The sequence below is a fragment of the Pararhizobium gei genome, from assembly GCF_029223885.1.
In the GTDB taxonomy this organism is placed as follows: domain Bacteria; phylum Pseudomonadota; class Alphaproteobacteria; order Rhizobiales; family Rhizobiaceae; genus Pararhizobium; species Pararhizobium gei.
Window position 1 is genome coordinate 3,887,844 of record NZ_CP119409.1, and the last position, 111,906, is coordinate 3,999,749.

The window sequence follows — 111,906 nt, forward strand, 5'->3', positions numbered from 1 at the left end:
TCGACATAGTCTTCGCGGGCATGGGACCCGCGGCTTTCCTTGCGGGCTTCGGCGCCGTAGACCGTGGTAATGGCGTTGGCCATCAGGTTTTCCAGTTCCAGCGTTTCGACCAGATCGGAATTCCAGATCATCGAACGGTCGGTGACCTTGATATCAGGCAGTTCGCTCCAGATCGCACTCATGCGCTTGCAGCCGCTTTCCAGCGATTCCTGCGTGCGGAACACAGCGGCATCTTCCTGCATGGTGCGCTGCATCTTCTCGCGCAGGATGGCGGTCGGGGTTTGGCCATTGGCGTGCCGGAGCCGGTCGAAGCGCGTCATGATCTTGTCCGACGCCTTCTCGTTGATCGCGGGGATCGCAGAGGCGCGGTCGATGACTTCACCGGCGCGGATGGCGGCCGCGCGACCGAAGACCACGAGATCGATCAGCGAGTTGGAGCCCAGGCGATTGGCTCCGTGCACGGAGGCACAGCCGGCTTCGCCAACGGCCATCAGGCCCGGAATGATCCGCTCCGGATTGGCGCTGTCGGCGTCGAGCACTTCGCCCCAGTAATTCGTCGGAATGCCGCCCATGTTGTAATGCACGGTGGGCAGCACCGGGATAGGCTCGCGCGTCACATCGACGCCGGCAAAGATCTTGGCGCTCTCGGAAATGCCAGGCAGACGCTCGTGCAGCACGGCCGGGTCGAGATGATCGAGATGCAGGTAGATGTGGTCCTTGGCCTTGCCGACGCCGCGGCCCTCGCGGATTTCCAGCGTCATGCAGCGTGAAACCACGTCACGGGACGCAAGGTCCTTGGCGGACGGCGCATAACGCTCCATGAAGCGCTCGCCCTCGGAATTGACGAGATAACCGCCCTCGCCGCGCGCACCTTCGGTGATCAGACAGCCAGCGCCGTAGATGCCGGTTGGATGGAACTGGACGAACTCCATGTCCTGCAGCGGAAGTCCCGCGCGCGCGATCATGCCGCCGCCGTCGCCGGTGCAGGTATGGGCCGAGGTCGCAGAGAAATAGGCGCGGCCGTAGCCGCCGGTCGCCAGCACCACCATCTTGGCGGCGAAGCGATGGATCGTGCCGTCGTCGAGGTTCCAGGCGACGACGCCGGTGCAGCGGCTGCCGTCATCGGACATGATCAGGTCGAGCGCGAAATATTCTATGAAGAACTCCGCATTGTGCTTCAGCGACTGGCCGTAGAGCGTGTGCAGGATGGCATGGCCCGTACGGTCGGCGGCAGCACAGGTGCGCTGCACCGGCGGGCCTTCGCCGTAGTTCTGCATATGGCCGCCGAACGGACGCTGGTAGATCTTGCCCTCGGCATTGCGCGAGAAGGGAACGCCGTAATGCTCGAGTTCGTAGACCGCCTTCGGCGCTTCCATGGCCAGATATTGCATGGCATCCACGTCGCCGAGCCAGTCAGAGCCCTTGACCGTGTCGTAGAGATGCCACTGCCAGCTGTCCGGCGTCATGTTCTGCAGCGAAGCCGCGATACCGCCCTGCGCCGCAACCGTATGGGAGCGCGTCGGGAAAACCTTGGTAATGCAGGCGGTCTTGAAACCCTGTTCGGCCATGCCGAGCGTGGCGCGCAGACCCGCACCGCCGGCACCGACGACGATCACGTCATAGGAATGGTCCACATAGGTATAGGCTCTGCCGTTGATGGTCGCTGATGAATCGAAGGCCATTTTGAATTACCCTGCAAACGCGATCTTCAGAATGGCGAAAAGACAGAGCCCGCCAACTGCGATCGCAAAAAACGTATTGAGCATCACGAAGACGATCTTCGCACCTTCGGCATGGACATAATCCTCGATGATGACTTGCATGCCGATCTTCATGTGGATGAGACCGGAGATCACCACCATTCCCATGATCACCGCCACGAAGGGGTTCGACAGCGCGGCGATTACCTCGGCATAGGGCGCGCCGGCATATTTGATCAGGAACAGCACGAAGAAAATGATCAGCGGCACGTTGGCAACCGCCGTCAACCGCTGACGCCAGAAATGATCGGTGCCTTCCTTGGCTGAGCCAAGGCCGCGAACCTTGCCGAGGGGAGTACGCATATCCATCACATCTAATCCTCTCAGCGCACCACGTAGCCGACGATCCAGATCAGCAGCGTGACTGCGATCGAACCGATCAGATTGGCAATGGCAAGCTTGGTCGCAAAATGCTTCTCGTAGCCATAGCCCAGATCCCAGACGAAATGTCTCAACCCCCCGAACAGGTGGTGTACAAGCGCCCATGTATAACCGAACAGAACCAGCTGCCCGATGATGGTGCCGAAAGCCCACATCGCCCAGTCATAATAGTCCGGACCGCTGGCAGCGGCAATCAGCCACCACGCAACGAGGATAGTGCCGAAGTAGAGCGCACCGCCGGTGATGCGGTGCACAATCGACATCACCATCGTTGGAATTGGCTTGTATATTTGCAGATGCGGCGAGAGCGGCCGACCTTTGGTGACATTCGTCATCGGAACCCCACGGAGACGGAAGGGATGCCTAAGACGAGACAATTTTCCATCCGGTTATTGCACATGATTGCACACAATTCAGTCAGCGACGTTTAATCGCCCTGTCGGAGAACGACAAGTGCGTTTGCAGTGCAAAAACATTTTAATCGATTAGACGAAAACAGCTTTCGAAACTTGGCGAAAGGCATCGCCGTTAAGCATAGCACCCAAAATGTGAAGCCGCCCCGTGACTTTTCACAGCGGTTGCCCCACATTGCTTCTTAAGGATTTGTTAAGAGTTTCCGGAGGACTGCATGATGCGTCCAAACAGGCTGATGAATGCCGCAAAAATTCTGATGGCGATCTGCGCTGTCATGCTGTCATTCTCGGAATTCGCCGAGGCACGGGATCGCCACCGTGGTGACCACCAAATACGCCGTCATCATCGGGAACAGCATTCCTATCAACTCCATCACCGCAAAAGCCGCGAGGTCTCGTCGGGCGTGAGGATCGGAGAGTACCGCTGGCGGCGTCCGCATCGCGATCACAGAAGCGACCGGGTTGGAAATCGCCACCATTTCCAGACACAACATCACCGCAGAGATTGGCGCGAGAGACGTGGCACGATACGCGACTATCGCGCTGTCCGTTTTCAAGGCTCGTCCTATGGCAGCGACGACTTCCCGTCCGGCGCTGGCGGAGGAACCTATTTCGGGGGCCTCTCCGCTTGGCAAGACCGCGGCAACGGTATCTATTTCCAGTCCGAACGCAACGCCTATGATTATGAGGGCGACGAGATGACCGATGTCTATCGGCGGCACCGCGTCAAAATCATCCGTGTGAACCCGAGAACCGCTGGACGGAACTGCTCATGGGAAGCGGGCGTCTGCGTTATTCGTCCATAGGACGGAAACACCAGACGGTCGTCCTCTTGACCTCGCTATCTTCAAGCACACGCGTCACCGGAACGTCGTAGGTCGCCAGCGTCCGCATCCGGTCGCGCGGACAATAGGCGCGGCCGGGATCCCCGAGAAGAACCAAGGCTCCCTTGTCCGTCAACATTTCGAACCATGGCACGATCCGCTCGGCAAACTTCTTGTCATAGAAAACGTCACCGGCCAGATAAACATCAGCGGCCGGCTCGGTGCCGATGATATCGGACGCCGCAGAAGAGACGTCGACATCGTTGAGCGCCGCATTCACCCGGATCGCTGTTTGGGTCCACGGATCGATATCGACAGCCAGAACCGAGCCGGCACCCGCTTTCATCGCGGCAATCGCCACCAGGCCGGAACCGGCGGCAAAATCGATGACGCGCCTGCCTTTCACGAGTTCCGGATGATCGAGGATATGCCGCGCCAGTCCCTGCCCGCCTGCCCAGGCAAAGGCCCAGAAGGGCGGCGGCAAGCCGATTTCCTCCAGTTCCTCCTCTGTCTTCAGCCAGAGATCATGCGCTTCGCTGGCCAGATGCAGCCGGATCTCGGGCACATGCGGCGGCGTCATGATCTCCGTATTGGCAAGGATGAAGGTTTCGGGATCGGTTTTCACAGGAGACAGGATCCGGTTTACGACGGCATGGGGTGACGGACACCCCCTGGAGAGGAGCACGGCCCCGAACAAAAATCACCGCGGCGGGTTTTCCAGCCCGCCGAGCCTGCAGATCTCCAGATACTCATCCTCGGTGACCGGCTGCACCGAGAGCCGCATGGACGTCACCAACGCCATTGCCTCAAATTTCGGATTGGCCTTGATGTCTTTCAGCGACACCGGATTTGGCAGATCGCAGATCGCACGAATATCGACGCAGTCCCATTTGGGATCGCCGTTGGCCGTGGAATCGGGATGCGACAAAGCGCAGACCTCGGTAATTCCAACAATCTCAAGCCCCTCGTTCGAATGGTAAAAGAAGCCCTTGTCGCCGATCCGCATGGCCCGCATGTGGTTGCGCGCCAGGTAATTGCGCACCCCGGTCCATTCGGTACCCTTCTCGCCGGCATCCTTCTGCATGGCCCAGGACCATTTGAACGGTTCGGACTTGTATAGCCAGTAGGACACGCTCAAACCTCCGGCTTATTGAAAACCCAGTTCCAGGGTTTGATATCGACGGTCGCAAACAGGCCGGCCTTGGCATAGGGATCGGCAGCCGCGATCGCTTTCGCCGCCTCGATGGTTTCCGCGTTGAGCACGACCAGACTGCCATTCGGCTTGCCGGCATCGTCAAGGAATGGCCCGGCAAAAGCAAGACTGCCCTTGGCATTGAGATCGGTTAGAAACGCGACATGTTCGGGACGGGTATCCATCCGAACCTGCAGGGCGTCCGGCTTGTCCGTGCATAGAACCGCAAACAGCATGGGCTTCTCCTCATTGGGTGTTCAAGGGATTGATTATTCCTGTGTGATTGGGCGGGACATCAGTTGCTCCAGCGCCGTTTTCACACTCAGTTTTCCTTCGATGATATCGGCCACCGCTTCGGTGATCGGCATATCGACACCAAGCGTGCGGGCAACGTCGGCGGCGACCGCCGCTGCGAAAGCGCCTTCCACCAGTTGGTCCGAATGCCCCGTCGCGCGGCCGCTTTGTCCCAGCGCGATGCCATAGCGCAGATTGCGGGACTGGTGGCTGGTCGCGGTAAGCACGAGATCGCCCAGACCGGACAATCCCCGCACCGTATCGGCTTCGCCGCCGCGCGCAGCAATGAAGCGGGACATTTCCGCAAGTCCGCGTGAAATGAGCGCAGCCCGGGCGGAGTCACCGAGACCCGCACCTTCCACGATGCCGCAGGCGATCGCCAGAACGTTTTTCAAGGCGCCGCCCAGTTGAACGCCGATACGGTCGCCCGAAGGATAAAGGCGGAATGCCGCGCCCGACAATGCCTCGGCAAGCAGCGCCGCCCGCTCGATATCGCCAGCTGCAATCACCATCGCTGTCGGCAGACCCTTGGCGATATCGGTGGCAAAACCCGGACCCGAGAGAACAGCGACATTCTGCAAGCGTAGCTCTTCACCGACGACATCGGTCAACAAACGGCCGCTGGAGCGCTCGATTCCTTTGGCGCAGATGACAACGTCTGCGCCCTTTTCGATAAAACCGAGCAGCGACCGGCTGGCTTCGCGCTGCGCCTGCGACGGCATGGCGAAGAGCACGATCGCAGCGCCACGTAGCACCGTCGGATCATCGGAGATTGTCAATGTTTCAGGCAGATCGATACCCGGCAGTGCGCTGTCGTTGCGGCCGGTTTCCTTAAAATCCTCGACCACGCTTTCACGGCGGGTGAGCAGCGTCACCGGAAGCTTGCCGGATGCGGCGGCAACCGCGGAAAGCGCCGTGCCGAAGGCGCCGGAACCGACGACGACGAGACGATCTCCTTGCGTAAACCCTGCAGCCATATTCAAGCCTTCGCTCCCCGCTTTCCAAAACCGATCAGCGTCTTCGCCTCCGCATCGAGAGGCCAGCGCGAGCGCGGCGCTACATCGAGACAGTCGGACGGCAGACCCGCTGCCATCCGCTCGGCACCAGCCCAGGCGATCATTGCAGCATTATCCGTGCACAACTGCAGCGGCGGAGCGATGAAATGAAACCCATTGCCATCGCAGAGTTCCTGTAGCGTCGCCCGCAGGGTCTGGTTTGCAGCGACCCCGCCGGCCACGACCAGCGACGGAGTATCGACGGAGCCTGCAAACCGCTGCTTGAACCGTGCCAGTCCACGGCCGATGCGATCCTTCAGCGTGCGCGAAATCGCAGTCTGGAACGAGGCGCATATATCGGCGATATCCTGTTCGGTGACCGGAGCGATCGATTGCGCCGCTTGCCGCACGGCTGTCTTCAAGCCGGAAAAGGAAAAATCGAGCCGTGCCTCGCCCACCAGCGGGCGTGGAAAGGAGAAGCGCTCCGGGTTGCCATTTTTTGCCGCGCGTTCGACGGCAGGACCGCCCGGATAGGGGAGCCCCAGGAGCTTAGCCGTCTTGTCGAAAGCCTCGCCCAGCGCATCGTCAATCGTCGTGCCCCAACGTTCGTATTCACCGACCCCCTTGACCAGAATAAGCTGCGTATGGCCACCGGAAACGAGCAACATCAGATACGGAAAGCACAGCCCGTCCGTCAGCCGCGCCGTGAGCGCATGACCTTCGAGATGGTTGATGGCATAGAGCGGCTTTCCCGAGGCGCGCGCAATCGCCTTGCCGGTCATCAGGCCGACGAGCAGGCCACCGATCAGGCCGGGACCGCTGGTGGCGGCGATCGCATTTATATCAGGCAGTGCGACCCCAGCCCGAGCAAGCGCCTCCTCGATCAGCGTATCCAGCGCCTCGACATGCGCGCGCGCGGCGATTTCCGGCACGACGCCGCCATAAATGCTGTGTTCCTCCAATTGGCTGAGAACGACATCACTGACGATCTCGCCATGGCCGTTCTCATCGCGCAGCACGACGGAGGCAGCGGTTTCATCGCAGCTTGTTTCGATGCCAAGGATGAGCAGAGGCGGAGACATGGGCCGGTTTACTCGAACATTGCGGTCGCGGGGAAAGGCGGATACACGGAACTCCGGTAACAACGGATCGCAGTGGATGCAAACAAAACCTTTCCGGATCGGCACGCGGGGTAGTCCCCTGGCGCTGGCTCAGGCCCATGAAACGCGGGATCGCCTGATAGCGGCGCATGGCCTGCCGTCCGAAATGTTCGAGATCGTCGTCCTTTCGACTATGGGTGACCGGATCACCGACCGCTCGCTGTCCGAAATTGGCGGCAAGGGGCTCTTTACCCAGGAACTGGAGGACATGCTCATCTCCGGAGGGCTGGATTTCGCCGTGCATTCCTCCAAGGATATGCCGACGAAGCTGCCGACCGGCCTGTTCCTCTCCGCCTATCTGCCGCGGGAAGATGCCCGGGACGCCTTCATCGGACGCACCGCGAAAAAACTCATGGACCTGCCGCGGGGCGCCACCATTGGTTCCTCATCGTTGCGCCGGCAGGCACTGATCAAGCGGCTGCGACCGGACATCAACGTCGTCACCTATCGCGGCCTGGTCGATACCCGACTAAGGAAATTGGCGGAAGGTCAGGTCGATGCAACCCTGCTCGCCTTTGCCGGCCTCAAGCGGCTCGGCAAGGCCGACGTGCCGACGGAAATCCTCGATCCCGACCTATTTCCGCCAGCGCCGGCGCAAGGGGCGATCTGTATCGAAAGCCGCGTTGCCGACGATCGGATCAACAGCCTTCTGGAAGCAATCAACGATCCAAGGACGCACGAGACCGTGACCTGCGAGCGCGCCTTCCTAGCCGCGCTCGACGGTTCCTGCCGTACCCCGATTGCCGGTTACGCCCTTTCAGACGGCGAAACCATCCGCTTCACCGGTATGATTCTGACGCCGGACGGCAGCGATTACTTTCGCGTCTCGGCCGAAGGAAAATCTACCGAGACGGAAAAGATCGGCACCAAGGCCGGCGAGGATATTCGCCTTGAGGCGGGGCCGGACTTCTTCTTAAGCTGGACCTGAGCTATGCACGCGCCCAAGCGCATCCTCGTCACCCGGCCGCAGCCACAAGCGGCGGCAACAGCGGCAAGGCTCGAGGCCCTCAGGTACGAAACGATCGTCCTTCCGGTGACGCAGGCATCTCACGATCCGCAAGCCGCAAGGAACGCCCTGACGCTACCCCATGATGCGATTGCCGTTACAAGCGCCGAGGCGATCCGTGCTCTGTCTGTGATCAAGGAACCGGCACTGCCCGACCTCACTCCGATCGTCTTCTGCATCGGAGCATCCACAGCCAAGGCGGCGCGCAATGCCGGTTTTCATCATGTCGTGTCAGCGGATGGCACCGGCGCGTCACTTGCCGCACTGATTGTGGAACGTCGGGCGGATCTGCGAAACGGTTTACTCTACCTGGCAGGAATGCCACGATCCCCCGGCTTCGAAGCAACCCTCCAAGACGCTGGCATCACCTGCCATGTCGTTGAAGTCTACAGCATGTTGCCGATCGCCCGCCGGCCAGCCATGATCGATGACCTGCTCTGCCGCCAACCAGCCGATGCCGCCCTTTTCTATTCGTATGAGACGGCAAGGCTTTTCTTTATGTCCCTGCCAGCGAAAGCGGCGGAAGCCCTCTCAGGCAAGCGCATGCTGTGCCTGAGCCCGCATGTCGCCGAAGCCGTTCCCGACGGCTTCGGCCCGGTGTCGATCGCCGCGGCCCCCCATGAAGATGCCCTTTTCGATCTTCTTTGAGCCGACGCCGAGAGGGAAAGAACCGTTCTTTAGGATAGGCGCAACGATTTGTCGCTCGGGGGCTTTCCCAATCCATGTTGCGTGTCTAGGTTTAAGACAATGCCTCAACATCATGCGATAATGGGATGGAGATCATCATGGACCCGGAAAATCCTTCGCGCCGCTCGAAGCCCGATCAGGAACCGTTGACGATCGACCTGGAGGCCAACGCGGCAGCGGCAGACAAGCCCGCCATTGCCGATGGCGAAGAGACTGTCTCCAACGAAGGGGCCCACGGCACCCAGGCGGTGCACGAAACGGCGGACGACCCAGGTGGCGCGCTTGCTGACGACGCACAGGCCACTAACCCGGACAGCATTGATATCGTGGATCCTGAAATTGCCGAGCGGAACACGGCGGCCGACGAGGATGCGCGTGCCGAAGCCGCTGCGATGGCCTTTACCGAAGAACCACCCAGTGCCGCACGGGAACAGGCTGCCCACACCGCATCTCGGCCGCAGGATCATGGAGCATCGAGATCGAGCGCGCTTGCTGCCGGCATCGTCGGCGGCCTGATCGCGCTTCTGGCTACTGGCGGCCTGCAATATGCCGGCGTTCTGCCCGCCTTCGGGCCTGATCGCGGCAGCAGCGCCATCGAACAGGGGCTGGCGGCAGATGTGGAAAGCCTGAAGGCGCAGCTTGCCGCCGCGCCATCGGCAACGGCCGATTTCGGTCCGCTTGAAACCCGTATCACGGAACTGGAGAAAAAGTCTGCCGAAGCCGCGACCGTTCCAGCCGCGGATGTCTCCGGTCTCGAAGCGCAGCTGGCCAGCCTGACCAATGAAATTGCCACGCTGAAATCCAATATCGCCGATGCTCAAGCCTCGACGGATGCGGCAAAGTCCGAACTTTCGACACGCATCGAGGCCGCAGAGAAGAAGATCGAGGAGCCGGCCAGCGATGTGCAACTGGCCCGCGCCATTGCCGTCACTGCACTGAAAACTGCAATCGACCGCGGCGGTCCGTTCCTTGCCGAACTGGACGCGCTGAAGAGCGTTTCCGCAGAAGATACCGCCGTCACCGGCCTTGCCGACGATGCGACGACCGGTGTTGCGCCGCGTGCCGATCTTGTGCGGGACTTCCCCTCGACCGCCGATGCCATGATCGAGGCCACACAGCATAGCGATCCGGAACAGGGGATCTTCTCGCGGCTCGTGGACAGCGCATCTTCGGCCATCCGCGTTCGGCCTGTCGGCAGCATCGAGGGCGATACGCCCGAAGCGATCATCGCCCGCATCGAAGACAAGCTGACCAATGGCGACCTGAAGGGCGCGAGCCTCGAATGGGAAACCCTGCCCGATCCGGCAAAGGCCGCCGGCGCCGCGTTCAAGAGCAAGCTCGATCAGCGCGTTCGCGTCGAAGGGCTTATCGATGCCACTGTTTCCGGCGCAATGACGGCAAAGGGCTGAGGAAGAATTCATGATCCGCATTCTGTTCTACGTCCTGATTATTCTCGCTCTTGGCGCCGGCTTTGCCTGGCTCGCCGACAGGCCCGGCGAATTGTCCCTGATCTGGCAGGGACAACGCGTCGAGATGAGCCTGATGGTCGCAGCGACCCTGCTTGCGTCGCTTGTGGCCGCCATCCTGATCATCATCTGGTTCATTCGCGTCGTCTGGCTTTCGCCACATTCCATCTCGCGTTATTTCCGCGCCCGCAAGCGCGATCGCGGCTATCAGGCGCTGTCGACAGGTTTGATAGCCGCTGGCGCCGGAGATTCGATTCTTGCCCGCAAAATGGTGGCCCGCACGCGCGGACTCATCAGCGCCGATCAGGAGCCGCTGATCCATCTGCTCGAGGCCCAGACCGCCCTTATCGACGGCAAATATGACGATGCCCGCAAGAAGTTCGAACTGATGGCCGACGATCCCGAAACCCGGGAACTTGGTCTCCGCGGGCTTTATCTCGAAGCCAAGCGGCTTGGAGCCAATGAAGCGGCGCGGCAATATGCAGAACGCGCCGCCGACAAGGCGCCGCATTTGCCATGGGCCACGATGGCTGCATTGGAATATCGCAGCCAGACGGGCCAGTGGGACGAGGCGATCCGTCTTCTCGATCAGAGCCGTGCAGCGCATGTCATCGACCGCAAGGATGCCGACCGCAAGAAGGCGATACTGCTGACGGCGCGTGCTGGTGAAAAGCTCGAATCCGACCCGAAGGGCGCACGGGATGATGCCCTGGCAGCCTTGAAGCTTGCCGAAAATCTCGTTCCCGCCGGTCTTGTGGCAGCAAAGGCATTGTCGCGTGAAGACAATCTGCGCAAGGCCGCTTCCATCCTTGAAAAGCTCTGGAAGCAGGAACCACATCCAGAGATCGCCAAGCTCTACATCCGCGCGCGCAGCGGCGATTCCGCGCTTGATCGGATGAAGCGTGCCAATAAGCTCGAAGCCCTGCGGCCGAACAATGCAGTGTCGCTTGCAGCTGTTGCGGAAAGTGCGCTCGAGGCCCGGGAGCTGGGTTTGGCACGGGCCAAGGCCGAGGCCGCCGCCCGCATCCAGCAATCGGAAAGTATTTTCCTGCTTCTGGCCGATATCGAGGAAGCCGATACGGGCGACGACGGACGCATCCGCCATTGGATGAACCAGGCGTTGAAAAGCCCGCGCGATCCGGCCTGGACGGCGGACGGCGTCACGTCGCCGCAATGGCTGCCGGTTTCCCCGGTCACCGGGCAACTTGACGCCTTCACCTGGAAACAGCCCGTTGCGCAGATTTCCGGTCCTATTGAAGAGGGCAGCACCGAAGCCGGGGAGCAAGCGATCCGCAGCCTGCCCCCGGTCTCGATACCTCATCAGGACGCTGAGCCGAAACAGGTCTTCGAGAGCGTTGAATCGGACGTGCCGAGCCATGTGGTTGAGACCGCGGCCAAAACGGAAGACATCGTCGAGACGATCGCTGTGCCGGCGCCGTCCGAGTCCGTTATCGTGCCACAGACGGTGACGATCGAAAAAAAGCCCCTCCCTGCAAGGGAGCAGGTCGTCGAGCCATTTTTCGGGCGGCCGCCGGATGATCCGGGTGTCCGCAGCGACAGCCGCAAGCCAACCGGCAAAGCGACGTTCCGTCTCTTTTAAGCACCTGATTACAATGGAAAAGCATGTTTGAAAGATTTCGGACGTTTCTCGACACCCTCACAGGCTCCGGACACGGTGCGGCCATCGAAGCCGGTGACCCCCGCATCGCCATCATGGCGCTTTGCATCCAGGTCATGGAAGCAGACGGCGAAACCGACGAGAAGGAACGCCGCAAAGTACGGTCCATGATCAAGGAGCATTACCAGCTCGACGATGCGGCACTGGACGGATTGATTGCCGCTGGTGAAACCGCCGAAGCCCAGGCGATCGATTTCTTCCGCTTCACCTCGGACATCAAGCGGCATTATTCCGAGGAGCAGCGTATCGATCTTGTCGGCATGCTGTGGGAAATTGTCTATGCGGATGGCAAGCGCAGCGAGATGGAAGACCATGTGATCTGGCGGATTGCCGACCTGCTCGGCGTCTCCGGCAGGGACAGGATCATGAAGCGGCAGGAGGCTGCCGCCAAACTCGATGTTGCGGAAGAGACATTCGCGCCGCAGCAGGAAGAGTAGGATGCTGTTCGCAGGCCGCAGCGTCGATACCTGCTCTCTCAGGAAGCCGGTTTCGATCATGCGTATCTGGTCGTAATTGCTTTACCGTGCCGGTGCGTCGAGCGAATCGACCTTGCGCAGAGACGGGAAGCCAAGCGCCCAGATGACCGCCACGGCAAGCGTGCCGACCCCTCCGATAACCACGGCAGGAACCGCCCCGATGACATGCGCCATCGTGCCGGCGCGAAATTCGCCAAGCTCGTTCGACGCTCCGACGAAGACCATGTTGACGGCGTTGACCCGGCCGCGCACCGCGTCCGGCGTCCAGAGTGCGATCAGCGTCTCGCGAACATAGACGGAGATCATATCGGACGCGCCCATTAGCATCAGGGCTGCGATCGACAACCAGGCAACGTCCGACAGTCCGAAGATAACGGTGCCGACGCCGAACAGGCCGACGCCAGCAAACATCAGGGTACCCGCGTGATGGCGGATCGGATAAGCCGCAAGCATGACGGCAACCAGAATGGCGCCGATGCCGGGTGCGGCCCGCAGCATCCCGAGGCCAAGCGGCCCGAGCACAAGAATTTCGCTGGCGAAGACGGGCATCAGCGCCACCGCGCCACCCAAAAGCACGGCGAAGAGATCAAGTGAAATCGCCCCCAATACGACCTTTTCCGAGCGAATGAAGCGGAAGCCGGCAAGGATCGAGGTCCAGTCTCGCGGCTCGCTCAGACTGTGCTGCGCCGGTTTTTCGATCGTGAAGACAAGGACGGAAGCCAGTATGAGAAAGCCGAGCGCAACCGAATAGGCGACCGTCGCACTGATGCCGTAAAGCAGGCCGCCGGCGACCGGGCCGAGAATGGCGGCCGTCTGCCAGGATGACGAATTCCAGGCGATCGCATTCGCAAGGTCGGCAGAGGGAACAAGATTCGGCGCGAGCGACTGCACGGCGGGCGCCATGAAGGCGCGTTCGATACCGAACACGACCAGGATGGCGAAAACCGGCCAAGGCGAGAACGCGTCCGCGATTGTCAGCCCCAAAAGGGCAGCGGCGCAAAGCGCACTGATGATCATGCAGATGGCAACAATGGCACGCCGGCTGTGCCGGTCTGCGACGGACCCGGTCACAAGGATCAGAACAAGCGAAGGAAGGAACTGGAACAGGCCGATGAGACCGAGATACAGCGTGTTCTGCGTCTGCTCATACATCTGCCATCCAACGGAAACACTGACGATCTGGATGGCGAAGGACGCGAGGAACCGCGAGAAGAAGAAGCGGGCATAGGAGACATGCCGGAACGCGGCAAATCGGTCTGCACCCTGTAAAACGGACATGCGGCTTTCTTTCGGACACAGCGGCAAGCGCCGAATTCATCAAGTTCCTGCACCGCACTTCAAGCGGACTTGCCGGTTTAGTCATCAATGTCTACATGTCTGTCAACAACGAATTGGAGATCGGCATGCTTGCTGTCATCGCGACCCTGAACTTTATCATCAATATTGCGTGGTTCCTGGTCATCGCCTCGGCCATTTTCTCATGGCTTTATGCATTCAACGTGATCAACGTGAACAACAATGCGATCAACATGATCGGCCGGTCGCTCTATCAACTGACGGAACCGCTCTACCGCCCGATCCGCCGCATCCTGCCGGACATGGGCGGCGTCGATCTCTCCCCTCTGGTGGTTTTGGTCATCCTCTACTTCATCTGGTATTTCCTGAACACGACGGTTGCAGCCGCTCTTCTGGCCTGAAGCACGCGGCTTCGACCAGCAAACGAAAAACCTCCGGAGCGCTCAGCGAGCCGGAGGTTCTCATTGAGTCAGGAAAAGGATCGGCGACTTATTTTGCGGTCTTGGCGCGCTCGACCGCCTCGCTGATCAGTTCCTTGGCGATCGCCGCATCCTTCCAGCCGAAGATCTTGACCCACTTGCCGGGCTCCAGATCCTTATAATGCTCGAAGAAATGTTCGATCTGCTGCAGGGTGATCTCGGGCAGATCGGTATAATCCTTCACCTTGTCGTAGCGCTTGGTCAGATGATAGTTCGGAACGGCGATGATTTTTTCGTCCTTGCCGGAATTGTCTTCCATCATCATAACGCCGATCGGACGAACATTGATCACGCAGCCCGGAACAAGCGGGCGGGTCGAGGCGATCAGCACGTCGATCGGATCGCCGTCGTCAGACAGCGTATGCGGCACGAAGCCGTAATTGCCCGGATAGGTCATAGGCGTGTAAAGAAAGCGGTCGACGACCAGCGTGCCGGCTTCCTTGTCCATCTCGTACTTGATGGGATGCCCGCCGACGGGCACTTCGACGATGACATTGATATCTTCCGGCGGGTTTTTGCCGATCGCGATTGCATCAATACGCATGTTTCCCCCAAGGGTCTGGTGTTTGACTGGCGATTCCGATAACGGGAAACACCGTGTGGCGCAACATGACTTTCGCCACACGACCAAAAATGCGAGACTTGGCGAATAATGGCGGCACCTCCAACGTCTGACTTTCGAGGAGTTTCCTATGAAATTGGCAACCATTCTGCTTCCGCTGGCGCTCGGGCTCGCAATGCCCGCAACCGCCGGACAGGCCAATAAAAGTGCCTATACCGATTTCAACACGGACAAATGCCGGACTGTTGCGCAGGACGACGAGGGCGGCGGCATCGTCATGACCTGCGCTGGCTGGAAAGAGAACGCCGTGCATTTCATGGAGGGTGACATGCGGCAGAGCTTTCTCTATGGCCCTGTGAGTAGCGCCTTCCTGGACGGTACTTTCGAGAGCTTCGAACCGTTCAACCATACCGGAAGCAAGATCGAATGGCGGCTCGGCGGTGATGGCAAACCGGTTGCAACCATCCTTCGATGGTTCATTGAAAACCTGGACCCGGCCACTTCGCAACCCTCGCCAAAAATGCGGGGACAGGTGCTGGTCGTCTCTCGTGTCGCTGCAGGCGATGGAAAGAGCTGCGTTGTCGGCTATGTCGATGCGCTCGCCAATCCCGAGCCGAACATCCTTGCAAGGCAAATCGCCGATACGATCGCCACAGGTTTCAGATGCAGTATAGACGATGCCGGTTTCCACGGCATGCGCGGGCCGCTCGCAGCCGAGCCGACGCATGTCTTTCCAGAAACCTGACCGGATCAGGCCCAGACATGACCGATCTTCTTCAAGGTCTTTCCGCCAAAATCCTCAAGTCCCTCGCAAATGTCCAGGCCGCCTGCCATATGGAAGAAGCGGTCTGCATGATAGCTATCCTCAAGGCACCACACCACGAGACCCCGGCAACCCAGCGAGCGCAACAGGCTCCTTGCTTCGCCGAACAGGATGCGGCCAAGTCCGATACCCTGATATTCCGGGCGTAAATAGATCTCGTAGACTTCGCCTTCCTGAGGAAGCGCGCGAGCCCGGTTGAGGCCCAGCGTCGCATAGCCGGCAATCACGCCCGCAACTTCGACGACAAGCAGCGTCGACGGCCCCCGCGTCGCCTTCCGCCACCAGACATGATCGCGCCGGTCGACCATCTGGTTCAAGGGCTTGTGCGGGATGAGGCCGCTATAGGCCTGGAGCCACGAGACACGGTGCACATCCGAAATGGACGTCGCATCTCTCGGTTCGCCGGGCCGCACCTCAATAGACAATGTTTTCATGGCGCAACTCTAAACGCGTGCAATGCAAACAGGAATCCCCGCGCAATGCCTGTTTTTGAGGAACACACAGACAATTGAAGGGGTCGCCAGGAAATTTAACGCAATTTTAACCATCCCGGCAAGTGTCAAACGCTGATGCGCCAAGTGATCAGCGCGTCATGCACAGCCGATATGACTTTTCACTGTTCGGATTGCGACGGAATAGCACACAAAAGTAGCGACCGCGCCGCAAAAGAATGCAGCGCGGTTCGGAACCTTTTTTCAGGTTCTGCGTTTGAAAATGTCTGGTCCAAAATCGCGTCATACTCGCGGTCGGACATTCACCGGGCCTTTGTTCCGGCTCGTGAGAGAAGAAGTAGGGCGTTACGGGTGCCGGTCAAGGTTTCATGGACGGAAATCCCGAAACATCGCCAAGTCATCTGAATGTGGCACCGCCGTGCCCGTATGGAGTAGCCGATGAAGAATCTTTCCGCAGACAGGCGCATGATCAAGATTGCCATGGCGGCTCCCTATCTCGAACGAGATGAAGAACAGGCGCTCGCATTGGCCTGGAAAGACAACCAGGATCAGGAAGCCCGAAACAAGATTGCCATGGCCCATATGCGTCTTGTCATCTCGATGGCGGCGAAATTCCGGAATTTCGGCTTGCCGATGAGCGACCTTGTGCAGGAGGGACATATTGGCCTTCTGGAAGCTGCGGCCCGTTTCGAACCAAGCCGCGAAGTTCGCTTTTCGACCTATGCAAGCTGGTGGATCCGCGCTTCGATGCAGGACTACGTTCTGCGCAACTGGTCGATCGTTCGAGGTGGCACGTCCTCCGCCCAAAAGGCGCTGTTCTTCAACCTGCGCCGGCTGCGTGCAAAGCTAGCCCAGGGCGACCGGCAACTGACGGCGCGTGCCGTCCACGAAGAAATTGCCGTGGCGCTGGGCGTCAGCTTGGCCGACGTGCAGACGATGGATGCTCGTCTTTCGGGGAATGATTCGTCGCTGCAGGCACCCATTTCTTCCTCCGATTCCGACAGCGGCGAGCGGCTCGACCTCTTGGCCTGCAACGCTCCGCTGCCGGACGAGCAGGTTTCCGAGATGATCGACCAGGAGAGGCGCCGGGTCTGGCTTAGTCATGCATTATGCCAGCTTAACGAGCGGGAAATGAAAATCATCCGGGCGCGGCGCCTGTCTGAAGACAGCGCCACACTGGAAGAACTCGGGGCCGACCTTGGTATTTCAAAGGAACGCGTGCGCCAGATCGAAACCCGGGCTTTGGAAAAATTGCGCGTGGCGCTCGTGGCGGAAGCACCGGTGCTGGCAACCCTCGCACATTAATACGGTGTCATAGGTCTCACGGTGGAGAGGGCCAGTCTCTCGGTCCAGGCAAAGCGTTCCTGGCATCGAAGCCCCGCTACTCCGAAATAATCTTAACCCGATCACCAGGGCGAACGCTCGACGTAACCTGCATGCCATTGATCAGGCGGAAAAGATCGAGCTTGCGCTCCGTGCCCATCATCCGTGAGGCGAGTGATGCAAGGCTATCGCGGGCCCCGACCGTGACGACGCGAACACGCAAAGGTTTCAAGGCCGCCGCTTCCTGAGAGGTCATCTTCCGGAAAGATGTTCGCAAGGTCTGCGCGGTCGGCTCAAGGCTTGAAGCTCCCTGCGGCACTGCGGTCAGGAAGCGATAGATCTGGCCGTCGATGCGGATGACCGTAACGTCGAAATCCCAACGCTCTGCCGAAGCCCGGGCGGTTGCCGCCTCAAGGCCGTTGACGGTGATCGGACGGATCGTATCCGGCTTGAGGCCTGTTACCCACCCGCTGCCGATATAGTCCGTCAGGCTGCGGCGTTGCGCGTCGGCGACGCCGTCGAAGCGAATGGCCACCTCTTCCGGTCCTGTCGCCAGCACCGCTTCAGCCTTGTTATCGATCTGAAAACCTGCTGGAATATCGAACCTTATCCCCAAAGTGCCATGCAAGAATGTCTGGCCGCGGACATAGCCTTCCTGCGGACTGTCGCCATAAAGCAAGCCGTCGATGCCGGCCAGATAATAGTCGCGGCCGCGATCGCCCACGGCGCCATCCGCCCCGAAGGCACGGGCATGCCGGCGCGCCAGATCGACGCGTTGCGGTGCGCTTGGATGGCTCGAAAGGAAGTCCAGGCTCTGATCGGAATCGGGATCGACGGAGGAGAACCTTGCATAGGCCGCCATCGAATCGAGGAATCGAGCGGCGGCGTAGGGATCGTACCCGGCCTCGCCGAGCATGCGCACGCCGATGACGTCGGCCTGCAATTCCTGATTTCGCGAGAAAGCCGCCAGACGCAGCTTCCCCCGCGCCAGCGCCTGTTTTCCGGCGATATCGCTGGACAGCACTTCGGAAACGACACGACTGGCAATGACTTCAGCCTCTTCACGCTGCTGACGCTGGATCCCGTGATTGGCGGTGACGTGCGCCATCTCGTGGGAGAGCACAGCGGCCACCTCCGATGCGTCATCGGCAAGGGCAAGAAGTCCGCGCGTGACGTAAAGATATCCCCCCGGCAGAGCAAAGGCGTTGATTGCCGGCGAATTGAGGATGGTGATGCGATAGGACTGGTTGGGATTTTCAGAGACTGCCGTTAAAGCGCCGGTGATGCGGGCAACCAGCCGCTCTGTCTTCTCGTCTTTGTATTCACCGCCATAGCTGGCGACGATCCTTGGGTGCTCGCGAGCTCCTACCTGCGCGCGTGGATCGTTTTTCTGGACTTCTTCGACAATCTGGGGCGTCGCGGAAGGAGCAACGCTCGGCTCATAGGTCTGCTCTATCACGGATTGGCAACCGGAGAGAGCGAGCAGGCCAATGAGCCCGACCACGGCATGCAGGGAATATCCGGGATTTTTCCCCGAATGCCGCAACCCCGTGCCCGTCCCTGTCTTCATGCCTCAGCTCGTTCCAGTCGTTCCGGATCGCAATCGACCAAGCGATCCGCGTGTACAAATTCAGTATTCTTTACAGCCGGGTATGGCGATTGCCCGGCTGTTGCCGCACCGCACACGCTCTACCCTATTCGGGTACATCATGCCTACAGGCCACGACAGAAATACTTGCCTCGTGATATCCGCGCAACGCAACGGTCGCCGGTCCGACGGCCAATCGCCGTCGCATAGGCCAACGTTTAAATTGTGGCAAGCATCGCAGGCGATGCTCATTTTCCAAGAAACCGCGCAACCGCCGGAACATCCGTCCGTTCGAAAAATTGCGCCTTCGGTTGATGCAGGAGAATGCGCCCTTCATCGAGAAAAATAACGCTGTCTGCCAGCATCCGCACATCATCGGGATGATGCGTGACGATGAGAACCGTATTGCCCTCCTGCTGATGCAGGTCGCGCAGCAAACCGGCCATACCCGCCCGCAGGCCAGGATCAAGGGCAGCGAACGGCTCGTCGAGAAGCAGGACCGGCTTGCGCCGGACCAGAGCCCGCGCGATCGCAACTCGCTGGCGCTCACCTCCCGACAGCGTCGGCGGCATCCGGTTGCCGAAGCCTTCCAGTCCGACGCGCATCAGCGAGGCTTCGACCTTCTCGTGCTCCGCCAATCCCAGACGTAAGGAAGGATTGATCCCAAGCCCGATATTGGTGTTCACGTCGAGATGCGAAAAAAGATTGTGTTCCTGGAAAATCACGGACACCGGTCGGGCCGCCGGATCCCGGGAAGCGACGTCTTTTCCAAAAAGCTCGACGGTTCCCGACTGCGGCGTTTCGAAGCCGGCGATGATGTTCAGCAAGGTCGATTTTCCGGAACCGGAAGCGCCGGTCACTGCGACGATCTCACCCTTTGCGACAGCGCAATCGAAAGCAAGCTGCGTTTGCGAGAAAGTGACACGCACGCCGCGCAACCTGATGGCGGTTTCCGTTTCAGAAGGCATGGCCTCTCTCCTGATTGTCCTTTCCCGATGGCGTGCCAGCAATGGTCAGGGCCAGGCAGACGAGACCGAGAAAAAGCGCCAGTCCCGCCGCGTCGGCCGACCGGTAGCTGCCCATGCGGCTGTAGAGCAGCCATGGCAATGTGACCATGTCCTGCGAACCGAAGAGGGCCACCGCCCCGAGATCGCCAAGCGACAATGCGCAAGCAAAGGAGAGGCCGATCAGGAAGGACTTGCGCAAGACAGGGAAATCGATGAAGCGCAGTCTGTTCCAGCCGCCGAGCCCAAGGCTCGCGGCAAGCCGGCCGGTTCGCGCCGCATGGGTCATCATTGCCGGCTCGAGAACCCGATAAACAAAGGGCAGGGCCATAAGCACGTTGATCAGGATGACAAGAAGAGGTGCAAACCGGGCAACATCGCCAAAAGGTCTTAAAAGCAGGAACCAGCCTGCACCAAGCACAACCGGCGGCACCAGCAGAATGAGCGAGGTGGTCATCGAAACACCAAAGGCGAGGCCGCGCTGGAATGCCCGCGGGTTTCGATCCGCCAATCCAAAATGCCGGGCCCGGACCAAAAGGGCCGTGACCGCGATGCACAGCATGCCTGAAATTGCGGCAATGACGGCGCTGGTGAACATGGCCCGGAGCACCAGTGGATCAGTTATCAACGTCCGGAAATCGGCCTGCAGACCGGCGGCTACAACGGCGGCAAGCGGCAAGGCCAGAAACGACACGGCAAGGGCGATGACCGTTCCGTCGGCAAACCTGCCGGCGAGGCCTTTGCCAAGGAAGCGGCGGGTCATCCGCCCGCCGGCCTGTCCTTCCGGCACGCCCGGCAAAAGCCATTGCATGACGATCAGCAGCGTCGCGGCCAGGGCGATCTGCAGCAGCGACAGAGCGATGACGCGCGGCGGATCGAAATCGAACCGCAATGCCTGATAGATCGCCACCTCGATCGTGCTGGCCGCCGGCCCGCCGCCCAACGTCAGCACCAGCGTGAAGCTGGTGGCGCACAGCATGAAGATCAAACCTGCAATGCCGGGCAGAACATTGCGGATGGCGGGCCATTCGATGAAGCGGAAAATCGAAAAGGCGTTCATGCCGAGATTGGCGCTGACCAGCCAGGTTTCGCCGGGAATCCGCTCCAGCCCGCCCAGCATCAACCGCGCGGCCAGAGGCATGTTGAAAAAGACATGGGCGATCAGAATTCCGTGCAGGCCGTAAATACCGATCGGCTGATCGAGCCCGAGAAAAAGCAAGCCGTCGTTGACAAGTCCCTGGCGCCCCCAGATGCCGATAAGCCCGAGCGCGCCCACCAAAGCCGGCAGACCGAGCGGCAGCGCCAGCATCCGGACGATCCAGATCCGGCCGCGAAAAGACGGTCGCCTTGCCAGGGCGCGGGCGACGGGAATAGCCAGAGCAACGGACAAAAGCGTCGACAGAACGGCCTGAAGCAGCGTGAAACGCGTGACGCGCCAGACATAGGCGTCGAAAATCGCCGGCCGAATGGCAGCGCCCGGTTCCTCGAAGAGGAAAAGCGCTGCGGCGGCAAGGCCGACGAACAGCGCAATGCCGCCGAGGCAAGCTGCCCCGGCGGCCAAGGTCAGATGTTTTTCATGACCGCTTTCCAAGACAGACTCAGTTTCCGCTCATGCCGGCCAGCCATTCGTCGATCCAGGCCTTGCGGCTGGCCGCGACCTCGTCGGAGGGAATGAGCAGGGTCTTTTCCGGATTGACCAGCCTGCCGAAGGCATCCGGCAGCGGCTCGGCGGTGGCACCGACCGGCATCATCCAGTTGGTCGTCGGAATGATCGACTGAAAATCCGATCCGGTGACAAAGGCGAGAAATGCCCTGGCCAGGGCCGGATCGCTGGCGTTCTTCGTCATGCCGGCCACCTCGATCTGAATGTAATGTCCCTCGGCAAAGGCGGCAGCCTGATATCGCTCCGTGTTTTCCGCTACCATGTGATAGGCGGGCGAAGTGGTATAGGACAGCACCATGGGCGCCTCGCCCTTGGTGAACAGGCCATAGGCTTCCGACCAGCCCGGCGTTACGGTCAGGACGCGGTCCTTGAGCTTCGCCCAGGCAGCACCGGCCTGATCGCCGTAGACCGACTTTACCCACAGCAACAGGCCGAGCCCCGGCGTCGAGGTGCGCGGATCCTCGATGACGATCTTCTGCGACGGATCGCCGTCAATCAGTTCCTTCAGGCTCTTCGGTGGCTCCTTCATCACCTGCGTATCGTAGATGACGGCAAAGTGGCCGTAATCATAGGGAACGAAGACGTCGTCCGAGAAACCTCCGGGTACCTTGAGGCCGGAGAGATCGACGCCATGCGGCACAAAATACCCCGTTGCCTTGGCCTCCGAGATAAGGTTGGTATCGAGACCGAGAACGACATCCGCCTTCGAATTGGCGCCTTCGAGCTTCAGCCGCGTCAAAAGCTCGACGCCATCGGCGACGCTGACATAGGCAACCTTGCACTCGCAGGTCTTCTCGAACGCCGCCGCAACCTTACCTCCAGGTCCCCACTCGCTGGTGAAACTTTCATAGGTGTAGACCGTAAGCGTCTTTTCGGCCGCCATCGCAAAATGGGGCAGGATCGATGCGGCCAGGGCCGCGATATAGGATAGGGTTCTGTTGCGCATCAGCGCCTCCTCATGATCCAAAAAATGGGAATAGGGCGCTGGAATGTGCCGTCTAATCCCTCCGCCGGTACAAGCCGGATCAGGTTCCGCGGGTTGGCCGGTCAAGGCCTCTCAGCCGAACATCCGCAAAGACATTCGGCACCCCGTTAGAGCAGGAAAAGCTTTAGCCGCAGGCCTTGTGCTTGGCAAGGGGCGCCGTCTACGTCATCCAGCCTTCGCTGACGGCAGGCGGATGGAGCGAATCGCAGCGGCGGCGATGAGACCAATTCCTGCAATGCCCGCTGCCGTCATGAACAGCGGATGGAAGGCCAGCGTATAGATCTCGGCAACGGCTTGGCGAGTGGCCGCGGGCATGGCCGACAGCAGGAGCGGCGTCAGCGTCTCGATATCGCCCACACCGGGAATCGCCCCGACGGCGCGCGGCAGTGCGGCAGCAATGATCGCTCCGTAGATCGAAATGGCGATGGATGCACCCGCCATCCGCGACAGCGTTACCGCCCCGGTCGCCGCGCCGACATCCCCGCGCGCCACCATGTTCTGCACTCCGATGATCGGAACCTGCTGGCCAAGACCGATACCGACACCATGGAATGCCATGAGAGCGCAGATCAGAACGAGCGGCGTACCGGGTTGGATTTGTGTGAAAGCCAGAAGCGCTGTGACCGCAAAACCGGCACTGGCCAGCGAAAAAATCTTGATCCGGCCGGTTCTCGAAATCAACCGGCCTGCAGTGAGCGAACCGCAGACAATGCCGCCTGTGAGCATGATGAACAGCAGACCGGCCGAGGATGGCGAAAGCCCGGTGGTGTTCTGCAGGAAGAGCGCGAAATAATTGATCATGCCAATGCCAACCGCACCGCTCGTCAGCGAAATCAGGAGAAAAAGACTGAAAGATCGGTTTGCAAACAGCGACATCGGCACGATGGGTTCCGGTGCTCGACGCTCGACCCAAACCCAGGCGACTGCGCAGGCCAGACCACCTGCCAGGACTGAAAGACTGCCGGCGGAAACTAGCGAGCCGAACAGCTCGGACCCGTCAGCAACAAGCACGACGCTGGTAATAGCCCCGGCGAGAAGCAGAGCGCCCGCATAATCGATCTTCGGCTGACGGGTCGGCCGGCGGTAGGGCAGGAAGACCAACAGCCCTGTCAGCACGATAGCACCGACCGGAATATTGATGAGAAAGATCGACCGCCATCCGAAGAGGTCGCTCATCGTCCCGCCGAGCACCGGTCCGATGGCGCCGGACGCCATCAACATCAGGCTGGAATAACTCTGATAGCGCGCCCGCTCCCGAGGTTCGAACAGATCCGCCGTCACGGCGAAAATAGAGACCATGATACCGCCGCCGCCGAGACCTTGGAGCACGCGGGCGGCGATCAGCGTATTCATGGAAACAGCCAGTCCGCAGGCGATCGAACCGAGCGTGAAGATCATCACCGCCGCGATCATCACATATTTTCGGCCGAAGAGATCGCCGAGCTTGCCATAGACCGGCATCACCGCGCAGGTGGCGAGCAGATAGGCAGAGCCGATCCAGCCAAAACGCTCCATCTGACCGAACTCACCGACGATCGTGGGCAGTGCCGTCGAAACGATCTGGTGATCCAGCGTCGCCATGAACAGCGCGGCCATCAGGAAGCAGAAGAGAGTGAGACGAAGCCGCTTGTTTTCGACAAGCGGACCGGGGAATGTTTGCATGTCCATCGGAGCATTCCTGTTGTTTTGCCTATTAATGTGCTAATAGCATATATATGTCAATAGCACATTTATGCGAATGACATAACCCGCCTTTATGGCGGCGAAAGCGTTTGCTATTGTGCGGGTATGGAAAAGACCCACTCGCATGTCGAACCAGCGACCGGACCGGACGATCGGGAAGCACAGCGCGCCCTGATCGGACGATCCATGGGACGCTGGCGTATCCTGATCGGACGCCGCGTCATGGCCCGCATGGCCATCAGCAACATCGCGCCCGACCTGGAAATCACCCATCTCGACGTGCTCGACGCCGTAAGGCGGGCGGCGCCCGACGGGGAAGTCACCGTCGGCACGATCGCCGAACTGATGCGGGTCGATCCCTCCCGGGCAAGCCGCATCGTTTCCGACATGGTGGCGCGCGGCGCGCTCAGGCGCGAGGCCTCGCAGGCCGACGCAAGACGCATCGTCGTGGTCATGACCGATCTCGGACAAAAGCTCGTTGCCGAGGTGCAGGCCGTCAAACGCGGCGTGATCGAAGCCATTTTGAGCGACTGGCCGGAAGAGGACGTGGCGGATTTCGCCCGCCTGTTCGATCGTTTCGTCGGCGGCTTCGAACAGATTTACGCGACCCGGCAGAACGAAGACCGCGGCTGACCAGACGCTAGCCGGCAGACGCGCGATTGCGGCCCTGCCGCTAATCCGCCGGCAACCCCTTCCCCAATCGCCCCTGTTCGCGCTATGGCCTTGCGCCATGGACAATCAGGCTTTCATAATCTTGATGGGCGGGACGTTGACGCCCACGGACCGGCTTTTGAGCCATCTGGAGAACGCACGCGTGATTTCCGCAGATGGCGGCATGCGCCACGCGAAGGGTCTGGGTCTGACGCCGGAAATGTGGGTTGGCGATTTCGATTCGACGCCTGAGGCCTTGATCGCCGAGTGGCCGGATGTCCCCCGCCAGCCCTACCCTACGGCAAAGAACGAGACGGACGGCGAAATCGCAACCGCCGAAGCGCTTGGCCGCGGCGCCAAACGGCTGGTCCTCGCCGGCGCGCTCGGCGGAGAACGCAGCGACCATGCCTTCATGCATTTGCTTTATGCCGCAAGTCTTGCCGAACGCGGCATCGACGTGCTGCTGACGTCGGGGGAGGAAGAGGCCTATCCGCTCCTTCCCGGAAGCAGGACCATCGATCTGCCGGAAGGAAGCCTGTTTTCCGTTCTCGGCCTGGATACGCTGACCGGCCTGTCGATCGAGGGCGCCCGCTATCCGCTGACGGATTTCCATTTGCCCTTCGGATCGTCCCGCACGGTATCGAACGTTGCCGAAGGCACGGTCCGCTTCACCCTTTCATCCGGCCGGGCGATTATTCTTGCCCGCCCTTACGACCTTACGGGAGCCTGACATGGCGCCGCCAATCCTGAAACTCGACGATATCTTCCTGTCCTTCGGCGGCACGCCGTTGCTCGCCGGCGCCAATCTGCAGCTGGAGGCGGGCGACCGCGTCTGCCTGGTCGGGCGCAACGGCTCCGGCAAATCGACGCTTCTGAAGATCGCCGCCGGCCTTGTGGAGCCGCAGACCGGCGAGGTCTTCCGGCATCCCGGCTCCACCCTGCGCTATCTGGAACAGGCCCCGGACTTCGGCAGCTATACCACGGTTCAGGCCTATGCCGAGGCGGGGCTTGGGCCGGGTGACGACCCCTATCGCGTCGCCTACCTGCTCTCCCATCTCGGCCTTACCGGAGAAGAAAACCCGAATGATCTCTCCGGCGGCGAAGCGCGCCGCGCCGCCCTCGCCCGCGTCATGGCGCCGGAACCGGATATTCTTCTTCTCGACGAGCCGACGAACCATCTCGACCTGCCGACGATCGAATGGCTGGAAGGCGAACTGCAGAAGACCCGCAGCGCACTCGTTCTCATCTCCCATGACAGACGCTTCCTCGAAAAGGTCTCGACCGCTACCGTTTGGCTTGATCGTGGCCTCTCGCGCCGCCTCAGCCAGGGCTTTTCCCATTTTGAAGCCTGGCGTGACAAGGTGTTGGAGGAGGAGGAACTGGAACAGCACAAGCTCGGCAAATCCATCGAACGCGAGGAACACTGGCTGCGCTATGGCGTCACCGCGCGGCGCAAGCGCAACATGCGGCGCCTCGGCGCATTGCAGGATCTGCGCTCGCAATATCGCGGCCACAAAGGCCCGCAGGGCTCGGTGCAGGCGACCGTCAGCGACGCACAGGAATCGGGCAAGCTCGTCATCGAGGCCGAAAAGATCACCAAGGCCTATGGCGACCGCACCATCGTCGCCCCCTACTCGATGCGGGTGCACCGCGGCGATTGCATCGGCCTCGTCGGCCCGAATGGCGCCGGCAAGACGACGCTCTTGAAGATGCTCACGGGCCAGCTCGCCCCCGATTCCGGCATTGTAAAACTCGGCACCAATCTCGAAATCGCCACGCTGGACCAGAAGCGCGAAGACCTGAACCTCAACGACACTTTGGCGCACTATCTGACGGACGGGCGCGGCGACAGCCTGCTGGTCAACGGCGAGCAGCGCCACGTCACCGGTTATATGAAGGAATTCCTGTTCCAGCCGGAACAGGCCCGCACGCCGATCAAAAACCTGTCGGGCGGCGAACGCGCCCGCCTGATCCTCGCCCGGATCCTGTCGCGACCGACCAATCTCCTGATCCTCGACGAGCCGACAAACGATCTCGATATCGAAACGCTCGACCTGTTGCAGGAAATCGTTGCCGGCTTTTCCGGCACGGTCATCCTCGTCTCCCATGACCGCGACTTTCTCGACCGCACCGTCACCTCGACCATTGCCCCCGCCGTTCCGGAGGCACCGGATGGACGCTGGATCGAATATGCCGGCGGTTATTCCGACATGATGACGCAGCGCAAGGGCGCACAGGACGAGAAAAAACGGGCCGACAAGGCGGAAAAAGCCAAATCCAACGAGACCGGCGGTTCGGCCACGCTCCGGCCTGCCAAGGGCAAACTCTCCTTCAAGCAAAAATTTGCGCTCGAAAATCTACCGAAGGAGATGGAAAAGGCGCAAGCCGAAATCACCAGGCGCGAGACGGAAATGGCCAGTCCGACCCTGTTCTCGAAAAATCCGGCCCGCTTTTCAACGCTCGCAGCCGAACTTGAAACATTGCGCAAGACGGTCGCGACCATGGAAGAGGAATGGATGGAACTGGAAATGCTGCGGGAGGAACTGGAAGGCTGACATACGGTCGCGGCTCACCTCTGATGCCCGCGCGACTTCATCCCGTCACACGCACCCACGTGCCTCGCCGCATGGCTTTCAGCAGCCGCTGCATCGCGGGCAGGCTGACGGCGATGCAGCCTTCGGTTGGCGCGTAGCCGGGTTTGGCAAGATGGAAGAAGATGGCCGAACCGCCATTGCGTCTGCGGGATCGAAAGTTCCAGTCCATAACGAGGCAGATATCGTAGAGATCGTCCTCGCGCCGCATTTTTTCGTGGCTGGGACGGAAAGGGCCACGGACCGGACGGTTATAGCTGGCATTGCCGGGCGCATCGCACCAGAGCAGATCTTTCGGTGTGACGCGCAGCGGCAGAGCGCTCGGCGGCGGCGTGATCCGGTCTCCCCTGACATAGCCGCCAACGAGGCGCATGGCGGCAATCGGCGTTGCACCATCGCCCTCTCGCTTGCGTGACGTCATGCCGCTGCGACCGATCGCGGCTTCCTCGGTGCGGCCAAAACAGGTAACCAGAGCCCGGCAGGGATGCCCCGGTTTTCGACGAACCAGAATGGCAGATGCGGAATTCGAAGGCTTGAAAGGCTTGCGTCGCATTTTACTCACAGTTTTTTGCGTTGTCCGTGAACTGAAACCGCACCATAGCACTACACAATATGTAACAAACGGGTGAAGCTCCATTGCTTGTTCAGGCAGTTGACGACGGTGGTTTCAATTCGCAAGCCCGGAGGGATCCTTAACATGTCGGCCCGTACCATTCTTCTCGTCGATGACGACAACGACCTGCGCGAAACGTTAACGGAGCAGCTTTCGCTCTACGAGGAATTTTCCATTCTTCAGGAGCCGACGGCCGCCAAGGGCATCCAGACCGCCCGCAGCCAGCAGATCGCTCTCCTCGTGATGGATGTCGGCCTTCCCGACATGGACGGCCGCGAGGCGGTCAAGCTGCTGCGCAAGGGCGGCTTCAAGTCGCCCATCATCATGCTGACCGGGCACGACACCGATTCTGACACGATCCTCGGTCTTGAAGCCGGGGCCAACGACTATGTGACAAAGCCCTTCCGATTTGCCGTCCTGCTTGCCCGCATCCGGGCGCAGCTTCGCCAGCACGAACAAAGCGAGGACGCGACGTTCACTGTCGGCCCCTATACCTTCAAGCCGGGACAGAAGCTTCTGACCCTCGACAACGGCCAGAAGATCCGCCTCACCGAAAAAGAAGCAGCGATCATCCGCTATCTCTACCGGGCCGACCAGAAGGTGGTGACCCGCGACATTCTGCTGGAGGAGGTCTGGGGCTATAATTCGGGCGTCACGACGCACACGCTGGAAACCCATGTCTACCGCCTGCGCCAGAAAATAGAGCGGGACCCTTCCAATGCGGAGATTTTGGTGACAGAGAATGGCGGGTACAAGATCGTTCCCTGAAGGGAGCGCCCTGATCGTTTTGAGGTAGTTCCTTGTCGCTGAATGACGACATCGCCCTTCTGTCCCTCGTGCCGCTGTTTGCGGATATCGATGACGACAAACTGCGGCTGATTGCCTTTGGTGCGGAGCGGCGCAGGCTCAACAAGGGTCAGCAGCTCTTTCGCGAGGGAGCACCGGCCGATTGCGCTTTTGCGGTCGCCGGCGGCTCTATCGTGCTGACACGAAATCTGTCGGATGGCGGCATTGAGGTCATCGACACGGTGGGACGGGGAACGCTGCTTTCGGAGCTGGCGATGATCTCCTTCGTCGAGCGCAAATTTACAGCGACTGCCGAAGAAGACAGTGAGGTCATCCGCGTCAACCGGCCGCTGTTTCGCCGGATGATGGAGGAATATCCCGAAGTTGCCGTTATCGTCGAAGCGCGCATCAAGACCAATCTGCAGACCATGATCCGCGACATGCAAAAGCTGGCGCCGCGCTTCGGATAACGTTTCCTGGGAGAGACAGTGCGTTTCGGGCGGCGCTGACCTGCGGCCGGCTTTTGCTCTTTCCTGCGGTGCGCTTCATCCCCATCTGTCCGGCAGTGCTTTACGACTATCAGGAACGAGACAATGAAGAACATCGGCTTCCTTTCCTTCGGCCACTGGAACCCTTCGCCGCAATCACAGACCCGTTCGGCAGGCGATACGCTTCTTCAGTCGATCGATCTGGCGGTCGCTGCCGAAGAACTCGGCGCTGATGGCGCCTATTTCCGCGTCCATCATTTTGCCCGCCAGCTTGCCTCGCCTTTCCCCCTTCTGGCTGCCGTTGGCGCCCGCACGAAAAAGATCGAGATCGGCACGGCTGTGATCGACATGCGCTATGAAAATCCGTTCTACATGGCGGAGGACGCGGGCAGCGCCGATCTCATATCGAACGGGCGTCTCCAGCTCGGGATCAGCCGCGGCTCGCCTGAACAGGTGATCGATGGCTGGCGCCATTTCGGGTTTGCGCCGCAGGACGGCCAGACGGATGCCGACATGGGCCGCCAGCATGCCGAGGTCCTGCTCGATCTCCTGAAAGGCGAGGGCTTCGCCCGGCCGAACCCCCGCCCGATGTTTCCGAACCCGCCGGGCCTGCTACGCCTCGAGCCATATTCGGAAGGACTGCGCGACCGCATCTGGTGGGGCGCCAGCTCCAATGCCACGGCGATATGGGCGGCGAAGCTTGGGATGAACCTGCAGAGCTCGACGCTGAAGAACGACGAAACCGGCGAACCCTTCCACGTCCAGCAGGCGGCACAGATCCGTGCCTACAAAGACGCATGGAAAGAAGCCGGCCATCCGCGCGCGCCCAGGGTTTCCGTCAGCCGCAGCATCTTCGCCCTGGTCGATCATCGCGATCGGGCCTTTTTCGGAACCGGCGGCAAGGAACAGGACAAGGTCGGCTACATCGACGACAATACCAGGGCGATTTTCGGCCGGTCCTATGCCGCCGAGCCCGATATTCTGATCGACCAACTGGCCGAGGACGAGGCGATCAAGGAAGCGGACACGCTTTTGCTGACGGTGCCCAATCAGCTCGGGGTCGATTATAACGCCCATGTGATCGAAGCGATCCTGACGCATGTCGCACCGGCACTCGGCTGGCGATAGGAGGCTTACAGATCGAAATGGGCGATCACGGGAACATGGTCCGACGGCCGCTCCCAGCCGCGGGCCTCCTTCAGGATATCGACGCCGGTCAGATGCGGCGAAAGATCGGCCGAGGACCAGATGTGATCGAGGCGACGGCCGCGGTCGGCAGCCTCCCAGTCCTTGGCCCGGTAGCTCCACCAGGTGTAGAGCTTTTCTGATGCAGGCACATGCTGACGCAGAAGATCGACCCAGGCTCCGCCCTGCAGGACAGCCGTCAGGGCCTCCGTCTCTACGGGCGTGTGGCTGATCACCTTCAGCATCTGCTTGTGCGACCAGACATCATGCTCGAGCGGCGCGATATTGAGATCGCCGACGAGGATCGAGGAGACGCCCGCCTCGCTTTCGGCATGCAGTTGCTTCATCTCCTCGACGAAATCGAGCTTGTGCCCGAATTTTGCGTTGATCGTCCGATCCGGCTCGTCGCCGCCCGCGGGCACATAGAAATTGTGCAGGCGGATCGTCTTGCCACCTTTTTCGAACACGACCGAGAGATGCCTGGAATCGCCGACGCCGCAGTAGTCGCGCCGATCGGTCAGTTCGTGGAGAGGCAGGCGGGAAATCGTCGCGACGCCGTGATAGCCCTTCTGTCCGTGGATCGCGATATTCGCATATCCAAGCGCTTGCAGCGGGGCCAACGGAAAGAGATCGTTCGTAACCTTCGTCTCCTGAAGACAAAGAATGTCAGGAGACCAAGTGGTCAGAAAATGCTCGACCAATGGCATGCGCAGCCGCACCGAGTTGATGTTCCAGGTCGCGATCGACAATGCCATGTGGGTACCTTTTAAAAGACAACGGCAGGCAAAGGAACTTTCCCTTCACCGGCAACGTGATCAAGAGCATTTCGTGGATCTGGTACTGTCGCGACGCCTGCATCGACGCAAAGTGGGGAGTGCCCTGCAAGGCCTGTCCGTATTGCCGATCAAACTGGTGCCAGATTATCTCGACTTGTTGCGCACATCGTCATAGGGGATCTGGAAGACCTTGTCGTCCATGGGCACACCGTTCTTCACATTGAAGATCATCACCGACGTATCCTTCTTCTGCGCATCGGTGATCGTCCACTGGCGCAGATCATACGTCTTCGGGTCGAACATCAGCGTGATCGTCGCGTCGCCGAAAATGCTTCTGTCGCCGAGCACGATGGTGATCAGGTCGGCTTCCTCCTTGACGCTGCGAACCATCTTGCCGGAGAGGTCGATATCGTCTGAAAGCAGGATCTTCAGCGGTGTCTTCGACAGGGGATAGATGTCCCAGGTCTTGAGCTTCTGGTTGCCGATGACAACCGACTTGCCGTCGGCAATGACACGCATCGGCGACGGCGCTTCATAGTTGAAACGGATCTTGCCGGGACGGCTGATGTAGAACTTGCCGGCCGTCTGTTCGCCGCGCGGTCCGAACTGCACGAACTCTCCGCTCATCGTCTTCACAGACGCGAAATGATCGGCGATCTTCTGGGCGACGACAGTCTTCGCCTGCGCCAGGGCGGGTTCGGCAGGCAGGCCGATTACGGCCAGTGCCGTCAGCACTGCGAAGCCACCAACGAGAGACCGGCGCGACAGGCAGGATGAACTTTTCTCTCTGCCGTATCCGAATTCACTGTCTGTCATGGCGATCTCCTTCATTTCAACGTCATTTGGAGCGCAAGTGCGGCGCCTTCAAGGCGTCGCACGAACGGATTTTCCTCGATTTCCTGTGAAATCGCCCGGCTTCGGGGTTCGGGTTCCACAACCTGTCACCCGGCGTTTCAGTCTTCGGTGGGAACCAGGATTTCGCGCTTGCCGGCATGGTTGGCCGCGCCAATGATACCTTCCTGCTCCATGCGCTCGATCAGTGATGCCGCACGGTTGTAACCAATGCCGAGACGGCGCTGGATGTAGGATGTCGAAGCCTTGCCGTCGCGCAGCACGATGGCCACGGCCTGATCGTAGGGATCGTCCGATTCCGACAGGTTCGACGTGCCGGCCGGACCACCCTCTTCGCCATCCTCGTCATCATCCTCGGTGATAGCGTCGAGATATTGCGGCGCGCCCTGCGTCTTCAGATATTTGACGACGTCCTCGACTTCCGTATCCGACACGAAGGGTCCATGGACGCGCTGGATGCGGCCGCCGCCGGCCATGTAGAGCATGTCGCCCATCCCCAGCAGCTGTTCGGCGCCCTGCTCACCCAGAATGGTGCGGCTGTCGATCTTCGACGTGACCTGAAAGGAAATCCGGGTCGGGAAGTTCGCCTTGATCGTGCCGGTGATGACATCGACCGAGGGACGCTGCGTCGCCATGATGACATGGATGCCGGCGGCGCGGGCCATCTGGGCGAGGCGCTGGACGGCGCCCTCGATGTCCTTGCCGGCCACCATCATCAGGTCGGCCATTTCGTCGATGATGACGACGATATAGGGCATGGGCTGAAGATCGAACTCTTCCGTCTCGTAGACGGCCTCGCCGGTCTGCCGGTCGAAACCGGTCTGCACCGTGCGGCTGATCTGCTCGCCCTTGGCCAGCGCCTGCTCGACGCGGCTGTTGAACCCGTCGATGTTGCGCACGCCGATCTTCGACATCTTTTTGTAACGCTCTTCCATCTCGCGCACGGTCCATTTCAGCGCGACGACGGCCTTCTTCGGATCGGTGACGACAGGGGAAAGCAGATGCGGAATGCCGTCATAGACCGAAAGCTCGAGCATCTTCGGGTCGATCATGATCAGGCGGCACTGATCCGGCGTCAGGCGATAGAGCAGCGACAGAATGAAGGTGTTGATGGCAACGGATTTGCCCGAGCCGGTGGTGCCGGCAACGAGCAGATGCGGCATCTTGGCAATGTCCGCAATAACCGGCTCGCCGCCGATATTCTTGCCAAGCGCCATGGCGAGCCTTGCCTTGCTCTGTTCGAAGTCTCTGGAGCCGATGAGTTCGCGCAGATAGACGGTTTCGCGGCGCTGGTTTGGCAATTCGATGCCGATCGCATTGCGTCCGGGCACCACGGCGACACGGGCGGCGATCGCCGACATGGATCGGGCGATATCGTCGGCAAGGCCGATGACCCGCGAAGACTTGATGCCGGGGGCGGGCTCCAGTTCGTAGAGCGTCACGACGGGGCCCGGACGCACATGGATGATCTCGCCCTTCACGCCGAAGTCTTCCAGAACCCCTTCCAGCATACGGGCGTTCTGTTCCAGCGCATCGGCTGACAAGGTTGCATCGCGCACAACATTTTTCGGCTCGGCAAGAAAGTGAAGCGGCGGGAGGACGAACCCGCCATCCTCTGAGACCAGCGAGCCCTGTGCTTCCCGCTCGATGCGCTGGCCAGTCTTCGGCCGCGTCGCAGGCGGCACGATGCGGGTGCTCACCTGCGCCGGCAGTTGTTTGCGCGGAGGCGGTACGGGCGCCCAGTCAGCGGCCGGATCGATGTCCTCGTCGTCGTCCGCAAGATCGACGGGCTCGCCGCTCAACAGATCGTCATCGTCGATCGACAGCGACGGCGCCTGCAGCGCACGGCGTTCGCTTTTGTCGAGGGATGGCTCTACGCGTTCCGTTCGTCCGGTCTTGGCGCGCACCGGCTCGTTCAGCGTTCCGAATTCATCGGTATTGAAATCATAGGGCGCGTCGTAATGACGCGGGACAGCCTTGCGGTGGCCGCTGAGCCCGAACAACCGGCGGAACCGCGCCTGGGCCGTGAAACGCACATGCGTCAGCGCACCGGCTATCACCGTTGCAAACCCGGCAGGCGCATCATCGTCCAATTCGTCGCGGACGGTGCGGGCCTTGCTGGGCGCGGGTGCCTGCTCGGCAACCTCATCCTCCGGATCGGCAACGCCGATCAGGCCGGCACTGAAGATGAGGAAATAGGCCGATGGCAGGGCAATCAGGCCGCCCAGCACCAGGCCAAAGGTGCCCGAGGGAAAAGCACCTGTGAACAGGGCCGGAAATCGCAGAATCATATCTCCGAACACCCCGCCAAGACCGCTCGGCAACGGCCATGTCACGGGAGCCGGCAGACATCCGAGCGCTGCTGATGCGAGGACCGAACCGCCAAACCAGGCGACGCCGCGCTTGAGAAACTTATCGAAAGGCTTGGCGAAAATCAGCGCAAGCGCCCATGCGACGACCGGAAGCAGCGCAACGAGGCTGGCAATCCCGAAAAATTGCATGAAGATGTCGGCAAAAGCCGCACCTGTATAGCCCAGCACATTGGTTGGCTCACTGGCCGTCGCGAACGAGAAACTGGGGTCCGCCACATTCCAGGTGGACAGCGCCGCGACGGCAAGGGCCACAACCGCGAACAATGCAAAACCGGCCAGCGCCGCAAGCTGTCTCCAGACAAACGTAGAAAGCACGAACCGGTTGGAGCGGTTATCGAAGACCGCCTGATTGCTTCTGCTCATGATGACCTGCTGCCCGTTCGTCTTGAAAAGCGCGATGCGCACATGCTTTCACCCTAGCCGGAGGAGGGTTAAAGCGATGTTAACCTTGACGGTTCGTTTACGGATTGTGCTCGTCAAATTCCGCGTTGCTTCGTCTCGGCCTCCCCTGCTCCAACGAAAAAAGGCCCGGATCGAGATCCGGGCCAGATGCGGTTCGCACAAGACGGACCGCCGGGAGGCGGGAATGGGCCGGCGGAACCGGCCCGGCCTTGTCAGGAATGGTAGGCAGCTTCGCCGTGCGAGGAAAGGTCGAGACCTTCACGCTCGGCTTCGACCGGCACGCGCAGGCCAACGATGACATCGACGATCTTGTAAAGGATCGCCGAACCGATGCCCGACCACAGGACCGTGACGATAACGCCCTTAAGCTGTGCCCAGACCTGCGTCGCGGTGCCGGCGTAGCCAGCGGCAAAATCGGCTGTCGAGTAATCGACGATGCCTGCACCGCCGAGTGCCGGGTTGACAAACACACCGGTGAGCAGCGCACCGACAATGCCGCCGATGCCGTGAACGCCGAAGACGTCTGCCGTGTCGTCATAGCCGAACTTGTTCTTCACCGTCGAAACGAAGAAGTAGCACAGCGGAGAGACGATGAGACCCATGACGATCGCGCCCATCGGGCCGACGAAGCCGGCTGCAGGCGTGATGACGACGAGGCCGGCAACGGCACCCGAAGCAGCACCAAGCATCGATGCCTTGCCGCGGGTAAAGGTTTCAACCAGTGCCCAGGCGATGATGGCGGCAGCCGTGGCAACAAGCGTGTTGATCATGGCGAGAACCGCATAGGCGTTTGCTTCGAGGTTGGAGCCGGCGTTGAAGCCGAACCAGCCGACCCAGAGAAGCGAGGCGCCGATCATGGTCATCGTCATGGAGTGCGGAGCCATCATGTCCTTGCCGAAGCCGGTACGCTTGCCGACCATGATCGCGCCCACCAGACCGGCGATGCCGGCATTGATGTGAACGACGGTGCCGCCGGCAAAGTCGATCGCGCCGAAGCCGAAGATGAGGCCGGTCGGGCCGTCATAGGCGCTCGGGCCGCCCCAGAACCAGACCATGTGAGCGATCGGGAAGTAGACGAAGGTCAGCCACAGGATCGTGAAGAGGATCACGGCCGAGAACTTGATGCGTTCGGCAAAGGCGCCGATGATCAGGCCGGGGGTGATCGCCGCAAAGGTCATCTGGAAAATGACGAACACCAGTTCGGGAATGGCGACGCCCTTGGAGAAGCTTTCGGCCATGGTCGTCACGTCGACGCCCGACAGGAAGACCTTGGAGAAGCCGCCAACGAAGCTGTTCATCGAACCGCCATCGGTGAAGGCCATCGAGTAGCCATAGGTAACCCAGACGATCATGCCGACGGCTGCGATCATCATGACCTGCATGAGGACGGACAACATGTTTTTGGTGCGCACGAGGCCACCGTAAAACAGCGCAAGACCGGGGACGGTCATCAGGAGAACCAGGATGGTGGAAACCATCATCCAGGTGGTGTCGCCCTTGTCGACGGTCATGGCCGGAGCGGCGGCGGCAACGGCTTCAGCGGCGGCGGGTGCCGCTTCCTGCGCAAACGCGACAGCCGGGGCGAGGAGTGCTGCGGCTGCAGCGCTCACGCGTCCGAGAGAGTTGGAAAGTTTGAATGAGGACATCTGAAAAATAGCTCCCTGAACGGCCGTGACTTACAGCGCTTCTGAATCGGTTTCGCCGGTACGAATGCGCACCGCATGGTCAATCGAGTAGACGAAGATCTTGCCGTCGCCGATTTGGCCTGTCTTGGCCGCAGATGCGATCGCCTCGACGGCCTTGTCGACGATTTCGGAGGCAACGGCGATTTCGATTTTCAGCTTCGGCAGGAAGCTGACGGCATATTCGGTGCCGCGATAGATTTCCGTATGCCCCTTCTGGCGCCCATAACCCTTGACCTCGGTTACAGTCAGCCCCTGAATGCCGACGGCAGTGAGGGCTTCACGGACCTCATCGAGCTTGAACGGCTTGATAATGGCCATCACAATTTTCATCTGGTTTCCCATCCTTGTTCATGTTCGGCGCGGCGCCGTCTCTCCTTGCCGCGGAGCGCAATCCCCCAACGACTGGACTTACCTATTCAAGGCGCGTGCCAGATTCGGCAGCGGACGCCAAGATCATGAAAAGACACGGAAAAGACACATTTTTCCCGGCCCCGGCTAGAAAACCTCCGGAAATCACTGGGATGAAGGATGAAATAATAGGCAAAAATAAAAAAATGGCGTTTATTTACGCAGTTGCCTTTTTACGGATCAGGCCTTCTTGAGCCACGGAAGCAATCAACACGCCAGACCGATCGAACAGACTGCCCCGCGTCATACCCCGTGCGCCAAAAGCGCTCGGACTGTCCTGCGTATAGAGAAGCCAGTCGTCCATCCGGCACGGCCGGTGGAACCACATGGCGTGATCAAGGCTGGCCACCTGGAGATCCCGATCGAAAACCGAGGTGCCATGAGCGTAAAGAGCGGTGTCCAGCAGTGTCATATCGGACAGATAGGCGAGCACCGCCGCCTGAATATGACGTTCGTTCGGGACGGCACCGACGGCCTTGACCCAGACGTTTTGCACGGGCTCCAGCCTGTCGCGCGAAAAATAATGCTTGAGGGATACGGGCCTGATCTCGATCGGGCGCGGGCGCTCCCAGTAGCGGCGGATAGCTTCGGGCGCGTTTGCCAGGAACTTCTCCTTGATATCCCGCTCCCCGAGTAGGCTTTCCGGTGGCGCGATGTCGGGCATCGCGACCTGATGATTGAAGCCCTCCTCGTCGAACTGGAAGGACGCGGACATCGAAAAGATCGCCTTGCCATGCTGGATGGCGACAACCCGGCGCGTGGCGAAGCTCGATCCGTCCCTTATACGATCGACATCGTAGATGATCGGAACGGCCGGATCGCCCGGACGCATGAAATAGGCATGCAGGGAATGCACATAACGGCCTTCGCTGACGGTGCGCTGGGCTGCCACCAGTGCCTGCCCGATGACCTGCCCGCCGAAAACCCGCTGCCAGCCGACCTGCGGCGAACGGCCGCGGAACAGATTTTCCTCCAGCCTCTCCAGATCCAATGTTTGCAGCAGAGTGTCCATCGGGCTTTGCATGTCTGTGGGGCGCGACATTTCGGCTATCTCCGGAGGTAGATCAGCGCCGGTGGTAGGAAGGGGCGCAGCAATGCTCTATATAGTGTCGCAGAAATGCTCAAGTCTGACAGGAGAACGGGATGATCGATGTGCTGATCGCGGGCGGTGGCTATGTCGGGCTGTCCCTGGCCGTGGCCGTCAAGACGGCAGCGCCCCATCTTGACGTCACCTTGATCGACAGCGCCCCCGAAGCCGCCTGGAAAAAGGACGAGCGCGCCTCGGCGATCATCGCGGCCGCCTCGCAGATGCTGGGTTCGCTGGGCGTCTGGGAGCGCATCGAGCCGCAGGCCGAACCGATCCGGCGCATGGTCGTCACCGATTCGAAAGTCGCCGATCCCGTGCGCCCCGTCTTCCTGACCTTTGAGGACGACGCTGTCGAAGGCCGGCCCTTTGCCCATATGGTGCCCAATGTCGCCCTTGTGGGCGCACTGCGGCAGGCTGCGGAGACACTGGGCATACCTGTTCGCCAGGCTGTTTCAGCCGCCGGTTTCGAGACCGGAGATCATGCAGTCTCCCTCACACTGTCAGACGGCGTCGTACTTGAAACACGTCTTCTGGTCGCTTGCGACGGAGTGCGCTCGAAATTGCGCCAGGCGGCAGGCATCAAGACGGTGGAGTTTGACTATGGTCAGTCCGGCATCGTCACGACGGTGGAGCACGAGCGGCCGCATAACGGAACGGCAGAGGAACATTTCCTCCCCGCAGGCCCCTTTGCCACCCTGCCCTTGAAAAACAATCGCTCGTCGCTGGTCTGGACGGAGCGGACGCGGGATGCAGCGCAGCTGGTCGCCGGCGACGATATGGTGTTCGAGGCGGAACTGGAACGGCGCTTTGGCCACAAGCTCGGAACGTTGAAAGTCGTTGGCGGACGGCGTGCCTTCCCGCTCGGCCTGACTCTGGCGCGCGAATTCGTTAAACCGCGTTTCGCCCTTGCCGGCGACGCTGCGCATGGCATTCACCCGATCTCCGGCCAGGGGCTCAATCTCGGCTTCAAGGACGTAGCGGCGCTTGCCGAAACGATCGTCGATGCTGATCGGCTTGGCCTCGACATCGGCTCGCTGGCCATCCTGGAGCGCTACCAGAACTGGAGGCGCTTCGATACCTTTCGCATGGGCGTGACGACTGACGTGCTGAACCGGTTGTTTTCCAATGACATCACGCCGGTCAGGGCGCTGAGGGATGTCGGTCTGGGCATCGTCGATCGCCTGTCATCGGTGAAATCCTTCTTCATTCACCAGGCGTCGGGACTGGGCGGGCAGGCCGAACCGAAATTGCTGAGTGGACAGCCTATCTGACGTCACATCCACCGCAAGTTCTCAATCCGGTAGACGATCAGATCCCACAGCCAGCCTGGGGCCTCGTCAACGATGGCCGTAAAGCCCTCCCAAAGGCCGGGATAGGAGAAAAGGGCCGCAAGGCCGGTCGGCACTGTCCAGGTACAGGCAATCCGCAGATTTTTTATGCTGAAGAACTCGTAGAACCCGTCTTCGTCATATTCGGTTCCGGCAACCATATCCCAAAAACCGTAATTGCTGCTGAGCATGTCATCGATGATATGTTCACGCCAGAACAGGCCGCCCCCGGAATGGAAACGGTCCGGCATGAAATTGAATGAGGACCGGAAAATGTGGCAGATCGCGCTCAGCAGAACCAGCACGAGCACGGCGACGACAAGGTACCAGGCGATCATGGCGCTCCCCGCGAATGGCTTAAGCCTCGGCGGAAACGTGTATACCCTATTGATTGAGAGTGCGTAAAACCCTCCAAAAAAGGCGCAAAATCACGCTCAATCTTCGATTTTGCGTGCTTCGGAGATCAACATGATCGGAATGCCGTCGCGGATCGGATACGCAAGACGGGCCTTCTCGGAAATCAGTTCGTTGTCGGTGGCGTGGTAGCTGAGGCGACCCTTGGTCAGCGGACATACCAGCAATTCGAGGAGTTTCGGATCGACGCGGCTGGTTCTGTCTTCCATCATTCCCGCCTATTGCAGCATGGTTTCAATATCGCCGAAATTTCGTGCAAGCACGATCTCTGTAATGGCGATCAGCGTTTCGGCGCGGGTCTTGAGGTCCGGAGCCTCGAGCAGCGCCTGCTTCTCCGCGGGACCGTAGGGCGACATCATCGCCATGGAATTGACGAGTGTGGAATTGCTCGCCCGTTCGACGCTTTCCCAGTCTGCTTCCAGCTTGTTGGCTTCGAGATAGGCCTTGAAAGCGGCGAGAAGCGCCCGGCGATCGACCTGTGCCTCATCGTCCGGCTCCATGAGATCGGTGGCGAAAGGCGCAATGTGAAAATTGCGGTAGCCCTTGGTGGCAGGCAGTTCGTTAAACAACCGGAAACGGCAGATCCCGGTCAAAGAAGCCAGATAGCGGCCGTCCTCCATTTCCGCAAAGGATGTAATCCGGCCAACGCACCCGACTTGGCAGAGCGCCTGGACATGCGCCTGCCCGGCTTCTTCGCGCGCCTCCCCGAAAAACGGCTGAATCATTCCGATCAGACGGTTTCCCGCCAGCGCGTCGTCGAACATGGCGAGATAGCGCGGCTCGAAGATATTGAGCGGCAGCTGCGAACCAGGAAGCAGGAGCACGCCCGTCAACGGAAATACCGGGAGCGTTTCCGGCAAATCCTGCGGCTTGAGATAACGTGCATTTCCAACTTGCATGTGCGAATACACCCCGTCGCTGCCGGCCGCTTTCTTATGATTTACAGTTTTGCGGCCTATCGAGAAGAGATGGTGCTCAGTCTGAAAATCTCAAGAGAGCGCAGTCGACTGGCGCTATGAGAACAGGATCGACGACAATTTGCGGCGCGCCGATAGCGTTGCCGGATCCATAGGCCCCCAAACCTCGAAGAACTGCAAGAGCTCGCGCCGCGCGCCGTCATCCTCGAAGGCCCGGTCGCGTTTCATCACAGTCAAAAGATGATCCGCCGCTGCTTGCCTGTCGCCTTCGACATTGCGGATCTTGGCAAGCTTGATACGGGCTGCATGATCGTCGGGATTGGCTGCAAGCGCCCGTTCGAGCGCCTCCGGATCGCCAAGCTTGCGGGCTTCCTCGATCTGGTCGATTTTCTTCAGCGCCGCCACGATACCGGCATCTTTCGCCAAAGCCTCGTGCAAGCCAGTCAGAACCTCACGCGCTTGCTCGATATCCCCCATGGAGATCAGGCAATTGGCAAGGCCTGCAAGCGCGGCTGCATTCTCGGGCTCGGCCTGCAGAACGGCGCTAAAAAGGCCGGCCGCATTCTCCAGATCTCCTTGATCGACCAAAGTCTTGGCTTCGGCGAGCGCCGCTTCGATCTCGGCTGCCTGATCATCCACGGCGGGGCCGGCGATCTTGTCGATAAACTGACGAATCTGGCTTTCCGGCACCGCGCCCATGAAACCATCGACCGGGCGGCCATTCGAGAAAGCAATCACGGCCGGGATCGACTGGATACCGAGCTGGCCTGCAATCGAAGGGTGATCGTCGATATTCATTTTGACGAGTTTGACACGCCCCTTGGCCTCGGTGACGACCTTCTCGATGACCGGGGTCAACTGCTTGCAAGGACCGCACCAGGGCGCCCAGAAATCAACCAGAACCGGCTGATGGCGCGACGCCTCTAGCACGTCTTTGGTAAAATTCGCCGTCGTGGTTTCCTTGATCAGGTCGCCGGCAGGAACTGGCGCAGCGACCGGCGTGCTGCCGTAGCTTGCTGCCCCGGACATCTGGTTGCCGTAGGATACTGCGTAAGGGTTGTCACCGGCGCTCATCATCTCTCCTTGCGGACGATATTGGTCTGTCTGACTGTTTCCCGCCAAAGATCGTATGTCAGGCCGTCACTTTCAAGACAAGCGGTTCGTGTCCGGTCGCTTCGATAAAGCGCATCAGGTCTTTCGAGGCGATCGACGTCGTCGCATCGTTCGACAGCGGATGACAGTTGACGATCTCGTCCTTCATCAGGTCTTCATCGATGATGATCCTCACATTTCCACCCATATCGTTGATGACCCCGAAAGCCGTGACCGCGCCGGGGATGACGCCCAGATATTCCATCAGCTTCTCCGGCTTGCCAAAGGACACCTTGCTGGCCGCGCCGATGATCGTGTGCACGGTCTTCAGGTCCACGGTCGCATGCTCCTCGACGGTCAGAAGGAAATAATTGTCCTTCTTGTCTTTCACGAAGAGGTTCTTGGTATGCCCGCCGGGAATTTCGTCTCGCAGAGCGACCGATTCGGCGACCGTGAAGACGGGTTCATGGCGCTTGGTCGTGTGGGGTATGCCAAGGCTGTCGAGAAACTGGAACAGGTCCTCCTGTGTTTTCGGCGGCAGGCCGGCTGCTGGCATGTCGGTCATGGCGATTCCTTCCTTCTCATCTCCTTTTCCCTTACGGCGAAGGGCAGACAAGCGCAATATTCGTCATGCCACGCCCGGCAAAACGCCTTGTTTTCAGTGGCTTGCGCCTTGCTCTCCAAAATTTCTTCCATCCTGCGTCATTTCCCTGTTGCATTTGGGAAATGGCTGGGCCATATAGCGCCCGTCGCCACAACACAGCGAACTTCGGCCACCGACTACCCCAGGCCGTCGACAATGAGCGGGTGTAGCTCAGGGGTAGAGCACAACCTTGCCAAGGTTGGGGTCGGGCGTTCGAATCGCCTCACCCGCTCCATTTTCTTCAAAGATTTCATGCCACGCGTGCGAAGGGCTGGGTAGCCATGCTTGCTACACGATCAATATCGTAAACAGCCGCCTCTTGCGTCGAGCATCCTTCCATAGACCGGCTTCGCTGGGTCTATGGAAGGATCGTTCTTTGCCATAACCTCAGTTGCGGCTGAAGACATAGTCCGTTTCCTGCCGCAGGGTCTCTCCCGGGCGCAGCACGGCCTGCGGAAAATTCGCATGGTTGACCGCATCCGGCCAGATCTGCGTTTCCAGGCAGAAGCCGGCGAAAGGGCCATAGCGGCGGCCGTCGAGGCCTGGAACACCCACATTCACCTTGAAGCCGGTATAGAACTGGACCCCGGGCTCCGTCGTGCGAACTTCCAGCGATACCCCGGAATTCACACTGCGGACCAGCGCCACCGATTGTTTCGGACCACGTGCATCCGCAAGGCAGAAATTATGGTCATAGCCGATCCTGTCCCCTTCCATCTGACGGCGAAGCGGCGTCATGGCGCGCAGATCGAAGACCGTACCGTCAACCGGGCGGATCTCACCTGTGGGAACCTGCCGTTCATCCGTCGGCAGATAGTGGCTGGCGGCAATCATGGCGTCGTGGCCCAGCGCATCGGCCGTGCCATCGAGGTTGAAATAGCTGTGCTGGCAGACATTGCAGATGGTGGCGCGGTCAGCAGTGCTTTCGTAAGCGACAGCAAGGACGCCGCCCTCAAAAAGCGTGTAGGTACAGGTTATGGTGCAATTGCCAGGATAGCCGGCGCGGCCATCGGGATCGACGATCTGAAGCACGACCCGGTCTTGCGCCTGTTCGACGACGCTCCATAAACGCTTGGCAATGCCATCGCTACCGCCGTGCAGATGAGTGACGCCCTTTTCATTGAGTTCCAGTTGAAAGGTTTCACCGTCGATTGCGAAGCGTCCGCCGCCGATGCGATTCGCATTGCGGCCGGGCGTCGCGCCGAAATAAGGGGAGTGGGCGAGATAGTCGGCCAGATTTTCGAAACCGAGGACGAGGGGAGCCTTGTGACCATCAAGGCGCAGATCCTGGATCACCGAGCCCCATGTGAGAATATGAGCCGTCAGCCCGCCGCCTTGTAAGACAAGACGGTGCACCGGTTCGCCGGATGGCAGGTGGCCAAAGATCTCATTTTCTATCTGCACGGCGTTTTCCTCCACTGCCCTGTTGCGGGCGGCAAACTGCTTCATTTCCGGCAGGGCGGCAACTGTAAAGTCATTGAGACCGCACCGGCGTTTTCACGACGGCCGACGGTTCGGTCACTGCCTGTCTTTTCCGATATCGGCAAGATCGAAGGACGTCGTCTGATAGATATCGTTGATCCAGTTTCCGAACAGCAGATGCGCGTGGCTGCGCCAGCGATTTTGCGGCGTCAGCGTGGGATCGTTGTGCGGGAAATGATTATGCGGCATCTTGATCGGCACGCCCGCATCGACATCGCGGAAATATTCGTCTGAAAGCGACGTCGAATCATATTCCACATGGTTGAAGACATAGAGGCGGTTGCCGGCTTTTTCATGCACGAAGCAAATACCCATCTCGTCGGATTCCATCAGAATTTCGAGCCCCGGCACCGCCTCGATATCGGCGCGCCGCACCTCGGTCCAGCGTGACACCGGAATCTGGAAATCGTCTGAAAAGCCGCTGAGATAGGGCGAGGCCGGATTGAGGTTGTGGTGACGGTAGACGCCAAAAGCTTTTTCCTTCAGCGTGTATTTCGGCACCTTGTGGAAATGATAGATCGCGGCCATCGCGCCCCAGCAAATGTTCAGCGTCGAATGGACATTGGTGTGCGTCCAATCGAGAATCTGCTGCATCTCGCTCCAGTAGGTCACGTCTTCGTAATCCATCGTTTCCACAGGGGCGCCGGTGATGATCAGGCCATCGAACTTGCGGTGCCGCACTTCTTCCCATGTGTCGTAGAAGGCGAGCAGATGCTCCTCCGGCGTGTTCTTCGCCTTGTGTCCTCCGATACGGATCAGCGACAGCTCGACCTGCAGCGGCGAAGCGCCGACGAGGCGCGCCATCTGGATCTCGGTCTTGATCTTGTTCGGCATGAGATTGAGCAGTCCGATCTGCAATGGCCTGATATCCTGACGGATGGCCACCGTTTCGGTCATCACCCGCACCCCTTCCTTGACGAGGGTTTCATAGGCGGGCAGCGTATCGGGGATCTTGATGGGCATGGGCAACACTCGGATCTGGCGGACCAGCCGGCATGAAAAAACCGGCAACGACGACAATCGCTACCGGCCCGCTGCTTGCGCATGCACGGCCCTTTAGCGACTTATTTAACGTGGCTGCAAGCCGGCCGGCCAAATCACCACGACTGCGGATATAACGCCGCAGACGACGGAAATCAATGGCGGCGTGCCCGGCTCCGCCCAACGCCCGCCCTGACCTCGCAGGCGCGTTTCAGGCAAGGGAACGCGGCGTCACGAACCGTTCGAGATAACCACTGCCGGCGGCAAGGTCATTCCATCCTTCAATATCGAAGTCGATGACGGCAAGGCCTGCTGTCGGGAACTTCTCCTTGATAAGGTATATCGCGCCGGCTTCGCCGCCTCCGGCCAGCATGGCCGCAGCATCCTCCATGCCCGGATTGTGGCCGACGACCAGCAAGGTCCGGCAGGAAGCTTCCACGGAACGGATCGCATCGACAATCGTCTCTGCTGGAACCTCGTAAAGTTTTGTTTCCGTTCGCTCGGCCATATCCGCCGGCAGTTCATCCCGCACCAGGTCCCAGGTCTGCTGCGCTCGCGTCGCTGGAGAGACGAGCACGAGGTCTGGAATAAGTGTCTCGTGTTCCATATAGGCGCCAATGACGGGCGCCGCCCTGCGGCCACGCTCCGAGAGAGGCCGCGCCTCGTCAGCGACGCCTTCCGGCCACGCGGATTTGCCGTGACGCAGAAGGATAAGACGATGTTTCGATTTTCTGGATTCTTTGGTCATTCGCTTCCTCCACCCTCCCCCTCAAGGGGAGGGTGGACGTCTCACTTCCACTCGCGGATATCGACGAAATGCCCCGACACCGCGGCGGCAGCAGCCATGGCAGGCGACACCAGATGGGTGCGGCCCTTGAAACCCTGACGGCCTTCGAAGTTGCGGTTGGACGTGGAGGCGCAGCGCTCGCCCGGCTTCAGGCGGTCGTCGTTCATGGCAAGGCACATGGAGCAGCCCGGCTCGCGCCAGTCGAAGCCGGCCGCCTTGAAGATGACGTCGAGACCTTCGGCTTCCGCCTGTTCCTTGACGAGGCCAGAGCCCGGAACGATCATCGCGGACACCGTGGATGCGACCGTGCGGCCCTCGACCACCTTGGCGACTTCGCGCAGATCCTCGATGCGGCCATTGGTGCAGGAGCCGATGAAGACGCGATCGATAGCGATGTCGGTGATCTTCGTGCCCGGCTTCAGCCCCATGTAATCGAGCGCCCGCCACTTCGACGTGCGCTTGTTCTCGTCCTGGATCTCGTCCGGGTTGGGTACGGTGCCCTGAACCGAGATGACATCTTCAGGCGAGGAGCCCCAGGAGACGATGGGCGGCAGATCGGCGGCGTTCAGCACGACGACACGGTCGTAATGGGCGCCTTCGTCGGTCTGCAGCGTCTTCCAGTAAGCGATCGCCTGTTCCAGCGCCTCGCCGGTCGGCGCCCGCGGCTTGCCCTTGATGTATTCGAAGGTCTTTTCGTCCGGTGCGATCAGGCCGGCGCGGGCACCGCCTTCGATCGTCATGTTGCAGACGGTCATGCGGCCTTCCATCGACAAGGCGCGGATGGCCTCGCCGGCAAACTCGATGACATGGCCGGTGCCGCCGGCCGTGCCGATCTCGCCGATGATGGCGAGAATGATGTCCTTGGCCGTGACATGCTCCGGCAGAACGCCATCGACACGCACCAGCATGTTCTTGGCCTTCTTCTGGATCAGCGTCTGGGTGGCGAGCACATGCTCGACCTCGGACGTGCCGATGCCATGCGCCAGTGCACCGAAGGCCCCATGCGTCGAGGTGTGGCTGTCGCCGCAGACGATGGTCATCCCCGGCAGCGTGAAGCCCTGTTCCGGCCCGACGATATGGACGATGCCTTGGCGGATATCGCTGGCCGAATAATATTCGACGCCGAAATCGGCCGCGTTCTGGGCGAGCGCCTCGACCTGAATGCGGCTTTCCTCGTTCTTGATGCCGAGATGGCGATCCGGCGAGGTCGGCACGTTGTGATCAACAACGGCCAGCGTTTTTTGCGGAGCGCGCACCTGACGGTTGGTCAGGCGCAGGCCTTCGAACGCCTGTGGGCTCGTCACTTCGTGAACGAGATGGCGATCGATGTAGAGAAGACAGGTTCCGTCGTCCTGTTGATCGACCAGATGGTCGTCCCAGATTTTATCATAGAGAGTCCGCGGTGCGCTCATGGCTGTGCATCCATTTGAAGTACCAATGTGAAGAAAAATATCCGGCAAATTCGCCGCAACTGGTCAGGAGCAAGTCCCGACAGTCAGATAAGTCGGCTGCTCAGCGCGCCTGAAACGCGCGCGAAAAACCGTGCCGGCAGACGCTTGTGATCCTGCAGCACGACGATTTTCTGCTCGTGACATCCGAATTTGGATTCCATAGTGGCGGATATAGCAGTTTTGTGACCAACCGGCAATATCGGCCAGAGAGACAGACGCGCGTCCCAGCCTGCTCGAAATGCCCTGCCGATGTGGCTTGCCTGCCGTGTGCCCTCGAAAAGCGCAACGGGCTTGCGGAATGAACGCGGCGTTGATCAGAGCGCATCACGCTTGGTGCGCAAATTGGCAACGACGCGCCGGTTCTGTACCTTGCACGAGCGATCGGCGCAGTCACGGACTTCCCGGTCCTTGCCATAGCCCTTGGCCCACATGCGCTGGGGATCGACGCCCCTTGTAACCAGATAGGCCATGACCGCACCGGCGCGCTTCTGTGACAGCGCCACCATCTGGGCATCGGACCCGGAATCGTCAGCAAACCCCTGCAGCTTGAGAAGCCAGCCCGGATTGTTGTTCAGCCATGCGGCCTGATTGTCCAACGTTACCAGGGCGACCGAATCGAGTTTGGCGGAGTCCTCCGAGAAATAGATCCGCCGGCCGACATTGAGGATGAACTCCTCTTCGCTGCCGGTCTTCACAGTCTCGAAGCCGGGTGCCGGATCGTTGGTCTGACCGGTCATCGGCACGGCGGCAGGCTCTTCCACGGAGGCAATGTCAGTGGTGCTGCAGGCAGCGAGCGCGAGCAGCATGGCTGCGGCACCAAGACGAGCAACGTATCCGGTCATAGCAGACATCAATGGAAATTCCTCATTCGACCGATGTCGCTTCGCTGACCTCGGCGGATGGAGCCTGGTCGGCGATATGCGGTAGAACCTGTACAGCGGTCCCGATCGGGCAGCGCTGGTAAAGATCGATGGCGTCTTCGTTGAACATGCGGATACAGCCGCTGGAAGCGTCCTTGCCGATGCTCCCCGGCTCCAGAGTGCCGTGGAACCGATAGCCGGTATCGACGCCGTCTCGCAGCAGGTACATCGCGCGCGGCCCAAGCGGGTTCTTCGGCGAGCCTCCGTCCACATATTCGGGCAGTTCCGGATGGCGCTTGCGCATTTCCGGCGGTGGCGTCCAGCGCGGCCAGAGCGATTTGCGATCGATCGTGGCGCGACCGAACCATTTGAAGCCCTCGCGGCCAACGCCGACGCCATAGCGGATGGCCGTCTTGTTCTCCATGATCAAATAGAGAAAATGGTTCCTGGTATCGACGACGACCGTACCGATCGGCTCGCTGCTGAAATATTTGACGACTTGGCGACGCCAGCGCTTGTCGATCCTGGCGAAGTTGGTCGCCTTGAACGTAACGCCATTGTCGACGGCCGTGCCGTCAAAGTAAGACGGCGTCGCAGAAAATGCCGGTGCCTGAACCATGCCCGCGCCAAGCAAAGCCAAACCCCCACGCAAAATATCCCTGCGAGTCCCCACCATCGGCAATATCCCCTGAGCCAGAAAGCAAATATGAGTAAATCAGAATTTTCGTTCGCCACAACAGAAAACTTCGCGCTCCAATCAACTCATGCCCTCTCCCCCCGCCGCAGCCTTTGCTCCAGCCGCCTTAGCGCCAGCGACAGGCCAACCGTCAGGATCAGGTAGATATAGGCGACGATCGAATAGGTCTCGAAGAACCGGAACGAGCCCGACGCATAGATCTTGCCCATTTGCGTGATATCGGCGACACCGAGCACCGAGACCAGCGACGAGTCCTTCACCATCGCCACGAAATCATTGCCAAGCGGCGGCAGGATGACGCGGATCGCCTGCGGGAAGACCACAAGCCGGAACCGCTGGATGCGCGACAGGCCGAGCGCCTTGGCGGCCTCTATCTGCCCTTTGTCAACCGACAGGATGCCGGCCCGAAAGACCTCTGCGATAAAGGCGGAATAACCGATGGAAAGCGCGATGACCGCCCGCCACATCAAGGACAGGTCGCGCACCAGAACCGGCTCCATCGAACCGGCTGAAATGAGTGGTGACAAGACGAAATTGATCAGCGCCACCAGCGCCGGCGCGCCGACGAAGGCGATGTAGAAAAGAAGCACGAGGATCGGGATGCCGCGGATGACTTCGGTATAAAACCGCGCGATCTGCCGGAGCGCCGTGCGCTCCGACAAGGCCATCAGTGCAATGCCGAGACCGAGCGCCGTGGCGAAGAAAAAGCCGAGCAGCGTGACGAGGACGGTAATGCCGATACCGGCGGAGACGATCGTGAAGACCTGGGCATATATCCCGCTGGTCGCGATGACCACGGCCAATGCGACAGCGATCGCGGCAAGGGCGACCAGCCACCAGGGATAGTCGCCTTTTTGAGATGTGTCGTGGCCGGGCGTCATCGCGCGGCGATCATTCGCCCATCTTGTAATCGACGAACCAGGTCTGGTTCAGCCTGTCGAGCGTGCCGTCCGCCTTCAGGGCAGCAATGGCAGCATTGACCGGGGCGACGAGATCGGAGCCCTTCTTGAAGATGAAACCGAAATCCTCGGTGCCGAGCGGTCCACCGATCACCTTCAGCGCGCCGGCGGAGGAATCGACATAGCCCTTGGCCGCGACGCTGTCCGTCAGGACGGTATCGACGTCGCCTGCCTTCAGCGCCTGTACCGTCGCGCCGAACGTTTCGAACAGCTTCACCCGCGGGTTCTGCTCGTTGCCATCGAGGATTTCATAAACAGCCGTGTAGAAGGGCGAAGTCCCCGGCTGCGCGCCGACAAGCCCATCCGCGAAAGCCCCGAACGTCTTGGCATCGGCAAAGCGATTCTCGTCGCCACGGACCAGCATGAACTGCTGCGAGCGCAGATAGGGATCGGAGAAGTCGACCTTGGCCTTGCGTTCGTCCTTGATGGTGATGCCGGTCATGCCGATATCGTACTGGCCGTCCGACACCGCCTGGATCATCGCGTCCCAGGAGGTGTTCTGGATTTCCAACTTGAAATTGAGCCGCTTGGCGATTTCCGTCATCGCGTCATATTCCCAGCCGATCGCCTTGCCGCTCTTAGGATCGACGAACTGCAGCGGTGGATAGGCATTCTCGGTCACGACCACCACGGTGCGTCCGGCCAGATCAGGCAAATCGGCTGCCGCAACGCTCAGCGGCGCAAGAACAAGGGCGGTCAGTCCGGCGAGAACGGTGCGGCGGGAAAACATGGGCGGCTCCTGAATGTGGCCTAAGGAACCTGTCACAGAAATCGACGGTGTGGCAAGGGTGATGCAAGCGCCTGACAGACGAATTCGGAAACGAGAAACTACCTTGCGGCAGGTACGGCAAAATTCGACTGGAGGCCGCAGTCACGAAGCGATGGCTCTGCTTCCTGGAACTACTCCTGGCAAACGGCGCCGCCCTTAACTGTAAGACAATGCCCGACGTCATCGCGATTGGACTGGTCGGATAGTCCTCGCTGCAACTTTGTCATGCTTCGTCGCTCCCACAGAAAAAGACAAGGCGATTCGCGGATATCCCGGGCCTAGCTCGAACTGATCTTCCCCCGTTTCGACCATTCCGGGAAAATGCCGCCAGGTCAGGATTTCATGCTCGTTGAGGAAATCGATCCGCATGCCGGCCCTGATCACGGCGTTGACCACATCGCTTACCGAATGGAACCATTCATACATGCGCTGATGCGTCAAAGGCCTCTCGTCACCGGTATAGGTATGCGTCTCCTCGAAGAGAAGCGGCCGCTCGGCCGGAGTGCGCCAGCCATGCTTGATCGCGAGCTTTCCCTGCGTACCTTTGCACTGGAACATTTGCGGATGGCCGTCTAGCAGATAGAGCCGCCCGCCGGGCTTCAGCAGGCTTGCGACGACTTCGGCCCAGCGACGCATGTCCGGCAGCCAGTGAATGGCGCCCCATGTGACAAAGACGAGGTCAAAGGTGCGATAATGAAGAGCAGCCGCGGCATCATAGACCGAAGCCTCGACGAAAGCCGCATCTGTCCCGGCCTGCGCGGCGAAATTTCGGGCGGCGGCAATGGCTGTGGGGGAAAAATCGACGCCCGTCACGCTGGCGGCGCCCTGATGCTTGAGGCTCAAGGTGTCGAGCCCGATATGGCACTGGAGGTGCACGATGTCCCTGCCGCGGATATCGCCGATTTCACCCGTCTCCAGTGCATGCAGGCTGGACCCGCCCGAAAGCACCCTGGGGATCTGGTAGCGCCCCGTCCCGTCCGTCGCATGCAAGGCCGCCCTGTCATCCCAGTTCAGCCGGTTGGTCTCGATGAAATCGCTCATGTCCCGCTCCCCACCGAAATCATCCCCGAAAAGGTGGCCAAAGAAAAAGGCGATCCCGAAAGACCGCCTTTTTCAACAATCCCTAGGGATCAATGCTTATTCTGCTGCAGGCTCTTCGGCAGCCTTGGCAGCGGCTGCTTCTTCAGCGGCCTTGGCGGCGGCTGCCTCTGCTGCAGCAGCTTCGGCTGCTGCCTTTTCGGCGGCCAGCGCCTGTGCTGCTGCGATCTTTTCAGCTTCCAGACGTGCCTTTTCCTCGACAACGGCCTGACGCTCGGCATCGTTCAGCTTGCGGGCACGGGTGCCCGTATCTTCAACGATACGCGCCGACTTGCCGCGACGATCGCGCAGGTAATAGAGCTTGGCACGACGGACCTTGCCGCGGCGAACGATTTCGACGCTTTCGACGAGCGGCGAATAGACCGGGAAGACGCGCTCGACGCCTTCGCCGTAGGAAATCTTGCGAACCGTGAAGCTCTCGTTGATGCCGCCGCCGGAGCGGGCGATGCAGACGCCTTCATAGGCCTGGATACGGGTACGGGTGCCTTCCGTGACGCGGACGTTGACGCGGAGCGTGTCGCCGGCGGAAAATTCCGGAAGCGTGCGCTTGGCTGCGATCTTGGCGGCCTGTTCGGCTTCCAGCTGCTGGATGATGTTCATCGTGTCTAACCTTCTAAGTTCTTCTGAAACAGCCAGAGCGCTCAACCAATCCCTTTGGGACCAACCTCCTGAAGGAGGTGCCGCCGGGTTTTGCCTCTCTGGAGAAGCAGGAGCGAATTCACCATTCTTTGTTTTGCAGGCGACGGGATTTTTCCCGAACCGGTCGGGCGAATACACCAAAGTCCGGCATTTGTCATCCCCCGCAAGAGAAATTTTCTCAAAGACGGGTTGGCGAATGACCGCTTGCCGCGACTTGCCGCCATCTCGTCTTGCGGTTATGTGCAGTTCTACCGTCGGAGGAGCATCATGTCCATCACCACAGCCATCCTGCTGTTTCTGGCAGGATTTCTGTCCAGCGCCGTCAATGCCGTTGCCGGCGGCGGGACGTTTCTCACGTTTGGCGCCATGACCCTGGCGGGTCTGCCGCCGATCGTCGCCAATGCCACATCGTCCATCGTTCAATTTCCAGGCTATGTTACCTCTGCGCTTGCCTATCGGCGGGAAATCTTCGCCGATCGTCGAGAGGCCTTGATTTTGGGGGTTGTCTCCCTGATCGGCGGACTGGCAGGCGCACTCGTCCTGCTGTCGCTGTCAAACCCGGCCTTCCGGGCTTTGGTGCCATGGCTCCTGCTTGCCGCGACCGCGATCTTTGCGCTCGGGCCGCTGTTGCGTCCCGCTCCGAAGGAAAGCGGCGCACCTGTTGGCCTGCTCGGCCTTGCCGGGCAATTCGTCACCGCTATCTATGGCGGCTTTTTCGGCGCCGGCATGGGGATCATGATGCTTGCGGTGTTGGGTCTTTCTACAGGCGGCGATTATCACCGCGTCAACGCGCTGAAGAACTTCCTCGCCATGGTCATTGCCGCCGTTGCCATCGTCGTCTTCGCCGGCGGCAATGTCGTCGGCTGGCTGCACGCCGCCGTCATGATTCCAGGCGGCGCACTTGGCGGCTATGCCGGCGTCTGGCTTGCCCGCCGCGTGCCACAGGTGCTCATCCGGGCCGTCGTGGTGGCGGTGGGATTGCTGCTGGCCGTTTATTACTTCGTTACGGGATGAGAAACCTCATGCTGCCAACGCCGGATTTGCGTGAACGACACCATCTCCGACTGAATATCTATCGAAAAGCAACTTCCAGGTTTTGCCGGTCCTGAGCGACGACACGACATTGGGTTTCGAAGCCCTCGCCCTTGATGGACAGGACAAATTCAGACGGGATGCCGGCGGAATTGGACACGGACAGCCCTGCGCTGTCGGAGCCGAGCGATCTTACCGTACAATCGATCGCGGACCGCCGGTCGTTGAACATTATGGAGCCCGCTTTCAGGACCCGGCGGCGAGAACCCACTCCGCTTCCGGCGTTCAGCGACGTGAACGCAACGCACCGGTTCCGTCCCTGGTTTTTGGCCTGGTACATGGCCGCATCGGCCTGCGCCAGAAGTGTCTCTATGTCTCTTCCGACAATTGAGAGAGACGAAACGCCAAAACTGGCAGTCACCTTGAGGACACCGTGCTCAGTTGGAACAGACTGTGAAGCAAGCAGGATCCTGATCTTCTCCGCGACGGCAAACCCGCCCTCCCTGTCGACATGGGGAAGCACGACGGCAAATTCCTCGCCCCCCAGCCGCCCGAACAGATCTCCGACGCGGATAACCGTCCTGCAGGCAACAGCCACCGCCTTGAGAACCTCATCGCCAGCCGCGTGGCCAAAGGTGTCGTTGACCGTCTTGAAGTGGTCTATATCGAACACGATGCAGGACAGATCGTGCTGGTGACGAATGGCAAGCGAGATGAATTGCTCCGCATCTTGTCTGAAGGCGCGCCGCGTGAGCGCTTCCGTCAGGCTGTCCGTTGCCGCCGATTGCAGCAGCTCCATCCTGTCCATGACCGCACCCGTCAATTCCTGCAGAACCGCGAGATCTCTGGCAGAAAAAGACCTGGGCTTGCGGTCGATCGCGCATATCGTCCCGATCGTATGCCCATCTCTGGTTTTCAAAGGCACGCCGGCGTAAAAGCGGATATGCGTCTCGCCGGTCACGGCCGGATGCGTGGAAAAACGCAGATCTTTGGTGGCGTCTTCAACGATAATCGGTTCTTCTCGATCAATGACATAGCGGCAGAACGTATCCTCCCGTGGCGCCTCCTCGCCCGGAAGCCCCAGGCAGGCATTGTACCATTGGCGATGCCCATCCATCAGGGACACAAGGCCGATATCGACCAGGAAGATTTTCTGTATCAATCTCGCAATGCGCTCGAAGCCTTCGTCTCTGGGCGAATCGAGCAGATCGAGAGTCTGCAAAGCCACCAGCCGATTGGCCTCACGCTGCAAAACCTCTGCGGACGATTTTCCGAAAATCCGTGAAGCCATATTTTCCCTGCCCTTGTCAGAGGGATCTGAATGAGGATGGGCTCATAAAATCATGAACAAATAGCGCATTCTGATGAACAGCGTACCATCGGATGCGCATATTCGCCATCGCCGCTCCATTGTCCAATTTCCAGGAAGGGGTGGCTGAATTCAGAGTTCCAGACAAAAATCTCCCACCAGCATATCGATGGTCATCGATGCAGAAGATCGGGCCGGCGCTTTTCCGTCAGCCGGCGTGCCTCGGCATCGCGCCACCTGGCGATATCGCCGTGATGACCGGAGGTAAGCACAGGCGGGATTTCCATGCCTTCGAAAACCTGTGGCCGGGTATAGTGCGGATGCTCCAGCAACCCGCCCTCAAAACTCTCGTGCACACCCGACAGGTCATTGCCCATGACGCCCGGCAAAATGCGCACGACGGCATCGAGCAGGATCAGCGCGGCCGGCTCGCCGCCGGAGAGAATATAATCGCCGATCGAGACCTCTTCGAGCCCGCGACTGTCGATCACCCGCTGATCGACGCCTTCAAAGCGGCCACAAACCACAATCACGCCTGGACCGGCTGCCAGTTCGCGAACCCGCTTCTGCGTCAGGGGCACGCCGCGCGGGCTCATTAAAAGACGGGGGCGGTCATCGCCGGCCGTGGCATGGTCGATGGCCTTGGCAAGAATGTCGGCCCTCAGGACCATGCCCGCGCCGCCGCCAGCCGGTGTGTCATCAACCGTGCGATGCCTGTCATCTGCGAAATCCCGGATCTGCAGCGTGTCGAGCATCCAGTCCCCGCGCGTCAAGGCCTTGCCTGACAGGGATTGAGAGAGATGTCCCGGAAACATATCCGGATAGAGGGTCAGGATGGTGGCGCGGAAACTCATCGCCTGCCGCTCACGTCTTCTTCGGCTGAAAGGGCGCGCTCGGATCCTCGTCCTTGTCATCGACCAGACCCGCCGCCAGCGGATCGACAAGCAGGGTGCCGGCCTCAAGATCGATTTCCAGAACCGACCATTCCGTGAAGGGAATCAGCACCGGCCGCTTGCCGGGACCCTTGAGCTCCAGGAGATCGCCGGCGCCGAAATCGAAAACGCCGGTCACCGTGCCATAGCTCTTGCCATCGGCATCACGTGCTTCCAGCCCTTCAAGATCCGCATAGAAAAACTCGTCGTCGTCGAGATCGTCATCCGGCAGATTGTCGCGCTCGACGTAAAGATCAAGTCCGTTCAGCGCCTCGGCAGCATTGCGGTCGTTGACGCCGCGGAAACGGACGACCACGACATTTTTCGTCTCACGAACCTCCAGCACCTCGAAGGAACGGCCATCTTCTGCATGAAGATGCCCATAGTCGCCAATCGCCTCCGGCTCGGCGGCATAGGATTTGACGCGCACTTCGCCGCGCAGACCCTGCGCCCCGCCGATCGTTCCCATCAGGACAGGATTTTTCAGTTTGCTCATTGCAGGGCCTCCGGAACTGTTTCTCGCATAAACAAAAACGGGCGGCATGAAAACGCCGCCCGCCTCCAAAAAGATGTGACCGCTGGCTTATTCGGCAGCAGCTGCAGCGGCGTCTTCGGCCTTCTGCTTGGCTTCAGCAAGGCGTTCCTGTGCCTTTTTGCCCGGCAGGCCCTTGGTCGGGTTCGAGCGGGTTTCGCGGGTCGCGATGCCGGCTTCGTTGAGGAAGCGCAGGACGCGGTCGGTCGGCAGTGCGCCGTTCGACATCCAGTAGGCGATACGCTCGTTGTTCAGTTCGACGCGCTTGGCATCGTCCTTCTTGAGCATCGGGTTCCACGAGCCGACCTTTTCGAGGAAACGGCCATCGCGCGGCGAACGGGCGTCGGCAATCACGATCTGGTAGAACGGGCGCTTCTTGGAACCACCGCGGGCGAGACGAATTTTCAGTGCCATGTCATATACTCCTTGAGAAATCCAACCGCCTCTGGCGGCCTTTTGTGTTTGGTTGTTGAGCTGATCAATCCTTGAGATCGGCAGCGATGGCTTCATGATGCCGGATGACCTCGTGAATGATGAAGTTCAAGAACTTCTCCGCGAAATCCGGGTCCAGATCAGCTTCCTTGGCGAGACGCCGAAGACGGTCGATCTGGTATTCCTCGCGCGCCGGGTCCGCCGGCGGCAAATTGTACTTGGCCTTCAAAACGCCCACCGCCTTGGTGCAGCGAAACCGTTCGGCCAGCATGTGAACCAGCGCCGCATCGATATTGTCGATCGACTGGCGGTAGCCTAAAAGTTCCTGTTTTACGGCAGGATCGATCATAAGGGTCTGATCCTCACTTCTTCTTTGGCAAACCGGGCAGCCCCGGGAATCCGCCGCCCAGACCCGGCAGCTTCATGCCGCCGCCGCCGAGACCAGGCAGACCGCCGGGCATGCCGCCCTTGCCGAGACCCGCGGCCTCCGCCTGACGCTGCAGGGCTTCGAGCTGCTTGGGATCCATCTTCGACAGATCGGGCATGCCGCCACCCATACCGCCGAGACCCATCTTGCCGGCAAGGCCGCCCATCATCTGCTTCATCATGCCGCCCTTGCCTTTGCCGCCCATCATTTTCATCATGTCGGCCATCTGGCGGTGCATTTTCAGAAGCTTGTTGATGTCCGAGGCGTCGGTGCCGGAGCCGGCCGCGATGCGCTTCTTACGGGAATGTTTCAGCATATCGGGATTGGCGCGCTCTGCCTTGGTCATCGAGGAGATGATCGCCATCTGGCGGGCGAACATCCGGTCATCGAGGCCGGCGGCCGACATCTTGTCCTTCATGCCGGCCATGCCGGGCATCATGCCCATGATGCCGCCCATGCCGCCCATCTTCTGCATCTGGCCGAGCTGGTCGGCGAGATCGTTCAGATCGAACTTGCCGGTCTTCATCTTGGCGGCCATGGCCGCCGCCTTTTCGGCATCGATGTTTTCGGCAGCTTTTTCAACCAGCGAAACGATGTCGCCCATGCCGAGGATGCGGTCGGCGACGCGGCGCGGATGGAACTCTTCCAGCTCCGACATCTTTTCGCCGACGCCGATCAGCTTGATCGGCTTGCCGGTGACGGCGCGCATCGAAAGCGCTGCACCGCCGCGGCCATCGCCGTCCATGCGAGTCAGAACAAGGCCGGTGATGCCGACGCGCTCATCGAAATTGCGCGCCAGGTTGACGGCGTCCTGACCCGTCAGTGCATCGGCGACAAGCAGGATTTCATGCGGGCTGGAGCGGCGCTTGATCTCCGCCATCTCCATCATCAGCGGCTCATCGATATGGGTGCGGCCGGCGGTGTCGAGGATGACGATGTCATGACCGCCGAGCTTGGCGGCCTGCACGGCGCGCGCGGCAATATCGGTCGGCGACTGGCCGGCAATGATCGCCAGCGTATCGACGCCGGTCTGCACACCCAACTGGCGAAGCTGCTCCTGCGCTGCTGGACGGCGCGTGTCGAGCGACGCCATCAGGACCTTCTTCTTGTCCCGCGTCTTTAAACGAAGGGCGATCTTTCCCGTCGTCGTCGTCTTACCGGAACCCTGCAGACCAACCATCATGATGACGACCGGGGCAGCGGCATTCAGATCGATCGGCACGCCTTCGGAACCGAGCATATTGACCAGCTCGTCGTGGACGAGCTTGACGACCATTTGGCCAGGCTTGATCGACTTCAGGATTTCCGCGCCGACGGCCTTTTCGCGCACCTTGTCTGTGAAAGAGCGGACAACTTCGAGCGCGACGTCGGCTTCCAGAAGCGCACGGCGAACCTCGCGCAGGGCGGCCGAGACATCGGCTTCCGACAGCGCGCCACGGCCGGTCAATCCATTCAGGATTGACCCAAGGCGGTCCTGGAGACTTTCAAACATCGCTTCATCCTTGTCGCTTCATGGCTTGGGTTGCCCGAAACGTTGTGCTTTTCCTTGACCAAAACAAGACGCAAAGCCAAAAAGCACCCGAGGGCGCAACGCGCTGTCGGGTGTTAACCTCCGGGATCTCTTTATACCTTGACGGGTCCCGGTCGGTGGCTACAAGTCTTGTTCTTGTCGCAGATTGCGGGCGGTAAACACGAAAGCGGCGGGAAAGTCAAGGATAGCAGCCGTTTTTGGCCATATTGTTGGCTCGGCACCCTTAACAAAGACGGGAAGCAGATATGCGAATCTGGGTTTATGTCCCAGATCGTTTGCATTCTTCTGAACCCCGCCGATCACCTTCAGCTTGAAGCGATTGTGTCGGATGCTTGGGCCGGGTGAACGGGAATGTTTGGCCGGTTGGGACGGATAACTGGCAAGATCTTTTTGGCGATCACTGCCCGCAGGTCTTGATAAGCTTTTCGAACGCCTCTTTCGCACCTTTCAGCGTGAAGGTCGCGACTGGCACCTTGTCATTGTTGACATCTGAGAGCATGAACTGCTTCTGGCTCATCAGGACGCTGACGAAGGGCTTGTCGATGTTAGTCTCCATAACCATCGCGCCATCCATCCCCTCGTAGTGGGCATCGAGGGTGAACATTTCCTGATCGAGCGAGAATTCCATTTTTGTCTGGTATTCCTCATTGCCGCCTGGCGGATAGCTTTCATCCGCAAAGGGAAGATAGCGAATCCAGAGGCTGTCTTTGGAGCCGCATTGGACAAAAAGGTCGTGCTGTGCCTCCGGGACGCTAACGCTTGCCTGCGAGCAGATTGACGCCGTCATGCGCGAGCCGCCTTCATCCTCCTGCATCGAGGCTTCCCAGCGTTCGCATGGCTGGGCTAAGGCGGAGCTGCCTAGCAAGCAGAAAAAGAGTGTCGCGGTCAGTCGCATCAAAGCCTCCAAGGGTTGGCATATGTCTCAAACGTTCGGGGAGCCGAGACTATTCGCGGCGCTGGAGGCGGTCGGAGGACGCGCAGTTCACTACCGGCCTTGGGCATTGATTAGCTTTATCTGACAGCCGCTAGTTACTTGCAACTAGAATATCGTGAGGCGCTGTAAGACGAGCCAGGAATTCATCCGCTTTCTCAATCCGTTGGAAAAAGCCTTGCCGGCAGGCAAGGTCATCCATGCCATTCTCGACAGTGAGGCGGACAAGCATTGCCCGCCGAACGCGACCCACAAGCATCCCAAGGTGCTCGAATGGCTGGCCGATCACCCCCGATGGACCTTCCATTTCACCCCGACATCCGCATCATGGCTCAATGCGGTCAAGACCTTCTTTTCAGCTCTCACCAGAAGAGCACTGCGAAGAGGCGTGTTCAAATCCGTGCCTGATCTGCAGAAAACAATCCGCGATTATATCAAGCGCCGGAATGCCGAACCCAGACCCTTCTCTGGACAAAATCCGACAACGACGTTTTCTCAAAGCTCGACGAACTGCCTGTACCGTCTGTATGAGTAAGTGCACTAGCTCTCGCACGTGATCGGTTCCCATGACACAGACACCGCCTGGCCGGAAACACCGTAATCCCTACTATACCGGCCCTATCTCCGATCATTTCGATGGAATGTGCTTTTTCAACCCGGACGGCGAGGCGCCGCTGGGGTTTCGCGAGGTGATGCGCTGGCAGTTCGGCGGTGGCCGGAGCGCTTGGCCGAAGCAGGTACCAAGCCCCTTCCCTGCAGCAAAGCCCGACGATCGTGTCGATGGCAAGGGCTTGCGCGTGACCATGGTTGGCCATGCCTCGCTCCTCATTCAGGTTGCCGGCCTCAACATCCTAACAGATCCGGTCTGGTCAGCGCGCACCAGTCCGTTCTCCTTTGCCGGACCGAAACGCGTGGTCGAGCCCGGCGTGGCCTTCGATGATCTGCCGCCGGTCGATATCGTGCTTGTCACCCATAATCACTATGACCATCTCGACCTCGTGACCCTGAAGCGGCTGCAGCGGGATCATAGCCCGCATATCGTCACGCCGCTCGGCAATGACACGATTATTCGCCGCGCAATCCCGCAGGCAAAGATTTCCGTCATGGACTGGGGAGAACAGCTTTCCCTTGCCGGCGGCACGGAAATCGACTGCGAACCCTGCCATCACTGGTCGGCGCGTGGCGCCCGTGACCGGAGCATGGCGCTTTGGGCGGCCTTTGTCATCACGACGCCTGCCGGCAAGATCTACCATATCGGCGACACGGGTTTCCACAACGGCATCAACTACAAGGCTGCGGCCGAAAAGCACGGCGCGTTCCGCCTCGCCAACCTGCCGATCGGCGCCTATGAACCACGCTGGTTCATGAAAGCCCAGCACCAGAACCCGGAAGAAGCCGTGCAGGGCATGCAACTCAGCAAAGCGGTCCATGCGGTCGGCCATCATTTCGCGACGGTGCAATTGACTGACGAGGCTATCGACTCCCCGGCCACGGCACTTGATGTGGCACGAAGACGTCACGGTATCGCAGCGGAGCGGTTCCGGGCTTTGCGGGCCGGCGAAGTGTTCCACGTTCCCGAGATCTAGCCCGCTCTCCTGCCAATTAACCCATTGCTCCGTCCCACTGGTAATTTCCCGTCGTTTCCGCCATATAGACCGCAATCTCGATGGAAACGGACGCCATGAACACCACGGTCGAATTTGCAAGGATGAACGGGCTTGGCAACAAGATCCTGGTCGTCGACATGCGCGGCCGCAGGGATAAGGTGACGCCGGAGGCCGCAATCGCCCTCAATGCCGATCCCGCCACGCAGTTCGACCAGATCATGGCGGTTCACGACCCGAAGATCGACGGCACGGATGCCTTTATCGACATCCTGAATTCGGACGGCTCGAAGGCCCAGGCCTGCGGCAACGGCACGCGCTGCGTCGTCCAGGCCCTGGCGGCGGAAACCGGCCGGCACGCCTTTACCTTCCAGACCGTCGCCGGCATCCTGAATGCGCAGGAACATGCCGATGGCACGATCTCCGTCGATATGGGCAAGCCGGTTTTCGACTGGGACAAAATCCCGCTCTCCGAGGAATTTTACGACACCAGCCGCATCGAGCTGCAGATCGGCCCGATCGATGCTCCGATACTGCATTCGCCTTCGGTGATGTCGATGGGCAATCCGCATGCGATCTTCTGGGTAGACCGGGACGTCATGTCCTTCGATCTCGAACGCTTCGGGCCGCTGCTCGAAAACCACCCGATATTTCCCGAGCGCGCCAACATCACCCTGGCGCAAGTCAACTCGCCGTCCTCGGTGACGACGCGGACCTGGGAGCGGGGCGCCGGCCTGACACTGGCCTGCGGTTCGGCCGCCTGTGCCGCCGCTGTTTCCGCCGCCCGCACGGGCAGGACCGGCCGCATTGTCGCAATCACAGTTGCCAGCGCCGTCCCGCCCGGCATACTCAGCATAGAATGGCGCGAGCGCGACGACCGCGTCGTCATGACAGGGCCGGCGGAATGGGAATGGTCGGGGACGGTCGATCCCGCAACCGGTATCTGGTCGAAAGACGAAGAACCCCACGTCCGGCAAATGGGAAACCGTGCGCTTTGAGCGGCGTCGATATCATTACTTTCGGCTGCCGGCTCAACACCTATGAATCCGAAGTGATGCGGGCAGAGGCAGAGAAGGCGGGGCTGAACCACGCAATCCTCGTCAACACCTGCGCTGTCACCGGCGAAGCTGTGAGGCAGGCGCGACAGGCCATCCGCCGTGCTCGGCGCGAGAATCCGCATGCCCGCATCATCGTTACCGGCTGTGCCGCCCAAACCGAGAAACAGACCTTCGCCGGCATGCCCGAGGTCGATGCCGTACTCGGTAACGAGGAGAAGCTGAAAAGCGCTTCCTATCGTTCGCTGCCCGATTTTGGCGTCTCGGCGGAAGAAAAGCTGCGCGTCAACGACATCTTTAGCGTGCGCGACACAGCACCCCAGATGGTCAAGCTGATCGAGGGCCATGTGCGCGCCTTCATTCAGGTTCAGAACGGCTGCGACCACCGCTGCACCTTTTGCATCATCCCCTATGGACGCGGCAATTCCCGCTCCGTACCGATGGGCGCTGTCGTCGATCAGGCGCGCAAGCTTGCCGAAAGCGGCTATCGCGAGATCGTTCTGACCGGTGTCGACGCCACCAGCTACGGAGGCGATCTGCCCGGCGCGCCGACACTCGGCCTGCTTGCCAAGACGCTGCTGAAGCAGGTTCCCGAGATCCGCCGCTTGCGCCTCTCCTCCATCGACAGCATTGAGGCCGACAGCCACCTGATGGACCTGATCGCCGGCGAGCCGCGCTTCATGCCGCATCTGCACCTGTCGCTACAGCATGGCGACGACATGATCCTGAAGCGTATGAAGCGCCGCCACAGTCGCGCTGAAGCCCTTGGTTTCATTGCAGATGTTCGTCGGCTCAGGCCGGAGATGAGCTTCGGCGCCGACATGATCGCCGGCTTCCCGACGGAAACGGAAGAGATGTTCGGCAATGCGGTGAGTTTGGCGCAGGAGGCGGGCATTGCCCATCTGCACGTTTTCCCTTATTCGCCGCGGGAAGGAACGCCCGCCGCCCGCATGCCGCAGATCGACCGCTCGCTTGTCAAGGAGCGCGCCGGCCGCTTGCGTGCCACTGGACTTGCGCTGCATAAAGCCCATCTTGACAGCATGATCGGCTCCCGGCAAAGCCTGCTCGTCGAAAACAACGGGCTGGCGCACACGGAAAATTTCACGCTTGTTGCTGCTCCCGGTCTGAACCCGCGGGATTTCGTGGAGGCGACGGTGACCGGCCATGACGGCAGGCATCTCAACATGCAACTGACGGCCGCCGACGCGGCCTGAGCTTACGGATCATCAATGGCGCTCAGCTTCATCAAAAGGGTCTTCACCTTCGGCAAGGACAAGCCGGTTGAAGCCGAGCCCGCCGCAATGCCGGCAGACGCAACTGCCGGGATGGCCGAATCCGGCTTCACCCCGGCTGAAACCCGGGCAATCGAAGCCGAGCTCGATCCGCATTCGCGCACCGAGAACCTCCCCCTCGCCGCCGACCCGGTCATGCCCGAAGAAATGGAGACGGCCGGAGGCCCCTCGGCCGATAGCGCCGATGAGCAGGAGTACACGGGGCCGAAGGCGTCAACGTTCGAGGAAGAAGAGGAAGACACACCGGCCCTCTTACCCGCTGTCGAAGAGATCGGCGATCTCGGCTTGATCCCGCTGTCGCTGCTGGAAGCGGAGGCGGAAGCCGAAAGCTCACAAATTCAGGCGGACTTCCCCCCCTCTGTCCTGTCGGACATCTCCCCCTCAAGGGGGGAGATTGCTGGAGACGCTTCTCCCTCAAAGATGGACGCAGGGTTGATCTCCCCCCTTGAGGGGGAGATGTTCGCACCGCCGACAGAGGGGGGGAAGCCCACGACAAATACCGAGCCATCGGATTTGAACGATAGCCCGTCGGAGCATGCGGCGCTGCGTGAGGCTATCACCACCGCTTCGCCACCGGCAGAAGCCCCCATCCTGCCCAAAGGCTTCGCTACCGGCCCAGCCATACCGGAACCGGACGCTCCCAAGCAGAAGCTCACCTGGTTCCAGCGGCTGCGTCAGGGCCTGTCGCGCACCTCGTCGCAGCTCACTGGCCAGATCACCGCGCTCTTCACCAAGCGCAAGCTCGACGACGAAACGCTGCAGGATCTGGAAGACCTTTTGATCCAGGCCGATCTTGGCGTCGAGACGGCACTGCGCGTCACCGATACGCTGGCCTCAGAGCGCTATGGCAAGGACGTGACCGGCGAGGACGTAACCCGCATCATGGCGGCCGAGATCACCAGGGTCCTGGCGCCGGTGGCCAAGCCGCTGCAGCTCGATCTCAGCCACAAGCCGCATGTCATCCTCGTCGTCGGCGTCAACGGCACCGGCAAGACGACCACCATCGGCAAGCTTGCCGCGAAGCTTTCAGGCGCGGGCCTGAAAGTAATGCTGGCCGCCGGGGATACATTCCGCGCTGCCGCCATCGAGCAACTGAAGATCTGGGCGGAGCGCACCGGGTCCGACATCGTCTCCTCAAAGCTCGGCGCCGATGCCGCGGGGCTCGCCTATGAGGCCTTCGAACAGGCGCGGCTTAAAAAGAGCGACGTCCTGATCATCGACACGGCCGGGCGGCTGCAGAACAAGGCCGAACTGATGGCCGAACTCGAAAAGATAGTCCGGGTGCTGGGCAAACTCGATCCCGACGCGCCGCACACCGTGCTTCAGACGCTTGACGCGACGACCGGCCAGAATGCACTCAATCAGGTCGAGATCTTCCGCAACGTGGCTGGCGTCAACGGCCTGATCATGACCAAGCTCGACGGGACAGCACGCGGCGGCATCCTCGTCGCTATCTCCGCCAAGCACAAGCTGCCCGTGTATTTCATCGGCGTCGGCGAGGGCGTGGACGACCTTGAGCCCTTCGAGGCGAGCGATTTTGCCCATGCCATTGCCGGCATTGCCCATTGATGCCACAGATATGCCATGGCACTCGGCCATGGCGAGACGAAACGAACCAGGTTTGACGTAGCGCATGACATTTGAAAGCGACACCACGCCCACCCCTGCCGACCGGCATCATCCAATGCTCAAGCTGGCACTGGAACTCGGGCCGCTGCTCGTCTTCTTCTTCGCCAATCTGCGCGGCGAGTGGCTGGCGGCTACGTTTCCCGCCCTGTCCGTTCTCGGTGGCCCGCTGTTCATTGCAAGTGGCCTTTTCATGGCGGCGACGGTGATTTCGCTGGTCGTCTCGAAGATCGTCTTTGGCCATCTGCCGATGATGCCCTTCATATCCGGGATCGTCGTCATCGTTTTCGGCGGGCTTGGCATCTATCTGCAGGATGAACTCTTCTTCAAAATGAAGCCGACCATCATCAATACGCTGTTCGGGGTGGTGCTTCTGGGCGGCCTCGTCTTCGGAAAATCGCTGCTCGGCTATGTCTTCAATGCCGCCTTCCAGCTCGATCAGGAAGGCTGGCGTAAACTGACGCTGCGCTGGGGCCTGTTCTTCCTGTTCCTCGCCGTCCTCAACGAGATCGTCTGGCGCGGTGCCAACGCCTATTACCTGCCTGACACAAAGGCTGCCGACGATTTCTGGGTGGCCTTCAAGGTCTGGGGCACCATGCCGATCACGCTTGGGTTCACCATGTTCCAGATGCCGTTGATAATGAGGCATTCCGTGACCCCGCCGGAGGAAACGGGCAAGTGAATGCTGTCGATGCCCGCAGCCCGGTCCATCAGCGGCAGACTGTCTGGATCCTCGCCTGCGCCGCTATCCTTGGCCTGCAGATCCTCATCCTGCACTGGATGGGCCGCATAGCCATCTGCGAATGCGGCTATGTCAAACTGTTCGAGCCGGTCGCCAACGGTCCGGGCAATTCCCAGCATCTTGCGGACTGGTACACGCCCTCGCACATCATCCACGGCTTCCTGTTCTATGGTCTTGCCCATCTCGTGCTGCGCGGAAAGCCGCTGGCTGCGAAGCTGCTGCTGGCGCTGGTGATCGAAGGCGGCTGGGAATTGCTGGAAAACTCGCCTGTCATCATCGACCGCTACCGAACCGCGACCGTCTCGCTCGACTATTACGGCGACAGCATCCTGAACTCGGCAATGGACACCGTCTTCATGATGCTCGGCTTCCTGTTTGCCTGGCGCGCACCGGTTGCAGTCACCGTGGTCATCGCTCTGTTCTTCGAGCTTTTCACCGGCTGGCTAATCCGGGATAATCTGACGCTGAACGTTCTGATGCTGGTGTGGCCACTGGACGCCGTGAAGGCCTGGCAGGCTGCAATTTGATATTGTTCGCTGTAAATTTTTCAAATACTCTAATTTAGAAATTGTGAACTGTTTCATTTGAAGGGCTGAATGATGCGCATTGTGCACGGTATGATGTCGGTCCTTATCGTTTCCGCTTGGTTGGTGACGCCGGCCAATGCAGCCGACAAGACGCTCAAGAAGGAAGATTTGACGGCGCTCCTTGAGAGTGGAAAGACGCTTCGACTTGGAGGCGAGGGCATGGGCTATTCGGGTTCTCTCACTTTGTCAGCAGATGGAAAGGGAAAGGGTTCGGCCAAGCCTGATGGCGGAACCGCGATCGAGATTTCCGGTTCATGGAAGATAAAAGGCGACAAGTTCTGCCGGACATGGAAGGGATTGGACAAGGGCAAGGAGGTTTGTGAAACTTGGCGTTTGACTGCGCCGGGCCATGTCGATGTCTATCAGGGAAAGAAGAAAATCGGAGCAAATTCCTGGTAGGAGAGCCAACTTTCTACTTGCCCGCCACAGCCTTCTCGATCGCCGGATAGAGACCTTCTCGCAGGCTGCGCGCGTCGAAAGGTCCGACCCGCTTGTAAACGATCATGCCATTGGCATCCACCAGATAGGACTCCGGAATACCATAGACACCCCAGTCGATCGCCGCCTTGCCGCGCGGATCGACGCCGACCGCGGAAAACGGATTGCCGAGTTCGCCGAGAAACCGCAGCGCATTCTCGGTTTTGTCTTTATAGTTGATCCCGACGACTGTCAGCCGTGGATCCTTGGCCAGATCCAGGATAACAGGATTTTCGTCTCGGCAGGGAATGCACCAGGATGCCCAGACATTGACCAAAGTCATCTTGCCCTTGATCGCTGCATCGGTCAGCGCCGGCATGGGCGCACCGTTGAAGGAGGCCCCTTCCAGCGGCGGCATGTCGAGAACAGGCGCTTTGGTGCCGATCAGTGCCGAGGGGATTTCGCTGATGCTCCGGCCGGAATCGAGTTGGCTCCAGAAGATCGCCGCCAAGCCGGCGAAAATCGCTAATGGCAGAACAGCAAAAACCAACCGCAGCCTGCTCGGCCTGTCCTTTTCCGCAGTCGGCACGCCCGAGCTCACGGCCGGTCTCCGCTCTGGGCCGAGCGACGTCGAATGCCGGCTTCTTCCAGCGCCTGCAAGTTCCGCCGTTGGTTGCGGCCATCGATGATCACCCAGAGAAGAAGCCCGGCAACGGTGACTGCAGCCACGCCATAGCTTGCAACGACATAGCCCATATGGCCCATCATTCGATCAACTCTCCCGTCCGGCGTTGCGCGCTGCCTGACGTCGCATGGACATGACCCGGCGACGCCAGATTTCGTTGCGTATCGCAGCGATATGCAAGGTGAAAAACAACAGGGTGAAGCCGAGGACCATGACGAGCAGAGGCCGAAGGAATTCCGGGTCGATAGCCGGACCGTCGAGCCGCATCACGCTTGCCGGCTGGTGCAGCGTGTTCCACCACTCCACCGAAAATTTGATGATCGGAATATTCACGAAGCCGACGAGGATAAGCACCGCCGAGACCTTGGCTGCCTTGCCCGGTTCATCCATCGCCCTGTTGAGTGCAATCAGCCCAAGATACATGAGGAACAGTACGAAGACGGAAGTCAGCCGTGCATCCCATACCCACCAGGTGCCCCACATCGGCTTGCCCCAGAGCGAGCCGGTGACGAGCGCCAGGAAGGTGAAACAAGCGCCGATCGGCGCTGCGGCTCGGGCCGAGACATCCGCTAGGGGATGCCGCCAGACCAGCGTACCCAAGGCGGATACCGCCATCACCGTATAGCACATCATCGACAGCCAGGCGGACGGCACATGCAGATACATGATGCGCACCGTCTCGCCCTGCTGGTAATCGCCCTCGGTGATGAAACTAAGAGTGAGCCCGACCGCAAACAGCGCCGCCGTCAACCCGGCAAGCCAGGGCAGAACACGCTCCGCCAGGCTGAGAAACCGGGTGGGATTGGCAAGGTCGCTGAATTTGCGCAGCACGAAATTTTCGCTCATGATGACTCCTTAGCGCCGAAGCCCTTTCTCTTCAATGAAGACCTTTCAATCACATTTGCGTCAGTCCGACCCGGATCGCAGCGCCAATGCCGCCGCCACGGGTCCAACGACTGCAAAGAAAAGCGTAATCGCGATCAATATCAACAAGGGCGGCAAAAACGGCGCGGGATCCTCAACGGCCGCGTAAGCTGCACTCACCCCGAAGATCAGGACGGGAACGGCTAGCGGGAGGACGAGGATCGAGACCAGCAGCCCGCCGCGCGGCAGCGTCACCGCGACGGCCGCTCCTGCTGCGCCGATGAAGGCGATGGCCGGTGTCCCTGCCAAGAGCGTCAGCATCGTCGCGCCGATCGCGACCTCGCTCATGTTCATGAACAGCCCGAGCAGTGGCGCGGCGACCACCAGTGGCAGCCCGGAGGCCACCCAGTGCGCCAGACACTTGACCAGCACAATCAGCACCAGCGGCGTCTCCTGCATCAGCATCAGATCGAGCGACCCGTCCTCGCGCTCGGCCTGGAACAGCCGGTCAAGCCCCAGAAGCGATGCGAGCAAAGCGCCGATCCACAAAATGGCCGGCCCGATCCGCGACAGAAGATTGAGATCGGGGCCAACGGCGAACGGCACGACGGCGACCACGGTCATGAAGAACAAGACGCCGATCAGCGCCCCGCCACCGGCGCGCACCGAGAGTTTGAGATCGCGGAGGAAGAGGGCGATCATATCGTGAGTTTCCAACCCCGAAGGGCCGGATGAGGGGGGGCCTCACGGCAAGAGGTCAGTGACATCAGTAACCTATCTCCGTAAATCCAGCAGAAAACCCGATCATCAGCAACTCCCTCGCAACCACGCCCAAGGGCTGATGCGTCGCCGCAACGGCAATGCCGCCGGCGCCCAGATGGCCGGCCACCAACCCGGCAAACAACCGGTCAGCACGCGCGTCCAGCGCTGCCGTCGGCTCATCGAGGATCCAGATCGGCCGGTGGGCGACGAGCAGCTTGGCCATTGCGATCCGCCGTTGCTGTCCGGCCGAGAGATAGCCGAACGGCAGATGCGAAATCCCGGCAAGGCCGAGCGCTTCGGCAGCCTCCTCAACGCCAATCCCGGAGCCGCCAGCCGAATCACCCATGAAGGATTTCCAGAAGGCGAGATTGTCCGCGACCGTCAGCTCGCGCTTCATCGCATTGCGATGGCCGAGATAATGGCAAAGCTCACGGGGATGACCGGTTTCGGCGAGATTTCCCTCGACCCGGACGCGACCGGATTCCGCCGCCAGAAGACCTGCCAGAACCCGCAACAGCGTCGATTTTCCGGAACCGTTCGAACCGGTCACGACGAGAGCTTCGCCCGCCGACAGAACGAAGGAAATATCGTGGAAAATCAGGTCCTCTCCCCGTTTCGCACCGAGGCTTTCGACATGCAGGCTAATCGGCATTCACATTCCCTTTACGACATTCGTCGCAACGCAAAAAAATTGTCTCAAATTGGTCGCGCCTGCTCTGGCACCTTTGTTCGAAATTATCTATAACCGCGCCAACACGCCAGCGGTCGGCGTGAATTTCATCCTAGCGCCGAACATGGAATGATTTCCACGTGCGGACAGCGGAAATGGCCGTACCCGCATCCCATTTCGCGCATTTCCTGCGCTTCGGGCGTTCGTACGTCATTTTGGCGATCAAACGGAACGGGGTAACCAGTGTCCAAGTCCCTTGACAGTTTTAATTGTCGTTCGACGCTTTCGGTGAATGGCGTAGACTATGTCTACTACAGCCTGCCGAAGGCGGAAGAGAACGGCCTCACCGGCGTTTCCAAGCTGCCCTACTCGATGAAGGTGCTGTTGGAAAACCTGTTGCGCAACGAAGACGACCGCTCGGTCAAGAAGCAGGATATTCTCAATATCGCTGCCTGGCTCACCGACAAGGGCACGGCTGAAAACGAAATCGCCTATCGCCCGGCCCGCGTGCTGATGCAGGACTTCACTGGCGTTCCGGCTGTGGTCGATCTGGCCGCAATGCGCGATGCCATGGTCAATCTTGGCGGCGACCCGGAAAAGATCAACCCGCTGGTTCCGGTCGATCTCGTCATCGATCACTCGGTCATCGTCGATGAATTTGGCACGCCCACAGCATTTGCCCGCAACGTCGAGCTCGAATACGAGCGCAATGGCGAGCGTTACCGCTTCCTGAAGTGGGGCCAGCAGGCCTTCAAGAACTTCCGCGTCGTTCCCCCCGGCACCGGCATCTGTCATCAGGTCAACCTCGAATATCTCGGCCAGACCGTTTGGACGAAGGAAGAAGACGGCGAGATCACCGCTTACCCCGACACCTGCGTCGGCACCGACAGCCACACGACGATGATCAACGGCCTTGGCGTTCTCGGCTGGGGCGTGGGCGGCATCGAAGCCGAAGCGGCCATGCTCGGCCAGCCGGTCTCCATGCTCCTGCCTGAAGTCATCGGCTTCAAGCTGACCGGCAAGCTCAAGGAAGGCGTTACCGCCACTGACCTCGTGCTGATGGTCGTGCAGATGCTGCGCAAGAAGGGCGTCGTCTCCAAGTTCGTCGAATTCTTCGGCCCCGGCCTCGACAACATGACGCTCGCCGACCGCGCGACGATCGGCAATATGGGCCCGGAATATGGCGCCACCTGCGGCTTCTTCCCGGTCGACAGCGAGACCATCAACTACCTCACCATGTCCGGCCGCGAAGAGCAGCGCATCGCGCTGGTCGAAGCCTATTCGAAGGCTCAGGGCATGTGGCGTGAAGGCGACGGCGCCGATCTGGTCTTCACCGATACGCTCGAACTTGACCTCGGTCAGGTCGTGCCGGCAATGGCTGGCCCGAAGCGTCCGGAAGGCCGTATTCCGCTGGAAAATATCGCTTCTGGTTTCGCAGGCTCGCTTGAAGGCGAATACAAGAAGCCCGGCCAGCTCGATGCGCGCTACGCCGTCGAGGGCGCGGACTACGATATCGGCCATGGCGACGTGGCGATTGCCGCCATCACATCCTGCACCAACACCTCGAACCCGTCCGTTCTGATCGCCGCCGGCCTGCTCGCTCGCAATGCCGTCGCAAAGGGCCTGAAGTCGGCGCCTTGGGTGAAGACCTCGCTTGCACCGGGATCCCAGGTTGTCGGTGAGTACCTCGAAAAGTCAGGTCTTCAGAAGGATCTCGACGCACTCGGCTTCAACCTCGTCGGCTTCGGCTGCACAACCTGCATCGGCAATTCTGGCCCGCTGCCGGCGCCGATCTCCAAGACGATCAACGAGAAAGGCCTGATCATGTCCGGCGTTCTCTCGGGCAACCGCAACTTCGAAGGTCGCATCTCGCCGGACGTCCAGGCGAACTACCTCGCTTCGCCGCCGCTGGTCGTCGCCTATGCGCTGGCCGGCACCGTCCAGAAGGATCTGACGACAGAACCGCTCGGCATTGGCAGCGATGGCCAGCCGGTGTTCCTCAAGGACATCTGGCCGACGTCGCAGGAAATCCAGGAATACATCCTGAAATACGTCACCCGCGCGCTCTACGCATCGAAATATGCCGACGTGTTCAAGGGCGACGTCAACTGGCAGGCCGTCCAGATCCCGGAAGGCCAGACCTATGCCTGGGACGACAATTCGACCTATGTGCAGAACCCGCCCTACTTCGTCGGCATGGGAAAGACCGGTTCGGGCATCTCCGACATCAAGGGCGCCCGCGTACTCGGCCTGTTCGGCGACAAGATCACCACCGACCACATCTCGCCGGCCGGCTCGATCAAGGCAGCGTCTCCGGCCGGCGCCTACCTCATCGGTCACGGTGTCGGCGTTGCCGACTTCAACCAGTACGGCACGCGCCGCGGCAACCATGAAGTGATGATGCGCGGCACCTTCGCCAATATCCGCATCCGCAATCACATGATGGGACCGAACGGCAAGGAAGGCGGCTACACGATCCACTATCCTTCGAAGGAAGAGATGTCGATTTACGACGCGGCCATGCAGTACAAGGCCGAAGGCGTGCCGCTGGTCATCTTCGCCGGTGTCGAATACGGCAATGGCTCGTCGCGTGACTGGGCAGCCAAGGGCACAAACCTTCTCGGCGTCAAGGCCGTGATCGCCCAGTCCTTCGAGCGCATCCACCGGTCCAACCTCGTCGGCATGGGCATCGTGCCCTTCGTCTTCGAGGAAGGCACGACATGGGAATCGCTGGAACTGCGCGGCGACGAGCTTGTCTCCATCGAAGGCCTGACCGATGTCCAGCCTCGCGAAAAGCGTGTCGCCAAGATCAGCTATAGCGACGGCACGACGAAGGAAGTCCCGCTCATCTGCCGTATCGATACGCTGGACGAAGTAACCTATATGAACAATGGCGGTATTTTGCAGACCGTTCTGCGCGACCTCGCCGCCTGACAAAATCGGCAAAAACCGACAAGCCGGGGCTGAAAGGCTCCGGCTTTTTCGTGGCCGGTTCGGCCAGGACACAGGATGCCGGTTTCTCACTCCAACGTGACTTTCTGTTGAAAGCGAGGCGGCGTATGAAGGGGCCAATCCCCTTGCCTGCTGCAACGCCGACTGGAAATACCGATGTCCTTACCTTCTGCCACACGTCGCGTTCTGCTCGCCATTGGCTTTTGCCTTTCGGCGCTGCCGGCGGTTGCCGGCGAGCCCGCCGGTGTCGTGGAACTGTTCACCAGCCAGGGATGCTCCTCCTGCCCGCCGGCCGATGCGGCTCTGAAGAAACTGATCGACGATGGCAAGGTCGTGGCCCTGTCCTATCATGTCGACTACTGGAACTATCTCGGCTGGGCGGACACGCTTGCCACCAAGGACAATACGGCACGGCAATATGCCTATGCCCGCATGCTGGGCCGCAGCGGCGTCTATACGCCCCAGGCGATCCTTAACGGACGCAGTCATATCAACGGCGCCGATCTCGACGGCATAAACCGTAAACTCACCGAAATGAGCACAAACGGCAAGGGACTGGCAGTCCCGGTCCAGGCCTCCGTCAAGAACGATGAAATTGAGATCAAGGTGGGCGCGGGAAGCGGCAAGGCCAATCTGCTTGTGATCTATTTCAACCGCGAACAGATGGTCGATGTGAAGACGGGAGAAAACAGCGGCAAGACGATCTCCTACTGGCATGCCGTGCGTGATATTCAGACGGTCGGCATGTGGGATGGCAAGCCCGCCCGATTCGTGCTGCCGGCTTCCGTTCTTCAGGAGGGCGAGAATGGCGGATGCGCCGTACTCTTGCAGAAAATGAAAAACAACGAAACTCCCGGCGCTATTCTCGGCGCCACCACCATCATGGGTGAAAACAAGGCCAACTAGGCTCCTGCGTCAGGTCGGCCCGCATCATGTGCTGGGTTGAGGTCGATGTTCCCAACAGAACCGGCATTGCTGTTTGGCCAGAAATATCACTGTGCCTGAAAGATCTTCCCTGACGAAATGGAACTGGTGGCTTGCATTTCGGCGAGGCTCAGGCAAACTGTAACGATCCTGTCACAATCGAACTGGGATACAGATGACGGATCAGTCGGATTTGCCGCAAGGTGAGAGCCGTTCCGAAAGGCAGACAAATTCCGACGTGGTCGTTCACCTGCATGACTATCGCAGCGGCCAGGATCCCTTGCCCATCACTTTCCATCGTCGTGAACTGGACCTGATTTTCCGCGTCTATGGACGCATGGTCGGGGAGAACGAATGGCGGGATTACGCGCTCGATCACCTGCGCGACCGGGCCGTATTTTCGGTCTTCAAGCGCTCGGGCGAATTACCGCTGTACCGGATCGAGAAAAACCCCAGGCTTGCCGCCAAGCAGGGCGCCTTCAGCATCGTGGATACGCATGGCAGAATTCTCAAGCGTGGCCATGAACTGCATCAGGTGCTCAAGATCTTCGACAAGATGCTGAAGTTGATCGACACGTGAATCAGCGACTGTAGAGCGTGTCGGGATAGATGTCCGCCTCCGGATGGGTTGTAATCCCCTCTCCAAGTGCCAACTGCATGAAGACGGTATCCAGCCAGCGGCCATGCTTGAAGCCTGAGCCCTTTATCATACCGCTCTGTTCAAAGCCTGCAGCGCGGTGAACCGCGATGGACGCAGGATGCGCGCCGCCGATCACGGCAACCATCTGGCGGAAGCCAAGGGCGGTGCAACGCGCGATGAGCTCGGCAAGCAGCGCCCTTCCCACGCCGTGCCCACGCGCTTCGGGCGCCAGATAAATCGAATCCTCCACCATAAACCGATAGGCCGCGCGGGTGCGGAAAGCCGATGCATAGGCATAGCCGATCAGGAGGCCCATCGCATCGACGGCAGAAATATAGGGATAACCATTGGCGACGATCGCCGAAAAACGCGAGGCCATCTCGATCTCGTCGGGCGGTGTCGTTTCATAGGACGCGACACCGGCAACAACTGAATCGCGATAGATGCTGGTCACGACAGGAATATCGGCTGGAGTGGCATTGCGTAAAGAAAACGACATGGATATTGGCCTGAACAGGAGACTGTTCCTCAGTCAGAACAAGAGCGATCAAGCACGTCAATCAGCAAGAATTGCAATACAAAAAAAGGCGGCCGAAGCCGCCTTTTCCGATAGGTTCCATTCCGTCTATTCGCGGTTTCCGAGGAAACGCAGCATGAACAGGAACAGGTTGATGAAGTCGAGATAGAGCGTCAGGGCGCCCATGATCGCCTTGCGTCCGGCCATTTCGGCGCCATCGCCCTCGAAGTACATTTCCTTGATCTTCTGCGTGTCGTAAGCGGTCAGACCCGCAAAGATCAGAACGCCAATCACGGAGATCGCAAAATCCAGGGCAGATGAGCCGAGGAAAATATTGACGACCGAAGCGATGATCAGGCCGAACAGCCCCATCATCAGGAACGAACCCATACCAGACAAGCTACGCTTCGTCGTGTACCCATAGAGCGAGAGGGCGCCGAACGAAGCCGCCGTCACGAAGAATGTCTTCACGATGCTGGCGTCCGTATAGACGAGAAAGATCGACGAAAGCGATACGCCCATCAGTGCCGCATAAACCCAAAACGTCGTCTGGGCAGCGGATACGCTCATAGAGTTGATGCGGAAGCTCATGTAGAAGACCAGCGCGATCGGGGCCAGCATGATCACCCATTTCAAAGGCGACTGGTAAATCAGCACTGCAAAATCAGGATTCGTCGCGGCGAATGCCTGGACGCCGAAGGCGGCGATACCCGTGATCGCAAGGCCAAGCGCCATCAGGTTGTACACCTTCAGCATATAGGTGCGCAGACCCTCGTCGATTACGGCCCCCGCCTGTGCACCGGCAGGCGACACCCGGGTTTGGTAGTTTCTGAGATCAGCCATTGTTTCCTCTTTAAAAGCCCCGGTTAAGGTTACGGTGTCGGGTCGCGATGGCTATCCTGCCATCCGATCCAGGCGCCGCTGCGGGGCTCCAGCATGCCTGCATCGAATATGATGTCGAATTGCGGCTTGCACAAGACCGCGAGCCCGGCGAACTGCGAGAAAAGCTTGGCTCACAGGCTTTTGAAGGCCCGTCTTAACGGTTAACTGGGGCCTCACAGTTCCCGCAGCACCGGGGCTGCCTTCTGCCCCAGCACCCGCCAGGTGCCCGCCAGACCGAAGCCGACGGTGACGACGAGCGCCACCGCCATGGTACCCAGGGCAACATCGGGCAGAAAAGAAGAAGGCAGGCTCATGATCCTGCTGACAACGAACCAGGCGGCGACCCCGCCGGCAAAGAGCGCGAAAAGCGCCGTCGACAGGCCGAGCATGGCATATTCATAGCAGAAAGCGCGGATCAGGGTCGAACGCGTCGCGCCCAGCGTCTTCAGGACGACGGCATCATGGGTGCGCGCCCTGTTGCCTGCCGCCAGTGCGCCGGCGAGAACCAGAACCGAGGCAACCAGCGCCACGGCGGCGGCGGCGCGGATGGCTGTTGCAAGCTGCCCGACAAGCTGGTTCACGATATCGAGCGCATCCTTGACGCGCACGCTGGTGATCGTCGGATAGGCATTGGTGATCGCTTTCAGCGCAACCGCTTCATCGGTCGCACTTGCCGTCGGGTCGATCACGGTGGCGAGCCAGGCATGCGGCGCGGCGGCAAACGTGTTCGGCGAGAAGACCATGACGAAATTGATCGACAGGGATTCCCATTCGACCACGCGAAAATTGGCGATGCGCGCCGTGATGTTGCGGCCAAGCACGTTGACCGTCACGGTGTCGCCGATCTTAAGGTTAAGCTCCCGCGCCTCCTGGGCCGAGAAGGACACCAGCGGTTCGCCACTATAATCGGGCGTCCACCAGGTTCCCTCGGCGAGGCTTGAATTCTCTGGAAGATTCTTCGCGTAGGTGACGCCGCGATCGCCACGCAGCACCCATTGCCCCGCCGGTGGTACCTCCATCTTGCCGACATCGACGCCATTGAACGCAAGAATGCGCCCCCGCAACATCGGAACCTCGATGATCTTGCCCTCGGGCAGACTCTTTTGAAGCAGTGTCCGGAAACCCTCGACCTCCGCACTCTGGATGTCGACGAAGAAGAAGTTCGGGGCCCGCTCCGGCAAATTACCCGTGAGTTCCCGGCGCAGATTGCCATCGATCAGCGCCAGCGTCACCAGAAGAGCCAGCCCAAGCCCAAGCGACAGAACCACCGAGGGCGTCAGTGCTCCCGGCCGATGGATATTGCCGATAGCGAGACGCAGCGCCGGTGAGCGCACCCTGGGCGCATGCCGTGCAAGCCAGGCCACGAGAATTGCAACGCCGCGCAGCACCACGAAAGCGAAGGCCGTGGCGCCGAGAAAGGTCAGCGATATCGTGCGGTCATAGGCCGTCAGGATGGACAGTCCGGCCAGCGCCGCCAGGCACAGCCCGGCTGCGAGCAGATAGGGCCAGGACGGCAGGCGTGCCCGCTCAAAACTCTGTTCCCGGAACAGCGCCGTTGCCGGTACTTCCCGTGCATGGCCGAGCGGCAGGATGGCAAAGGCCAGCGCGGTCAAAAGCCCGAACAAGGCAGCAAGGCCGAGCGCTGCCGGATAAAGTTGGAAGCCGGTCGAAACAGGCAAAATATCAGCAAGGAACTGAGCCGCAACGAAGGGAATGAGCGCGCCGAGAACCAGGCCCAGCCCGATGCCGATGAGTGCGATCATCAAAATCTGGATGAGGTAGATGATTGTCACCATCGAAGCCGGCGCTCCGACACATTTGAATGTGGCGATCACGCCGCGCTTGGAATCGAGATAGGACCGGACGGCATTGGCGACACCGACGCCACCGACGATCAGCGCTGTCAGGCCGACCAGCGTCAGAAACTGGGAGAACCGCGTGATATTGGCGGTCAGTGCCGGAGCGGCATTCTGGCTGGTACGGATCGACCAGCCGGCAACGGGAAATTTCTCTTCTGCCTCCCGGCGCAGCGCCGGAACGCCCGTGGGGTCGCCGACTTTGATCTTATAGCTGTGTTCGACCAGACTTCCCGTCTGCACCAGTCCGGAGGCGGCAAGGGCATCCGCAGACACCAGCAGGCGCGGCGCAAAACCGAAACCGTCAGACAGAGCATCGGGCTCCCGGACGATCAGACCACCCACGCGTATGCGGGCATTGCCGAGAAGAACTTCATCGCCCGGCTTGAGCCCCAGCCTTTCGAGTAACAGAGGTCCCGCCAGCGCGCCGAACACGCCATCACGAACGGCCAGAGACTCGGCAAGCGGCACCTGCGGCTCGCTTTCGAGCTTTCCGTACAGCGGGTAGGCACCGTCGACAGCCTTGACTTCGACCAGCGCCTGATTGGAGCCATCCGGCAGGCGTGCCATCGACCGCAGCCCGGACGAGACCGAGACCGCGCCCATTTCATCCAGAAAAGCTCTTTCCTCGACTGTGGCAACGCGGTTGTTCAATTCGAAGCGAAGATCGCCCGCCAGCAGCTCCCGCCCTTGGCCGGCGATCGCGCCGGTAATGGACTGCGACAGCGAGTTGACCCCGGCAATCGCCGCAGTCCCGAGCGCGACGCAGGCGAGGAAGATGTAGAACCCTTTCAGACCTCCGCGCATTTCGCGCAGTGCAAGACGAAAGGCGAGACGAAAACGAAAACGGCCGGCGGCACCAGTGCTCATGCGGAAACTGCCTTGGACCGCGGCTCGGAGGCTTGCTCATCGCCATCATGACCCGCGACGATCTCGCCGGAGCGGACTCTGACCTGCCGGGAGCAACGCGCAGCCAGAGATGCGTCATGCGTCACCAGCACCAGCGTCATGTCGCGCTCGTCCTGCTTGGAGAAAATCAGATCCGCGACCTGCCTGCCGGTCTCGGCATCGAGATTGCCGGTTGGTTCGTCTGCAATCAGCAGCTTGGGTGACGGCGCGAGCGCTCTCGCGATCGCGACGCGCTGCTGCTCGCCTCCGGACAATTGTCCCGGGTAATGTGACAGCCGATCGCCGAGACCGACAGACGTCAATTCCTTGCGGGCTATTTCAAAGGCATTGGCGACATTGGCAAGTTCCAGCGGCACGGCGACATTCTCGAGCGCCGTCATGTTGGGAATGAGATGGAAGGATTGGAAAACGATGCCGATATTTCGGCCCCGGAACTCGGCGACACGGTCCTCGCTCAAGCCATGCAGCGGCGTACCATCGATAACGATTTCGCCGCTGTCGAGTCGTTCTAGACCGGCCAGCACCATCAGCAAGGTCGACTTTCCCGATCCGGATGGGCCGACAATGCCAACGGATTCGCCGGCATCGATCGTGATATTCATGCCCTTGAGCACATGAACGGACGCTGCGGCCTTTCCCAGGGTGAGATCCGCATTTTTCAGTTCGATCATGTTTTTCGTCAAGGAAGATACCTATATATGAAATTGAACCGCTGGATGAGATAGCTCAATCGATTTAGGAAGTTCAGATGCGATTAAAAGGTTTGACGGCATTTTTGTGGGCGATCACGGCAATTGTGATCGCGGTGGCGCCCGCAAGAGCAGACACGCTCAATCTCGTCGGTTTCGGCGACAGCCTGATGGCTGGTTACAAACTGCCCGCCGAGGACGCTTTCCCGGCGCGCCTGGAAAAGGCGTTGCGTGCGAAAGGCCATGACGTGACGATCGCCAATGCCGGCGTTTCCGGGGATACGACATCGGGAGGCCTCGCCCGGATCGACTGGTCGGTGCCGGATGGCACCAAGGGCGTCGTCCTCGAATTGGGCGCCAATGATGCAAGACGCGGCATTGAACCCGACGAAACCCGCAAGAACATAGCCGCCATGATCGAGAAGCTGCAATCGCGCGGCATTTCCGTTCTCCTGGTCGGAATGCTGGCGCCGCCGAACATGGGTGAGAAATACGCCTCCAAGTTCAATGCAGTGTATCCCGAACTTGCCAAGACCTATGGTGTTGCATTCTACCCCTTCTTTTTGGACGGCGTGGTCCAGGACGAGAGCCTTAAAATCGAGGACGGGATGCATCCCAACGGAAACGGCATCGGCGTGATGGTCGAGCGAATGATGCCGGTTGCGGAAGGTTTTGTTGATCAGCTTTCGACGGGAGGCTGACGCCGGACAAAATAAATCTTGTTTAACGCTTGTTAATGCCGTTGGATAAATATCGCAGGTGCGAAATTGTAATTGCGTGTGGGTGCCGGGCATGATTCGCTTGGTTATCTGCAAAAGATTCGGGGAGCTCGTCATGCCGAGACTTTTCACCGCCCTCGAGATACCGCGCAATGCCGCGATGAGCCTTTCATTGTTGCGGGGTGGCCTTCCCGGTGCCCGCTGGATGGACGTGGAAAACTATCACATCACGCTTCGCTTTATTGGCGACGTCGATAATCGCACGGCAGACGAGATCGTTGATCGGTTGGACCGGATCGAACGGCCGGAATTCCAGCTGCAGCTGACCGGCACCGGTGCCTTCGGATCGAAAAAACCGCATTCTGTCTGGGCTGGCGTCAGCAACCCGCCGGAACTCTACGCGTTGCAGGCCGAGATCGAACGCCTCTGCCAGCGTCTCGGCCTTCCGGCCGACCCCCGCAAGTTCTCGCCGCATGTCACGCTTGCCCGACTCCGTTCTTCGCGCGTCGAGGATGTCGTCAACTACCTTTCCGGTCGCGGCGGCTTTTATACCAATCCCTTCACCGTCTCGCGCTTCGTGCTCCTGTCGTCACGCGATTCCATCGGCGGCGGCCCCTATGTCACCGAGGAGGTGTTTCCGCTCTACGAGCCGTTTTCGGCAGGCGTCGCCCTGGGGGACGGGTATTCGACGGAAAGCGTGCTCTGATTATTCCGTTTGCCTGGCGTCCGCGAGCCCCGGCGGAAATTGGAGCGGCCTCGACCGGAAACGGCCACTATTTCGAGGAGGATCATCATGAGACCACAAAAACTCGACCCCCGGGATACGGCCGAGCGGTTGACCGGTATGCATGGTTGGATGCTTGCCGAAGATGGCGGATCGATCTCGAAAGCGTTCCGGTTCAAGAGCTTCAGCGAGGCCTTCGGCTTCATGAGCGAATGCGCTCTGGCGGCTGAAAAACTCGACCATCACCCGGAATGGTTCAATGTCTACAATAGGGTCGATGTGTCGCTCACCACCCATGATGCAGGCGGCCTGACCGAGCTTGATTTCAAGCTTGCAGCCCGCATGGACCGTGCCGGGGCCGGGAGAACGCAGGATCAACGCAAACAGGACGTTTGAATTTGCACCGGCGCGCACCATATCCTTGCCCATGAATGACGAGGCGAAAAAGATGGACGACGTCAAGATCGGCGAGATATTGCTGCCCGGCGAGGAAAGCGAACAGGAAGCGAAGGCCCGGAAGGTCGAGCGCAGGTTCTGGCCGACGATGAAACGTGCGGTCCGCCAGATCCCGTTCAGCCGCGATGTCGTGGCCGCCTATTATTGCGCGCGCGATCCGGCAACGCCGATGCGAACCCGCGGCATCATTCTGGGCGCACTGGCCTATTTCGTATTGCCCTTCGACTTCATTCCCGACGTGCTGGCGATGGTTGGATTTTCCGACGACGTCGCTGTCCTCACGGCCGCTTTTGCTGCTGTGGCAGGCCAGATCAAGGATCGGCACTATGTGCGGGCGGACGAAGCTTTGCAGGACAAGCTGCCTGAGTAATCGCCGCAACAGCAGCAGGACTCTCGCATTTTCTCGGTGCGGCACAGGCGTCAAACTCTTGCCTGAATCTTTGTGCCATAACAGCAACGGGCGGGCCGACGAGGTCATAGACTTGGGAGGCCGGCTTCGGTCCAAATCACCTGACGCGTCTCTTGTGCTTGAGCGGCTCCCCTCGGTTGATATGCGGATGAGACAGGATTTGCGTCGCAATCTGATCCGTACTAACACTGTGGCGCCGTGAATTCAGGCAATGTTGACGGTTTGGTAACCTGAATTAAGTCAAAATAAAATAAATCGTGACCATGCGTTGCCCGACTGCTGATCGGGTGTTGGCAGCAAGAAACCGGCAGGAAAAGATGTTTGTAAGAAAGCTCAACCTCGCACTCGCATCCGTAATGGCATTCGCCGGTTTTGCCGGTTTTGCCTCTGCGCAGTCGCCGACCCGCATTCAGCAATTCAACGCTTGGGGGGCCTATTCCTACACGTCCGGTTCGAGCAAGGTCTGCTACGTTCTTTCGGTTCCGAAGGAAAAGAGCCCGGCCAATGTCGATCATGGTGATATCTTCTTCCTGGTATCGCAGCGCCCCGGCCAGAACATTTCCTATGAACCGCAGGCGATGATGGGCTATCCACTGCAGGAAAATTCCAAGGTCGTCGTTACGATCGATAACAAGAACTTCTCCATGTTCACCAAAGGCAACTCTGCTTGGGTCGAAAATGCAGCCGAAGAGCCGGCACTTGTCACGGCCATGAAGAGCGGCAAAGCGATGTCGATCGCCGCGAAATCGCGCAAAGGCACGCCCACATCCTATTCCTATTCGCTCTCCGGCATCTCCGCCGCGCTGAAGCAGATCGAAACCTGCAAGTAGCGGGAAACGTCATTTCCGTCGTGAAGGCCGGCTCGTCCGGCCTTTCGTCGTTAATGCTCTGTCTTTTTGCAGACCTGCCCTGAAGCGCCGGAGGGTGACGCAGGGCAAAAACCATGCTAAGGCCCGCTCAACGCAGGATGCGCGGATCCTCGACCGATCCCGATGCGCAGCAAATGAACTCTGATCTCAGCATTTTACGCGACCGGCTACAGGCAAAGCGCTTGAACGGTCCTTTGCGTATCTCAAACATGGGAATGGCGAGAATGGCCGCGACTGAAGCACTCAATCTGGACCGCCCGGTCAAGGCCCCCGTCCGCCCGGCTATCGCAGCGGAAAAGCCGACACTGATCGGCCTGTCGCGCGAGGACATGGGCAAGGCGCTGGCGGATATCGGTGTACCGCTCAAGCAGGTCAAGATGCGCGCCAGCCAGCTCTGGAACTGGCTCTACGTGCGCGGCGTCTCCGATTTCGATCACATGAGCAATGTGTCGAAGGACATGCGCGAGCTGCTGAAGCGGCATTTCACCATCGCCCGGCCGGAAATCGTCGAGGAACAGATCTCCACCGATGGCACCCGCAAGTGGCTGCTGCGCTTCCCGCCGCGCGGCGCCGGCCGTCCCGTCGAGATCGAAACCGTCTACATTCCCGAGGAAGGCCGCGGCACGCTCTGCGTTTCCAGCCAGGTCGGCTGCACGCTGACCTGCTCCTTCTGTCATACCGGCACCCAGAAGCTGGTGCGCAACCTGACCGCCGAGGAAATCCTCTCGCAGTTGCTCTTAGCCCGCGACCGCCTGGGCGATTTCCCGGACCGCGATACGCCGGCCGGCGCCGTCGTGCCGAACGAGGGCCGCAAGGTCACCAACATGGTGATGATGGGCATGGGCGAGCCGCTCTACAATTTCGAGAACGTCAAGACGGCGCTGCTGATCGCAACCGACGGCGACGGCCTGTCGCTTTCCAAGCGCCGCGTCACGCTGTCGACATCCGGCATCGTTCCGGAAATCTTCCGCACCGGCGAGGAAATCGGCGTCATGCTGGCGATCTCGCTGCATGCCGTGAAAGATGACCTGCGCGACATGCTGGTTCCGATCAACAAGAAATATCCGCTGAAGGAATTGCTCGACGCCTGCCGCAAATATCCCGGCCTGTCGAATGCCCGCCGCATCACCTTCGAATATGTCATGCTCGAAGGCGTCAATGACACGCTGGAAGACGCCAAGGAACTGGTGCGCCTGCTGAAGGGTATTCCTGCGAAGATCAACCTAATCCCCTTCAACCCCTGGCCGGGCACCAACTATCAGTGTTCGAAGTGGGAAGAGATCGAGAAGTTTGCCGACTTCATCAACGCGGCCGGCTACGCCTCCCCGATCCGCACCCCGCGCGGTCGCGACATTCTCGCCGCCTGCGGCCAGCTGAAGTCGGATTCCGAGCGCATGCGCAAGGTCGATCGGATGGCGCTTGAGGCGCTCATGATCGCCAACCATGGCGAGGATGATTGAGAAGCACGTCTGTGGTGAAGCGGTCGCGGCAGACGCCTACCGCGTCTGCGTGAACAGGATCTTCACGGCAAAGATCGAGAAGACACCGGCAAAGGTGTAGTCGATTGCCCGCATCACGCTCTTCTTTTGCTGCAGCCAGGCCGACAGCCAGTCGGCCGTGAGGATTACCGCGATGTTGACCGGCATGGCGGCAACGATGAAGAAAATCCCGAAAAACAAAAGCTTTGCCGTGACGTTCGGATCGCTTGCGGTCACGAATTGCGGCAGGAAGGTCATGAAGAAGATGATGACCTTCGGATTGAGCAGGTTGACCCCGAGCCCGGTGGCAATATTGCCAAGCGGCGAGGCATCGATCGTATCGACCTTCTTTATCGACAGGCTCGAACCGTAGCGGATCGCCTGGACGGCCAGCCAGAAGAGATAGGCGGCACCGCCGGTCTTCAGCACGAGGAAGGCCGTGGGCGATGCCGTGATCAAAGCCGACACTCCAAAGGCAACAAGGAGCGTATGCACCAGGCAGCCGAGGCTCGTGCCCACCACGACATAAAACGCCGCCGCCCGGCCTTGCGACAGGGCACGACTGATCGACAGCGTCATGTCCGGCCCCGGCGTGGCGGCAAGCAGAAGGGTGGCGGCGGTGAAAGCAAGCAGCGTGGGCAGGCTGGGCAGGAAATCCATGGGTCTCGTCTTCCGGCGTGGGCTACCAACCGTCGATAGCATATTCACGCCGCTCGGCCAGTGCACTTTCTCTTTCACGCGTTCATACAGCGGGCGTCGCGACTTGCGCGAATGGATAATCTGGCTAAAAGTGCCGCGGAATTTGAAGGCGGCCTCGGTAGGCGGCAAACGACCAGACGGAACCGAAACCCATGACATCGCACAAGCAAGTGAAGAAAGTCGTCCTCGCCTATTCGGGCGGGCTTGATACCTCGATCATCCTGAAATGGCTGCAGACGGAGCTTGGCGCCGAAGTCGTCACCTTCACCGCCGATCTCGGCCAGGGCGAGGAGCTTGAGCCGGCCCGCAAGAAGGCCGAGATGATGGGCATCAAGGACATCTACATCCGCGATGTGCGCGAGGAGTTCGTCAAGGATTTCGTCTTTCCGATGTTCCGCGCCAATGCCGTCTATGAAGGGGTCTACCTGCTCGGCACCTCGATCGCCCGCCCGCTGATCTCCAAGCACCTGATCGACATTGCCCGCGAAACCGGCGCTGACGCCATTGCCCACGGTGCGACCGGCAAGGGCAACGACCAGGTCCGTTTCGAGCTTTCGGCCTATGCGCTGAACCCGGACATAAAGATCATCGCACCCTGGCGCGACTGGTCGTTCAAGAGCCGCACCGACCTGCTTGCCTTTGCCGAACAGCACCAGATCCCGGTTGCCAAGGACAAGATGGGCGAGGCACCGTTCTCGGTCGACGCCAATCTTCTGCACTCGTCCTCCGAAGGCAAGGTTCTCGAAGATCCTGCCGTCGAAGCGCCGAACTACGTCTACATGCGTACCATCTCGCCGGAGGAGGCTCCGGATGTGGCAACCACCGTCAAGATCGGTTTCCGCAAGGGTGACGCCGTGTCGATCGACGGCAAGGAAATGAGCCCGGCCTCGATCCTGACCGCGCTCAATGCGCTCGGCCGCGACAACGGCATCGGCCGCCTCGATCTGGTCGAAAATCGCTTCGTCGGCATGAAGTCGCGCGGTGTCTACGAAACACCCGGCGGCACGATCCTTCTGACGGCCCACCGCGCTATCGAATCGATCACGCTCGACCGCGGTGCCGCGCACCTGAAGGACGACATCATGCCGCGCTACGCAGAGCTGATCTATTACGGCTTCTGGTTCTCGCCGGAGCGCGAAATGCTGCAGGCGCTGATCGACAAGAGCCAGGAACATGTCGAAGGCGAAGTGACGCTGAAGCTCTACAAGGGAAACGTCATGGTCACCGGCCGCTCGAGCGACAAGTCGCTCTACTCCGACAAACTGGTCACCTTCGAGGACGACCAGGGTGCCTACGACCAGAAGGACGCGGCCGGTTTCATCAAGCTTAACGCGCTGCGCCTGCGCACCCTGGCTGCCCGCAACCGCGGCTGAGCCACCTGATATCCTCGAAGAAGCCCGCCGCCCGGCAGGGACGGCGGGTATGCATTTGCCTTCAGCCGCCCTGACGCCCAACACAGGGTATTGCGCTTTTCGCTAACCTGCTGACCGGCCTTTCTATTGCGCGCTCGCGCAGGGCATGACGTCCCGCGACGATGCCTCGATGAAAACGGCGGAAACAGCGAAGGGCATGCCGACCTGATCGAAAGGACGGCAAGACAATGGACCGTGCCATTCACTTCGATAATGCGATGATGGCAACGGAAGCGAAATAATCTTGGCCGCTGCAGGTTCGGAGCCTGGAACAGCGGGCGGACCGCTGGGACGGAGTCGATGCGCGGCCCGCCGGCATCTTGACCGAATCGGCTTCACAGGATCGAATGGTATTTTCCCGCAAGGAGAACCCATGACGCAGACCCTGCTTTTCGGTGCATTTCTGGCCGCGCTCCTGTACGTGCTCATCCCCGGCCCCGCCTTTCTGGCCCTTTTGGGGATCGGCGCTGGTCAGGGCCGCAAGGCCGGCGCGCTCTTTATGGGCGGACATCTGGCAGGCGACGTCTTGTGGTCGGCGCTGGCGCTGGTGGCGATCGTCGGCGCGAAAACCATCGGCAATACCATCTTCGATGTTCTCGGGCTGCTGTGCGGCTTCTATCTTGCCTGGATCGGATGGACCGCCCTGCGGGCAAGACCGCGCGGCGAAAACCAGCCCCTCCTTTCAGTGGATCGCCCCTATCGGCGCGGCCTCATCTTCGGGCTGACCAACCCGAAAGGCTATCCGGTTGCCCTCGCGACCTTCACGGCGCTTTTGGCAGGCTCCTCGAATGCGCTCGATTTCAACGCATTGCCGGCGCTGCTCGCCGTGTCGTTCCTTGGATTCCTGGTGGCGGATATCATTCTGATCGGCATTATCGGAGCCTCCTTCGTGCGGCGGTTCTACCGCAGACACGAGCTTGTCATCGTTCGCCTCTCCGGCCTGCTGTTCATCGGCTTTGCCGCGCAGGCCATATGGCATGCGGCGCCCGGATTGCTCGGCATGCGCAAGCCTTGACCTGGGGCTGCTTCGCGCCCACCTGACAACCCGATAGCCTCACCATCGCCTTGAATCCGAAGGCGTCACGCTGTCATCCGCAGCGAACCGGAATGTGAAAAGGACCACCCATGACCGTGAATACCGCCTTGAATCCTGCCGTTACCGAGTGGAACGGCCCGGATGGACTGCCGCGCTTCGAGGCGGTTGCCGATGGTGATTTCGCCGCTGCCTTCGAGGCGAGCCTTGCCGCGCATGAAGCGGAGATCGACGCAATTGCAAACAACCCGCAACCGCCGGCCTTCGGCAACACGGTGGTGGCGCTGGAAATCGCCGGCGACGGTCTGTCGCGTGTTTCCGCGTTCTTCTGGAACCGTGCCGGCGCCCACACGAATGATGTCATCCAGGCTCTGGAACGCGACATCGCGCCGAAAATGTCGCGTCACTATTCGAAGATCGGCATGAATTCCGCTCTTTTCGCGCGCATCGATACACTCTGGGAAAATCGCGACACCCTCGGGCTCGATCTGGAGGCCACGCGGGTTCTGGAGCGTCATTGGAAAGGTTTCGTGAAATCCGGCGCCAAGCTGCCAAAAGACAAGCAGCAGCGATTGGCAGCCATCAACGAGACACTTGCCAGCCTTGGTGCGCGTTTTGGCCAGAACGTGCTGGCGGATGAGAAGAATTGGGCTCTGATCCTTGAAACAACGAGCGACCTTTCGGGCCTGCCGGTGTTTCTGACGGATTCCATGGCGTCTGCGGCGCGCGACCGCGGCGAAGACGGCAAATACGCGGTTACTCTATCGCGGTCGATTATCGAACCCTTCCTGACCTTCTCCGAACGCCGCGATCTGCGCGAACAGGCCTTCAAGGCATGGACCGCCCGCGGCGCGAATGGCGGCGAAACCGACAACCGCGAGATCATTCGCGAAACGTTGGCGCTTCGTGCCGAAAAGGCAAAGTTGCTGGGTTATGAAAACTATGCCGCATTGAAGCTCGACAATACCATGGCAAAGACGCCAGACGCAGTGAACGGGCTTTTGACCAGGGTATGGGAAAAGGCTGTAGAGCAGGCGCGTCGGGAAGAGGCTGACCTCGCCGAACTCGTCGCCACCGAGGGCCACAACCATCCGGTCATGCCATGGGATTGGCGTCACTATGCCGAAAAACTGCGCACGCAAAAATTCAATTTTTCCGAGGGCGAGCTCAAGCCCTATCTGCAACTGGAGAAGATCGTCGAGGCTTGCTTTGACGTCGCGCATCGCTTGTTCGGCCTTACGGTAACCGAGAAAATGGGCGTCAAGGGCTACCATCCGGATGTTCGGGTCTTCGATATCCGGGACAGCAACGGTACGTTGATTGCATTGTTTCTGGGCGACTATTTCGCACGGGCCTCAAAGCGTTCGGGCGCCTGGATGAGTTCCTTTCAGTCGCAGCACCGCCTGGAACTGAAAAACGGCGCAAAGGGCGAGTTGCCAATCATCTACAATGTCTGCAATTTCGCCAAGCCAGCCGATGGCAAGCCGGCACTCCTTTCTCTCGATGATGCCCGCACCCTGTTCCATGAATTCGGCCATGCGCTGCACGGCATGTTGTCGGACGTAACCTATCCCTCCGTTTCCGGTACCAGTGTCTCGCGGGATTTCGTGGAATTGCCCTCGCAGCTCTACGAGCACTGGTTGACGGTACCCGCAATCCTGAAGAAATATGCGGTACACGAAGCGACCGGCGAGCCGATGCCACAAGACTTGCTCGACAAGGTTCTTGCCGCGCGCAGTTTCAATGCCGGCTTCAACACTGTCGAGTTCACGTCGTCGGCCCTGGTCGATATGGCGTTTCACACGCAAGGCGCGATCGAAGACCCCATGACGGTTCAGGCGGAGGTCCTTGAGAAGATCGGTATGCCGGCCTCCATCGTCATGCGGCACGCGACACCGCATTTCCAGCATGTCTTTTCCGGGGACGGGTACTCTGCGGGATATTATTCCTACATGTGGTCGGAAGTGCTCGACGCCGACGCTTTCGCCGCCTTCGAGGAAACCGGTGACGCCTTCGATGCCGAGACGGCCCGCAGACTGAAGGACAATATCTACTCCGTCGGAGGATCGATCGATCCAGAGGACGCTTACAAGGCCTTTCGCGGCAAGCTGCCAAGCCCCGACGCCATGCTGCGGAAAAAAGGCTTGGCCGCCTGATCCCGGCGCGTGTTACCGGCCGCGGACATATGACGGTTTTTTGAAACATGGCGGCAGGTGGCAAGACTTTGCGGCCTGCCCCTTTCGCAAATGCAAAAAAACCTGTATGAGCCCGGCAATTGAAGATGCGGCGTTGCCCAGTTACGCCTCCAAACCTCCGAGTATTCACACATGAAAATGCGCAACATCGCGATCATCGCACACGTTGACCATGGGAAAACCACGCTTGTCGACGAACTTCTGAAGCAGTCGGGTTCCTTCCGCGATAACCAGCGCACGACTGAGCGCATGATGGATAGCAACGACCTCGAAAAAGAGCGCGGCATCACCATTCTGGCGAAGGCGACTTCGATCGAGTGGAAGGGCGTGCGCATCAACATCGTCGACACCCCCGGCCACGCCGACTTCGGTGGTGAAGTCGAGCGCATCCTGTCGATGGTGGACGGCGCGATCGTTCTGGTCGACTCGTCCGAAGGCCCGATGCCGCAGACCAAGTTCGTCGTTTCCAAGGCGCTGAAGGTCGGCCTTCGCCCGATCGTCGCGATCAACAAGATCGACCGTCCGGATGGCCGCCACGAAGAAGTCATCAACGAAGTCTTCGACCTCTTTGCAAATCTCGACGCCACCGACGAGCAGCTCGATTTCCCGATTCTTTACGGTTCGGGCCGCAATGGCTGGATGAATGTCAATCCGGAAGGTCCGAAGGAGGAAGGCCTTGCGCCGCTTCTCGACCTCGTTCTCAAGCACGTCCCGGAGCCCAGCGTCGGCGACGAGGACGGCGCCTTCCGCATGATCGGCACGATCCTCGAAGCCAACCCCTTCCTCGGCCGCATCATCACCGGCCGCATCCATTCCGGTTCGATCAAGCCGAACCAGGCTGTCAAGGTTATCAGCCAGGACGGCAAGCTGATCGAGAACGGCCGTATCTCGAAAATTCTCGCGTTCCGCGGCATCGAGCGCACCCCGATCGACGAAGCCCATGCGGGCGACATCGTCGCGATCGCCGGCCTGTCGAAGGGCACGGTTGCCGACACGTTCTGCGATCCTTCGGTCACCGAGGCGCTGCATGCCCAGCCGATCGACCCGCCGACCGTCACCATGTCCTTCATCGTCAACGACTCACCGCTTGCCGGCACCGAAGGCGACAAGGTGACCAGCCGCGTCATTCGTGACCGCCTGCTCAAGGAAGCCGAAGGTAACGTCGCGCTGAAGATCGAGGAAGCCGAAGGCAAGGATTCGTTCTACGTGTCCGGCCGTGGCGAATTGCAGTTGGCCGTTCTCATCGAGACAATGCGCCGCGAAGGTTTCGAACTGGCTGTGTCGCGTCCGCGCGTCGTCATGCACAAGGACGAGGACACCGGCCAGATGCTGGAGCCCGTCGAGGAAGTCGTCATCGACGTGGATGAGGAATATTCCGGCGTCGTTGTTCAGAAGATGTCCGAGCGCAAGGCTGAAATGGCCGAGCTTCGTCCGTCCGGCGGTAATCGCGTTCGCCTGAAGTTCTTCGCACCGACCCGTGGCCTGATCGGCTACCAGTCGGAACTGATGACCGACACGCGCGGCACGGCGATCATGAACCGCCTGTTCCACGAATATCAGCCTTACAAGGGCGATATCGGCGGCCGCGTTCAGGGCGTTCTGCTCTCCAACGATGCCGGCGAATCGGTGGCCTACGCCATGTTCAACCTTGAAGACCGTGGCCCGATGATCATCGACGTCGGCGAGAAGGTCTATGCCGGCATGATCATCGGCATCCACACGCGCGACAACGACCTCGAGGTTAACGTTCTCAAGGGCAAGAAGCTTACCAACATGCGCGCCTCCGGCAAGGATGAAGCCGTCAAGCTGACTCCGCCGATCCGCATGACGCTCGACCGCGCTCTCTCCTGGATCCAGGACGACGAACTGGTCGAAGTAACGCCGAAGAACATCCGCCTGCGCAAGATGTATCTCGATTCGAACGACCGCAAGCGCTTCGAAAAGTCGCGCGGCGCAGCGTAAAAGCACCTTCAGCAAGGTGGGAAAAAGGGCGCGGCGATCGATATCGCCGCGCCCTTTTTGTCCTATTCACCATCAGAAATTTGTTCGAAAATCTCTGCGCCTTACCAGTATTTGGATAAGCGATGGCGTTATATGTTATCCGTGCCCTCGCAACTTCTAGATTTTCTGGCCGTGGTCGATATTATCGCTGGCGTTGAACCTATTGATTGGCGTTATACAGGGAAGAAGCCGGCGTGTTGACTGGAATTATGGTCCTGTGGGGCGCGGTGATCAATGCCATTTCGGCCTATCTGGCTTTTTCTCGCCTGAAAACCATGAAAACGCCCACTGATCTCGTCAATGTCCGGGTCACGATCGTCCTGCCAGTGACAGGAAACGCCGTCGATATGACCGAGATCGTGCGGCGGCTGGAACGGCAGACCCTGCGTCCGGCACATCTGATCGTCGCGGTGGAATCCGAAGCAGACCCGGCATTCGCGATTGCCAAGGAGGCCTTGGCAAAAACCGGCATAGCCCACGATATTGTCGTGGCAGGGTTGGCGGAGCGCCAGGCGCAGAAATGCCTCAACCTCCAGGCTGCCATCAGGCAGGGGCATGGAGACGACGGTTACCTGGTGTTCATGGACGCGGACATCCGGCCATCGATCCACTGGCTGTTGCAACTGATTCTCCCCTTGTCGGGCGGAAATTTCGATCTCGTGAACGGTCGCCGCTGGCTTATGCCGAGTAAATCGACGTTCGGTTCGCATGTTGTTGCGATGATCGATCGCTCGATCATGCTCCTGCCCCGGATGGATTTCGTGTCCACATGCACGATCTGGGGAGGCAGTATCGCGTTGTCCTTCGAAAATGCACGGGCTCTCGATCTTCACGGATGTCTCGACAATACGATCTCGGACGATCTGGCCATCGCAAGGCAGGCGAAGCTCAAACAGATGCGCATCGTTGCGCCCGGATCTCTTCTGGTTGCGTCGCCGATTGATCTCACCATCGCACAGGCCTGGCGATTTGCGAGACGGCAATATCAGATCTGCCGTCTGCATCGGCCCATGCTGTGGTACATTGCAATGTCGATCGTCATAGGCCGGCTTGCAGCCTGGGCAGCAGCCTTCCATCTTCTTGCTCTTGGCTATGGTCCTCTACCCATCCTGGCATTGGCCGGGACCGGGCTTTTGAAGCAAGTACTCGTTGCGCGAGTTGCCGGTCGATGCAACATGGCGGATGCGACATCGGGTTATGTCCTCCAGCTTATGCTCGGCCTGCTCCAACCGGTAGCCGATATGTTCCATTTGTCTGTTCTGCTCTCGGTATCGCGGGTAAAGCGATTGCGTTGGGGCCACGTAACCTACCGGATGAATGGCCCGGACGAAGTTTTCGTTGTCGGGAGAGCGTCATACTAGATCTGGTCCAAATTTTCCTGCGCGCATTCAGCCGCGTTCCCATTGCCTTCAGGCTGGTTTCCATGCTCCTTGGGGATGCCTTGAAGAAGCTGGGGTGGAAACCCTTTGCAAGGTTCAACCTGCTTTACCAGCTTCCATTCAACACTCTGGCTCTGACCAACGATCCTGTCTTCGTCGAACGCATCATGGTCGATCGCTCGGGGACATTCCCCAAGAACATGACCGTACATCTGATTTTAAAGCCCTTGATCGGCGAGGGACTGTTCGGTCTGCCGGGCGGTGACCCGGTGAAGGAACGAAGACGGCTGTTCATCCGCTCCTTGGCGCAAATAGACCGAGGCCAGGTGGAAACGGTCACCCGCGACATCACCATGGAATATATCGGGAAATGGCTGAAAACATCGCGCAGGTTGAAATGCGGCGAGGAATTCTCACGGCTTGCCGTGGATATCGTCTCGGAATGCACGATGGGCCGCCGCTTTACCGAAGCTCAATCCAAGCGTTTCACGCAGCTCTTCACGCTTTACCATCACAAGGCAAACCCTGCAGCCTTCCTCTTCGCCGCTGGGGACACGGCAACACAGGACCGGCTTGTGGCCGAAATGGGACTTGCGAAGATTGGCAAGGAGATGCGCGACCTGATCCGCACATGTTTCATCGATGATCTCTTCGATACGCCTCAAGACCAGCTGGCGTGTTTTCCGCGCCTTCTCGCAGAAGCGGGCTGGCTGAAGCGGGAAAAGGTGGAGGCTGTCATCGACGAGGTCGCCGTCATGCTGTTGGCCGGGCATGAAACCAGCGCCTCGACGCTTGCCTGGCTTTCTTACGAGCTCGCACGTCAACCGAACATACAGGAAAGTGCCGCACGGGCGATGGCCGGCGCCGGACATGCGGGCGCCCCGTTCGGAGACAATCAAGCCGGGGACATTCTCCACGCACTGACGAACGAGGCACTGCGCCTTTATCCCCCGATCGCTATCTTCATGCGGCAAAATAACGAACCGATGGAAATCGCGTCGCGTACGGTCGCGCCGGACAGCTTTCTCATCGTCTCTCCACGAACGCTGCACAGGCATAAGCAATTCTGGCCTGAACCGGATGCTTTTGCGCCGCGACGCTGGTTGGACCAGACGGATGCACCTGCCAAGACAAGCTTCATGCCCTATGGCATCGGTCCACGTGCATGCCCGGGATCTCGCTTTGCGACCACCGAGTTGACGGAAATTACCCGTCTGATGCTCCTTCACACGAAGCTCGGTCTCACCTTTTCAAGAAAGCCGCAGCCCCTCGGCAAACTTACCTCGAGACCTCATCCGGAGATAATCCTGAGCATCGAGCCGCGATGAAATCCTGTATGCCCCGCTCCTTCAGAGATAGGGTTTGCGCGCGACGACAAATGCATCCACCGGTCTTGCTCCATCCGGTATGCGTTTGAAACGCGTCGCGACTTTCGCCAGCTTGTAACCGAAATAAAGGCTCGCATACCAGGACCAGCGATGCGCCACGTATCGCTCGTGCGGCGCTTTGTCCGTGCGGCTGAAAAGGAAGTTGCGCAGCCAGAGAATAACCCCCTGATGCGGCGAAACCGCCAAGGTGCGCGCCTCGACGACGTCGAGGCCGGCCTCCTTGACAAGCGCACTGAACGCGGACGGATTCCACCAGGTGACGTGGTGGGGTGGAAGATTGATCGGAAGATTGGGGATTTCCGTCAGCGGCGATGGGTGCAGAGGCGCCGCGAGAATAAGCAGTCCGCCCGGCTTCAGAAGCTTCGCCATCTGGCGCGCATGGGTCAGAGGATCCGAAACATGCTCGATGACATGGAAGGCTGTTGCGACATCATACTGCCCCGCATGGGTTTCGCTGTGGTGCTCCAACGTCTCCCGGATAACCACGTCATCGACATCGTCGGAGGCATAGGGGTCGAGGCCGACAAAACGCGCATGAGAGAGATGATGCCGAAACAAGCCCGGGCCGCAGCCGACATCCAGAACGACGGCATCCTTGGGTATAAATCCGGCTGCCGTCGCGAAATCCACACGCTTGTCGAAGTCGACATTGAGTCCGTCATGCACATGCCACTTGGCGTAGTAATCATGATAGAACTTGGCGTCACCGGTTATCCTCGGTTCGAAGAAAACGAGACCCGATTCCGATTCATACAGGGTGAAACGGGAGACACCGGCCAGCAAATCGGAGATATCGACACCCTGACCGTAGCGCCAGATGTCGCGGATCACCCTGGCAGATACACCATGTATGGCTCGTTTCGCAGGCTTTCCGGTAATCGGGCATGGCGGCAACGCTTTACTGCTGGTCAAATTATGTCCCATCGTGGTGAACGACCGTCGAATTCCCTCGACATTGTCACGTCCACTCTATGTCGAGAACCCGCAAGTCTTCAAGGTCAATCGGACAATCCGCAGCAGTTACAATGCCTTTCCGCTGTGCATCCGGGCAGGCTCGAAGGCGCAGGCGAGCGGGCCGTAGTCCAAGGATGAAAGGTGCTTCATGACGCGCGGTCAATACCAGCCCGGCTTGTAATCCGTCCCGAGCATCCGGTCGTAGACATCGGTGCGGCGGTCGCGCAGCACCTGGTTGAAATCGTTCCAATTGCGTTTGCGACGCGCGTCGGCAAGGTTGATCTCGGCGACCAGAACCTCCTGCCCGTCGCTGCTTGCCGGCCCGGCAACGGGCCAGCCCGTATGCGCGACGATCAGGCTCTGGCCGATGAAGGGTTGGCTGCGTTCGACGCCGATCCGGTCGGCTGCGATGATGAACAGCGAATTGCTGTGCGCCGCTGCCATCACCAGGATATTGGCCATGGCCTCGCGATTGGGGTCCTGCCCGGGAATAGGCACCCAGTTGGTCGGGACGCACATCAGTTCGGCCCCCTGAAGCGCAGCGAGCCGGAAGCTTTCCGGGAACCAGCAATCGTAGCAGATCTGGCAACTGATTCGCCCATAGGGCGTATCGAAGACCGGAAATCCGAGATCACCAGGCGTGAAATACAACGCCTCCTCGCCCCAGAGGTGAACCTTCCGGTAACGGCCAATATAGCCCGACGGCCCGACGATGATGGCGGAATTGTAGAAAACCTCGCCGCTGCGTTCGGTGATTCCGGCAACGATGATCATATCGAGCCGGGCAGCGGCCTCGATCCAGCTTTGCGTGGACGGGCCTGCCGGAATTTCTTCCGCCAGAGCACGGATTTCCGTTCGGCTTTCGAAGACATAACCGGTGTTGCAAAGCTCCGGCAGGACAGCAAGCTTTGCTCCCTTGCCGGCAGCCTCTTCCAGAAGAGCGATCGAGCGGGCGACATTGCCGGCCGTTTCGCCGAAAATCGGTTCCATCTGGATGCTGGCGACCGTCAAACCCGCTTCTGTCACCCGCTTTGCCATACATCACCCGCCGATTTGAGAGTTTGAACCGTTTTGATCAATCACGCCCGATAGCCCACAGGATCTGCTGCTCGAACAGGGACTTGTACCCCGTCCAGGCAATGAATTCCGGCGGCAGCCAGTGCGGTCCGACATCCGAGGTCCAGACGACCGTGCGGCCTTTCCCATAGGTGCCCGAAACGAGCAACGGCATCGAGCCATATTCGGTCGATACGGTCGCGAGAACCTCGGCGCCTTCCTTGACAACGACCTCGTTGAAGCCGAGCAGCATCGGCCATTCCCTGCCGAGGCCGGCAAGGATGGGATGATCGCTGGAGCCGGTGACCACGGGGAGAAAGCTTTCCGGCACCTCTACACGGTCATCGACCGGCAGGCAGGTGACAGGCAAGACATCCTCCACTGCCGTCTTGTGATAGCGCGCGCCACCATTGATCCCCTGAAAACTATAATATCCGCCATACATCAGAAGCGCGCCACCCTCGCGAACGTAATCGCGCAGCAGCCGAAGCCGGTTCGGGGTCGGACGGGACTTGATCCATGTATCGGGATGCAACAGCAGCGTATTGGCGCCAATGTCCGAAAGGACGATCGCGTCATAGTCCTGCATGGCCTCCAACGACTGGGGAAACTGCGCCTGCGCCTCGTGCGACGGCATGAAACGCACGTCGAGGGGGCCGTACTTCAGGGCAGCCAGGAGTTCATCGGCGCCTGTATGATAGGTCGCGGTGGCAAACTGGTCGAAGCCCTTGATGTGCGTCGCAGTCGACACCCAGGACTCGCCAGCCAGCAGAACTTTGTATTTGGACATCGGTCATCCCTGATTTCACCGGCCTTGCAACGAAGGATCCTGCCTCCGCCGAAAGCTTCCAACTTCAGAAGAACAAGTCTATTGACTATTTGTCAAGAGACTTGAAAATAATTCACACACTCAGAAGGTTGGCGGAGTGTTGACCCAGAAGATGCTCGCCCTGCCCTTGCCGGTATTGCGATAATGATGCGGTAATTCGGATTTGAAAACAAAAGCATCGCCGGGTTTCAGATTGAAAGACTGCTCGGCAACGATCAACTCGATCTCGCCGTTCAGCACATATCCGACTTCTTCGCCGGCATGCTCAATAGGACCGGAGCTTTCACCCTCTTCTTCGATGTGATGAATATTGCACTGAAGCAGATGGCCTGGCGAATACGGTATGACCCGCTCCAGCGAGATGCCCTCGCCCTGGCGCAGCGGATCGAGCGTGATCAGCGGCCGTGTGCCGCTACGGAAAACGATGCCTTCTTCCCCGTCCGATTCTTCGAACATCCAGCCGATATTGGTGCCGAGCACTTTCACAAGCCTGTGCAGCATGGGCAAGGACGGCGTCGCCTTGCCGTTTTCGATTTTGGAGAGCAGGCTTTCGGAGCAGTTCGCCTCATCCGAAAGCGCTTTCAGCGTCAGCCCACGCGTCTGCCGGGCAAGTTTGAGCCGCGTGCCCAAGCGGATCGCGTTCGGCGGCAAAGCTGTCTCCGGATTATGCTTCTGTTCGGTGTTTTTCATCGTATCCCTAAAAATCGCGGCAACCTTCAGACATCGGTCGCGTCGGCGTTTCCCATATTCACGAAAATCTGCCGGAATGCAATTCAATGGCATTGACATAAATTCAAGTCTCTTGAATACTGCACAGATTGATTGAACAGTCCGGATGGTTTTGATGCGAACCCCCATGAAAGAACGGATGCCTTGATGATGCTCCCAATCCACTTTCAGCCTGACAGCAGATGAAGCCCGTGGTTTCGATCAACGGTCAGCGCCTGATGCAGAGACTGGATGAATTCGCAGCAATTGGTGGCGGAGACGATCTTGGCGTGAACCGTCAGGCACTGACAAAACTTGATCGCCAATCCAGATCAATTCTTGCACGGATTGCGCTTCGACGCGACTTCGAGGTGTTTCAGGACGAGATCGCCAATCTTTTCGTGCGCCGCCGGGGGAAGAACAACACACGTGCACCGTTCATGATCGGCAGCCATCTCGACACGCAGCCAACCGGTGGACGTTTCGATGGCGCGCTCGGAACGCTGGCAGCTCTCGAAGTGCTCGAAACCCTGGAAGATGCGGGGGTCGAGACGGAATGCCCCCTTGAGATGGTTGCTTGGACCAATGAGGAAGGAAGCCGTTTTTCGCCGGGCAGCATGGGGTCGCAGGCATTCGTCAAGGGCGTCATTCCCCCTGAAATACTCGCGGCGCAGGATGGGGAAGGCGAACCAATGGCGCGGGCGCTGGCAGACACCCTGACGGCTCTTCCCGAGGCACAGCGGCGCCCGCTGGGCGGTCCCCTCCAGGGCTATCTCGAGCTGCATATAGAGCAAGGCCCCATTCTCGAGAACGAGGGCATTCCGATCGGCGTCGTCACAGCCGTGCAGGGAACGCGCTGGTTGCAGGTAAAGGTGACGGGTGAAGCCGGCCATGCCGGAACGACGCTGGCGGGGTCGAGGCGCGACCCGATGCGTGCAGCCACGACCGGTCTGGCGGAACTCTATGCCGCAATCATGCCGGCTGACGAGGAGGCCCGCCTGACCGTCGGGCGATTTTCCCTCGAACCGGGCAGCATCAATGCGGTACCGGCGGTGGCGCTCTTCAGCATCGACATCCGCCACCCCGACCCTGACCGGCTTGACCGGATAGAGGCAACAATCGGGGCAACATTGCGGCAAGCGGCGGAGGCGAACGGATGTACCGTCGACATCGCATGCATACTGGACATGCCGTCAACGATGTTTGCCGAGTCCCTTCTCACCTGCATCGAGCAGGCTGCGGCTGAAAACGGTGTGAAGCATCGAAGAATCGTCTCGCGGGCCTTTCACGATGCGCTGTTTATCAGCCGAATTGCACCTGCGGCCATGATCTTCGTGCCGTGCCGCAACGGTGTCAGCCACAACGCAGCGGAATTTGTCGAGCCGGAATTCTGCATTCTCGGCGCTGACATGCTTCTTCATGCAACGCTTCGGGCTGTCGCGGAACTGGAAGACAGGCCGGAAATCGTGACTACCGCAACCGCGGAAATGGCGGTTTCGAACGCGTAGGACTTCAGCGTCACACAACAAAAAGGAACGGGAACATGATGATGAAAATGACCAGACGCGGCCTGGGGGCCGCCGCGCTCGCGCTCGCCGCCTTGGTGTCCGCACCCGCCCCGAGCGTCGCAAAGGACCTCGCCAAGCTGACCTTCATTCAGGAATGGCCGGTTCCGGACGGCTTCTGGATCCCGTGGATTCTCGGCAGCAAGAAGGGTTTCTATGCCGAGGAGGGCATTGAGATCGAGATCGTCACCCCGCCGACCGTCGCCGATACCATGAAATTTCTCGGCACGGGACGCGCGCAAGTCGCCTTTACCACCTCGATGGACATCATTTTCGCGAGAGAACAGCAGGCGCCGGTCGTCGCCATCGCCCGGTATGGTCGCGGCAACAACTGGGGTATTCTGAGCCCAGAGGGCAAGCCGCTGAAAATCGCCGATCTGAAAGGCAAGACGATCGGGATCTATAACGACGCCTGGACAAAGGCGCAGCTGTCCATGATGCTAGCCGACGGTGGCATGACGCTTGACGATGTCCAGACGGTGGCTGCCGCCGACGATACGGTCCCATTGTTGCTGCAGAGCAAGGTGGATGCCATCACCGGCATTACCAATGCCGAAGGCACCGGCATGATGACCGCTGGAAACCAGAAGGCGGAGTTCCTTGCCGCGACGGCGCATGGCGTTCCCAACACACCGATCTTCATGCTGGCAGCCAACGAGACCTGGTTGAAGGAAAACCCGGACGTCGCCAAAGCCTTTCTGCGGGCGACCCGCAAAGGCATTGATTACGCGGTTGCCAATCCCGACGAGGCGATTGCAGCCTTCGCGGAACTCTATTCCAAGGCCTATGACGGTAAATTCATCGACCAACAGTGGAAAGATACCATTCCGCTGTTCGGTTCGATCGGGCCGGACCTGATGGTCAACGATGAAGCCGACTGGACAGCCTTGCTCACGGCCCTCAAAAAGTTTGAGGTAGTCAAGGACTTGCAGGCACCTTCAGCTTACTACACCAACGACTACCTGGCAAAGTAAGGACATGCCGATGATCGGGACGAGCCCCTTGCGCCGCATTGTTCCGGCCTGGACCTATCGGCCCGGACCGGATGTTTCGGACACGCCTCCGGCCGGTCTCGTTGCTGCTCAAAGGATCGCGAAGGGCGCGGCGGCGGCGGGGCTTGCCGTCGCAGCGCAGGGTGTCAGCGAACAGGAGGTCGAGCTTGCCGTCAGCGCCTATCTGATAGAGAACGGCATCGATCATGTCTGGACGATCACCAATGTCGGGCTGGGGGAAAACACGCTCGTCTGTTTTCCCACAAACCCGCCAACGGCGTTGCGCGCCGTCGAAAGGGATGTTCTCATGGTTGATGTCCACCCCATCACCGCGGATGGCTCCTGGGGCGATTGCACGCGCTGCGCTGTGATTGGCGACTACCCGGAAGCCGCCAGCGCGCTGCGGGATCTCGAAAGGATCCACTATGAGACGCTGGAAAAATGCCGCCCAGGCATGCCCGCCAACGAACTCTTCGGCATCAGTCACGAGCGGCTGACAGCGGAAGGGTACATTCTTCTCGATCAGCTCGGCAATATCGGCCATTCGCTGACGGCAGGCGCCGCCTATCTGCATCAGTTCATCGATGCGGGCAATGATACCCCGATGTGGGGGGCCTGGGCAATCGAGCCCTTTGCCGCCCGTGACGGGATCGCGGTCAAGGTCGAGGACCTTGTCTGGTTCGGCCGCAACCACTGCATCACAATGTGACAGAAGCCGGAACGCAGAGCTCAATGGAAAACCGACCAAAACTCGTTCTGCAAAACATATTGCAGAATTTCGGCGACGTCATGGCCCTGTCGCCGACCAGTCTCGAGCTCAAGCCGGGCGAGTTCGTGTCCGTCGTCGGTCCTTCGGGCTGTGGCAAGAGCACCATGTTCAACATCATCGCCGGTGTTCTGCGCCCGACCGGCGGTCGCGTGCTGATCGACGGTCAGGACGTGACCGGTCGTTCGGGCCAAGTCGGCTACATGCTGCAGAAGGATCTGCTGCTGCCATGGCGCACCGTTCTCGACAACATCGTCCTTGGCGCAGTCCTGAAGGGGGGCGCCAGCCGCGCGCAGCGCGAAGAGGGCGTGGCGCTCGCCACCCGCTATGGGTTGGGTGAGTTCATCAACCACTATCCCGCCGCCCTGTCCGGCGGCATGCGGCAGCGCGTCGCCCTGATGCGCACGCTTGCCATGCACCGCGACGTGATGCTTCTCGACGAACCCTTTGGCGCACTCGATTCCCAGACCCGGTTGTCGATGCAGCAATGGCTGCTCAGCGTCTGGAAGCACGAGAAACGGACGATCATCTTTGTCACGCATGACATCGACGAAGCCATCTTCCTTGCAGACCGCGTCGTGGTCATGACCCCGAGACCAGGGCGGATCCATGAAATCATTCACGTTCCCATCGAGCGGCCGAGACCGGTTTCCAGCCTGATCCAGCCTGAATTCGTCGCACTCAAGCAGCGGATTCTTGCCACCATCTACCAGAACGCACCATCGGACACAGAGGAGGCCAGCATCCATGCCTGACAGGTCGGAAGACAGCGGATTGTTGCTGAGAATTGTCTACCCCGTCGTCGCGCTGATACTGGTCGTCGTACTGTGGGGTGCACTTGTCGAATATTATGACGTCCCGCGCTATGTCATGCCCTCGCCTCTGGAAGTAGCACAGCATATCGCCGGCGACTGGCGGGCATTGGTGAAAGGGTTCGGCGTCACCTTTCTCGAATTTCTGCTGGGCTTCACGATCGGCGCCAGCGCCGGTTTCGTCTTCGCGGTCATCATGGACATGTCGCGGCCCATCCGCGGCATTCTGTACCCGATCCTTATTCTCAGCCAGGCCATTCCGATCGTGGCGATTTCTGCCGCCCTGACGATCTGGCTGGGCTTCGGCCTGGCACCGAAGCTGGTGATCGTGGCGCTCGTCGTTTTCTTCCCCGTCGTGGTCAATGTGCTCGATGGTCTGGCTTCGGTGGACAAGGATGTGCTGAACCTGGTGCGATCCATGGGCGCATCCAAGTTCAGCATTTTCCGGAATGTGAAATTGCCGGCGACCTATTCTCCGCTGTTTTCCGCACTGAAGCTGTCGGCAACGTTCAGCGTCACCGGCGCCGTGATTGCAGAATGGACGGCGTCGACCAGCGGCGGTATCGGCGCCTATCTGCTGCAGGCAAATTCGCGCATGAACACGGCCGGCACATTCGCCGCAATCACCTTCCTTGCGGCGCTCGGGATCGTCAGCTTTCTTCTGGTATTTGTTGTTGAATACGCGCTGACGCCCTGGAAGTCGTCTTCCAAGGCGCGACGCTGGTCACCGTCCTACTGGCGAGGCTGAGGACGTCATCTCCATCTCTGCCGGGGCTGTTGCAAGCTTTCTCTCATCATCAAAATCCCTGCTGGGAGGTAATAAACCGTCCTTAAAAGGGAAAGATCATTTTTTCTCGTTCGCCAGCGCCTCTTTTCGCCGGCGGGAAGGCAGCAGCGCTTTGAGACGGCTCCATATCGGCGAGATGACGGTGCTCGTAACCGGAATCGCGATCAAGCCGGCGATGATGCCGACGACACCTGCTGCGGCGGCCTCGACGATCCATCTCAGAACGGAGCCCAAGGCAGGAAGGGCATGCGCCGCCATCTCGCCGGCATCATGGATCACGTGTGCAAGGCCGGCGATACCATAGCCTTCCAGGCCGTGAACAAGGATGCCGCCACCGACCCAGATCATTGCAGCCGTTCCCACGATGCCAAGTGCCTTCAGAAAATAGGGCATGCCGGTGACCAGTCCCCTACCGATCCAACGCAACATAGATCCGACCGGAGACGTCATCTGCAGACGCGCCAGCATCAGGCCCAGATCATCGGCCTTTACGATCAGCGCAACCCCGCCATAAACCATCACCGTTATGCCCAACCCGACTGCAGCAAGGATGAGTGCCTGCGTGACGATGCTGCCGGGCGCCAGCGCTCCGAGCGTGATCGCCATGATTTCAGCCGACAGGATGAAATCCGTCTTGATCGCGCCGGCCACCTTCTCGTCTTCGAGCGACTGTGCATCGAGGCTTGGCGGTTTAAGTCCGGATTCATGGGCGTGGGCTGCATGCGGCAGCACGAGCCCGTAGACTTTTTCCACACCCTCGTAACAAAGATAGAGCCCGCCGATCATCAGCAGCGGCGTGATCGCCTGCGGTACAAAAAGGCTCAGGATAAGCGCTGCGGGTAGCAAAATCAGCAGTTTGTTTTTCAAGGAGCCGAGCGCAATCTTGCCGATGATCGGCAATTCCCGTGCAGCCAAGAAGCCGGTGACGTAGCGGGGCGTGACCGCCGCATCGTCAATAACGACGCCGGCCGCCTTTGCGCCAGCCTTCGCAGCCTGGCCGGCAATATCGTCGAGCGAGGCCGCGGCCACCTTCGCCAGTGCGGCGATATCGTCGAGAAGGGCGATCAGGCCAACACTCATTGGAGCCTCCGTCGGTCAGACAGGTTACGCGGCGGAAAGACCCTGTCACCCAAGACCTTCAAGCGCGACATTGCATTCTCCGCCTGGAAGATGCCATGCACGCATTGCAACGGCAACCGCCTTTGTGCCTCGGGCATCGGGCTAAGCGCATCCTCTGCACCGATCCCTGGATCGGGATCTGTGCCCGCCGATGGAAGCCGGCAGCACTACCCGTTTCCGGCAAACGACGATAGCATTCAGTTCAGCAACCGGTTTTCCCGCAGGCGTGCCGCTGCCATATCCACGAAGGCGCGCACCTTGGCGGGCGCTTGCCGCCCCTCGGGGTGGAGAAGATGGATGGGTATCGGCGGCTCTTCGAAATCGCTCAGAACGATCTGCAACTCCCCCGCAAGCAGGGCCGGACCGATCTGATAGTGCAGAGCCCTGGTCAATCCCCAGCCTGTACGCGCCAGTGTTATCGCCGCCTCATTGGTATTGCACTGCAGGACCGGCTCGATCGTCACTCGGTGGTCGTCAGCGAACCGCCATTCCGGCGACGCCCAAGCGCTTGTCGAGGCCGCGATTCGATGATTTTTGAGGTCTGCCGGGGTCAGTGGAACGCCATGGCTTTCCAGATAGCCCGGAGATCCGCATATAACGTGCCGGACCGTCCCGACTTTGACAGCAGTGAAGCCTGAATCCGGCAGATGGCCGATGCGAACCGCGACATCCACGCCTTCTTCGACGATGTTGACCGGACGATCGATAAACAGCGTCCTTGCCTGCATGGCCGGATAGGTTTTCAGGAACTCGGTGACGACGGGCAGCACATACATCTGTCCGAAAAGCACCGACGCCGTGACGGACAGTCTCCCGCTCGGTTTGGCGTAGGAGCCACCGGCCGCGGCTTCCGCTTCTGCTATATCCGCCAATATACGGCGGCAATCCTCGAAATACCGTGTGCCCGCTTCCGTCAGCTTGACCGAGCGTGTCGTGCGAACAAACAGGCGGGCGCCGATGAGATCTTCAAGGGCCGCAACCGCGCGCGTGACGGCCGGCGCGCTCATATGCATATGGCGCGCGGCCTCCGCAAAGCTCCCCGTCTCCGCAACCCTTGCAAAGACCCGCATCGCCTGCCATCGATCCATTCCATTCCCCGAAATCACACGAGCCGAGCCGAGCGTGAATAGCCGTTTGTATCAATCCCGAAACGCATCTCGCAAGACTGTTTCGAGATTGACTGCAATGATACCAGACACTGCCGCGCAGGCTTATGCGGATTTCGGACTTGATGGGTCCGTGTATATGATGCGGCCAGTGTCTCGATCTGCACGCAGGCATCCGCGTCGATGCCGGCTTTGCGAGCGCACTCACGGTGTTCGTCGTCAGGCACGAGCGCCAAGGCAACCGCCTTGGATAGCTGGAAGTCGAAGCTTGAGCCGCTGCGCGCCATGTCGATCTCAGCTCCGGTCATCCCGAGCGCGCTTGCATCTTCTTCCTGCCGATGGTTGAAAGATCGCTCACCGCTTGAAGCCGTGAGCGCGAGTTCGATCGCCAGCCGTGCTCTCGCGTCGAGTTTGAATCCTGTCATGGCGATACGTCCCCAAAATGCATCCGGGTCAGAAACCGCACTCACTGAGCCCCGGATGATTGTCCGGCCGGCGTCCGAGCGGCCAGCGGAACTTGCGGTCCGCTTCGAAAATCGGCTGCTCGTTGATACTGGCGTGGCGCGCCCGCATCAGCCCGTCTGCGGCAAACTCCCAGTTTTCGTTGTCATAGGCGCGAAACCATTGACCGCTGTCGTCGTGATACTCGTAAGCATAACGAACGGCGATGCGGTTGCCCTGGAAGGCCCAAAGCTCTTTGATCAGACGGTAATCAAGCTCGCGGTTCCATTTGCGCCCCAGAAAGGCTTCGGCCTCGGCGCGGCCGTTCAGAAACTCGGCGCGGTTGCGCCAGCGCGTATTGACGGTATAGGCCAGCGCCACTCTGGCGGCATCACGGCTGTTCCAGCCATCTTCCGCAAGACGGACCTTGTCGATGGCGGTCTGTTCGTTGAACGGAGGAAGGGGCGGACGGGACATGGTTCAATTCCTTATGGTGGGAAGGCCTAGAGTTCGAGTTGAATACGGTTCTCATCATCAGTCTCCTGCTCGGCCGGCACCGCCGAGCACAGCAAGACCTCGTCCTCGGCGATCGCCGCCGTCGGCTCCTTGATATAGGTGACCGCGCCTTGGACGAGCTTTGTGCGGCATGTTCCGCAACTGCCTTCCCGGCAACTGAATTCCGGGTTCAAGCCCCGCGCTTCCGCGAGCTCCAGCAGCGTGCCGGAGCCAGGCGTCCAGCGCGCCTCCTTCAGCGAGGTCATGAAGGCGACCGCGACAGGCTTCGTGGATGGCGGCCGGCGGGCCGGCGCACCCACGCCGGCATCGGGCGTTCTTGTCAACGACGATGGGCCGAATGTTTCCGCGTGGATGCGGCTGTCACGGATGTTGTAGCCTCGCAATCCGTCATACAGCGACTGGGTAAACTGTGTCGGACCGCAGAGATAGAAGTCATAGTCGTTGAACGGCAGGTAGCGGGAAAGCAGCGCCATGTCGATGCGCCCTGCGGCTTCATAGTCGATACCCTGTCGGGCGTCGCCAACGTCGCTCAAAACCCGGATGAGCCTGATGGCGCCCTGCCCCGCGCTGACAAGCTCGGCAATTTCCCTGTCGAACGGCCGCTCATGTCTGGTTCGGGCAGCCTGAAAAAGCACGACCGGCCGGATGCGCTGCTTGCGAAGCCCCTCGTAGACCACATGGCGCAGCATGGCGAGCAAGGGTGTAATCCCCACCCCGCCGGCAAGCAGGACAGTTGGCCGGCTGAGACCCGCGTCGATGGTGAAGTCGCCGGCCGGCGCCCGCGCTTCGATCGTGTTGCCAACGCGAATATGATCATGAAGGTGCTGCGACACCGAGCCATCGCGCTTGACGCTGATGCGATAGATTCCATCCGAGGGAGCGGACGACAAAGTGTAGGTCCGGATGACAGGCTTGTCTGAGCCAGGCAAGGTCACGCGGATCGGCAGATGCTGCCCGGCAAGGTGCGGCAGCAAGCCGGCACCGTCGCCAGGCTGCAGGTGAAACGAGCGTATCGAGGGACTTTCCTCAACGATCTTTGTTACCTTCAGGATACGCCATTGTTTGGCAAGCCCCGCAGCGCGCAGCCGATCGGCGGCCTGAGCCCAGTCGCCGGTCATCAACGAATTGGCAGACCAGCCATCTTCCCGCAAAGTCCAGCGCAGTGCCAAGGCATTGCGTCGGCGAACGATCCGGCGAGCCTTGAACTTCCAGAGCCGTTCAGCGCCCTGAAAGGCTGCAATCTCCGGCGAATCCAGGATTACCTCGGCATCACCCGTCATCTGCAGCATGTCGCCATTTGCATAATCGACAAAGAGAAGCCCGGCCTTGCCATTCAAAAAGATATTGCCGAGCGTTGAAAAAAACAGGTTTCCATCAAAGTCCGGAATTGTCAGCGTCCCATCGTCGGCAACCCGAACAAAGCCTGCCTTGCCGCCGCGATGCGACACATCGACCTGGCGTCGATCTTCGCGATCGACATAGGACGCGACGAAAAATGTATCCGCCGCCGCAATCATCGAGCATGCAGCACCATCGAGTGCGGCCATTTCCTCAATGGCACCATCAAATGGCGCACCTGGATCGCGGACAAATTCGAAGTCGCGCAACTGAATATAGCGCGGACAATTGCCAAAACTCTGATCGACATCGACTCGCAATCCCCTTTCCGTTCTTGAGACGATACCGTTCATGCGATTGCGGCGGCGGGTATGCATCTCCATGCCGAGGAGACCGATGGGTTGCCCCCGCGAAATCCCCTCGCTCGCGGGATCGCTGGCATCGACGTTCACCGCAAGATCAAGCACGGTTGGGGACGGAGAGGACAGGAAGCCGGAGCGCCCCTCGAGAACCGTCGCCCAAGCATCGCCATGATCATCGACGCTGCCCAGCAGGATGAATGGCAGCTGTGCATAGAAATCGCGGTGTTGATCGGGCATGAAGTCACGGATCACACGCTGGCCAACGGAGGCCATGCGCTCGGCAACGCCGACCTTTTCCTGAAGATAGGTTTCACCCTCATGCCAGACCGGCAGCGCCGTCAATGTCTCGCTCATTTGGCGTCCCTCGAAAACACGTTGATCAGGCGGCAAGGCCTACCCGCGTCTGGACAAACGGCACGAAGCCCGGCAGCGCTTCGATCCGATGTAGAAAAGCGTTGACTGCAGGATAGGCGGAAAGATCGACATTTCCTTCCGGCGCCCGCGCCACATAGCTGTAGATGGCGACATCCGCGATCGTCGGCCGGTCGCCGACGAGCCAGTCGTGATCCGCAAGTTGGCATTCGAGCTTTTTGAGCAGACCATGCGCACGGCCGATGACCTCCTCAGCATTGAACTTGGCACCAAACACGGTAATCAGTCGCGCGGCGGCCGGACCATAGGCCACTTCACCGGCGGCGACCGACAGCCAGCGTTGGACAGCGGCCGAACCCTGGGCGTCTTCAGGAAGCCAGTCGGTGCGCGCCGCTTTCTTGGCGAGATAGACCAGGATGGCGTTCGAGTCGGAAACGACAACCCCGTCATCCTCCAGCACCGGCACCTGCCCGAGCGGGTTCAGTTTCAGAAATTCCGGCGTCTTGTGCGCGCCTGCCTTCAGGTCAATTTCAACCAGTTCGTGGGGCAAGCCGAGCAGTGAAATGAACAGGCAGGCCCGGTGCGAGTGACCTGACAAAGAATGGTGATAAAGCTTCATTGTGCGCTCCCGCGAAATCCCGGCCGGGTCCATTCCCGATCCGTGTCCCGAAGGTGCTACACTTCTTAGTTCGGGAGAATGTCCGACATGGACAGTTCATAATTCCAGATCACGCAACAATACCCGAAAGCCGATACTGCCACAGGTTCGACATTGCGCGACGCGCAGCAGCGGCGTGGTCCCGTTTCAAGGGTATCCGCAGGAAGAGGTTCTGAATTTTAAATGCCAGCGTCCAACCTGGCCCTTCCGGATCAGTTGCCTTCAACTGTTGCAGAAAGGGTCAGCGAACAGGTCCCGTTCGCAGGCCAAATGCGGTCCTGTCGCTGCTTTTGCGTGTTGACTGTTGATGAGCAGGTGATCGCGGTGTAAAAGTTCACCGCGGAGTCACATGACTGCGCGAATTTTATAGAGGAACCGACATGCCGACTGGTACAGTGAAATTTTTCAACGACGACAAGGGTTTTGGCTTCATTACGCCGGAAAACGGGGGAACGGATGTCTTCGTTCATGTGTCATCCTTGCAGCAAGGCGGCTCACTTAGAGAAGGCGACAAGGTCAGCTTCGAAATTGGCCAGGACCGCAAGACCGGCAAGTCGAAGGCCGAGAACGTCAGCGTTCTCTAAAGAAACACAGCGTGTCACCCTGCCTGCGAGGGCAGGTTGAACGCTTTTTCTATCGCCGGCCTCGTTTAGAATTCGGAGCTCTCCATTCAAACGATCGGTGTGCGGCGGTGTGCACCAACTCTTGGGATTGCCATGAACCTGTGCTTCGCACGCGTCTGGCCAAGTGCGCCAATCATCCGCAGGATCGGGATCTAGTCCCGCTCCGTTTCCAGCGGCATCAGCGTAAACAGTTCCTGCGCCAGCTTGACGCCGCGCAACGCATAACGGCCGATCGACACCACCTCGGCATCCCGCGGCGGCGGAGCGGCAGCGACGAACTGGGAAGACATTATGATGCTGCGGTCAACGAAACGGCACATGGAAGCAATGCGGCTGACCTCGTTGACCGCCGGGCCGATGACCGTGAAATCCAGCCGGTCGTTCGAACCGATATTGCCGTAAAACACATCGCCGATATGCAGTCCGAGATAAACTTCGGTTGTCGGCCGCTTTTCCCCCTTGCGCCGTTCGTTCAGCCCTTTCAGCTTTCCCCTGAGCAGATCCTGCGCATGCAGCGCCCGGCGGCAGGCGTCCTCGCGCTCTTCAGCCTTGAAAATCGCCAGAGTTCCATCGCCGATCAGTTTCAGCACATTGCCGCCCGCCTCGTGGATCGAGGTTATGACGGCCTCGGCATAGTCGTTGAGGAAGGGAATGATTTCGTCGGGAGGCAGATTGTCGGAAATGCGGGTGTAATTTTGCAGGTCGGAAAACCACAGGACCGCTGAAATTCGCTCGGCCTTACCCCGCGAAATTCGCCCTTCGAGAACCTGCCTTGCTGCATCTTCGCCGAGATAGACTTCGGCGATGGTTCTGGAGACGCGGGTCAGCGACCCCGACTTGATGGCCAGCGCCAGAACCGGCACCAGTTGGCGCAACGCCGCGATATCGTCGTCGCGGAAGCCGTCCGCATCCATCGTCGCCCAGTGGGAATAAAAACAGTCCATATCGCCGATGTGACTGTCCTTGACGAAGCGGTGGATCATCGCGACATAATCCTTGTGCCCCGCTTCCAGCATCGTATCGAGCTGGTAGAAATCGGCCGGATCGCCAAAGCCGATGCGACGGCGCACCTCGTTGCCGCTTGTCTCTCGCAGATGGAAAAACGCCGAGCGTTTCCAGGTTTCGGCTGCAGTTCCCTCGTCTGTCGGGCCATATTCCACCGCCGACTTGATCGGCTCCAGGCTATCCCATTGAAAGGCCCTGCCCTCGTAAACAGGGTGCAGCGTGTCGATCAGCGCCAGACCCCGGTCGAGCCGTAGGCCGGCTTGACGCGCGCGCTGGCAGAAACCGTTGACGATATCCATTTCGTCGACGCCTTTCAGCCCCTGCGTCGTCAGCCACGCCGAGAGATCAGCGATTTTTTGTGCATCCATGTGGGTCGTCCTCGTTGTCCCGGCACGCACTATCTAGTGTGTCGCGTGCAAATCCGGAACGGTTGGAGGGCCTTCGACAGCACAAATATTCAACGGGCCATCCAGCCGCCATCGACATTGAGGACAGCGCCATGGACATAGTCGGCGGCGCTCGAGCAGAGAAAGACGGCTGCGCCGGCAATATCCTCGGCGCGGCCCCATCGCCCGGCCGGGATCCTGTCGAGGATGGCCTTGTTGCGCGCCTCGTCCGCCCGCAGCGCTTCCGTATTGTTCGTTTCGATATAACCCGGCGCGATGGCATTGACGTTGATGCCCTGTGCCGCCCATTCGTTGGCGAGAAGCTTGGTAAGGCCCGCAACCCCGTGTTTCGAGGCCGTGTAGGATGGCACGCGGATGCCGCCCTGGAACGACAGGAGGGAAGCAATATTGACGATCTTGCCCGTTGCACCGCGCGCCATAAGATCGCGGGCAAAAGCCTGGCTGGTAAAAAACAGGGCCTTGAGGTTCACATCGATGACGGCATCCCAATCGGCTTCCGAGAAGTCGATCGAATCGGAACGGCGGATGATCCCGGCATTATTGACAAGAATGTCATATCCCCGGTTGGAAAAGATGTCCCTGGCGGCCATCGGATCGGCAAAATCGAGAGCCACGGCGCTTGCCTTGCCACCGGCGCTGGCAATCAGGGCCAAAGTCTCCTCGGGCGAACGGCGGGCGCCGCAGGCTACTTCGGCTCCCGCTGCCGCAAGCCCGACCGCGATCGCCTGGCCAAGACCCGTATTGGCGCCGGTGACCAGCGCCCTGCGCCCTTGAAGGGAAAAGGGATTTTTCACCTGAGGTCTCCGGGTTGGAGGAAGTCCATATCGGTATAGTCCACATTGTCGCCGGCCATGGCCCAGATGAAAGTGTAGCTGCCGATGCCGGCCCCGGAGTGAATGGACCAGGGCGGGGAGATCGCGCCCTCCTCATTGGCGATGAAGAGATGCCGGGTCTCCCGCGGTTCGCCCATCAGGTGCAGCACGCGCGCCTTCTCATCCATCCCGAAATAGAGATAAGCCTCCATGCGCCGGTCGTGAATATGGGACGGGATCGTGTTCCAGACCGAGCCGTCCTCCAGACTGGTATACCCCAGCACCAGCTGGCAGCTTTCCATCACGAGGGGATGGATGAACTGGTTGATGGTTCTTTTGTTTGACGTCTCGGAGGAACCGAGCTTGACTTCCTTGCTGTCGGCGATGGTGACGAGGCGATTTGGATAGGTCCGGTGTGCCGGGCAGGAGGTTATGTAGAAGCGACCGGCGCCGGCAAATGTCACCGCGCCCGCGCCCGCGCCCAGATAAAGAACGTCGCCACGATCAAGGCTCCATGTTTCGCCGGCCGCGCTGACAGCGCCGGTATCGCCGATGTTGACGATGCCCATCTCGCGACGGTCGAGAAAAGACGGCGTTTTCGTTTCCTCGACCCTGTCCAGCACCAGAGAACCGCCGTCCGGAACGGCGCCGCCCAAGACGAAACGGTCGTAGTGGGTATAGACCAGCCGGATTTCGCCGCTACCGAACATTCCGGCTGCCAGAAAATGCTCTCTCAGTTGGGCCGTATCCATCGTCTTGGCATGCGCAGGATGGACAGCATGCCTTGTCTCGACCGTGAGCATCAAAACCCCTCCTCGTGAGCCGATCGCCACTCATAATATGTATTTCCGTTTCTGTATTATAAGCTTGGCGAGGTCAATATCAGGCAGTGCGGACTGGACGGAGAACAGTCC

Annotated in this window: 115 protein-coding genes, 1 tRNA gene, 1 pseudogene and 2 riboswitches (1 of these 119 cut by a window edge); of the genes and pseudogenes, 49 read left to right on the forward strand and 68 right to left on the reverse strand. The window is 60.0% G+C overall.

Annotated features, from left to right (window positions below; all coding sequences use genetic code 11):
- The 3 genes in view from sdhA to sdhC are tightly spaced (at most 14 nt apart) and all read right to left on the reverse strand, a layout consistent with a single transcriptional unit that may run on beyond the window.
- Positions 1–1,682, reverse strand: the 5' portion of a protein-coding gene (gene sdhA, locus PY308_RS18820) for a succinate dehydrogenase flavoprotein subunit (protein ID WP_275785592.1). Its footprint begins 163 nt before the window's first position; the window shows 1,682 of its 1,845 coding nt (coding positions 1–1,682); its start codon is at positions 1,680–1,682; the stop codon falls past the left edge of the window.
- Between the two features lie 6 nt (positions 1,683–1,688).
- Positions 1,689–2,069 (reverse strand): succinate dehydrogenase, hydrophobic membrane anchor protein, encoded by a 381-nt coding sequence (gene sdhD, locus PY308_RS18825; protein WP_275785595.1) that lies wholly within the window; start codon positions 2,067–2,069, stop codon positions 1,689–1,691.
- A gap of 14 nt (positions 2,070–2,083) precedes the next feature.
- Positions 2,084–2,476 carry a succinate dehydrogenase, cytochrome b556 subunit gene (gene sdhC, locus PY308_RS18830; RefSeq protein WP_275785597.1) on the reverse strand — a complete coding sequence of 131 codons (393 nt, stop codon included), beginning with the start codon at positions 2,474–2,476 and terminating at the stop codon, positions 2,084–2,086.
- 293 nt (positions 2,477–2,769) lie between these two features.
- On the opposite strand from sdhC, the gene PY308_RS18835 reads away from it, so the two are divergent.
- Complete coding sequence (locus PY308_RS18835) at positions 2,770–3,360, forward strand: hypothetical protein (protein ID WP_275785600.1); 591 nt, start codon at positions 2,770–2,772, stop codon at positions 3,358–3,360.
- Here PY308_RS18835 and PY308_RS18840 read toward each other — a convergent pair.
- From PY308_RS18840 to tsaD, 5 genes are all read right to left on the reverse strand, one after another.
- The gene (locus PY308_RS18840) at positions 3,347–4,003 is read right to left on the reverse strand and encodes a class I SAM-dependent methyltransferase (RefSeq protein ID WP_275785602.1); all 657 of its coding nucleotides are present in this window, start codon (positions 4,001–4,003) and stop codon (positions 3,347–3,349) included. The two genes, PY308_RS18835 and PY308_RS18840, sit on opposite strands and share 14 nt — an antisense overlap.
- Before the next feature lie 75 nt (positions 4,004–4,078).
- A complete protein-coding gene (locus PY308_RS18845) occupies positions 4,079–4,510 on the reverse strand; it encodes an EVE domain-containing protein (RefSeq protein ID WP_275785605.1) in 432 nt (143 codons plus the stop codon).
- A 2-nt stretch (positions 4,511–4,512) separates the two neighbouring features.
- Positions 4,513–4,806, reverse strand: a complete 294-nt coding sequence (locus tag PY308_RS18850; RefSeq protein WP_275785608.1) for a YciI-like protein — start codon at positions 4,804–4,806, stop codon at positions 4,513–4,515.
- A gap of 33 nt (positions 4,807–4,839) precedes the next feature.
- On the reverse strand, positions 4,840–5,841 hold the full coding sequence (locus PY308_RS18855; protein ID WP_275785611.1) for an NAD(P)H-dependent glycerol-3-phosphate dehydrogenase: 1,002 nt from the start codon (positions 5,839–5,841) through the stop codon (positions 4,840–4,842).
- 2 nt (positions 5,842–5,843) lie between these two features.
- Positions 5,844–6,941 carry a tRNA (adenosine(37)-N6)-threonylcarbamoyltransferase complex transferase subunit TsaD gene (tsaD, locus tag PY308_RS18860; protein ID WP_275785613.1) on the reverse strand — a complete coding sequence of 366 codons (1,098 nt, stop codon included), beginning with the start codon at positions 6,939–6,941 and terminating at the stop codon, positions 5,844–5,846.
- 76 nt (positions 6,942–7,017) lie between these two features.
- Between tsaD and hemC the strand changes: the two genes are divergently transcribed.
- From hemC to PY308_RS18885, 5 genes are all read left to right on the forward strand, one after another.
- Positions 7,018–7,947 carry a hydroxymethylbilane synthase gene (gene hemC / locus PY308_RS18865; RefSeq protein ID WP_275785614.1) on the forward strand — a complete coding sequence of 310 codons (930 nt, stop codon included), beginning with the start codon at positions 7,018–7,020 and terminating at the stop codon, positions 7,945–7,947.
- 3 nt (positions 7,948–7,950) lie between these two features.
- Positions 7,951–8,673: a uroporphyrinogen-III synthase gene (locus tag PY308_RS18870; RefSeq protein WP_275785616.1), complete on the forward strand. Its 723-nt coding sequence runs from the start codon at positions 7,951–7,953 to the stop codon at positions 8,671–8,673.
- Between the two features lie 137 nt (positions 8,674–8,810).
- Positions 8,811–10,121, forward strand: a complete 1,311-nt coding sequence (locus PY308_RS18875; protein WP_275785619.1) for a COG4223 family protein — start codon at positions 8,811–8,813, stop codon at positions 10,119–10,121.
- Positions 10,122–10,131: 10 nt separating this feature from the next.
- The gene (locus PY308_RS18880) at positions 10,132–11,778 is read left to right on the forward strand and encodes a heme biosynthesis protein HemY (protein ID WP_275785621.1); all 1,647 of its coding nucleotides are present in this window, start codon (positions 10,132–10,134) and stop codon (positions 11,776–11,778) included.
- A 23-nt stretch (positions 11,779–11,801) separates the two neighbouring features.
- Positions 11,802–12,293 carry a tellurite resistance TerB family protein gene (locus PY308_RS18885; RefSeq protein ID WP_275785624.1) on the forward strand — a complete coding sequence of 164 codons (492 nt, stop codon included), beginning with the start codon at positions 11,802–11,804 and terminating at the stop codon, positions 12,291–12,293.
- A gap of 81 nt (positions 12,294–12,374) precedes the next feature.
- Here PY308_RS18885 and PY308_RS18890 read toward each other — a convergent pair whose 3' ends face one another.
- Entirely contained in the window at positions 12,375–13,610 is a 1,236-nt protein-coding gene (locus PY308_RS18890; protein ID WP_275785626.1) for an MFS transporter, read from the reverse strand.
- Between the two features lie 125 nt (positions 13,611–13,735).
- On the opposite strand from PY308_RS18890, the gene PY308_RS18895 reads away from it, so the two are divergent.
- Complete coding sequence (locus PY308_RS18895; protein ID WP_275785629.1) at positions 13,736–14,029, forward strand: YggT family protein; 294 nt, start codon at positions 13,736–13,738, stop codon at positions 14,027–14,029.
- 88 nt (positions 14,030–14,117) lie between these two features.
- Here PY308_RS18895 and ppa read toward each other — a convergent pair whose 3' ends face one another.
- The gene (gene ppa / locus PY308_RS18900; protein WP_275785632.1) at positions 14,118–14,651 is read right to left on the reverse strand and encodes an inorganic diphosphatase; all 534 of its coding nucleotides are present in this window, start codon (positions 14,649–14,651) and stop codon (positions 14,118–14,120) included.
- A gap of 148 nt (positions 14,652–14,799) precedes the next feature.
- Between ppa and PY308_RS18905 the strand changes: the two genes are divergently transcribed.
- The gene (locus PY308_RS18905; protein ID WP_275785634.1) at positions 14,800–15,414 is read left to right on the forward strand and encodes a hypothetical protein; all 615 of its coding nucleotides are present in this window, start codon (positions 14,800–14,802) and stop codon (positions 15,412–15,414) included.
- 5 nt (positions 15,415–15,419) lie between these two features.
- Here PY308_RS18905 and PY308_RS18910 read toward each other — a convergent pair whose 3' ends face one another.
- Entirely contained in the window at positions 15,420–15,926 is a 507-nt protein-coding gene (locus PY308_RS18910; protein WP_275785637.1) for a GNAT family N-acetyltransferase, read from the reverse strand.
- Positions 15,927–16,382: 456 nt separating this feature from the next.
- On the opposite strand from PY308_RS18910, the gene PY308_RS18915 reads away from it, so the two are divergent.
- Positions 16,383–17,249, forward strand: coding sequence for an RNA polymerase factor sigma-32 (locus PY308_RS18915; RefSeq protein WP_275785639.1), 867 nt, complete (start codon positions 16,383–16,385; stop codon positions 17,247–17,249).
- Between the two features lie 76 nt (positions 17,250–17,325).
- Here PY308_RS18915 and PY308_RS18920 read toward each other — a convergent pair whose 3' ends face one another.
- The 5 genes from PY308_RS18920 to PY308_RS18940 form a co-directional block, all read right to left on the reverse strand.
- Complete coding sequence (locus PY308_RS18920) at positions 17,326–18,837, reverse strand: M48 family metalloprotease (protein WP_275785642.1); 1,512 nt, start codon at positions 18,835–18,837, stop codon at positions 17,326–17,328.
- Between the two features lie 266 nt (positions 18,838–19,103).
- Positions 19,104–19,823 carry a thiamine ABC transporter ATP-binding protein gene (thiQ, locus tag PY308_RS18925; protein WP_275785645.1) on the reverse strand — a complete coding sequence of 240 codons (720 nt, stop codon included), beginning with the start codon at positions 19,821–19,823 and terminating at the stop codon, positions 19,104–19,106.
- The gene (gene thiP, locus PY308_RS18930) at positions 19,813–21,426 is read right to left on the reverse strand and encodes a thiamine/thiamine pyrophosphate ABC transporter permease ThiP (protein ID WP_275791200.1); all 1,614 of its coding nucleotides are present in this window, start codon (positions 21,424–21,426) and stop codon (positions 19,813–19,815) included. The genes thiQ and thiP overlap by 11 nt, the downstream gene beginning before the upstream one ends.
- Before the next feature lie 31 nt (positions 21,427–21,457).
- Complete coding sequence (gene thiB / locus PY308_RS18935; RefSeq protein WP_275785648.1) at positions 21,458–22,468, reverse strand: thiamine ABC transporter substrate binding subunit; 1,011 nt, start codon at positions 22,466–22,468, stop codon at positions 21,458–21,460.
- 39 nt (positions 22,469–22,507) lie between these two features.
- Positions 22,508–22,624, reverse strand: a riboswitch (TPP riboswitch).
- A gap of 48 nt (positions 22,625–22,672) precedes the next feature.
- On the reverse strand, positions 22,673–24,175 hold the full coding sequence (locus tag PY308_RS18940) for an MDR family MFS transporter (protein WP_275785650.1): 1,503 nt from the start codon (positions 24,173–24,175) through the stop codon (positions 22,673–22,675).
- A gap of 120 nt (positions 24,176–24,295) precedes the next feature.
- Here PY308_RS18940 and PY308_RS18945 point away from each other — a divergent pair, with 120 nt between their 5' ends.
- From PY308_RS18945 to PY308_RS18955, 3 genes are all read left to right on the forward strand, one after another.
- On the forward strand, positions 24,296–24,823 hold the full coding sequence (locus tag PY308_RS18945; protein WP_275785652.1) for a MarR family winged helix-turn-helix transcriptional regulator: 528 nt from the start codon (positions 24,296–24,298) through the stop codon (positions 24,821–24,823).
- Positions 24,824–24,920: 97 nt separating this feature from the next.
- Positions 24,921–25,571 (forward strand): thiamine diphosphokinase, encoded by a 651-nt coding sequence (locus PY308_RS18950; RefSeq protein WP_275785654.1) that lies wholly within the window; start codon positions 24,921–24,923, stop codon positions 25,569–25,571.
- 1 nt (position 25,572) lies between these two features.
- Positions 25,573–27,396 carry an ABC-F family ATP-binding cassette domain-containing protein gene (locus PY308_RS18955; RefSeq protein ID WP_275785658.1) on the forward strand — a complete coding sequence of 608 codons (1,824 nt, stop codon included), beginning with the start codon at positions 25,573–25,575 and terminating at the stop codon, positions 27,394–27,396.
- 37 nt (positions 27,397–27,433) lie between these two features.
- On the opposite strand, the gene PY308_RS18960 is transcribed toward PY308_RS18955, so the two are convergent.
- Positions 27,434–27,985 (reverse strand): L,D-transpeptidase family protein, encoded by a 552-nt coding sequence (locus PY308_RS18960; RefSeq protein ID WP_275785660.1) that lies wholly within the window; start codon positions 27,983–27,985, stop codon positions 27,434–27,436.
- Positions 27,986–28,129: 144 nt separating this feature from the next.
- Here PY308_RS18960 and PY308_RS18965 point away from each other — a divergent pair, with 144 nt between their 5' ends.
- The 3 genes from PY308_RS18965 (at position 28,130) to PY308_RS18975 (ending at position 30,447) form a co-directional block, all read left to right on the forward strand.
- Positions 28,130–28,813: a response regulator transcription factor gene (locus tag PY308_RS18965; protein WP_275785663.1), complete on the forward strand. Its 684-nt coding sequence runs from the start codon at positions 28,130–28,132 to the stop codon at positions 28,811–28,813.
- Between the two features lie 32 nt (positions 28,814–28,845).
- A complete protein-coding gene (locus tag PY308_RS18970; RefSeq protein ID WP_275785666.1) occupies positions 28,846–29,301 on the forward strand; it encodes a cyclic nucleotide-binding domain-containing protein in 456 nt (151 codons plus the stop codon).
- A 123-nt stretch (positions 29,302–29,424) separates the two neighbouring features.
- Entirely contained in the window at positions 29,425–30,447 is a 1,023-nt protein-coding gene (locus PY308_RS18975) for an LLM class flavin-dependent oxidoreductase (protein WP_275785668.1), read from the forward strand.
- Positions 30,448–30,452: 5 nt separating this feature from the next.
- Here PY308_RS18975 and PY308_RS18980 read toward each other — a convergent pair whose 3' ends face one another.
- The 6 genes from PY308_RS18980 to tesB form a co-directional block, all read right to left on the reverse strand.
- Positions 30,453–31,259: an exodeoxyribonuclease III gene (locus PY308_RS18980; protein WP_275785671.1), complete on the reverse strand. Its 807-nt coding sequence runs from the start codon at positions 31,257–31,259 to the stop codon at positions 30,453–30,455.
- 165 nt (positions 31,260–31,424) lie between these two features.
- Complete coding sequence (locus PY308_RS18985) at positions 31,425–32,096, reverse strand: outer membrane lipoprotein carrier protein LolA (RefSeq protein ID WP_275785674.1); 672 nt, start codon at positions 32,094–32,096, stop codon at positions 31,425–31,427.
- A gap of 137 nt (positions 32,097–32,233) precedes the next feature.
- Entirely contained in the window at positions 32,234–34,867 is a 2,634-nt protein-coding gene (locus tag PY308_RS18990) for an FtsK/SpoIIIE family DNA translocase (protein WP_275785676.1), read from the reverse strand.
- A gap of 251 nt (positions 34,868–35,118) precedes the next feature.
- Positions 35,119–36,552, reverse strand: coding sequence for an ammonium transporter (locus tag PY308_RS18995; protein ID WP_275785679.1), 1,434 nt, complete (start codon positions 36,550–36,552; stop codon positions 35,119–35,121).
- 30 nt (positions 36,553–36,582) lie between these two features.
- Positions 36,583–36,933 carry a P-II family nitrogen regulator gene (locus PY308_RS19000; protein ID WP_037128337.1) on the reverse strand — a complete coding sequence of 117 codons (351 nt, stop codon included), beginning with the start codon at positions 36,931–36,933 and terminating at the stop codon, positions 36,583–36,585.
- A gap of 223 nt (positions 36,934–37,156) precedes the next feature.
- Entirely contained in the window at positions 37,157–38,041 is an 885-nt protein-coding gene (tesB, locus tag PY308_RS19005; RefSeq protein ID WP_275785683.1) for an acyl-CoA thioesterase II, read from the reverse strand.
- A 101-nt stretch (positions 38,042–38,142) separates the two neighbouring features.
- Here tesB and PY308_RS19010 point away from each other — a divergent pair, with 101 nt between their 5' ends.
- A complete protein-coding gene (locus PY308_RS19010; protein ID WP_275785685.1) occupies positions 38,143–39,357 on the forward strand; it encodes a ubiquinone biosynthesis hydroxylase in 1,215 nt (404 codons plus the stop codon).
- Between the two features lie 2 nt (positions 39,358–39,359).
- Here the strand turns inward: PY308_RS19010 and PY308_RS19015 are convergent, their stop codons facing one another.
- From PY308_RS19015 to PY308_RS19035, 5 genes are all read right to left on the reverse strand, one after another.
- Positions 39,360–39,752 (reverse strand): hypothetical protein, encoded by a 393-nt coding sequence (locus PY308_RS19015; protein ID WP_275785688.1) that lies wholly within the window; start codon positions 39,750–39,752, stop codon positions 39,360–39,362.
- A gap of 96 nt (positions 39,753–39,848) precedes the next feature.
- A complete protein-coding gene (locus PY308_RS19020) occupies positions 39,849–40,037 on the reverse strand; it encodes a Trm112 family protein (RefSeq protein WP_275785690.1) in 189 nt (62 codons plus the stop codon).
- Positions 40,038–40,046: 9 nt separating this feature from the next.
- The gene (locus PY308_RS19025) at positions 40,047–40,727 is read right to left on the reverse strand and encodes an LON peptidase substrate-binding domain-containing protein (RefSeq protein WP_275785694.1); all 681 of its coding nucleotides are present in this window, start codon (positions 40,725–40,727) and stop codon (positions 40,047–40,049) included.
- 114 nt (positions 40,728–40,841) lie between these two features.
- On the reverse strand, positions 40,842–41,819 hold the full coding sequence (gene trxA, locus PY308_RS19030) for a thioredoxin (RefSeq protein ID WP_275785696.1): 978 nt from the start codon (positions 41,817–41,819) through the stop codon (positions 40,842–40,844).
- Between the two features lie 58 nt (positions 41,820–41,877).
- Entirely contained in the window at positions 41,878–42,402 is a 525-nt protein-coding gene (locus PY308_RS19035; protein WP_275785698.1) for a prolyl-tRNA synthetase associated domain-containing protein, read from the reverse strand.
- 238 nt (positions 42,403–42,640) lie between these two features.
- Between PY308_RS19035 and PY308_RS19040 the strand changes: the two genes are divergently transcribed.
- Positions 42,641–42,715: transfer RNA gene (locus PY308_RS19040), tRNA-Gly, on the forward strand.
- A gap of 152 nt (positions 42,716–42,867) precedes the next feature.
- Here the strand turns inward: PY308_RS19040 and PY308_RS19045 are convergent.
- The 10 genes from PY308_RS19045 to rplS all read right to left on the reverse strand — a co-directional run bounded on the left by PY308_RS19045 (position 42,868) and on the right by rplS (position 52,164).
- A complete protein-coding gene (locus tag PY308_RS19045; protein ID WP_434064172.1) occupies positions 42,868–43,929 on the reverse strand; it encodes an aldose epimerase family protein in 1,062 nt (353 codons plus the stop codon).
- Between the two features lie 69 nt (positions 43,930–43,998).
- Complete coding sequence (metA, locus tag PY308_RS19050) at positions 43,999–44,925, reverse strand: homoserine O-acetyltransferase MetA (protein ID WP_275785702.1); 927 nt, start codon at positions 44,923–44,925, stop codon at positions 43,999–44,001.
- Positions 44,926–44,998: 73 nt separating this feature from the next.
- Positions 44,999–45,076: riboswitch (SAM riboswitch) on the reverse strand.
- Positions 45,077–45,154: 78 nt separating this feature from the next.
- Entirely contained in the window at positions 45,155–45,691 is a 537-nt protein-coding gene (locus tag PY308_RS19055; RefSeq protein WP_275785704.1) for a SixA phosphatase family protein, read from the reverse strand.
- A 41-nt stretch (positions 45,692–45,732) separates the two neighbouring features.
- Positions 45,733–47,142, reverse strand: coding sequence for a 3-isopropylmalate dehydratase large subunit (gene leuC, locus PY308_RS19060; protein WP_275785706.1), 1,410 nt, complete (start codon positions 47,140–47,142; stop codon positions 45,733–45,735).
- Between the two features lie 353 nt (positions 47,143–47,495).
- Entirely contained in the window at positions 47,496–48,032 is a 537-nt protein-coding gene (locus PY308_RS19065) for an OmpA family protein (RefSeq protein ID WP_275785708.1), read from the reverse strand.
- 13 nt (positions 48,033–48,045) lie between these two features.
- Positions 48,046–48,717: a L,D-transpeptidase gene (locus PY308_RS19070; RefSeq protein WP_275785711.1), complete on the reverse strand. Its 672-nt coding sequence runs from the start codon at positions 48,715–48,717 to the stop codon at positions 48,046–48,048.
- 86 nt (positions 48,718–48,803) lie between these two features.
- Positions 48,804–49,619, reverse strand: coding sequence for an amino acid ABC transporter permease (locus tag PY308_RS19075; protein WP_275785714.1), 816 nt, complete (start codon positions 49,617–49,619; stop codon positions 48,804–48,806).
- Positions 49,620–49,629: 10 nt separating this feature from the next.
- On the reverse strand, positions 49,630–50,427 hold the full coding sequence (locus tag PY308_RS19080; protein WP_275785717.1) for a transporter substrate-binding domain-containing protein: 798 nt from the start codon (positions 50,425–50,427) through the stop codon (positions 49,630–49,632).
- Positions 50,428–50,646: 219 nt separating this feature from the next.
- Positions 50,647–51,507, reverse strand: coding sequence for a class I SAM-dependent methyltransferase (locus PY308_RS19085; RefSeq protein WP_275785721.1), 861 nt, complete (start codon positions 51,505–51,507; stop codon positions 50,647–50,649).
- Between the two features lie 96 nt (positions 51,508–51,603).
- Positions 51,604–52,164: a 50S ribosomal protein L19 gene (gene rplS / locus PY308_RS19090; RefSeq protein ID WP_275785724.1), complete on the reverse strand. Its 561-nt coding sequence runs from the start codon at positions 52,162–52,164 to the stop codon at positions 51,604–51,606.
- A gap of 306 nt (positions 52,165–52,470) precedes the next feature.
- On the opposite strand from rplS, the gene PY308_RS19095 reads away from it, so the two are divergent.
- Positions 52,471–53,217 (forward strand): sulfite exporter TauE/SafE family protein, encoded by a 747-nt coding sequence (locus PY308_RS19095; protein ID WP_275785726.1) that lies wholly within the window; start codon positions 52,471–52,473, stop codon positions 53,215–53,217.
- A gap of 58 nt (positions 53,218–53,275) precedes the next feature.
- Here PY308_RS19095 and PY308_RS19100 read toward each other — a convergent pair whose 3' ends face one another.
- The 7 genes from PY308_RS19100 to PY308_RS19130 all read right to left on the reverse strand — a co-directional run bounded on the left by PY308_RS19100 (position 53,276) and on the right by PY308_RS19130 (position 59,293).
- Entirely contained in the window at positions 53,276–54,526 is a 1,251-nt protein-coding gene (locus tag PY308_RS19100; RefSeq protein ID WP_275785728.1) for a sensor domain-containing diguanylate cyclase, read from the reverse strand.
- 191 nt (positions 54,527–54,717) lie between these two features.
- Positions 54,718–55,398: a tRNA (guanosine(37)-N1)-methyltransferase TrmD gene (trmD, locus tag PY308_RS19105; RefSeq protein ID WP_275785731.1), complete on the reverse strand. Its 681-nt coding sequence runs from the start codon at positions 55,396–55,398 to the stop codon at positions 54,718–54,720.
- 10 nt (positions 55,399–55,408) lie between these two features.
- Positions 55,409–55,972: a ribosome maturation factor RimM gene (rimM, locus tag PY308_RS19110; protein WP_275785734.1), complete on the reverse strand. Its 564-nt coding sequence runs from the start codon at positions 55,970–55,972 to the stop codon at positions 55,409–55,411.
- Between the two features lie 87 nt (positions 55,973–56,059).
- Positions 56,060–56,422, reverse strand: a complete 363-nt coding sequence (gene rpsP / locus PY308_RS19115; RefSeq protein WP_275785736.1) for a 30S ribosomal protein S16 — start codon at positions 56,420–56,422, stop codon at positions 56,060–56,062.
- A 64-nt stretch (positions 56,423–56,486) separates the two neighbouring features.
- The gene (locus tag PY308_RS19120) at positions 56,487–56,789 is read right to left on the reverse strand and encodes a chorismate mutase (protein WP_275785738.1); all 303 of its coding nucleotides are present in this window, start codon (positions 56,787–56,789) and stop codon (positions 56,487–56,489) included.
- Positions 56,790–56,802: 13 nt separating this feature from the next.
- On the reverse strand, positions 56,803–58,359 hold the full coding sequence (ffh, locus tag PY308_RS19125) for a signal recognition particle protein (protein WP_275785741.1): 1,557 nt from the start codon (positions 58,357–58,359) through the stop codon (positions 56,803–56,805).
- A gap of 436 nt (positions 58,360–58,795) precedes the next feature.
- Complete coding sequence (locus PY308_RS19130) at positions 58,796–59,293, reverse strand: hypothetical protein (RefSeq protein ID WP_275785744.1); 498 nt, start codon at positions 59,291–59,293, stop codon at positions 58,796–58,798.
- Between the two features lie 151 nt (positions 59,294–59,444).
- On the opposite strand from PY308_RS19130, the pseudogene PY308_RS19135 reads away from it, so the two are divergent.
- The 8 genes and pseudogenes from PY308_RS19135 to PY308_RS19170 form a co-directional block, all read left to right on the forward strand.
- Positions 59,445–59,860 (forward strand): annotated as a pseudogene (locus PY308_RS19135) (transposase); the annotation flags it as partial.
- A 35-nt stretch (positions 59,861–59,895) separates the two neighbouring features.
- Positions 59,896–60,915: an MBL fold metallo-hydrolase gene (locus PY308_RS19140; RefSeq protein ID WP_275785746.1), complete on the forward strand. Its 1,020-nt coding sequence runs from the start codon at positions 59,896–59,898 to the stop codon at positions 60,913–60,915.
- 95 nt (positions 60,916–61,010) lie between these two features.
- Positions 61,011–61,931 carry a diaminopimelate epimerase gene (gene dapF, locus PY308_RS19145; RefSeq protein ID WP_275785749.1) on the forward strand — a complete coding sequence of 307 codons (921 nt, stop codon included), beginning with the start codon at positions 61,011–61,013 and terminating at the stop codon, positions 61,929–61,931.
- Complete coding sequence (gene mtaB, locus PY308_RS19150) at positions 61,928–63,202, forward strand: tRNA (N(6)-L-threonylcarbamoyladenosine(37)-C(2))-methylthiotransferase MtaB (protein WP_275785752.1); 1,275 nt, start codon at positions 61,928–61,930, stop codon at positions 63,200–63,202. The genes dapF and mtaB overlap by 4 nt, the downstream gene beginning before the upstream one ends.
- 15 nt (positions 63,203–63,217) lie before the next feature.
- On the forward strand, positions 63,218–64,849 hold the full coding sequence (gene ftsY, locus PY308_RS19155) for a signal recognition particle-docking protein FtsY (protein WP_275785754.1): 1,632 nt from the start codon (positions 63,218–63,220) through the stop codon (positions 64,847–64,849).
- 64 nt (positions 64,850–64,913) lie between these two features.
- Positions 64,914–65,588 (forward strand): septation protein A, encoded by a 675-nt coding sequence (locus PY308_RS19160; RefSeq protein WP_275785757.1) that lies wholly within the window; start codon positions 64,914–64,916, stop codon positions 65,586–65,588.
- Positions 65,585–66,175, forward strand: coding sequence for a DUF2585 domain-containing protein (locus tag PY308_RS19165; RefSeq protein WP_275785759.1), 591 nt, complete (start codon positions 65,585–65,587; stop codon positions 66,173–66,175). Before PY308_RS19160 ends, PY308_RS19165 begins: the two co-directional genes overlap by 4 nt.
- Positions 66,176–66,244: 69 nt before the next feature.
- On the forward strand, positions 66,245–66,634 hold the full coding sequence (locus tag PY308_RS19170) for a hypothetical protein (protein ID WP_275785761.1): 390 nt from the start codon (positions 66,245–66,247) through the stop codon (positions 66,632–66,634).
- A 13-nt stretch (positions 66,635–66,647) separates the two neighbouring features.
- Here the strand turns inward: PY308_RS19170 and PY308_RS19175 are convergent, their stop codons facing one another.
- From PY308_RS19175 to ccmA, 5 genes are all read right to left on the reverse strand, one after another.
- A complete protein-coding gene (locus PY308_RS19175) occupies positions 66,648–67,253 on the reverse strand; it encodes a DsbE family thiol:disulfide interchange protein (RefSeq protein WP_275785763.1) in 606 nt (201 codons plus the stop codon).
- Positions 67,250–67,420 (reverse strand): heme exporter protein CcmD, encoded by a 171-nt coding sequence (gene ccmD / locus PY308_RS19180; protein WP_275785765.1) that lies wholly within the window; start codon positions 67,418–67,420, stop codon positions 67,250–67,252. Before ccmD ends, PY308_RS19175 begins: the two co-directional genes overlap by 4 nt.
- A gap of 4 nt (positions 67,421–67,424) precedes the next feature.
- Positions 67,425–68,183 carry a heme ABC transporter permease gene (locus tag PY308_RS19185; protein ID WP_275785768.1) on the reverse strand — a complete coding sequence of 253 codons (759 nt, stop codon included), beginning with the start codon at positions 68,181–68,183 and terminating at the stop codon, positions 67,425–67,427.
- A gap of 60 nt (positions 68,184–68,243) precedes the next feature.
- Positions 68,244–68,903 (reverse strand): heme exporter protein CcmB, encoded by a 660-nt coding sequence (gene ccmB / locus PY308_RS19190; RefSeq protein WP_275785770.1) that lies wholly within the window; start codon positions 68,901–68,903, stop codon positions 68,244–68,246.
- 64 nt (positions 68,904–68,967) lie between these two features.
- Complete coding sequence (gene ccmA, locus PY308_RS19195) at positions 68,968–69,615, reverse strand: heme ABC exporter ATP-binding protein CcmA (protein ID WP_275785773.1); 648 nt, start codon at positions 69,613–69,615, stop codon at positions 68,968–68,970.
- A gap of 261 nt (positions 69,616–69,876) precedes the next feature.
- Here ccmA and acnA point away from each other — a divergent pair, with 261 nt between their 5' ends.
- The 3 genes from acnA to PY308_RS19210 all read left to right on the forward strand — a co-directional run bounded on the left by acnA (position 69,877) and on the right by PY308_RS19210 (position 74,089).
- Entirely contained in the window at positions 69,877–72,567 is a 2,691-nt protein-coding gene (gene acnA / locus PY308_RS19200; protein ID WP_275785775.1) for an aconitate hydratase AcnA, read from the forward strand.
- Positions 72,568–72,741: 174 nt separating this feature from the next.
- A complete protein-coding gene (locus tag PY308_RS19205) occupies positions 72,742–73,491 on the forward strand; it encodes a DUF1223 domain-containing protein (RefSeq protein ID WP_275785777.1) in 750 nt (249 codons plus the stop codon).
- Positions 73,492–73,684: 193 nt separating this feature from the next.
- Positions 73,685–74,089: a DUF2794 domain-containing protein gene (locus tag PY308_RS19210; protein ID WP_275785779.1), complete on the forward strand. Its 405-nt coding sequence runs from the start codon at positions 73,685–73,687 to the stop codon at positions 74,087–74,089.
- Between the two features lies 1 nt (position 74,090).
- Here PY308_RS19210 and PY308_RS19215 read toward each other — a convergent pair whose 3' ends face one another.
- Together PY308_RS19215 and PY308_RS19220 are read right to left on the reverse strand one after the other, a co-directional pair.
- On the reverse strand, positions 74,091–74,648 hold the full coding sequence (locus PY308_RS19215) for a GNAT family N-acetyltransferase (RefSeq protein ID WP_275785780.1): 558 nt from the start codon (positions 74,646–74,648) through the stop codon (positions 74,091–74,093).
- A gap of 126 nt (positions 74,649–74,774) precedes the next feature.
- On the reverse strand, positions 74,775–75,509 hold the full coding sequence (locus PY308_RS19220; protein ID WP_275785782.1) for a Bax inhibitor-1/YccA family protein: 735 nt from the start codon (positions 75,507–75,509) through the stop codon (positions 74,775–74,777).
- A gap of 47 nt (positions 75,510–75,556) precedes the next feature.
- Between PY308_RS19220 and PY308_RS19225 the strand changes: the two genes are divergently transcribed.
- Positions 75,557–75,706: a hypothetical protein gene (locus PY308_RS19225; protein WP_275785785.1), complete on the forward strand. Its 150-nt coding sequence runs from the start codon at positions 75,557–75,559 to the stop codon at positions 75,704–75,706.
- A 15-nt stretch (positions 75,707–75,721) separates the two neighbouring features.
- On the opposite strand, the gene PY308_RS19230 is transcribed toward PY308_RS19225, so the two are convergent.
- Entirely contained in the window at positions 75,722–78,274 is a 2,553-nt protein-coding gene (locus PY308_RS19230) for an ABC transporter permease (protein WP_275785787.1), read from the reverse strand.
- A complete protein-coding gene (locus PY308_RS19235; RefSeq protein ID WP_275785790.1) occupies positions 78,271–78,996 on the reverse strand; it encodes an ABC transporter ATP-binding protein in 726 nt (241 codons plus the stop codon). Before PY308_RS19235 ends, PY308_RS19230 begins: the two co-directional genes overlap by 4 nt.
- A 65-nt stretch (positions 78,997–79,061) precedes the next feature.
- On the opposite strand from PY308_RS19235, the gene PY308_RS19240 reads away from it, so the two are divergent.
- The 6 genes from PY308_RS19240 (at position 79,062) to rlmN (ending at position 83,639) form a co-directional block, all read left to right on the forward strand.
- Positions 79,062–79,703 (forward strand): arylesterase, encoded by a 642-nt coding sequence (locus tag PY308_RS19240; RefSeq protein WP_275785793.1) that lies wholly within the window; start codon positions 79,062–79,064, stop codon positions 79,701–79,703.
- A gap of 133 nt (positions 79,704–79,836) precedes the next feature.
- Positions 79,837–80,427: an RNA 2',3'-cyclic phosphodiesterase gene (thpR, locus tag PY308_RS19245; protein WP_275785795.1), complete on the forward strand. Its 591-nt coding sequence runs from the start codon at positions 79,837–79,839 to the stop codon at positions 80,425–80,427.
- 87 nt (positions 80,428–80,514) lie between these two features.
- Entirely contained in the window at positions 80,515–80,841 is a 327-nt protein-coding gene (locus PY308_RS19250) for a 4a-hydroxytetrahydrobiopterin dehydratase (RefSeq protein WP_275785797.1), read from the forward strand.
- Between the two features lie 52 nt (positions 80,842–80,893).
- Positions 80,894–81,271: a YkvA family protein gene (locus tag PY308_RS19255; protein WP_275785801.1), complete on the forward strand. Its 378-nt coding sequence runs from the start codon at positions 80,894–80,896 to the stop codon at positions 81,269–81,271.
- A 356-nt stretch (positions 81,272–81,627) separates the two neighbouring features.
- On the forward strand, positions 81,628–82,140 hold the full coding sequence (locus PY308_RS19260) for an invasion associated locus B family protein (protein ID WP_275785804.1): 513 nt from the start codon (positions 81,628–81,630) through the stop codon (positions 82,138–82,140).
- Between the two features lie 263 nt (positions 82,141–82,403).
- The gene (gene rlmN, locus PY308_RS19265) at positions 82,404–83,639 is read left to right on the forward strand and encodes a dual-specificity RNA methyltransferase RlmN (RefSeq protein ID WP_275785809.1); all 1,236 of its coding nucleotides are present in this window, start codon (positions 82,404–82,406) and stop codon (positions 83,637–83,639) included.
- Between the two features lie 36 nt (positions 83,640–83,675).
- Here the strand turns inward: rlmN and PY308_RS19270 are convergent, their stop codons facing one another.
- Complete coding sequence (locus PY308_RS19270; protein ID WP_275785812.1) at positions 83,676–84,317, reverse strand: LysE family translocator; 642 nt, start codon at positions 84,315–84,317, stop codon at positions 83,676–83,678.
- A gap of 191 nt (positions 84,318–84,508) precedes the next feature.
- On the opposite strand from PY308_RS19270, the gene PY308_RS19275 reads away from it, so the two are divergent.
- The 6 genes from PY308_RS19275 (at position 84,509) to PY308_RS19300 (ending at position 93,704) form a co-directional block, all read left to right on the forward strand.
- On the forward strand, positions 84,509–85,729 hold the full coding sequence (locus PY308_RS19275; protein WP_275785815.1) for an argininosuccinate synthase: 1,221 nt from the start codon (positions 84,509–84,511) through the stop codon (positions 85,727–85,729).
- Between the two features lie 412 nt (positions 85,730–86,141).
- The gene (locus PY308_RS19280) at positions 86,142–86,783 is read left to right on the forward strand and encodes a LysE family translocator (protein WP_275785818.1); all 642 of its coding nucleotides are present in this window, start codon (positions 86,142–86,144) and stop codon (positions 86,781–86,783) included.
- Between the two features lie 110 nt (positions 86,784–86,893).
- The gene (locus tag PY308_RS19285; protein WP_275785820.1) at positions 86,894–88,957 is read left to right on the forward strand and encodes a M3 family metallopeptidase; all 2,064 of its coding nucleotides are present in this window, start codon (positions 86,894–86,896) and stop codon (positions 88,955–88,957) included.
- A 171-nt stretch (positions 88,958–89,128) separates the two neighbouring features.
- A complete protein-coding gene (typA, locus tag PY308_RS19290) occupies positions 89,129–90,958 on the forward strand; it encodes a translational GTPase TypA (RefSeq protein ID WP_275785821.1) in 1,830 nt (609 codons plus the stop codon).
- A 233-nt stretch (positions 90,959–91,191) separates the two neighbouring features.
- Positions 91,192–92,358, forward strand: coding sequence for a glycosyltransferase family 2 protein (locus tag PY308_RS19295; RefSeq protein WP_275785824.1), 1,167 nt, complete (start codon positions 91,192–91,194; stop codon positions 92,356–92,358).
- Between the two features lie 62 nt (positions 92,359–92,420).
- Entirely contained in the window at positions 92,421–93,704 is a 1,284-nt protein-coding gene (locus PY308_RS19300; protein ID WP_275785827.1) for a cytochrome P450, read from the forward strand.
- A 21-nt stretch (positions 93,705–93,725) separates the two neighbouring features.
- Here the strand turns inward: PY308_RS19300 and PY308_RS19305 are convergent, their stop codons facing one another.
- Complete coding sequence (locus PY308_RS19305; RefSeq protein WP_275785829.1) at positions 93,726–94,595, reverse strand: class I SAM-dependent methyltransferase; 870 nt, start codon at positions 94,593–94,595, stop codon at positions 93,726–93,728.
- 19 nt (positions 94,596–94,614) lie between these two features.
- Between PY308_RS19305 and PY308_RS19310 the strand changes: the two genes are divergently transcribed.
- Positions 94,615–94,845 carry a hypothetical protein gene (locus PY308_RS19310; RefSeq protein WP_275785831.1) on the forward strand — a complete coding sequence of 77 codons (231 nt, stop codon included), beginning with the start codon at positions 94,615–94,617 and terminating at the stop codon, positions 94,843–94,845.
- Positions 94,846–94,877: 32 nt separating this feature from the next.
- Here the strand turns inward: PY308_RS19310 and PY308_RS19315 are convergent, their stop codons facing one another.
- The 3 genes from PY308_RS19315 to PY308_RS19325 all read right to left on the reverse strand — a co-directional run bounded on the left by PY308_RS19315 (position 94,878) and on the right by PY308_RS19325 (position 97,293).
- Entirely contained in the window at positions 94,878–95,708 is an 831-nt protein-coding gene (locus PY308_RS19315; RefSeq protein ID WP_275791201.1) for a nitrilase family protein, read from the reverse strand.
- Between the two features lie 85 nt (positions 95,709–95,793).
- The gene (locus PY308_RS19320) at positions 95,794–96,564 is read right to left on the reverse strand and encodes a glutamine amidotransferase (RefSeq protein WP_275785834.1); all 771 of its coding nucleotides are present in this window, start codon (positions 96,562–96,564) and stop codon (positions 95,794–95,796) included.
- A gap of 120 nt (positions 96,565–96,684) precedes the next feature.
- On the reverse strand, positions 96,685–97,293 hold the full coding sequence (locus PY308_RS19325; RefSeq protein WP_275785839.1) for a cupin domain-containing protein: 609 nt from the start codon (positions 97,291–97,293) through the stop codon (positions 96,685–96,687).
- Positions 97,294–97,514: 221 nt separating this feature from the next.
- On the opposite strand from PY308_RS19325, the gene PY308_RS19330 reads away from it, so the two are divergent.
- Genes PY308_RS19330 through PY308_RS19350 form a run of 5 tightly spaced genes read left to right on the forward strand, consistent with a single transcriptional unit; the run spans position 97,515 to position 102,194 of the window.
- Positions 97,515–98,819 carry a Zn-dependent hydrolase gene (locus PY308_RS19330; RefSeq protein WP_275785842.1) on the forward strand — a complete coding sequence of 435 codons (1,305 nt, stop codon included), beginning with the start codon at positions 97,515–97,517 and terminating at the stop codon, positions 98,817–98,819.
- Positions 98,820–98,854: 35 nt separating this feature from the next.
- On the forward strand, positions 98,855–99,850 hold the full coding sequence (locus PY308_RS19335; protein ID WP_275785845.1) for an ABC transporter substrate-binding protein: 996 nt from the start codon (positions 98,855–98,857) through the stop codon (positions 99,848–99,850).
- A gap of 10 nt (positions 99,851–99,860) precedes the next feature.
- The gene (locus PY308_RS19340) at positions 99,861–100,577 is read left to right on the forward strand and encodes a M24 family metallopeptidase (RefSeq protein ID WP_275785848.1); all 717 of its coding nucleotides are present in this window, start codon (positions 99,861–99,863) and stop codon (positions 100,575–100,577) included.
- 23 nt (positions 100,578–100,600) lie between these two features.
- A complete protein-coding gene (locus PY308_RS19345) occupies positions 100,601–101,389 on the forward strand; it encodes an ABC transporter ATP-binding protein (RefSeq protein WP_275785851.1) in 789 nt (262 codons plus the stop codon).
- Positions 101,382–102,194 (forward strand): ABC transporter permease, encoded by an 813-nt coding sequence (locus PY308_RS19350; RefSeq protein WP_275785852.1) that lies wholly within the window; start codon positions 101,382–101,384, stop codon positions 102,192–102,194. Before PY308_RS19345 ends, PY308_RS19350 begins: the two co-directional genes overlap by 8 nt.
- 96 nt (positions 102,195–102,290) lie before the next feature.
- Here the strand turns inward: PY308_RS19350 and PY308_RS19355 are convergent, their stop codons facing one another.
- From PY308_RS19355 to PY308_RS19380, 6 genes are all read right to left on the reverse strand, one after another.
- A complete protein-coding gene (locus PY308_RS19355) occupies positions 102,291–103,313 on the reverse strand; it encodes a DUF808 domain-containing protein (protein WP_275785855.1) in 1,023 nt (340 codons plus the stop codon).
- A 236-nt stretch (positions 103,314–103,549) separates the two neighbouring features.
- Positions 103,550–104,440 (reverse strand): LysR family transcriptional regulator, encoded by an 891-nt coding sequence (locus PY308_RS19360; RefSeq protein WP_275785857.1) that lies wholly within the window; start codon positions 104,438–104,440, stop codon positions 103,550–103,552.
- A gap of 14 nt (positions 104,441–104,454) precedes the next feature.
- Positions 104,455–104,883, reverse strand: a complete 429-nt coding sequence (locus PY308_RS19365) for a hypothetical protein (RefSeq protein WP_275785859.1) — start codon at positions 104,881–104,883, stop codon at positions 104,455–104,457.
- Between the two features lie 28 nt (positions 104,884–104,911).
- Positions 104,912–105,376, reverse strand: a complete 465-nt coding sequence (locus tag PY308_RS19370) for a nuclear transport factor 2 family protein (RefSeq protein WP_275785861.1) — start codon at positions 105,374–105,376, stop codon at positions 104,912–104,914.
- 26 nt (positions 105,377–105,402) lie between these two features.
- On the reverse strand, positions 105,403–107,469 hold the full coding sequence (locus tag PY308_RS19375; RefSeq protein ID WP_275785863.1) for an FAD-binding oxidoreductase: 2,067 nt from the start codon (positions 107,467–107,469) through the stop codon (positions 105,403–105,405).
- A 25-nt stretch (positions 107,470–107,494) separates the two neighbouring features.
- Positions 107,495–108,106 (reverse strand): glutathione S-transferase family protein, encoded by a 612-nt coding sequence (locus PY308_RS19380; RefSeq protein ID WP_275785865.1) that lies wholly within the window; start codon positions 108,104–108,106, stop codon positions 107,495–107,497.
- A 419-nt stretch (positions 108,107–108,525) separates the two neighbouring features.
- Here PY308_RS19380 and PY308_RS19385 point away from each other — a divergent pair, with 419 nt between their 5' ends.
- A complete protein-coding gene (locus tag PY308_RS19385) occupies positions 108,526–108,729 on the forward strand; it encodes a cold-shock protein (protein ID WP_045229194.1) in 204 nt (67 codons plus the stop codon).
- 191 nt (positions 108,730–108,920) lie between these two features.
- On the opposite strand, the gene PY308_RS19390 is transcribed toward PY308_RS19385, so the two are convergent.
- The 3 genes from PY308_RS19390 to kduI all read right to left on the reverse strand — a co-directional run bounded on the left by PY308_RS19390 (position 108,921) and on the right by kduI (position 111,795).
- Positions 108,921–110,141, reverse strand: a complete 1,221-nt coding sequence (locus tag PY308_RS19390) for an adenylate/guanylate cyclase domain-containing protein (protein ID WP_275785871.1) — start codon at positions 110,139–110,141, stop codon at positions 108,921–108,923.
- Positions 110,142–110,230: 89 nt separating this feature from the next.
- Positions 110,231–110,974, reverse strand: a complete 744-nt coding sequence (gene kduD, locus PY308_RS19395; protein ID WP_275785874.1) for a 2-dehydro-3-deoxy-D-gluconate 5-dehydrogenase KduD — start codon at positions 110,972–110,974, stop codon at positions 110,231–110,233.
- Positions 110,971–111,795, reverse strand: coding sequence for a 5-dehydro-4-deoxy-D-glucuronate isomerase (kduI, locus tag PY308_RS19400; protein ID WP_275785877.1), 825 nt, complete (start codon positions 111,793–111,795; stop codon positions 110,971–110,973). Before kduI ends, kduD begins: the two co-directional genes overlap by 4 nt.
- Positions 111,796–111,906: the final 111 nt, after the last annotated feature.

Excerpts from the sequence above, each read along its gene's own strand:
- PY308_RS18895 (WP_275785629.1), top strand. The coding sequence starts at position 13,736 with ATGCTTGCTGTCATCGCGACCCTGAACTTTATCATCAATATTGCGTGG.
- PY308_RS19160 (WP_275785757.1), top strand. The coding sequence starts at position 64,914 with ATGACATTTGAAAGCGACACCACGCCCACCCCTGCCGACCGGCATCAT.
- rplS (WP_275785724.1), bottom strand. The coding sequence starts at position 52,164 with ATGAACATCATCCAGCAGCTGGAAGCCGAACAGGCCGCCAAGATCGCA.
- ccmD (WP_275785765.1), bottom strand. The coding sequence starts at position 67,420 with ATGATGGGCCATATGGGCTATGTCGTTGCAAGCTATGGCGTGGCTGCA.
- PY308_RS19345 (WP_275785851.1), top strand. The coding sequence starts at position 100,601 with ATGGAAAACCGACCAAAACTCGTTCTGCAAAACATATTGCAGAATTTC.
- PY308_RS19130 (WP_275785744.1), bottom strand. The coding sequence starts at position 59,293 with ATGCGACTGACCGCGACACTCTTTTTCTGCTTGCTAGGCAGCTCCGCC.
- PY308_RS19070 (WP_275785711.1), bottom strand. The coding sequence starts at position 48,717 with ATGGTGGGGACTCGCAGGGATATTTTGCGTGGGGGTTTGGCTTTGCTT.
- PY308_RS19225 (WP_275785785.1), top strand. The coding sequence starts at position 75,557 with ATGGCTATCCTGCCATCCGATCCAGGCGCCGCTGCGGGGCTCCAGCAT.
- PY308_RS19375 (WP_275785863.1), bottom strand. The coding sequence starts at position 107,469 with ATGAGCGAGACATTGACGGCGCTGCCGGTCTGGCATGAGGGTGAAACC.
- PY308_RS18955 (WP_275785658.1), top strand. The coding sequence starts at position 25,573 with ATGGCGCCGCCAATCCTGAAACTCGACGATATCTTCCTGTCCTTCGGC.
- PY308_RS19320 (WP_275785834.1), bottom strand. The coding sequence starts at position 96,564 with ATGTCCAAATACAAAGTTCTGCTGGCTGGCGAGTCCTGGGTGTCGACT.
- PY308_RS18855 (WP_275785611.1), bottom strand. The coding sequence starts at position 5,841 with ATGGCTGCAGGGTTTACGCAAGGAGATCGTCTCGTCGTCGTCGGTTCC.
- rimM (WP_275785734.1), bottom strand. The coding sequence starts at position 55,972 with ATGAGCAAACTGAAAAATCCTGTCCTGATGGGAACGATCGGCGGGGCG.
- leuC (WP_275785706.1), bottom strand. The coding sequence starts at position 47,142 with ATGAGCGCACCGCGGACTCTCTATGATAAAATCTGGGACGACCATCTG.
- PY308_RS19315 (WP_275791201.1), bottom strand. The coding sequence starts at position 95,708 with ATGGAACCGATTTTCGGCGAAACGGCCGGCAATGTCGCCCGCTCGATC.
- ftsY (WP_275785754.1), top strand. The coding sequence starts at position 63,218 with ATGGCGCTCAGCTTCATCAAAAGGGTCTTCACCTTCGGCAAGGACAAG.
- ccmB (WP_275785770.1), bottom strand. The coding sequence starts at position 68,903 with ATGATCGCCCTCTTCCTCCGCGATCTCAAACTCTCGGTGCGCGCCGGT.
- sdhD (WP_275785595.1), bottom strand. The coding sequence starts at position 2,069 with ATGGATATGCGTACTCCCCTCGGCAAGGTTCGCGGCCTTGGCTCAGCC.
- PY308_RS19335 (WP_275785845.1), top strand. The coding sequence starts at position 98,855 with ATGATGATGAAAATGACCAGACGCGGCCTGGGGGCCGCCGCGCTCGCG.
- PY308_RS18995 (WP_275785679.1), bottom strand. The coding sequence starts at position 36,552 with ATGTCCTCATTCAAACTTTCCAACTCTCTCGGACGCGTGAGCGCTGCA.
- tesB (WP_275785683.1), bottom strand. The coding sequence starts at position 38,041 with ATGTCGCGCCCCACAGACATGCAAAGCCCGATGGACACTCTGCTGCAA.
- metA (WP_275785702.1), bottom strand. The coding sequence starts at position 44,925 with ATGCCCATCAAGATCCCCGATACGCTGCCCGCCTATGAAACCCTCGTC.
- PY308_RS19230 (WP_275785787.1), bottom strand. The coding sequence starts at position 78,274 with ATGAGCACTGGTGCCGCCGGCCGTTTTCGTTTTCGTCTCGCCTTTCGT.
- dapF (WP_275785749.1), top strand. The coding sequence starts at position 61,011 with ATGAACACCACGGTCGAATTTGCAAGGATGAACGGGCTTGGCAACAAG.
- PY308_RS19285 (WP_275785820.1), top strand. The coding sequence starts at position 86,894 with ATGACCGTGAATACCGCCTTGAATCCTGCCGTTACCGAGTGGAACGGC.
- PY308_RS18850 (WP_275785608.1), bottom strand. The coding sequence starts at position 4,806 with ATGCTGTTTGCGGTTCTATGCACGGACAAGCCGGACGCCCTGCAGGTT.
- PY308_RS18975 (WP_275785668.1), top strand. The coding sequence starts at position 29,425 with ATGAAGAACATCGGCTTCCTTTCCTTCGGCCACTGGAACCCTTCGCCG.
- rlmN (WP_275785809.1), top strand. The coding sequence starts at position 82,404 with ATGGCCGCGACTGAAGCACTCAATCTGGACCGCCCGGTCAAGGCCCCC.
- PY308_RS19310 (WP_275785831.1), top strand. The coding sequence starts at position 94,615 with ATGGCTCGTTTCGCAGGCTTTCCGGTAATCGGGCATGGCGGCAACGCT.
- sdhC (WP_275785597.1), bottom strand. The coding sequence starts at position 2,476 with ATGACGAATGTCACCAAAGGTCGGCCGCTCTCGCCGCATCTGCAAATA.
- PY308_RS18875 (WP_275785619.1), top strand. The coding sequence starts at position 8,811 with ATGGACCCGGAAAATCCTTCGCGCCGCTCGAAGCCCGATCAGGAACCG.
- typA (WP_275785821.1), top strand. The coding sequence starts at position 89,129 with ATGAAAATGCGCAACATCGCGATCATCGCACACGTTGACCATGGGAAA.
- PY308_RS18835 (WP_275785600.1), top strand. The coding sequence starts at position 2,770 with ATGATGCGTCCAAACAGGCTGATGAATGCCGCAAAAATTCTGATGGCG.
- PY308_RS19035 (WP_275785698.1), bottom strand. The coding sequence starts at position 42,402 with ATGACCGACATGCCAGCAGCCGGCCTGCCGCCGAAAACACAGGAGGAC.
- PY308_RS19100 (WP_275785728.1), bottom strand. The coding sequence starts at position 54,526 with ATGGCTTCACGGATTTTCGGAAAATCGTCCGCAGAGGTTTTGCAGCGT.
- trmD (WP_275785731.1), bottom strand. The coding sequence starts at position 55,398 with ATGAGTTTCCGCGCCACCATCCTGACCCTCTATCCGGATATGTTTCCG.
- PY308_RS19210 (WP_275785779.1), top strand. The coding sequence starts at position 73,685 with ATGACGGATCAGTCGGATTTGCCGCAAGGTGAGAGCCGTTCCGAAAGG.
- PY308_RS19270 (WP_275785812.1), bottom strand. The coding sequence starts at position 84,317 with ATGGATTTCCTGCCCAGCCTGCCCACGCTGCTTGCTTTCACCGCCGCC.
- PY308_RS19275 (WP_275785815.1), top strand. The coding sequence starts at position 84,509 with ATGACATCGCACAAGCAAGTGAAGAAAGTCGTCCTCGCCTATTCGGGC.
- PY308_RS19325 (WP_275785839.1), bottom strand. The coding sequence starts at position 97,293 with ATGAAAAACACCGAACAGAAGCATAATCCGGAGACAGCTTTGCCGCCG.
- PY308_RS19280 (WP_275785818.1), top strand. The coding sequence starts at position 86,142 with ATGACGCAGACCCTGCTTTTCGGTGCATTTCTGGCCGCGCTCCTGTAC.
- PY308_RS18905 (WP_275785634.1), top strand. The coding sequence starts at position 14,800 with ATGAAATTGGCAACCATTCTGCTTCCGCTGGCGCTCGGGCTCGCAATG.
- PY308_RS18950 (WP_275785654.1), top strand. The coding sequence starts at position 24,921 with ATGGACAATCAGGCTTTCATAATCTTGATGGGCGGGACGTTGACGCCC.
- PY308_RS19340 (WP_275785848.1), top strand. The coding sequence starts at position 99,861 with ATGATCGGGACGAGCCCCTTGCGCCGCATTGTTCCGGCCTGGACCTAT.
- PY308_RS19045 (WP_434064172.1), bottom strand. The coding sequence starts at position 43,929 with ATGAAGCAGTTTGCCGCCCGCAACAGGGCAGTGGAGGAAAACGCCGTG.
- thiB (WP_275785648.1), bottom strand. The coding sequence starts at position 22,468 with ATGCGCAACAGAACCCTATCCTATATCGCGGCCCTGGCCGCATCGATC.
- PY308_RS19250 (WP_275785797.1), top strand. The coding sequence starts at position 80,515 with ATGAGACCACAAAAACTCGACCCCCGGGATACGGCCGAGCGGTTGACC.
- ccmA (WP_275785773.1), bottom strand. The coding sequence starts at position 69,615 with ATGCCGATTAGCCTGCATGTCGAAAGCCTCGGTGCGAAACGGGGAGAG.
- PY308_RS19020 (WP_275785690.1), bottom strand. The coding sequence starts at position 40,037 with ATGGAAGACAGAACCAGCCGCGTCGATCCGAAACTCCTCGAATTGCTG.
- PY308_RS19220 (WP_275785782.1), bottom strand. The coding sequence starts at position 75,509 with ATGGCTGATCTCAGAAACTACCAAACCCGGGTGTCGCCTGCCGGTGCA.
- thpR (WP_275785795.1), top strand. The coding sequence starts at position 79,837 with ATGCCGAGACTTTTCACCGCCCTCGAGATACCGCGCAATGCCGCGATG.
- PY308_RS19080 (WP_275785717.1), bottom strand. The coding sequence starts at position 50,427 with ATGTTTTCCCGCCGCACCGTTCTCGCCGGACTGACCGCCCTTGTTCTT.
- PY308_RS19025 (WP_275785694.1), bottom strand. The coding sequence starts at position 40,727 with ATGCAAGTTGGAAATGCACGTTATCTCAAGCCGCAGGATTTGCCGGAA.
- rpsP (WP_275785736.1), bottom strand. The coding sequence starts at position 56,422 with ATGGCACTGAAAATTCGTCTCGCCCGCGGTGGTTCCAAGAAGCGCCCG.
- PY308_RS18910 (WP_275785637.1), bottom strand. The coding sequence starts at position 15,926 with ATGAAAACATTGTCTATTGAGGTGCGGCCCGGCGAACCGAGAGATGCG.
- PY308_RS19255 (WP_275785801.1), top strand. The coding sequence starts at position 80,894 with ATGGACGACGTCAAGATCGGCGAGATATTGCTGCCCGGCGAGGAAAGC.
- tsaD (WP_275785613.1), bottom strand. The coding sequence starts at position 6,941 with ATGTCTCCGCCTCTGCTCATCCTTGGCATCGAAACAAGCTGCGATGAA.
- PY308_RS18965 (WP_275785663.1), top strand. The coding sequence starts at position 28,130 with ATGTCGGCCCGTACCATTCTTCTCGTCGATGACGACAACGACCTGCGC.
- PY308_RS18920 (WP_275785642.1), bottom strand. The coding sequence starts at position 18,837 with ATGAAGACAGGGACGGGCACGGGGTTGCGGCATTCGGGGAAAAATCCC.
- PY308_RS19215 (WP_275785780.1), bottom strand. The coding sequence starts at position 74,648 with ATGTCGTTTTCTTTACGCAATGCCACTCCAGCCGATATTCCTGTCGTG.
- PY308_RS18885 (WP_275785624.1), top strand. The coding sequence starts at position 11,802 with ATGTTTGAAAGATTTCGGACGTTTCTCGACACCCTCACAGGCTCCGGA.
- PY308_RS19260 (WP_275785804.1), top strand. The coding sequence starts at position 81,628 with ATGTTTGTAAGAAAGCTCAACCTCGCACTCGCATCCGTAATGGCATTC.
- PY308_RS19300 (WP_275785827.1), top strand. The coding sequence starts at position 92,421 with ATGCTCCTTGGGGATGCCTTGAAGAAGCTGGGGTGGAAACCCTTTGCA.
- PY308_RS19360 (WP_275785857.1), bottom strand. The coding sequence starts at position 104,440 with ATGGATCGATGGCAGGCGATGCGGGTCTTTGCAAGGGTTGCGGAGACG.
- PY308_RS18870 (WP_275785616.1), top strand. The coding sequence starts at position 7,951 with ATGCACGCGCCCAAGCGCATCCTCGTCACCCGGCCGCAGCCACAAGCG.
- PY308_RS19350 (WP_275785852.1), top strand. The coding sequence starts at position 101,382 with ATGCCTGACAGGTCGGAAGACAGCGGATTGTTGCTGAGAATTGTCTAC.
- PY308_RS19365 (WP_275785859.1), bottom strand. The coding sequence starts at position 104,883 with ATGACAGGATTCAAACTCGACGCGAGAGCACGGCTGGCGATCGAACTC.
- PY308_RS19065 (WP_275785708.1), bottom strand. The coding sequence starts at position 48,032 with ATGTCTGCTATGACCGGATACGTTGCTCGTCTTGGTGCCGCAGCCATG.
- PY308_RS18945 (WP_275785652.1), top strand. The coding sequence starts at position 24,296 with ATGGAAAAGACCCACTCGCATGTCGAACCAGCGACCGGACCGGACGAT.
- PY308_RS19205 (WP_275785777.1), top strand. The coding sequence starts at position 72,742 with ATGTCCTTACCTTCTGCCACACGTCGCGTTCTGCTCGCCATTGGCTTT.
- PY308_RS19370 (WP_275785861.1), bottom strand. The coding sequence starts at position 105,376 with ATGTCCCGTCCGCCCCTTCCTCCGTTCAACGAACAGACCGCCATCGAC.
- PY308_RS18985 (WP_275785674.1), bottom strand. The coding sequence starts at position 32,096 with ATGACAGACAGTGAATTCGGATACGGCAGAGAGAAAAGTTCATCCTGC.
- PY308_RS19055 (WP_275785704.1), bottom strand. The coding sequence starts at position 45,691 with ATGACCAAAGAATCCAGAAAATCGAAACATCGTCTTATCCTTCTGCGT.
- PY308_RS19015 (WP_275785688.1), bottom strand. The coding sequence starts at position 39,752 with ATGATCGCCTGGTACCTTGTCGTCGCCGTGCTCGTGCTGGTTCTGCTG.
- PY308_RS18915 (WP_275785639.1), top strand. The coding sequence starts at position 16,383 with ATGAAGAATCTTTCCGCAGACAGGCGCATGATCAAGATTGCCATGGCG.
- hemC (WP_275785614.1), top strand. The coding sequence starts at position 7,018 with ATGCAAACAAAACCTTTCCGGATCGGCACGCGGGGTAGTCCCCTGGCG.
- PY308_RS19355 (WP_275785855.1), bottom strand. The coding sequence starts at position 103,313 with ATGAGTGTTGGCCTGATCGCCCTTCTCGACGATATCGCCGCACTGGCG.
- PY308_RS19170 (WP_275785761.1), top strand. The coding sequence starts at position 66,245 with ATGATGCGCATTGTGCACGGTATGATGTCGGTCCTTATCGTTTCCGCT.
- PY308_RS19380 (WP_275785865.1), bottom strand. The coding sequence starts at position 108,106 with ATGAAGCTTTATCACCATTCTTTGTCAGGTCACTCGCACCGGGCCTGC.
- ffh (WP_275785741.1), bottom strand. The coding sequence starts at position 58,359 with ATGTTTGAAAGTCTCCAGGACCGCCTTGGGTCAATCCTGAATGGATTG.
- PY308_RS19240 (WP_275785793.1), top strand. The coding sequence starts at position 79,062 with ATGCGATTAAAAGGTTTGACGGCATTTTTGTGGGCGATCACGGCAATT.
- ppa (WP_275785632.1), bottom strand. The coding sequence starts at position 14,651 with ATGCGTATTGATGCAATCGCGATCGGCAAAAACCCGCCGGAAGATATC.
- kduI (WP_275785877.1), bottom strand. The coding sequence starts at position 111,795 with ATGCTCACGGTCGAGACAAGGCATGCTGTCCATCCTGCGCATGCCAAG.
- PY308_RS19075 (WP_275785714.1), bottom strand. The coding sequence starts at position 49,619 with ATGACGCCCGGCCACGACACATCTCAAAAAGGCGACTATCCCTGGTGG.
- PY308_RS18990 (WP_275785676.1), bottom strand. The coding sequence starts at position 34,867 with ATGAGCAGAAGCAATCAGGCGGTCTTCGATAACCGCTCCAACCGGTTC.
- PY308_RS18940 (WP_275785650.1), bottom strand. The coding sequence starts at position 24,175 with ATGGACATGCAAACATTCCCCGGTCCGCTTGTCGAAAACAAGCGGCTT.
- PY308_RS19010 (WP_275785685.1), top strand. The coding sequence starts at position 38,143 with ATGATCGATGTGCTGATCGCGGGCGGTGGCTATGTCGGGCTGTCCCTG.
- PY308_RS19140 (WP_275785746.1), top strand. The coding sequence starts at position 59,896 with ATGACACAGACACCGCCTGGCCGGAAACACCGTAATCCCTACTATACC.
- PY308_RS19390 (WP_275785871.1), bottom strand. The coding sequence starts at position 110,141 with ATGGATGCACAAAAAATCGCTGATCTCTCGGCGTGGCTGACGACGCAG.
- PY308_RS19385 (WP_045229194.1), top strand. The coding sequence starts at position 108,526 with ATGCCGACTGGTACAGTGAAATTTTTCAACGACGACAAGGGTTTTGGC.
- PY308_RS19085 (WP_275785721.1), bottom strand. The coding sequence starts at position 51,507 with ATGAGCGATTTCATCGAGACCAACCGGCTGAACTGGGATGACAGGGCG.
- PY308_RS19330 (WP_275785842.1), top strand. The coding sequence starts at position 97,515 with ATGAAGCCCGTGGTTTCGATCAACGGTCAGCGCCTGATGCAGAGACTG.
- PY308_RS18890 (WP_275785626.1), bottom strand. The coding sequence starts at position 13,610 with ATGTCCGTTTTACAGGGTGCAGACCGATTTGCCGCGTTCCGGCATGTC.
- PY308_RS18880 (WP_275785621.1), top strand. The coding sequence starts at position 10,132 with ATGATCCGCATTCTGTTCTACGTCCTGATTATTCTCGCTCTTGGCGCC.
- PY308_RS18960 (WP_275785660.1), bottom strand. The coding sequence starts at position 27,985 with ATGCGACGCAAGCCTTTCAAGCCTTCGAATTCCGCATCTGCCATTCTG.
- PY308_RS19095 (WP_275785726.1), top strand. The coding sequence starts at position 52,471 with ATGTCCATCACCACAGCCATCCTGCTGTTTCTGGCAGGATTTCTGTCC.
- trxA (WP_275785696.1), bottom strand. The coding sequence starts at position 41,819 with ATGAGCGCCGGTGACAACCCTTACGCAGTATCCTACGGCAACCAGATG.
- PY308_RS19120 (WP_275785738.1), bottom strand. The coding sequence starts at position 56,789 with ATGATCGATCCTGCCGTAAAACAGGAACTTTTAGGCTACCGCCAGTCG.
- PY308_RS19000 (WP_037128337.1), bottom strand. The coding sequence starts at position 36,933 with ATGGGAAACCAGATGAAAATTGTGATGGCCATTATCAAGCCGTTCAAG.
- thiQ (WP_275785645.1), bottom strand. The coding sequence starts at position 19,823 with ATGCCTTCTGAAACGGAAACCGCCATCAGGTTGCGCGGCGTGCGTGTC.
- PY308_RS18980 (WP_275785671.1), bottom strand. The coding sequence starts at position 31,259 with ATGGCATTGTCGATCGCGACCTGGAACATCAACTCGGTGCGGCTGCGC.
- PY308_RS19185 (WP_275785768.1), bottom strand. The coding sequence starts at position 68,183 with ATGAGCGAAAATTTCGTGCTGCGCAAATTCAGCGACCTTGCCAATCCC.